At 42.1% G+C, this 115,343-nt stretch carries 96 protein-coding genes and 2 tRNA genes; 51 read left to right on the top strand and 47 right to left on the bottom strand.

Annotated elements, in window-relative coordinates:
• Positions 1–106: 106 nt before the first annotated feature.
• Genes HDC92_RS17600 through gldN form a run of 4 tightly spaced genes read left to right on the top strand, consistent with a single transcriptional unit; the run spans position 107 to position 4,807 of the window.
• Positions 107–1,474 (top strand): gliding motility-associated lipoprotein, encoded by a 1,368-nt coding sequence (locus tag HDC92_RS17600; RefSeq protein ID WP_012780560.1) that lies wholly within the window; start codon positions 107–109, stop codon positions 1,472–1,474.
• 41 nt (positions 1,475–1,515) lie between these two features.
• Positions 1,516–2,325 carry a gliding motility protein GldL gene (gldL, locus tag HDC92_RS17595; protein ID WP_183876412.1) on the top strand — a complete coding sequence of 270 codons (810 nt, stop codon included), beginning with the start codon at positions 1,516–1,518 and terminating at the stop codon, positions 2,323–2,325.
• 46 nt (positions 2,326–2,371) lie between these two features.
• Complete coding sequence (gldM, locus tag HDC92_RS17590; RefSeq protein WP_012780562.1) at positions 2,372–3,913, top strand: gliding motility protein GldM; 1,542 nt, start codon at positions 2,372–2,374, stop codon at positions 3,911–3,913.
• Positions 3,914–3,919: 6 nt separating this feature from the next.
• Positions 3,920–4,807, top strand: coding sequence for a gliding motility protein GldN (gene gldN / locus HDC92_RS17585; RefSeq protein ID WP_012780563.1), 888 nt, complete (start codon positions 3,920–3,922; stop codon positions 4,805–4,807).
• A gap of 53 nt (positions 4,808–4,860) precedes the next feature.
• Here the strand turns inward: gldN and uvrC are convergent, their stop codons facing one another.
• The 3 genes from uvrC to HDC92_RS17570 are packed head-to-tail and all read right to left on the bottom strand — an operon-like array spanning position 4,861 to position 11,566.
• Positions 4,861–6,657: an excinuclease ABC subunit UvrC gene (gene uvrC / locus HDC92_RS17580; protein ID WP_183876410.1), complete on the bottom strand. Its 1,797-nt coding sequence runs from the start codon at positions 6,655–6,657 to the stop codon at positions 4,861–4,863.
• A 24-nt stretch (positions 6,658–6,681) separates the two neighbouring features.
• Positions 6,682–8,904: a penicillin-binding protein 1A gene (locus HDC92_RS17575; protein WP_183876408.1), complete on the bottom strand. Its 2,223-nt coding sequence runs from the start codon at positions 8,902–8,904 to the stop codon at positions 6,682–6,684.
• 1 nt (position 8,905) lies between these two features.
• The gene (locus HDC92_RS17570) at positions 8,906–11,566 is read right to left on the bottom strand and encodes a tetratricopeptide repeat protein (protein ID WP_255484569.1); all 2,661 of its coding nucleotides are present in this window, start codon (positions 11,564–11,566) and stop codon (positions 8,906–8,908) included.
• Positions 11,567–11,773: 207 nt separating this feature from the next.
• Here HDC92_RS17570 and HDC92_RS17565 point away from each other — a divergent pair, with 207 nt between their 5' ends.
• The 10 genes from HDC92_RS17565 to HDC92_RS17520 all read left to right on the top strand — a co-directional run bounded on the left by HDC92_RS17565 (position 11,774) and on the right by HDC92_RS17520 (position 18,947).
• Entirely contained in the window at positions 11,774–11,998 is a 225-nt protein-coding gene (locus HDC92_RS17565) for an AtpZ/AtpI family protein (protein ID WP_012780567.1), read from the top strand.
• A 47-nt stretch (positions 11,999–12,045) separates the two neighbouring features.
• Entirely contained in the window at positions 12,046–12,432 is a 387-nt protein-coding gene (locus HDC92_RS17560) for a hypothetical protein (protein ID WP_183876397.1), read from the top strand.
• A 17-nt stretch (positions 12,433–12,449) separates the two neighbouring features.
• A complete protein-coding gene (gene atpB, locus HDC92_RS17555) occupies positions 12,450–13,574 on the top strand; it encodes a F0F1 ATP synthase subunit A (RefSeq protein WP_183876396.1) in 1,125 nt (374 codons plus the stop codon).
• Positions 13,575–13,616: 42 nt separating this feature from the next.
• A complete protein-coding gene (atpE, locus tag HDC92_RS17550) occupies positions 13,617–13,829 on the top strand; it encodes an ATP synthase F0 subunit C (protein ID WP_012780570.1) in 213 nt (70 codons plus the stop codon).
• Positions 13,830–13,916: 87 nt separating this feature from the next.
• Positions 13,917–14,414 (top strand): F0F1 ATP synthase subunit B, encoded by a 498-nt coding sequence (gene atpF / locus HDC92_RS17545; RefSeq protein ID WP_012780571.1) that lies wholly within the window; start codon positions 13,917–13,919, stop codon positions 14,412–14,414.
• A 34-nt stretch (positions 14,415–14,448) separates the two neighbouring features.
• A complete protein-coding gene (atpH, locus tag HDC92_RS17540; protein ID WP_012780572.1) occupies positions 14,449–14,997 on the top strand; it encodes an ATP synthase F1 subunit delta in 549 nt (182 codons plus the stop codon).
• A 58-nt stretch (positions 14,998–15,055) separates the two neighbouring features.
• Positions 15,056–16,630, top strand: coding sequence for a F0F1 ATP synthase subunit alpha (gene atpA / locus HDC92_RS17535; RefSeq protein ID WP_012780573.1), 1,575 nt, complete (start codon positions 15,056–15,058; stop codon positions 16,628–16,630).
• A gap of 74 nt (positions 16,631–16,704) precedes the next feature.
• Positions 16,705–17,586, top strand: a complete 882-nt coding sequence (gene atpG / locus HDC92_RS17530) for an ATP synthase F1 subunit gamma (RefSeq protein ID WP_012780574.1) — start codon at positions 16,705–16,707, stop codon at positions 17,584–17,586.
• A gap of 160 nt (positions 17,587–17,746) precedes the next feature.
• On the top strand, positions 17,747–17,962 hold the full coding sequence (locus HDC92_RS17525; RefSeq protein ID WP_012780575.1) for a hypothetical protein: 216 nt from the start codon (positions 17,747–17,749) through the stop codon (positions 17,960–17,962).
• A 142-nt stretch (positions 17,963–18,104) separates the two neighbouring features.
• Positions 18,105–18,947 (top strand): DUF4349 domain-containing protein, encoded by an 843-nt coding sequence (locus HDC92_RS17520; RefSeq protein ID WP_183876394.1) that lies wholly within the window; start codon positions 18,105–18,107, stop codon positions 18,945–18,947.
• Between the two features lie 11 nt (positions 18,948–18,958).
• Here the strand turns inward: HDC92_RS17520 and ruvC are convergent, their stop codons facing one another.
• Positions 18,959–19,522, bottom strand: coding sequence for a crossover junction endodeoxyribonuclease RuvC (ruvC, locus tag HDC92_RS17515; protein ID WP_183876392.1), 564 nt, complete (start codon positions 19,520–19,522; stop codon positions 18,959–18,961).
• A 42-nt stretch (positions 19,523–19,564) separates the two neighbouring features.
• Here ruvC and HDC92_RS17510 point away from each other — a divergent pair, with 42 nt between their 5' ends.
• Genes HDC92_RS17510 through HDC92_RS17480 form a run of 7 tightly spaced genes read left to right on the top strand, consistent with a single transcriptional unit; the run spans position 19,565 to position 26,485 of the window.
• Positions 19,565–20,542, top strand: coding sequence for a hypothetical protein (locus HDC92_RS17510; protein ID WP_012780578.1), 978 nt, complete (start codon positions 19,565–19,567; stop codon positions 20,540–20,542).
• 34 nt (positions 20,543–20,576) lie between these two features.
• A complete protein-coding gene (locus HDC92_RS17505; RefSeq protein WP_183876489.1) occupies positions 20,577–21,656 on the top strand; it encodes a glycosyltransferase family 2 protein in 1,080 nt (359 codons plus the stop codon).
• On the top strand, positions 21,656–22,747 hold the full coding sequence (locus HDC92_RS17500; RefSeq protein ID WP_183876390.1) for an ABC transporter permease: 1,092 nt from the start codon (positions 21,656–21,658) through the stop codon (positions 22,745–22,747). The genes HDC92_RS17505 and HDC92_RS17500 overlap by 1 nt, the downstream gene beginning before the upstream one ends.
• Before the next feature lie 29 nt (positions 22,748–22,776).
• Positions 22,777–23,388, top strand: a complete 612-nt coding sequence (locus tag HDC92_RS17495; protein ID WP_012780581.1) for a ribonuclease HII — start codon at positions 22,777–22,779, stop codon at positions 23,386–23,388.
• 17 nt (positions 23,389–23,405) lie between these two features.
• Positions 23,406–24,608, top strand: coding sequence for a glycosyltransferase family 4 protein (locus HDC92_RS17490; RefSeq protein ID WP_012780582.1), 1,203 nt, complete (start codon positions 23,406–23,408; stop codon positions 24,606–24,608).
• Between the two features lie 41 nt (positions 24,609–24,649).
• On the top strand, positions 24,650–25,729 hold the full coding sequence (gcvT, locus tag HDC92_RS17485; RefSeq protein ID WP_183876388.1) for a glycine cleavage system aminomethyltransferase GcvT: 1,080 nt from the start codon (positions 24,650–24,652) through the stop codon (positions 25,727–25,729).
• 36 nt (positions 25,730–25,765) lie between these two features.
• Positions 25,766–26,485, top strand: coding sequence for a 2-phosphosulfolactate phosphatase (locus HDC92_RS17480; protein WP_012780584.1), 720 nt, complete (start codon positions 25,766–25,768; stop codon positions 26,483–26,485).
• Here HDC92_RS17480 and HDC92_RS17475 read toward each other — a convergent pair.
• Both HDC92_RS17475 and gldB read right to left on the bottom strand, forming a co-directional pair.
• Positions 26,474–27,244 (bottom strand): patatin-like phospholipase family protein, encoded by a 771-nt coding sequence (locus HDC92_RS17475; RefSeq protein ID WP_012780585.1) that lies wholly within the window; start codon positions 27,242–27,244, stop codon positions 26,474–26,476. The genes HDC92_RS17480 and HDC92_RS17475 overlap by 12 nt on opposite strands.
• Before the next feature lie 5 nt (positions 27,245–27,249).
• Positions 27,250–28,278 (bottom strand): gliding motility lipoprotein GldB, encoded by a 1,029-nt coding sequence (gene gldB / locus HDC92_RS17470; protein ID WP_183876386.1) that lies wholly within the window; start codon positions 28,276–28,278, stop codon positions 27,250–27,252.
• Positions 28,279–28,321: 43 nt separating this feature from the next.
• On the opposite strand from gldB, the gene HDC92_RS17465 reads away from it, so the two are divergent.
• Both HDC92_RS17465 and HDC92_RS17460 read left to right on the top strand, forming a co-directional pair.
• Entirely contained in the window at positions 28,322–28,975 is a 654-nt protein-coding gene (locus tag HDC92_RS17465) for a porin family protein (protein WP_012780587.1), read from the top strand.
• A 39-nt stretch (positions 28,976–29,014) separates the two neighbouring features.
• Positions 29,015–30,655: an NAD+ synthase gene (locus tag HDC92_RS17460; RefSeq protein ID WP_183876356.1), complete on the top strand. Its 1,641-nt coding sequence runs from the start codon at positions 29,015–29,017 to the stop codon at positions 30,653–30,655.
• On the opposite strand, the gene lnt is transcribed toward HDC92_RS17460, so the two are convergent.
• From lnt to rsmI, 3 genes are read right to left on the bottom strand one after another with little or no spacing between them, the layout of a single operon-like run.
• Positions 30,652–32,271 (bottom strand): apolipoprotein N-acyltransferase, encoded by a 1,620-nt coding sequence (gene lnt, locus HDC92_RS17455; protein ID WP_183876354.1) that lies wholly within the window; start codon positions 32,269–32,271, stop codon positions 30,652–30,654. The two genes, HDC92_RS17460 and lnt, sit on opposite strands and share 4 nt — an antisense overlap.
• Positions 32,272–32,281: 10 nt before the next feature.
• On the bottom strand, positions 32,282–32,923 hold the full coding sequence (locus HDC92_RS17450) for a PH domain-containing protein (protein ID WP_183876353.1): 642 nt from the start codon (positions 32,921–32,923) through the stop codon (positions 32,282–32,284).
• Positions 32,924–32,971: 48 nt separating this feature from the next.
• Positions 32,972–33,691 (bottom strand): 16S rRNA (cytidine(1402)-2'-O)-methyltransferase, encoded by a 720-nt coding sequence (gene rsmI / locus HDC92_RS17445; RefSeq protein ID WP_012780591.1) that lies wholly within the window; start codon positions 33,689–33,691, stop codon positions 32,972–32,974.
• A gap of 42 nt (positions 33,692–33,733) precedes the next feature.
• Here rsmI and serS point away from each other — a divergent pair, with 42 nt between their 5' ends.
• The gene (gene serS, locus HDC92_RS17440; protein ID WP_183876351.1) at positions 33,734–35,005 is read left to right on the top strand and encodes a serine--tRNA ligase; all 1,272 of its coding nucleotides are present in this window, start codon (positions 33,734–33,736) and stop codon (positions 35,003–35,005) included.
• Positions 35,006–35,090: 85 nt separating this feature from the next.
• Here the strand turns inward: serS and HDC92_RS17435 are convergent, their stop codons facing one another.
• The 6 genes from HDC92_RS17435 to HDC92_RS17410 form a co-directional block, all read right to left on the bottom strand.
• Positions 35,091–35,405, bottom strand: a complete 315-nt coding sequence (locus HDC92_RS17435; RefSeq protein ID WP_036675425.1) for a hypothetical protein — start codon at positions 35,403–35,405, stop codon at positions 35,091–35,093.
• A 150-nt stretch (positions 35,406–35,555) separates the two neighbouring features.
• Positions 35,556–36,263 carry an SIMPL domain-containing protein gene (locus HDC92_RS17430; protein ID WP_012780594.1) on the bottom strand — a complete coding sequence of 236 codons (708 nt, stop codon included), beginning with the start codon at positions 36,261–36,263 and terminating at the stop codon, positions 35,556–35,558.
• Between the two features lie 83 nt (positions 36,264–36,346).
• Positions 36,347–36,949, bottom strand: coding sequence for a lipoprotein signal peptidase (locus HDC92_RS17425; RefSeq protein WP_183876349.1), 603 nt, complete (start codon positions 36,947–36,949; stop codon positions 36,347–36,349).
• On the bottom strand, positions 36,949–37,329 hold the full coding sequence (locus HDC92_RS17420) for a TraR/DksA family transcriptional regulator (RefSeq protein ID WP_012780596.1): 381 nt from the start codon (positions 37,327–37,329) through the stop codon (positions 36,949–36,951). Before HDC92_RS17420 ends, HDC92_RS17425 begins: the two co-directional genes overlap by 1 nt.
• A 5-nt stretch (positions 37,330–37,334) precedes the next feature.
• A complete protein-coding gene (gene ileS, locus HDC92_RS17415) occupies positions 37,335–40,724 on the bottom strand; it encodes an isoleucine--tRNA ligase (RefSeq protein ID WP_183876347.1) in 3,390 nt (1,129 codons plus the stop codon).
• A 90-nt stretch (positions 40,725–40,814) separates the two neighbouring features.
• A complete protein-coding gene (locus tag HDC92_RS17410) occupies positions 40,815–41,348 on the bottom strand; it encodes an NADPH-dependent FMN reductase (protein WP_183876345.1) in 534 nt (177 codons plus the stop codon).
• A gap of 279 nt (positions 41,349–41,627) precedes the next feature.
• Between HDC92_RS17410 and HDC92_RS17405 the strand changes: the two genes are divergently transcribed.
• A complete protein-coding gene (locus HDC92_RS17405) occupies positions 41,628–42,755 on the top strand; it encodes a D-TA family PLP-dependent enzyme (protein ID WP_183876343.1) in 1,128 nt (375 codons plus the stop codon).
• Here HDC92_RS17405 and HDC92_RS17400 read toward each other — a convergent pair.
• Both HDC92_RS17400 and HDC92_RS17395 read right to left on the bottom strand, forming a co-directional pair.
• Positions 42,748–43,290: a hypothetical protein gene (locus HDC92_RS17400; protein WP_183876341.1), complete on the bottom strand. Its 543-nt coding sequence runs from the start codon at positions 43,288–43,290 to the stop codon at positions 42,748–42,750. The genes HDC92_RS17405 and HDC92_RS17400 overlap by 8 nt on opposite strands.
• Before the next feature lie 3 nt (positions 43,291–43,293).
• Positions 43,294–43,770 (bottom strand): RNA polymerase sigma factor, encoded by a 477-nt coding sequence (locus tag HDC92_RS17395; protein WP_036675429.1) that lies wholly within the window; start codon positions 43,768–43,770, stop codon positions 43,294–43,296.
• A 152-nt stretch (positions 43,771–43,922) separates the two neighbouring features.
• Between HDC92_RS17395 and HDC92_RS17390 the strand changes: the two genes are divergently transcribed.
• Positions 43,923–44,189, top strand: coding sequence for an isoleucyl-tRNA synthetase (locus HDC92_RS17390; RefSeq protein WP_183876339.1), 267 nt, complete (start codon positions 43,923–43,925; stop codon positions 44,187–44,189).
• A gap of 13 nt (positions 44,190–44,202) precedes the next feature.
• On the opposite strand, the gene HDC92_RS17385 is transcribed toward HDC92_RS17390, so the two are convergent.
• The 7 genes from HDC92_RS17385 to HDC92_RS17355 are packed head-to-tail and all read right to left on the bottom strand — an operon-like array spanning position 44,203 to position 50,907.
• A complete protein-coding gene (locus HDC92_RS17385) occupies positions 44,203–45,555 on the bottom strand; it encodes an alkaline phosphatase family protein (protein ID WP_183876337.1) in 1,353 nt (450 codons plus the stop codon).
• Position 45,556: 1 nt separating this feature from the next.
• On the bottom strand, positions 45,557–46,756 hold the full coding sequence (gene eboE, locus HDC92_RS17380; RefSeq protein ID WP_183876334.1) for a metabolite traffic protein EboE: 1,200 nt from the start codon (positions 46,754–46,756) through the stop codon (positions 45,557–45,559).
• Positions 46,746–47,930, bottom strand: a complete 1,185-nt coding sequence (locus HDC92_RS17375) for a 3-dehydroquinate synthase (protein ID WP_183876332.1) — start codon at positions 47,928–47,930, stop codon at positions 46,746–46,748. Before HDC92_RS17375 ends, eboE begins: the two co-directional genes overlap by 11 nt.
• Before the next feature lie 18 nt (positions 47,931–47,948).
• Entirely contained in the window at positions 47,949–48,827 is an 879-nt protein-coding gene (gene eboC, locus HDC92_RS17370; protein WP_012780606.1) for a UbiA-like protein EboC, read from the bottom strand.
• 1 nt (position 48,828) lies between these two features.
• Positions 48,829–49,815 carry a TatD family hydrolase gene (locus HDC92_RS17365; protein ID WP_012780607.1) on the bottom strand — a complete coding sequence of 329 codons (987 nt, stop codon included), beginning with the start codon at positions 49,813–49,815 and terminating at the stop codon, positions 48,829–48,831.
• Positions 49,816–49,817: 2 nt separating this feature from the next.
• Positions 49,818–50,528: an EboA domain-containing protein gene (locus HDC92_RS17360; RefSeq protein WP_012780608.1), complete on the bottom strand. Its 711-nt coding sequence runs from the start codon at positions 50,526–50,528 to the stop codon at positions 49,818–49,820.
• 10 nt (positions 50,529–50,538) lie between these two features.
• On the bottom strand, positions 50,539–50,907 hold the full coding sequence (locus HDC92_RS17355; protein ID WP_183876330.1) for a transmembrane 220 family protein: 369 nt from the start codon (positions 50,905–50,907) through the stop codon (positions 50,539–50,541).
• Between the two features lie 119 nt (positions 50,908–51,026).
• Here HDC92_RS17355 and HDC92_RS17350 point away from each other — a divergent pair, with 119 nt between their 5' ends.
• Together HDC92_RS17350 and HDC92_RS17345 are read left to right on the top strand one after the other, a co-directional pair.
• Positions 51,027–54,413 carry a DEAD/DEAH box helicase gene (locus tag HDC92_RS17350; RefSeq protein ID WP_317618100.1) on the top strand — a complete coding sequence of 1,129 codons (3,387 nt, stop codon included), beginning with the start codon at positions 51,027–51,029 and terminating at the stop codon, positions 54,411–54,413.
• A gap of 102 nt (positions 54,414–54,515) precedes the next feature.
• Positions 54,516–56,372 (top strand): beta-N-acetylhexosaminidase, encoded by a 1,857-nt coding sequence (locus tag HDC92_RS17345; RefSeq protein WP_183876326.1) that lies wholly within the window; start codon positions 54,516–54,518, stop codon positions 56,370–56,372.
• Here the strand turns inward: HDC92_RS17345 and HDC92_RS17340 are convergent, their stop codons facing one another.
• The 9 genes from HDC92_RS17340 to HDC92_RS17300 form a co-directional block, all read right to left on the bottom strand.
• Complete coding sequence (locus tag HDC92_RS17340) at positions 56,373–58,292, bottom strand: ATP-dependent RecD-like DNA helicase (RefSeq protein ID WP_183876324.1); 1,920 nt, start codon at positions 58,290–58,292, stop codon at positions 56,373–56,375.
• Positions 58,293–58,391: 99 nt separating this feature from the next.
• Entirely contained in the window at positions 58,392–59,951 is a 1,560-nt protein-coding gene (locus HDC92_RS17335) for a calcineurin-like phosphoesterase C-terminal domain-containing protein (RefSeq protein ID WP_183876322.1), read from the bottom strand.
• Between the two features lie 58 nt (positions 59,952–60,009).
• Complete coding sequence (locus HDC92_RS17330; RefSeq protein ID WP_183876321.1) at positions 60,010–61,767, bottom strand: hypothetical protein; 1,758 nt, start codon at positions 61,765–61,767, stop codon at positions 60,010–60,012.
• Positions 61,768–61,772: 5 nt separating this feature from the next.
• A complete protein-coding gene (locus HDC92_RS17325; RefSeq protein WP_255484568.1) occupies positions 61,773–64,592 on the bottom strand; it encodes a M16 family metallopeptidase in 2,820 nt (939 codons plus the stop codon).
• A gap of 11 nt (positions 64,593–64,603) precedes the next feature.
• Complete coding sequence (locus HDC92_RS17320; protein WP_012780616.1) at positions 64,604–65,071, bottom strand: hypothetical protein; 468 nt, start codon at positions 65,069–65,071, stop codon at positions 64,604–64,606.
• Between the two features lie 10 nt (positions 65,072–65,081).
• On the bottom strand, positions 65,082–66,542 hold the full coding sequence (locus HDC92_RS17315; RefSeq protein ID WP_183876319.1) for a RagB/SusD family nutrient uptake outer membrane protein: 1,461 nt from the start codon (positions 66,540–66,542) through the stop codon (positions 65,082–65,084).
• Between the two features lie 2 nt (positions 66,543–66,544).
• Positions 66,545–69,733, bottom strand: a complete 3,189-nt coding sequence (locus HDC92_RS17310) for a SusC/RagA family TonB-linked outer membrane protein (protein ID WP_183876317.1) — start codon at positions 69,731–69,733, stop codon at positions 66,545–66,547.
• Between the two features lie 239 nt (positions 69,734–69,972).
• Complete coding sequence (locus HDC92_RS17305; protein WP_183876315.1) at positions 69,973–71,145, bottom strand: FecR family protein; 1,173 nt, start codon at positions 71,143–71,145, stop codon at positions 69,973–69,975.
• A gap of 69 nt (positions 71,146–71,214) precedes the next feature.
• The gene (locus HDC92_RS17300) at positions 71,215–71,763 is read right to left on the bottom strand and encodes an RNA polymerase sigma-70 factor (protein WP_183876313.1); all 549 of its coding nucleotides are present in this window, start codon (positions 71,761–71,763) and stop codon (positions 71,215–71,217) included.
• Positions 71,764–72,067: 304 nt separating this feature from the next.
• Here HDC92_RS17300 and HDC92_RS17295 point away from each other — a divergent pair, with 304 nt between their 5' ends.
• From HDC92_RS17295 to HDC92_RS17275, 5 genes are all read left to right on the top strand, one after another.
• Positions 72,068–72,742 (top strand): DUF6266 family protein, encoded by a 675-nt coding sequence (locus tag HDC92_RS17295; RefSeq protein ID WP_183876311.1) that lies wholly within the window; start codon positions 72,068–72,070, stop codon positions 72,740–72,742.
• Between the two features lie 323 nt (positions 72,743–73,065).
• Complete coding sequence (locus HDC92_RS17290) at positions 73,066–76,197, top strand: SusC/RagA family TonB-linked outer membrane protein (protein ID WP_183876309.1); 3,132 nt, start codon at positions 73,066–73,068, stop codon at positions 76,195–76,197.
• Positions 76,198–76,209: 12 nt separating this feature from the next.
• Positions 76,210–77,802, top strand: a complete 1,593-nt coding sequence (locus HDC92_RS17285) for a RagB/SusD family nutrient uptake outer membrane protein (protein WP_012780623.1) — start codon at positions 76,210–76,212, stop codon at positions 77,800–77,802.
• A gap of 54 nt (positions 77,803–77,856) precedes the next feature.
• Complete coding sequence (locus HDC92_RS17280) at positions 77,857–78,558, top strand: fasciclin domain-containing protein (RefSeq protein ID WP_012780624.1); 702 nt, start codon at positions 77,857–77,859, stop codon at positions 78,556–78,558.
• Positions 78,559–78,560: 2 nt separating this feature from the next.
• Positions 78,561–79,646: a hypothetical protein gene (locus tag HDC92_RS17275; protein ID WP_183876307.1), complete on the top strand. Its 1,086-nt coding sequence runs from the start codon at positions 78,561–78,563 to the stop codon at positions 79,644–79,646.
• An 84-nt stretch (positions 79,647–79,730) separates the two neighbouring features.
• On the opposite strand, the gene HDC92_RS17270 is transcribed toward HDC92_RS17275, so the two are convergent.
• Genes HDC92_RS17270 through HDC92_RS17255 form a run of 4 tightly spaced genes read right to left on the bottom strand, consistent with a single transcriptional unit; the run spans position 79,731 to position 83,898 of the window.
• Positions 79,731–80,963: a glycoside hydrolase family 105 protein gene (locus tag HDC92_RS17270; protein WP_183876305.1), complete on the bottom strand. Its 1,233-nt coding sequence runs from the start codon at positions 80,961–80,963 to the stop codon at positions 79,731–79,733.
• The gene (locus tag HDC92_RS17265) at positions 80,963–81,412 is read right to left on the bottom strand and encodes a c-type cytochrome (RefSeq protein ID WP_012780627.1); all 450 of its coding nucleotides are present in this window, start codon (positions 81,410–81,412) and stop codon (positions 80,963–80,965) included. The genes HDC92_RS17270 and HDC92_RS17265 overlap by 1 nt, the downstream gene beginning before the upstream one ends.
• A 6-nt stretch (positions 81,413–81,418) precedes the next feature.
• Complete coding sequence (locus HDC92_RS17260) at positions 81,419–82,702, bottom strand: PQQ-dependent sugar dehydrogenase (protein WP_012780628.1); 1,284 nt, start codon at positions 82,700–82,702, stop codon at positions 81,419–81,421.
• A gap of 50 nt (positions 82,703–82,752) precedes the next feature.
• On the bottom strand, positions 82,753–83,898 hold the full coding sequence (locus HDC92_RS17255) for a glycoside hydrolase family 105 protein (RefSeq protein ID WP_221270978.1): 1,146 nt from the start codon (positions 83,896–83,898) through the stop codon (positions 82,753–82,755).
• 281 nt (positions 83,899–84,179) lie between these two features.
• On the opposite strand from HDC92_RS17255, the gene HDC92_RS17250 reads away from it, so the two are divergent.
• From HDC92_RS17250 to HDC92_RS17225, 6 genes are all read left to right on the top strand, one after another.
• A complete protein-coding gene (locus HDC92_RS17250; protein ID WP_012780630.1) occupies positions 84,180–85,001 on the top strand; it encodes an ATP-binding protein in 822 nt (273 codons plus the stop codon).
• A gap of 148 nt (positions 85,002–85,149) precedes the next feature.
• Complete coding sequence (locus tag HDC92_RS17245) at positions 85,150–87,684, top strand: phosphocholine-specific phospholipase C (RefSeq protein WP_183876303.1); 2,535 nt, start codon at positions 85,150–85,152, stop codon at positions 87,682–87,684.
• 60 nt (positions 87,685–87,744) lie between these two features.
• Positions 87,745–88,221 (top strand): OsmC family protein, encoded by a 477-nt coding sequence (locus tag HDC92_RS17240; protein WP_012780632.1) that lies wholly within the window; start codon positions 87,745–87,747, stop codon positions 88,219–88,221.
• A gap of 143 nt (positions 88,222–88,364) precedes the next feature.
• Entirely contained in the window at positions 88,365–89,627 is a 1,263-nt protein-coding gene (locus tag HDC92_RS17235; protein WP_255484567.1) for an MFS transporter, read from the top strand.
• A 19-nt stretch (positions 89,628–89,646) separates the two neighbouring features.
• The gene (locus tag HDC92_RS17230; protein ID WP_183876301.1) at positions 89,647–91,041 is read left to right on the top strand and encodes an FAD-dependent oxidoreductase; all 1,395 of its coding nucleotides are present in this window, start codon (positions 89,647–89,649) and stop codon (positions 91,039–91,041) included.
• A 2-nt stretch (positions 91,042–91,043) separates the two neighbouring features.
• On the top strand, positions 91,044–91,955 hold the full coding sequence (locus HDC92_RS17225) for an endonuclease/exonuclease/phosphatase family protein (RefSeq protein WP_183876299.1): 912 nt from the start codon (positions 91,044–91,046) through the stop codon (positions 91,953–91,955).
• 66 nt (positions 91,956–92,021) lie between these two features.
• Here the strand turns inward: HDC92_RS17225 and HDC92_RS17220 are convergent.
• The 4 genes from HDC92_RS17220 to HDC92_RS17205 all read right to left on the bottom strand — a co-directional run bounded on the left by HDC92_RS17220 (position 92,022) and on the right by HDC92_RS17205 (position 93,419).
• A tRNA-Val gene (locus tag HDC92_RS17220) sits at positions 92,022–92,096 on the bottom strand.
• A gap of 48 nt (positions 92,097–92,144) precedes the next feature.
• Positions 92,145–92,219: transfer RNA gene (locus HDC92_RS17215), tRNA-Val, on the bottom strand.
• Positions 92,220–92,344: 125 nt separating this feature from the next.
• Positions 92,345–93,070, bottom strand: a complete 726-nt coding sequence (gene recO, locus HDC92_RS17210) for a DNA repair protein RecO (RefSeq protein ID WP_183876297.1) — start codon at positions 93,068–93,070, stop codon at positions 92,345–92,347.
• Complete coding sequence (locus HDC92_RS17205) at positions 93,060–93,419, bottom strand: diacylglycerol kinase (protein ID WP_183876295.1); 360 nt, start codon at positions 93,417–93,419, stop codon at positions 93,060–93,062. Before HDC92_RS17205 ends, recO begins: the two co-directional genes overlap by 11 nt.
• Positions 93,420–93,514: 95 nt before the next feature.
• Here HDC92_RS17205 and rlmF point away from each other — a divergent pair, with 95 nt between their 5' ends.
• Positions 93,515–94,459: a 23S rRNA (adenine(1618)-N(6))-methyltransferase RlmF gene (gene rlmF, locus HDC92_RS17200; RefSeq protein WP_183876293.1), complete on the top strand. Its 945-nt coding sequence runs from the start codon at positions 93,515–93,517 to the stop codon at positions 94,457–94,459.
• Here rlmF and HDC92_RS17195 read toward each other — a convergent pair.
• Positions 94,456–95,742: a DUF2130 domain-containing protein gene (locus HDC92_RS17195; protein ID WP_036675108.1), complete on the bottom strand. Its 1,287-nt coding sequence runs from the start codon at positions 95,740–95,742 to the stop codon at positions 94,456–94,458. The genes rlmF and HDC92_RS17195 overlap by 4 nt on opposite strands.
• A gap of 51 nt (positions 95,743–95,793) precedes the next feature.
• Positions 95,794–96,456, bottom strand: a complete 663-nt coding sequence (locus HDC92_RS17190; RefSeq protein WP_183876291.1) for a metal-dependent transcriptional regulator — start codon at positions 96,454–96,456, stop codon at positions 95,794–95,796.
• A gap of 122 nt (positions 96,457–96,578) precedes the next feature.
• Here HDC92_RS17190 and HDC92_RS17185 point away from each other — a divergent pair, with 122 nt between their 5' ends.
• Both HDC92_RS17185 and HDC92_RS17180 read left to right on the top strand, forming a co-directional pair.
• Positions 96,579–98,825, top strand: coding sequence for a TonB-dependent receptor (locus HDC92_RS17185; protein ID WP_183876289.1), 2,247 nt, complete (start codon positions 96,579–96,581; stop codon positions 98,823–98,825).
• 36 nt (positions 98,826–98,861) lie between these two features.
• Positions 98,862–100,004 carry a putative sensor domain DACNV-containing protein gene (locus tag HDC92_RS17180; RefSeq protein ID WP_012780642.1) on the top strand — a complete coding sequence of 381 codons (1,143 nt, stop codon included), beginning with the start codon at positions 98,862–98,864 and terminating at the stop codon, positions 100,002–100,004.
• 3 nt (positions 100,005–100,007) lie between these two features.
• On the opposite strand, the gene HDC92_RS17175 is transcribed toward HDC92_RS17180, so the two are convergent.
• Positions 100,008–100,166 carry a hypothetical protein gene (locus tag HDC92_RS17175; protein WP_012780643.1) on the bottom strand — a complete coding sequence of 53 codons (159 nt, stop codon included), beginning with the start codon at positions 100,164–100,166 and terminating at the stop codon, positions 100,008–100,010.
• A 234-nt stretch (positions 100,167–100,400) separates the two neighbouring features.
• Between HDC92_RS17175 and HDC92_RS17170 the strand changes: the two genes are divergently transcribed.
• Both HDC92_RS17170 and HDC92_RS17165 read left to right on the top strand, forming a co-directional pair.
• Entirely contained in the window at positions 100,401–100,757 is a 357-nt protein-coding gene (locus tag HDC92_RS17170; RefSeq protein WP_012780644.1) for a PadR family transcriptional regulator, read from the top strand.
• 7 nt (positions 100,758–100,764) lie between these two features.
• Positions 100,765–102,312 (top strand): PspC domain-containing protein, encoded by a 1,548-nt coding sequence (locus tag HDC92_RS17165; RefSeq protein WP_183876287.1) that lies wholly within the window; start codon positions 100,765–100,767, stop codon positions 102,310–102,312.
• On the opposite strand, the gene HDC92_RS17160 is transcribed toward HDC92_RS17165, so the two are convergent.
• Entirely contained in the window at positions 102,313–105,039 is a 2,727-nt protein-coding gene (locus HDC92_RS17160) for a carboxypeptidase regulatory-like domain-containing protein (RefSeq protein WP_183876285.1), read from the bottom strand.
• Positions 105,040–105,270: 231 nt separating this feature from the next.
• Between HDC92_RS17160 and HDC92_RS17155 the strand changes: the two genes are divergently transcribed.
• Both HDC92_RS17155 and HDC92_RS17150 read left to right on the top strand, forming a co-directional pair.
• Entirely contained in the window at positions 105,271–106,476 is a 1,206-nt protein-coding gene (locus HDC92_RS17155) for an OmpP1/FadL family transporter (RefSeq protein ID WP_183876282.1), read from the top strand.
• 18 nt (positions 106,477–106,494) lie between these two features.
• Complete coding sequence (locus tag HDC92_RS17150; protein ID WP_183876280.1) at positions 106,495–107,781, top strand: SGNH/GDSL hydrolase family protein; 1,287 nt, start codon at positions 106,495–106,497, stop codon at positions 107,779–107,781.
• A 55-nt stretch (positions 107,782–107,836) separates the two neighbouring features.
• On the opposite strand, the gene HDC92_RS17145 is transcribed toward HDC92_RS17150, so the two are convergent.
• Positions 107,837–108,991: a polysaccharide lyase gene (locus HDC92_RS17145; RefSeq protein ID WP_012780649.1), complete on the bottom strand. Its 1,155-nt coding sequence runs from the start codon at positions 108,989–108,991 to the stop codon at positions 107,837–107,839.
• Positions 108,992–109,305: 314 nt separating this feature from the next.
• Here HDC92_RS17145 and HDC92_RS17140 point away from each other — a divergent pair, with 314 nt between their 5' ends.
• Positions 109,306–111,468, top strand: coding sequence for a hybrid sensor histidine kinase/response regulator (locus tag HDC92_RS17140; RefSeq protein ID WP_183876278.1), 2,163 nt, complete (start codon positions 109,306–109,308; stop codon positions 111,466–111,468).
• A 29-nt stretch (positions 111,469–111,497) separates the two neighbouring features.
• Here the strand turns inward: HDC92_RS17140 and HDC92_RS17135 are convergent, their stop codons facing one another.
• A complete protein-coding gene (locus tag HDC92_RS17135; protein WP_183876276.1) occupies positions 111,498–111,962 on the bottom strand; it encodes a JAB domain-containing protein in 465 nt (154 codons plus the stop codon).
• A gap of 131 nt (positions 111,963–112,093) precedes the next feature.
• Between HDC92_RS17135 and HDC92_RS17130 the strand changes: the two genes are divergently transcribed.
• The 4 genes from HDC92_RS17130 (at position 112,094) to HDC92_RS17115 (ending at position 115,005) form a co-directional block, all read left to right on the top strand.
• Complete coding sequence (locus tag HDC92_RS17130; protein WP_183876274.1) at positions 112,094–112,459, top strand: hypothetical protein; 366 nt, start codon at positions 112,094–112,096, stop codon at positions 112,457–112,459.
• A gap of 37 nt (positions 112,460–112,496) precedes the next feature.
• Positions 112,497–112,952 carry a hypothetical protein gene (locus tag HDC92_RS17125; RefSeq protein ID WP_183876272.1) on the top strand — a complete coding sequence of 152 codons (456 nt, stop codon included), beginning with the start codon at positions 112,497–112,499 and terminating at the stop codon, positions 112,950–112,952.
• A gap of 197 nt (positions 112,953–113,149) precedes the next feature.
• On the top strand, positions 113,150–113,746 hold the full coding sequence (locus HDC92_RS17120; protein ID WP_183876271.1) for an RNA polymerase sigma factor: 597 nt from the start codon (positions 113,150–113,152) through the stop codon (positions 113,744–113,746).
• A 98-nt stretch (positions 113,747–113,844) separates the two neighbouring features.
• A complete protein-coding gene (locus HDC92_RS17115; protein WP_183876269.1) occupies positions 113,845–115,005 on the top strand; it encodes a FecR family protein in 1,161 nt (386 codons plus the stop codon).
• Positions 115,006–115,343: the final 338 nt, after the last annotated feature.

The raw sequence follows: 115,343 nt of genomic DNA, 5'->3' as shown, positions 1-115,343 counted from the left end.
GCCAGACTTTAGTTTATTTTTATTTTAAGTCACATTTTTATGACTTAATAATTGTTTATATCAATCAAAATTGATAAAATTGTTATAAAATTGCTTGACGCTATATATGAGAAACGTATACTTTGTTGCTTTTATTACTATCGCTGCATTATTTTCGAGTTGTGGAAAAGGAGGACAGGGGGAGTTGGTTGGAGTTTATAATAGGAAATTCAGGAACAACAGAATCCCTTTGGGAATGGTATATATCCCGCCTGGAAGGACTTTAATTGGGATGTCTGATGAGGATATTAACAATACGCAAAGCTCTCCTGCCAGGATGACTTCTTTTAGTGCTTTTTTTATGGATCAGACTGAAATTACAAATGCTGAATACAGGCAGTTTGTATATTGGGTGAGAGATTCCGTTGCGGTAACTTCGTTAGGCCCGTCTGGGGCTCCTACATATTTTAAACCGGCCCCTACGGGACCAGGTGGTGGGGCTGCCCTGGGTGCAAACAGAAATATAGACTGGAGAAAGATCGGTAATGGGTCTGCACTGTGGAGCAAAAAAAATAATGGATTAGGGAATAAGCTGACCGATATGTATTATAGTGGTGCAGATGCCCTGCCTGGGAGAGATGAGATTGACATCAGGAAATTAAGGTATGCTTACAGTTATGTAAGCTCCGATCTTGCCGTTGAGGGCAGGAAGGACCCATCCAAAAAGAGACAGGATTTTATCATTACTTATACGGACAATCCAGATCCAAGTAATCCAAACCATCATCCTTCTGTTCCTGTTTATCCTGATACTTTGGTGTGGAAAGTGGACTACTCTTATTCTCAGAATGATCCAATGGTTAAAACCTATTTTAACCATCCATCATATGATGACTATCCGGTTGTTGGGGTAACCTGGGAACAGGCCAGTGCTTTTTGCGTATGGCGTACCCGTTTTTATGAATCGGTTGCTGTATCCAGGAAACAGCCGATTAATGCCAGACCAGAATATCAACTGCCAAGTGAGGCTCAGTTTGAATACGCCGCCAGGGGAGGTAATGTAAAAACCAAATACCCATGGGGTGGCCCTTATGTACGCAATACAAAAGGATGTATGCAGGCAAACTTTAAGGTTGGCCGTGGAAATTATTCAGATGATGGTGGACTGTACACGGTAAACGTAAAGTCTTATTTTCCTAACGATTATGGTCTTTATAATATGGCTGGTAATGTTTCGGAATGGACAATAACAGCCTACAACCAATCTGCAGCCCCTATGCTGCTTGATTTTAACCCTAACTTTACTTATGTAGCCAAAACCGGTGACAGTAAATACATGAAACGTAAAGTAGTAAGGGGCGGATCATGGAAAGATATTGGCTTCTTCCTCCAAAATTCAGTGGGTACTTATGAGTACCAGGACCAGGCCAGATCTTATATAGGCTTCAGGTGTGTTTCTGCATATCCTGGAACTGACATCACTTACAGAAACTAAAAAACTAAAAATAAAATCTTAATCCTTTATTAACGAAGACAATGGCAGCAAAGAAAAAATTCGATTGGTTACATGTGGCAATATCCTGGGGAGCCAGTATTGTAATTTTAGGTGCATTATTTAAAATATTACATATTGGTGGTGCATTGGGTAACTACGCGATTGGTATAGGTTTGGGTGTTGAGGCTTGTTTGTTCTTCCTGACGGGTTTCAGACAACCAGAACAGGAACTTCCATGGGAGCGGGTATACCCAGAACTGAGTGCAGATTTTAGCGGTGAATTGCCTAAATCATCGGCAAGACCTGTTGCAGCTGCTGCAGGTTTTTCTTCTACTGCAGCATTGGATAAAATGCTGGTAGATGCTAAGATTGGGCCTGAACTGATTGAAAGTCTGGGTACTGGTCTCCGCACATTTGGGGATAAGGTTGTGGCAATTTCGAATGTTGCAGATGCTTCATCGGCTACCAACGAATTTACAGGGAAGCTAAAAACAGCTTCTGCAAGTTTTGATACGCTGAACGGTGCTTTTGAGAAAGCTACTTCACAGCTGGTAGAAATGGGGAACAGTAATACAGCTTCTACAGCTTATCACGACCAGGTAAATGCGCTTGCCAAAAATCTGTCGGCTTTAAATGCCGTCTATGAACTGGAACTCCAGGATTCAAGTGCACATTTGAAATCGATGAACAAGTTTTATCAGAACTTATCATTGACAATGAATAATTTCAATGAATCTATGGAAGACTCAAAACAATTTAAGGAGGAGGTTGGTAAACTTGCCAAGAATTTATCCTCATTAAATGCCATTTATGGCAATATGCTGTCTGCCATGAACCAGCCACGTGTATAATTAGTAATCAATTAGTTATTATTTAACCAAACAGACCTAATTAAAAATGGCCGGAGGAAAAGAGACAACGAGGCAGAAGATGATCAATATCATGTATTTGGTATTGTTGGCTATGCTTGCTTTAAACGTATCAGATACTATACTTAATGCTTTCAAAAACATTAATGACAGTTTGGTTACGTCTAAAACTAATGTAAATACAAGCATTGACCAGTTATTCTCATCGTTTCAGAATACAAAATTAAAGGATGAACCAGCAAGGGCCCAACCGATATGGGAAAAGGCCAATAAGGCTAAAGCTTATGCTGATGAACTGAACAGTTATGTTCAGCAATTGAAAGATAAATTTGTTACAGCTGGTGAGGGAATTAATGAGGAAACAGGCGATATAAAACTGCGGGAAAATATGGACATTGCCCAGGGAATTATGATAAACCAAAAGGAAGGGTTTAAGTTGAAAGCCAAAATTAATGAGACCCGTGAAAAGCTGATTGACTTATTGGACGAAAAGGATCGTGCTGGTGTAACCTTTTCTTTGGAAGCAAAGGATGCTGTAAAACAGGTAAATGGAAAAAAGGAGTGGGTAGACATTAATTTTGGTGAAGGAACCCCATTAACTGCTGCCAATACAATATTAAGCAAGATCCAGTCGGATGTAAAAAATGCTGAAGCCGAAGTAGTTAAGAAACTGTTTGGCAATATGGACAAGGCTTTGGTTAACCTGGATCAGTTTGATGCTGTTGCAGTAGCCCCAAGTTCGTACGTGATACAAGGTCAGCCTTATACTGCACAGGTATTTTTAACTGCAAGTGATTCCAGGTCCAACCCTGTTATTACTGTTAACGGAAGTTCGCTGGCTGTTAAAGATGGCAAGGGAACTTATACAGGTGGTACAGGAAGCGTTGGTGTTTTTAAATGGTCGGGTGTAATTAGGGTGAAACAAACAGATGGTCAGGTAAAGGAGTACAAAACTCCTGAACAAAGCTATCAGGTGGCCAAGCCTTCGGCAACAGTTTCGCCAGATAAGATGAACGTAATTTATGCCGGAATTGCCAATCCTTTTTCTGTTTCGGCAGCAGGCTTTGCTTTGGAAAGTGTGAATGCAAGCATCTCAGGCGGATCAATAAAAAAAGTTGGAAGCGGCCAGTATTCAGTGATGGTTGGTGGGGATCAGGTTGGCAAGACCTTAAGCATCAATGTTTCTGCAAGTAACGGGGGAAAGTCATTAAACCTGGGGTCGCAGCAGTTCAGGGTTAAAGCATTGCCTACACCAAGGGCCTATATTAAAGGTAAGTCAGGTGGGAATGTTCCTCTGGAATGGATTGAGGGAGCTGGTGCTATTGAAACGCAACTGGAAGATTTTGTATTTGATGTGAAATTTAGGGTGGTACGCTTTTCGGCTACTTTTATTAATCCACGTTCAGATGCTGTTACCATTGCAAACAACGGCGGTGGTTTTGGCGGACAAATAAAAGGGGCTTTAAACTCAATTAAGCCGGGTGCTACCATTATATTTAAAGATATTGTATGTGAAGGACCAGATGGAAGACAAAAAGTTTTAGATGGTATTACATTTGTAGCTAAATAATAGAATATGAAGAACATTGTAGGTATTATCGTATTTCTGTTGCTGAGTGTAAGTGCTTTTGCGCAGGTAAACAATACAGCAGCACCTGTGGATTCTGCTAAGAAGGCGAGGTTGAAGATAAAAACCCCGCCAAAGGACGGATATTCGGTTAGAACAGATGTGGATAGTGCTGTAATGGTTCCTTATGCAGATGTAAGGGAAGAAGATGTTTACTATGCAAAACGTATATGGCGTGAAATTGACTTGAGGGATACCATAAATTCTGTACTGAAAGCAGAAGATGCCAAATTGATTGATATATTGCTGGAGGCCGTAGGGAATGAAGAGCTTACCGTATATTCTCCAAAGGATACCACCTCGGGTAAAATCCTGGAAGATAACGATTCATTTAAGATTGCACTTACTGCCCAACAGGCTTTGCAAGGGGCGAGAGGGGTAACAGAAGGTGTAGCAGATTCGGTAACCGGTAAAATTGCAGAACCAAAACTGAGAAAACTAAGATCTGATGAGTTTTTAAAATTCAGGATCAAAGAAGATTGGATCTTGGATACCAAGCGCTCTATCTTTGAACCAAGAATAGTAGGTTTGGCTCCTATGAAGATGGTAGAGGGGAACTGGCAGCCGGTATTCTGGATCTATTATGACGATGCAAGGGAATTATTGAGTAAAAAGCGTCTGGTTAACCCCCTTAACGATGCTTCACAACTTACCTTTGACGATTTTTTTGTAAGGCGTTTATTTTCAAGTTACGTAGTAAAAGAAACAAACCCCGCAAATAAGAATATAGTGGATATTTTGGGCCAGACAGATCCTAAGGACACCAGAAAACTATATGAGTCTGAGCGAATCAAAAAATCCATTTCAGATTATGAGCAAAGTTTATGGGAATATTAATTTTTGTTTTTCATTAGATAAAATAAAAGCCTCAATGCATTACATTGAGGCTTTTATCTTGTAAAGTAATCTAAAAGGGTTTTTACCTGAGTTTTATTAAGTACCATAGTTAACTCTTCTTCTTTAGCCTCTTTTATTTTTTTAACAGATTTGAAATGCCTGAGTAGTTTATCGGCAGTGGTTTTACCAATGCCGGGAATTTGTTCCAATTCTGTTTTCAGTGTGCCCTGATCTCTCTTTTTTCGGTGGAAGGTGATACCAAAGCGGTGAGCCTCATCGCGTAGCTGCTGAATTACTTTTAAGGTTTCCGATTTTTTATCCAGGTATAAAGGATATGGATCACCGGGGAAAAACAATTCTTCCAATCTTTTAGCTATTCCGATTACAGTAACCCGTTTTTCTATGCCCAGTTTCTTTAAACTGTTCATGGCAGAGGAAAGCTGGCCCTTACCTCCATCAATGATGATGAGTTCAGGTAAGGTGTCCTCTTCTTCCAGCATGCGCTTATAACGCCTGTAAACGGCCTCTTCCATGGTGGCAAAATCATTTGGTCCTTCTACTGTTTTCACATTGAAATGCCTGTAATCTTTTTTAGAAGGTTTGGCGTCCTTAAAAACAACAATGGCAGAAACCGGGTACTTGCCCTGGAAGTTGGAATTGTCAAAGCATTCGATGTGTTTGGGGCTTTTTGTAAGCCCAAGGTCTTTCTGCATCTGACTAAGGATCCGGTCTGTTCTCAGATCAGGATTTAATTTCTCGTACTGGTTTAGCTTCTCTTTTTTAAAGAACAATACGTTTTTCTGTGAGAGTTCAAGCAGTTTTTTCTTTTCCCCCAGTTTGGGTAAAGTAAACTTAAGATTTTCATCCGTTAATGTAATGTCAAAAGGGACAATGATCTCTTTTGAGGTACTATTAAACCTGGTGCGGAATTCCATTATGGCAATAGTAAGAAGCTCTTCATCAGTTTCATCCAGGCGTTTCTTAATCTCAATGGTTTGTGTTTGAATGATACTTCCGTTCATTACTTTAAGGTAATTCACAAAAGCGTAACGTTCATCAGAAGCGATACTAACTACATCTACATTGGTGATGGCACTGTTTACTACCGTTGATTTGCTCTGGTATTTTTCTAATACCATCAATTTACGCTGGTACTGGTGGGCTAGTTCAAAATTTAATTCATCTACTGACTTTTTAATAACCCGTTTTACGTCTTTAATGACATTGCCGATTTTTCCATTGAGAATATCTTTGATCTCTTCAATATTTGAATCGTAATCGGGTTCGGTCTGATAGGCCTGACATGGCCCTTTGCAGTTCCCGATCTGGTATTCAAGGCATACCTTGAATTTACCATCGTCAATATTTTTTTTGCTGAGTGGCAGGTTACAGGTTCTTAAGGGATAGGTTTCTTTAATAAGATCGATGATGGTGTGCATCATACCAACAGAAGCATAAGGGCCAAAATAAGTTGATCCGTCTTTTATCATTTTCCTTGTCCAGTATACCCTGGGGAAAGGTTCTTTTTTAATGATGATCCAGGGATAGGTTTTATCATCTTTGAGCAGGATGTTATATCTTGGCTGATGCTTTTTGATCAGGCTGTTTTCCAGTAGCCAGGCGTCTATTTCTGTATCAACAATGGTAAAGGTAATTTTACGGATCCGGGAAACCAGTACCCTGGTTTTTCCGTTCATCTGATTGTCTTTGTTGAAATAGGAGCCTACCCGGTTTCGTAGATCTTTAGCTTTACCGATATAAATAAGCGTACCTTCTGCATCCCAGTACTGGTAAATACCAGGTTTATGTGGTATGTTGGTCAGGGCCTTTTTATGATCGAAAGCACTCATTGGGAAATAATATGTTTAAGGCTATTAAAAACCTAGTTTTTCGTCTAATTCTGTTTTTTGTTCCTGCTGTTGCTGGTATTGATTGCAATCGTATATAATTGATACACCGCTTTTAGGAGGCTCAAAATCGGCCTGAGAAATTTTTAACTTCGGATTGGCATAAACCCGTTTCATGAAACCAGCAAAAATTGGAAGCGCGGTAGTAGCTCCATCACCCTGTGCAGTGCTGATGAAATGAAAGGCACGATCCTCGCAGCCCGTCCACACACCCGCAACCAGTTGTGGACTGATGCCCATAAACCACCCATCTGAGTTATTTTGCGTGGTACCTGTTTTTCCGCCAATGGCAGCCTTAACCCCAAATCTTCCGGCCAAACGCCAACCTGTACCATTGGTAACCACACCCCTTAACATACGGGTCATTACATAAGCCACCTCTTCATTCATAGCCGGCACCGGAATCGGTTTTTCGCTATATAACACTACGCCGTTCCTATCTTCTATTCTTACAATATAGGTTGGTTTAGTCCACACACCCTTATTGGCAAAAACGCTGTAAGCACCAACCATATCGTAAACGGAGGCATCAAAGGAGCCCAGTGCGATAGATGGATAGGCAGGAACATCTGAAGTAATCCCCATTTTCTTAGCGAGCGTCGCCACTGCAGTTGGTCCAACCTGTTTCATTAAATAGGCCGCAATATAGTTCTGGGAAAGTGCCAGGGCTTTCTGCAAGGTTAAGTACCCCGGAACGGTTCCTGATGACCTTGGTATCCAGGGTTTACTTCCTGGCACCTCAATGGTTACAGGTTCATTAAGTACACTATAACAAGGAGAATAACCGTTCTCTATGGCAACTGCGTAGGTAAATGGTTTTGCCGTAGAACCAACCTGCCGCGTGCCCATTTTTACCTGGTCATATTTAAAGTGTTCATAATTGATGCCGCCAACCCATGCCTTTACCAATCCGGTTTGGGGATCCATGGCCATCATTGCATTCCTCAATAGCATTTTATAGTACCTTACAGAATCGATAGGTTTCATTAACGTGTCAATATTCCCTTTCCAGGTGAAAATTGTCAGCCTGGTTGGTGTATTGAAATCGGCTTTGATTTCCTGCTCTGATTTTCCTTCCAGCTGAAGTGCTTTATATCTATCGGATCTTTTAATCCCCTGTTCTATCTGCATTTCCTTACCTTTAAAAGGATCCCGGCCTTTCCAGCTTTTTATAAATGAAAGCTGCAGGGTTTTCATGTATTCTTTTTGTGCTTCTTCAGCATAGATCTGCATGTCGTAGTTTAAGGTCGTATAGATTTTAAGCCCGTCCCTGTCCAGATCATAGGGAACACCATTGTTTAGTATAGAGCGTTCCTGAAAAATTCTTTTAATATCACTTTTCAGTACTGCTCTGAAATAAGGAGCAATGCCATCATTTACAGTTGCTGCACTAAATCTTAGGCCAAGTGGTTTTTCTTTCTCTGTATCCAGTTGCTGTTGGGTAAGTAAATCTGCTTTTACCATTAAACCCATAATTGTATTTCTGCGGGCAAGCGAGCGGTCGGGGTTACGCGTTGGAGAATACCGGCTGATCCCTTTCAGGATTCCAATGAGGGTAGCCGACTGCGCTACCGTCAGTTGATCGGGCGTGGTATTGAAATATACCCTTGCGGCTGATTTTATACCATAAGCCTGGTTTCCAAAATCAACCGTATTCAGGTACATAACAAGTATTTCTTCTTTGGTATAATTGCGTTCCAGCTTTACTGCAATTACCCATTCCTGAAATTTTTGGAGGATACGCTTTAAAAAATTCTTTTGTCTGCCCTCTTCCGAGAACAGGTTTAATGCGAGTTGCTGGGTAATGGTGCTGCCACCTTGTTTTTTACCTACAAGTGCATACAGAAATATCGTGAATGTACGTTTGAAATCTATACCCGAATGCTCTTTAAAACGAATATCTTCTGTTGCGATTAATGCATTGATTACATTGGGTGAGATTTCCTGATAACTTACATTAGAACGGTTCTGTACAAAATAGGTGCCCAGTACCCTGGTGTCATCCGCAAGGATTTCTGATGCCTGGTTGCTTTTTGGGTGCTCAATATCTCTGAAAGATGGCAGTTCTCCAAATAATCCGAATCCAATTGCCATAATGAACAGTGCAAACAATACCATCCCTCCAATCAATAACTTCCATAATCTATAATTATACTTCCTGATGTCCTCTTGTGAAAGTTTTTTGTTCATTTTAATAATTGTTTTTATAGAATTCCAGGTATTTGTTCAGAATATCTTTACTGGTTAATTTATCGAAGTTTTCTTTGCTGATCACGAAACCAGTATAAATACTAGCTGGAACCTTCATTATTTGTTTTAGCTGAGGGCTTATGCCATCTGCATAAGTTTTAGCCTCGTCAAAATTACTAAAGTTCCCTACATATATGAGCTGGTCATTGTCAAATTCTTTCAATTGATGCCTTAAATTCTGGCCAGAATAGTTTCCCCTGTTGAATTGCCCGATACCGAAACGTGAAGAGCTAAGCGTTAATGAGGCATCGGCTACATCAATAACATAATAATATACTGTCGAAACCGCAGTACTAAACATACCTTCTACTTTAATAGGAACGGCTGGTATTGGTTTTTCTGTTTTGGGTACGTTTGTTACTGCCGCAGATTCAATTTTATTGTTTTGCTGAACTGCGGGAATCACCTCTTGCCGGGCAGTTACACTTGGTGCAGGTGCCCGACGGATGGCAAAAGGAGGTTCATTCGGATCAAAGTCTATCAATGCAATTTTTCTTTTTTGAAAATCCTGGAGGTGTTCATTGATATAAGCAATATGATCTTTGACCAGGGGAGTGATCAGCTTGTCGTCTGGAAATGAATTCGTTATTCCATTAAATGTAGTTAAAAGTGTGTCAACGTGGTTTGTCCTGCCTATGGCTATTGCTTTTAAATAAGCGTATTGTGGGGACAGGTAATTTTCCTCTTTATTTTTTAGAACCTGAGCAGCCATTTGCATTACACCTGTAAAATCCTTTTTCTGGTATTGTTCAAAAATGCTATTGTATTCTTTATTGAGGGTAGTTTCCAGTTCCGTTTGTTTTAAAGAAAATGAGGGATCAAGAATTGTTTTTGCATATACAGTGCCAGGAAATTCTTTTAAAATTTTGTTTTTATAATTTGTTGCTGCTGTTTGGTCTTTATTTTTATAAATGAGAAATAGGCCATAATAGGAAGCTGCCAGATGGTTGTTGCCTGGAAAACGGTTTAAAAGGATTTGGTATACCTCTTCTGCTTCTTCAGGGTCGTTAAGTTCCTGTAGATAGAAACTGGCAATATCGTAATAAGCATCAATGATTTTTTGATTGGATTGAGCAAGTTGTCCGGCAGTTAAAGGCAGAGCTGTCGTGTAGGCTTTTATTTCAGCCGTTTTATCAGAAAGCCCAGGATTGTCAATTCCTGCATTATTGGTCAAGGCGGTAGCCATGTTATCTGTAATGTCCTGATTGGTGGTCTGGGCAGATGAACGAATACTCTGGCGCCAGTTGTTTTCCAGTTTTCTGTTGCCCCATTTTTTCTTAAAGTCCGAATACCCTTTACTGAGTGCAGCAGCATTGCTAAAATAAAAAGTGCTGGAAGTTTGGGGCTTATTGCTTTCCGACAGGTTAAAGGCCAATGGGCTGGTATTAGGGCTAACCTGTGTATTTACAAGATCATGTTTGCCAACAGGATTAAAGATTGCCTGTATTTTTGCCTCACGTTCCTTTTCAGGTAACCGGGCAATGTTTTGCAGCGTATCTTCCTTGGCAATGGTCTCATATCGTTTGGTCAGGTATTCTAGGTTTTGATTCTTTTTTACAATAAGTTCAAAACCCGGGTAGGTTTTAGGCAATGTATTAACAGCACTGTCATAATATAGTTTTGCATTCAGATAATCATGGAAATGCTTAAAATTCAGGTCGGCAATTTTTAAATAGGAAAGGCCTTTCTGATATTGGTTTTTTGTGCTTTTTTGAATCGACAGGAGATCGTACTTTTTAGCTTCCGCATAAGCTTCATCTGCAATTAAACTCTCTGCAATCTGATAATAGATCTGGTCAATATAATCGGTATTCTTATCGTCTTTTAACAATGCGAGCAATTCATCCTGTTTGTTAATTTTTTTGCCACTTAACAAGGCATTAATTTTAATGCGGTTCAGATTGGCATTGAAATACATTTCGAAAGGTGCATTGCTCTTTTGCACCTTACGGTAACTTAATAATGCTTCGGAATAGTTCTTTTGTTGTTCGGAAAGTTGGGCCAGGATATAGGTCCACCTGATTTTGTGCTGGCTATCATGGCTTGCCTTCACGGCATCTTTTAAGTAGGAGATTGCTACTGCATTTTTATGATGATATATGGATAGCTGGGCAAGTGTCGCTAATGGTTCAGCCGTATTTTTCTTTAAGTCGGGGATCATATAGGCAAGTGTATCTAGTGTTAGTTTGGCCTCATTTAACCTCCTCACCTGCATCAGGCTCCTGGCTTTCCAGTTTAAAGCCTCCACATAACTTTTCGTGTTGTTTTTATAATTCTTTATGACATAATCAAAATATTCGGCTGCATTAAAGTAATTACCTTTAAAAAAGTTGGCCTTTCCCAGCAGGATATAAGCATCATCCAGGTAGTTACTATAGCTTTTCTCAAGAATAATAATCTGTGCTTTTTTGATAATATCGTCCATTGTTTTAGCCCCGTTACCATCTTTCACTATAAAATTGCTATCGATTTCCGGACCAAGATAAACCGGCAAAACCTGGTCGTAATTTTCAGGGTATGCTTCGGCAAGCTCTTGCTGGTGTGTATTTAATATGACTTTGGCATTATAGATATAGTTATATCTGGCGGTTAAGTTTTGCATGCTTCTGGTGGTCGCATTGTCTTTTTGGGAACCGCAAGCATATATTATGCAGCTGCATAAGCTAAATAATATTACCTTTAAATTGTGGGTAGCGTAATTTTTCAATAGGACGAGTTAAAACTTATAAACAACAATATATATACAAAAGTATTTTATTCATCAATAATTTCTTAACAAAACACGTTTTTATTTATAGCACATTTGTTTATGAAAGACCCTAATCAAAGAAAAAAGAACCTGAATGCTTTTGCGAAATACTCTTCTATTAGCTTTCAAATGATAGTTGTTATTGGCGTGTTTGCCTTCATTGGACATAAAATTGATGTTTATCGCAATGCCAAAACACCAATCTTTACTGCGGGGTTCAGTTTGTTAGGTGTAGCCATTTCAATGTACCAGGTTGTAAAGCAACTAAATAAAAATGACTCCTGATTGTTGAAGCCAATAGTTATGTCTACTTTTGTGAAAAAACATAAAAATTGAGCCTAACCAAATTTACTTTTTTATATTTCTTATATGCTGCCTGTTTAGCAGCAGTTGCCTATTTTCTTCCTTTTCTTTTACCTGATGTGAAGTTGTTTGTTTCGAGCTTCTGGACTTTGTTTATTTTTTTTTCTGGTGTTACTTATATTGCTTATGTACTGGCTTATTTGGGGATAAAACGCCATCCGGAAACGGGAATCATGGCCATTATGGGATCTATTACACTGAAAATGCTTTTTTCTATGGCTTTTGTGCTGATTTACAGTCTAAACAGTAAAGAAAAAGGATTAATTATGGTCCTGAATTTTTTTTCTTTATATTTATTGTTCAGCTTCTTTGAAATATACGCTTTGTTACGTAACTTGCGCCACCAAAATAAATAGTAAAAATCTGCGACTAAATGGATTGTAGCCACGTTTTTGAGTTTAAAGTGAATAGGTTAATTGTTGTTTTTACGCTTTTTTTAGCGTTTTTTTCTGTTACGCCGCCGGCTTTTGCTCAGGTTGACAGTGTTGTTGCCGCTCAGGATACTGCTGCACTTGCCGCTCCTGCTGAAGGAGTTTCGCATGAGGCGAAACATGGAAAAGAAAAATTTGAGCCTACTAAGGTAATTATGGAACATATTGCGGATTCGCATATGTGGCATTTTTGGGGACATGTTTCTATGCCGCTCCCGGTAATTGTATATACCCCTGCAGGATTTGATGTTTTTTCATCTGGTCGTTTTCATCATGGTGAACATGATTACACAAGTGCGAAAAATACTTACCGTTTGGTTGAAGACAGGATTAAAATTGTGGGTGCTGATGGTTTGGTTGATGAAGCCGCTTCTGCGAAGCTGATTGATATTTCAATTACAAAAAATGTTGCGGCGATGTTTATAGCCATCGCGGTTATATTGATCATTTTTATTTCGGTAGCAGGTACATATAAAAAACGTACGGGTAAAGCACCTAAAGGATTACAGTCTTTTGTTGAGCCTATCATTGTTTTTGTTAGGGATGATATTGCCAAGCCGAACATTGGTCATAAATATGCGAAGTTTATGCCATACCTGCTTACTGTGTTTTTCTTTATCTGGATTAACAATTTACTGGGCCTGATACCTATCTTTCCAGGTGGGGCCAATGTAACCGGTAATATTGCTTTAACTTTTGTATTGTCGCTATTTACTATGATTGTTGTAAATATCAATGGCAACAAATACTACTGGAAACATATATTCCTGCCTGATGTGCCTTGGTGGTTGTATCCCATTATGATTCCGGTGGAATTAATTGGTATCATTTCAAAGCCCTTTGCTTTAATGATCCGTTTGTTCGCGAATATTACTGCCGGTCATATTATCGTGTTGAGTTTAATCTGTTTGATTTTTATTTTTGAAACACTGGCTATTGCACCGGTTTCAGTTGCCTTCGTATTGTTCATGGATGTGCTGGAGCTATTGGTTGCATTTTTACAGGCCTTTATTTTTACATTACTTACTGCCTTGTTTATTGGTATGGCAGTAGAAGAGCATCATTAATTAGAAAACTATTTTTTACAAATTATATAAATTAAATTAGTTATGGTAGGTTCAATCGCGGCAATTGGTGCCGGTTTAGCAGTAATTGGTGCCGGTATCGGTATCGGTCAAGTAGGTGGTAAAGCAATGGAAGGTATTGCCCGTCAACCTGAGGCTGCATCAAAAATTCAAACTGCAATGATTATTGCTGCTGCCCTTATTGAGGGTGCTGCTTTATTCGGTGTGGTAGTTGCTTTATTAGGCTTACAAGTTTAATAGCAATTCAGAATTATTTAGGACCGGGAATTTAACGGTTGGTTATTTTCCCGGTCTAATTAAATTACATTAAGAATTTAAAAATATATGAACCCTTTAGTTCTCCCAAGTATAGGATTGGTTTTTTGGACAGCGATAGCATTTATCTGCTTGTTGATTTTGCTTAAAAAATTTGCATGGAAACCTATTTTAGCCTCTATTCACGAACGTGAGCAAAGCATTGATGAAGCTTTGAATAAAGCTGAACTGGCTAAACAGGAAATGGCACGTTTAACTACTCAGAACGAAGAGCTGCTTAAGCAAGCTCGTTCAGAACGTGATCTGATCCTTAAAGAAGCGAAAGCCCTTAAAGACAGTATTGTTAATGAAGCAAAAACACAGGCGCACAATGAAGGTGCTAAACTGATTGAAAAAGCAAAGATTGAGATTGAGAATCAGAAAAAGGCAGCTTTGGCTGAATTGAAAACCCAGGTTTCAACTTTATCATTGGATATTGCTGAGCGCGTATTGCGCAATCAACTCCAGGATAAAGCTAAACAAGAGGATTTAGTCGCTAATCTTTTAAAAGATGTTGAATTAAACTAGTTTTTAGTTTGTTTAGCAAGATATATCGTAAAAAATGTCAGAAAATAAAGCAGCATCGAGATACGCCAAATCATTAATTGATCTTTCAGAAGAGCGCAATGCCCTTGAAGAAATTAAAAATGATATGGTTTTTTTAGAGCAGGTAATTGATCACAATCCTGAACTGGAGGCTATCCTTAAAAATCCTATTGTCCCTTTGGATAAAAAAGCCGGGATTCTGGAGGATGTGTTTGGCGCAAAGGTCAACGAAGTTACTAGAGCTTTTTTTAAGCTAATGGTAAGTAAAGGCCGTTCTGCAATTCTATTTGACACATCAAAAGCTTTTGTTGCACAATATAATGCACTTAAAGGAATTGTAACTGCTTATGTAACCAGCGCTACTGAACTTACTGCTGAAAGCAGGGCCGAAATTATAGCAATCGTTAAAAAAGAAATCGGTGCCAATGAGGTTGTGATTAAGGAAAAAGTGAATGACAAACTGATAGGTGGCTTTATTTTAAAAGTGGGTGACAGGCAATTTGATGCCAGCATAGCCAGCAGTTTAAGTAAACTTAAAAAAGAATTTGCCCAGGGTGTTGTTTAACCTCAGGGAAGATATAAGATAACAAATACTGAATTTACAAAAGAAATAATATAAAATTATGGTAGAGGTAAGACCAGACGAAGTATCGGCAATTATCAGGCAACAATTGGCGGGCTTCAAATCAGAAGCAGAACTTGAAGAAGTTGGTACTGTATTGCAGGTGGGCGATGGTATTGCCCGTGTTTATGGTTTAACTAAAGTTCAATCGGGTGAATTAGTTGAATTTGAAACCGGCTTACAGGGAATTGTTTTGAACCTTGAAGAAGATAATGTGGGTGTGGTACTTTTAGGCCCATCTGACACGATCAAAGAAGGTGATACGATAAAACGTACTAAAAAAATTGCCTCTATCAAAGTTGGTGAAGGTATGCTAGGGCGTGTTGTGAATACATTAGGCGAGCCTATAGATGGTAAAGGACCTATTATTGGCGAGACTTATGAGATGCCTATTGAGCGTAAAGCTCCGGGAGTAATCTATCGTCAGCCAGTTACTGAGCCTTTACAAACAGGTATCAAAGCTATCGATGGTATGATTCCAATCGGTCGTGGTCAGCGTGAGCTGGTTATTGGTGACCGTCAGATAGGTAAAACTGCGGTTTGTATTGACACCATCATCAACCAAAAAGAATTTTATGAAGCAGGTAATCCTGTATTCTGTATATATGTAGCTTGCGGACAAAAAGCAAGTACTGTAGCAAATATTGTACGTACGTTGGAAGAAAACGGTGCAATGCCTTATACAGTAGTTGTTGCAGCTTCTGCTGCCGAACCGGCTCCACTACAATTTTATGCTCCTTTCTCTGGTGCAGCTATCGGTGAGTTCTTCCGTGATACAGGAAGGCCTGCTTTGATCGTTTATGATGATTTGTCTAAACAAGCTGTGGCTTACCGTGAGGTGTCGTTGTTACTTCGTCGTCCACCGGGTCGTGAGGCTTATCCAGGTGATGTATTTTACCTGCATAGCCGTTTGTTAGAGCGTGCCGCTAAGATCAACTCAAATGATGAAATTGCACAGGCAATGAATGACTTACCTGAATCATTGAAAGGTATTGTTAAAGGTGGCGGGTCATTAACTGCGCTTCCTATTATTGAAACTCAGGCTGGTGACGTTTCTGCATATATCCCTACCAACGTAATTTCGATTACTGACGGTCAGATCTTCTTAGAGTCTAACTTATTTAACTCTGGTATCCGTCCGGCCATTAACGTAGGTATCTCGGTATCACGTGTGGGTGGTAATGCCCAGATCAAATCGATGAAGAAAGTAGCCGGTACTTTAAAACTGGACCAGGCCCAATACCGCGAATTAGAGGCGTTTTCTAAATTCGGTTCTGATCTTGATGCAGCTACTAAATCTGTATTGGATAAAGGTGCGCGTAACGTAGAGATCTTGAAACAAGGGCAGTTCTCTCCTATGACTGTTGAAAAGCAGGTGGCAATTATTTATGTAGGTACCAAAAACTTAATGCGTTCTGTCCCTGTAAATAAAGTGAGAGAATTTGAGGCTGAGTATTTACAACAATTGGAATTGCGTCATCCTGATACACTGAAAGCATTAAAGGCCGGAAAGTTTGATGATGCGATTACCAGTGTACTGGAAACTGTAGCAAAAGAACTTTCAAGTAAATATTAATCAGAAATATTAAACTGGCAACCGGTATCTTACATCAGTAAATTCAGATACCGGTTGCCAAATGCTAACAATAAATGGCTAATTTAAAAGAAGTAAGAATTCGTATCGCATCGGTGCAGTCAACACAGCAGATTACCAAAGCCATGAAGATGGTTTCGGCGGCTAAGTTGAAACGTGCAACGAATGCTATTATACAATTACGTCCCTATGCAACAAAGCTGAAAGAAATTTTAGGAAATCTTTCTGCTAGCCTGGAAGGATCATCATCACCTTTTATACAGGAACGTGAGCCTAACAAGGTATTAGTTGTAGTAGTTTCTTCTAACCGTGGTCTTGCCGGTGCGTTTAATATGAACGTAATTAAAACTGCCAATAATTTAATTGCAGAAAAATACAGCGAACAACTTAAAAATGGTAATGTAAGCATCGTTGCTATTGGTAAGAAATCGCAGGATTTTTACGAAAAGCGTAATTATAAAGTGGTTGGAAACAATAATGAAGTATATGCTGCGCTTACTTTTGAAAATGTAACTAAAATTACCGACGCCATTATGGCCGGGTTTGTAAAAGGAGAGTTTGACAGAGTGGAGCTGGTTTACAACAGGTTTAAGAATGCAGCGGTACAACTTTTAACTACTGAGCAATTGTTGCCTTTGCCAAAACCCGAAAGCGCTGAGCAGACAAAGACTTCTAATGTTGATTATATCCTTGAGCCTTCTCAGGAAGAAATTGTAGCACAGTTGATCCCTAAATCCGTTAAGACCCAATTGTATAAAGCAGTACTGGATTCTCATGCTTCTGAGCATGGCGCGCGTATGACATCGATGGATAAAGCAACTGAGAATGCTGGAGATTTGTTAAAAGCATTAAAACTGTCTTACAATCAGGCACGTCAGGCTGCGATTACCACAGAGCTTACAGAGATTGTAAGTGGTGCGGCAGCATTGAACGGTTAATACAGAAAAAATATTTTAAAGCCCCTTTCTCATCGACAGGGGCTTTTTTTATGGGATGAAGACCATTCAGAGATGCAGATGATAACTTGTTCAAAAAAGTAAGGGGTTATACTGCTTTTTAGCTAATAAATATTATTTTTGTGCCATAAATAAAAATAACATGGAACAGACACCAAAACACAATACAGAAAGCATGAAAAGAGCTAATGAGATCTCAATCTACAAATTGATGGTTGTAGGCATCTTAATTAGTATTTTGGGCGTTTATCTGCGTTTTGCAGGCGATTCAACAACCTTGTCAATTGTTTCATGGGTAATCCTTTTTGTAGGTTCTATCGTAGCATGTAAAGGTGTATTTAAGATACTGGCTGCATAAGCTGGATAAATAGTTTTTAAGAATTTAGACCCTCAACACTTATGCTGTTGAGGGTTTTTTTGTAATATTTTAGTGAACAGAAATATTTTAAGGTTACTTCAGCCAGCCCTTGGTATTAAGGAGAAATCTAACCTTTAATATTATGAAATCATATTTTGTTTATCCTGTAATAATTTTTACTTTTTGGAGCTGCAGTAATACAAATAAGTCTTACGAAAGTGCAGATGTAACTGCTGCCAATCTGGAAAATGCGGATACTGCACTTACTATGAAGATCATTAAGACTGCAGATATGCGTTTTAGGGTCAGGGATGTGCAAGATACTAAAGCACAGTTAAGTGCTGCAATAAAAGCTGAAGGCGGGGATATTGCGGAATTTACTATTCAAAGCAATATCCAGCAAACTGACAAAGTTAAATATTCTGCTGACTCCCTACTTGAGCTTACAGCTTACAGAACGGAGGGAGCCGTTACGGCGAAAATCCCTTCAGACAAACTGGATGAGTTTACCAATAAAGTGGCTAAAATGGCTGTCTTTGTTGATTTCCAGTCTATGAAACTTGATGACCAGAGCCTGGTTTACCTGAGTAACAAGCTCAAAAACCAAAACAGGGCAGAGGCTGTGAACCAGCTGGACAAACATGCCAGTAAGAAAAGCAATAGTGTAGGGCCGGCTTTAGGTGTTAAGGATGATTATGTGGACAAAAAGATCCAGAATATGCAGATTGACAGCCGCGTGCAGTACAGCAACATTACCCTTAACTTTTACCAGGACAATGCCGTTAAAAAAATGATTGTAGCCAATGATTCACTTTATGATTACAAACCTGATTTTTTAAGAAGATTTGTACTTAATGTTCAAAATGGCTGGATGATTTTTAAAGAATTTATCCTGATCCTGACCAATTTATGGATGCTGATCCTGTTGCTGCTTGCAGGTTATTTTACTTTCAGGTATTACCGGAAAAGGAGAGCCCAGGCATAGAATGAACGCTTTTATTTCAAGCGTTTTCCATTGTCTTTCACAAAAGATTCCCAACCCGAGTAGGTTTTGCCCTTACCGGCAGTACCTATTTTTTGAAAAGAGTGGCAAACTGCCACAGCCAGCCCGTCCGTCGCATCTAAAAACTCTGGGGTTTCTTTAAAATTCAGCAGTCTTTGCAGCATTGCAGCCACTTGTTCTTTACCGGCGCTGCCATTCCCTGTAATCGACTGCTTGATCTTTCGGGGTGCATATTCGTTAATTGGGATATTTTTTGATAAGGCCGCAGCCATGGCAATACCCTGTGCACGCCCTAATTTTAACATTACCTGAATATTTTTTCCGTAAAAAGGGGCTTCCAGGGCTAAAATATCAGGCTTATATTCATCAATTAATTTTACTGTTTTCTCAAATATCCGCTGAAGCTTTAAGAAATGATCGTCCAGATGATCCATCCTTACAATCCCCATGGTGATCAGTTCAATTTTACTGCCCCGTTCAAGTATTACTCCGTAGCCCATTATTGAAGTACCGGGATCTATGCCCATGATCACCCTTTCCTTTTTTTCAACCAACATAAAACAATATTAAGCATATTTGCACAGAGTAAATTAAAAAAGTTGACATCCAATTATAAAAAGACATTATCATACTTTCTTAAAACCGCAATTGTAATCATTGCATTTTGGTTTGTATACAAAAAACTGTCTTCCAATGAAAACTTACGTGCTTTTGAAGATCTTTTAAAACAGATTCCCCAAACTGAAATTATCCTTATCCTTGGTATAGTTTGTTTATTGATGCTGGTTAACTGGGGTGTCGAAGCATTAAAATGGAAAAGATTAATAGCCCGTATTGAAAGTATTAGTTTATGGCGGGCTATTGAATCTGTTTTTTGCGGACTAACCTGGGCTGTATTTACGCCTAATCGCATTGGCGAGTATGGGGGCAGAGTATTTTTCCTTTCGCCTAAACGGCGCATTATAGGTGTTGTAGCCATGGCCGTTGGAAATATTGGCCAGATGGTGCTGACAAATGTTTTTGGAGCAATAGCGATAAGCATATTTATTTATCGGTTTGTTCCGCTTGATTACAGACTGTTCTATGCTTTAATCGTGCTTTCTGCAATGTTCTGTGCTTTTTTTATGGTGTTTTACTTTAACATCAAATGGCTGAACGGGATTTTGCTTTCCATGCGGTTTACGCGCAAATACAAGAAATTTTATAGCATTCTGGCCAGGTATAGTAAAAAAGAACTGCTGTATATCCTGTTGTTTTGCCTGGCAAGATATTTTGTATTCAGCTCACAGTATTTTATTCTTTTCTTCTGGCTGATACCCGGAATCCATCCTCTGGATATTTTAACAATGGTATGTATATTATTTTTTGTCCAATCTACACTCCCTTCTCTCGATTTGTTTGATATAGGCGTAAGGAGTTATACCGCTGCTTATTTCTTTAGTTTTGTTACCGATCATGATGTAGCTGTTATTGCATGCACAGCAAGTATATGGCTGATAAATATTATAATTCCTGCTATATTAGGCTCTTATTTTGTGTTTAAACTTAATTTTTTTGGAAATACTCAACGCAATTAGCCTTATATCGTCTTTTTTAACGGTTTTATATGTGATGGTGGTGATCACCTTCATAAGAGGATGGCATAAACTGATAAATTTTAAACCGCAACCAGTAATTTTAACCACAAAAGTTTCTGTACTTGTTGCTGCCCGTAATGAGGCCCCGAACATTGCTAAAACAATAGAAGATCTGATTGCCCAAAATTACGCCAGGGATTTAACGGAAATCATATTTATTGACGATCACTCTACCGACCAGACTGCTGCCATTATCAGTTCCTATTCTGATAAAGGAGTGAAACTCATTCGTCTGAATGAAGATCAGCCCCTTAATTCCTATAAAAAGAAAGCTATACAAACTGCTATCGCCCAGGCTAGAGGTAGTTTGATCATTACAACTGATGCAGATTGCAGAATGGGACCAGATTGGCTTAAAACCATAGTTAGCTTTTATGAGGAGAAGAAATATAAGATGATCTCCTCTCCGGTTGCTTATTTTGAAGAAAAAAGTTTTTTTGAAAGGGCACAAACGCTTGAATTTTTGTATTTAATTGGTTTGGGTGCTTCAACTATAGGCAATAGAAAACCATCAACCTGTAATGGGGCCAACTTAGCTTACGAACGGGAAGCTTTTTACGAGGTAGGTGGTTTTAAAGGAATTGACGATCTTGCCTCAGGGGATGATGAGCTGCTGTTACATAAAATGGCCGCAAAGTTTAACGGCCATATCGGATTCTTAAAAAATGAGGATGCTGTAGTATACACACATCCAAAAGCCACATTAAAGGAATTCATTCAACAGCGTAAACGATGGGCATCAAAAAGTACCCGATATAAAAACAAATCGATCATCGTATTGGGCGTTTGCATCTGGCTATTTAATTTAAGTATTCTTTTAAATGCAGCTTCAGGTATTTTTAACTGTTTTTATTTTAAGCTGGCAGTGGTTCAGCTATTGGCGAAAATGACGATTGAATTGTTATTTTTATACGATGTAACCGCCTTTGCCAAAAGACGGAACCTGCTGATATTATTGCCTGTACTTAATGTATTGCATATTTTATACATCGTATACATAGGCGTTGCCGGAAATACCGGAAAGTATAACTGGAAAGATAGAATGGTAAAATAATGGAGATCAATAACAGTCCTTCAAGGAAAATATGGAAGCGCTTTAAGAAGAATAAGATGGCTTTTGGTGGCCTGCTGTTTATCTTATTATTAACCATTATGGGGATTTTAGGTTACCTGATCACACCAGATCAAACCCCGATGGCCAATACTATGCACCTCCAGTTAAGCAATAAGAAACCTGGCAGAACATTTAAATTTTTAATTGTCAGCCGGAAAGAGAGCGTTAAACAGCTAAATTTCATTGAACGGATGTTATACGGTCAGGAAGCTGATTTTAAAAGCGTTCCCATTACCTCCAGAAGGATAGATGGAAATAAGATCTATGTAAGGGAATATATAGGGGATGATGAGCTGGCAGAAGAATCTGCATACCCTTTATTGGGACAGGATCAATTGTATGAGCAAACCTTTTGGCTGGGTACAGATATTTATGGCCGCGATTTACTAAGCCGGCTTATTCTTGGTATCCGGGTGTCCTTATCGGTCGGCCTAATGGCTGTACTCATTTCCCTCTTTATTGGGGTAAGTCTGGGTGCCCTGGCCGGTTATTTCGGTGGTAAAACTGATGCGGCCATCAGCTGGTTCATGAATGTGATCTGGTCACTACCCTCCCTGTTATTGGTTATTGCCATTTCTTTTGCATTGGGGAAAGGCTTCTGGCAGATATTTATTGCCGTAGGGCTATCTACCTGGGTAGATGTGGCCCGTTTGGTACGCGGACAGGTTATGGCCTTAAAAGAAGTCGAATTTGTTGAAGCTTCAAAAGCACTCGGGTTCTCTACTTCCAGAACAATTGTAAAACATATCCTGCCCAATATTGCAGGGCCAATTCTGGTTGTTGCTTCAGCTAATTTTGCTTCAGCTATTTTGCTGGAAACAGGATTAAGCTTTTTGGGATTCGGTGCCCAGCCCCCTATGCCCAGTTGGGGCGGAATGATCAAGGAACACTACGGTTACATTATCATGGATGCCGCCTACCTGGCCATTTTGCCGGGCCTGGCCATCATGCTTACAGTATATGCATTCAACTTGCTGGCTATCGGCCTGCGTGATGCTTTTGATGTTAAATCGCAAAATATATCTGTGTAGCTAAAGCCGAATTTATTAACTTTGGATGTATGCTATTGAACTGTTATCAGCAAGAATTTATAGAAGCCGGATGCGATGAAGCTGGGCGGGGCTGTCTGGCAGGACCTGTATTTGCTGCTGCAGTGATTTTGCCGCCAGATTTTATTGCCGGGGAGCTGAATGATTCAAAACAGCTTAATCATCAGCAACGTAAAAGACTTAGGATCATTATAGAAAAAGAGGCCATCGCATGGGCAGTTGCTGAAGTTGACAATATAGAAATTGATCAGATCAATATTTTGAATGCCTCCTTTCTCGCTATGCACAGGGCCATAGAGAAATTACTGGTTAAACCCCAGTATTTAAGTATTGACGGCAACCGGTTTAAAAAATATCCTGATATCCCCCATGCCTGTATTGTTAAAGGAGATGGTAAATACCTGAACATAGCAGCGGCCTCCATATTGGCCAAAACCCATAGAGATGAGTTTATGGAACGCATTTCAGATGAATACCCGCATTATCAATGGCATCAGAATAAAGGCTACCCAACAGTGGTACACCGTTCTGCTGCACTTGAGCATGGTTTATCGCCATATCATCGTAAAACTTTTACAGTTAGTCCCCCTCAACTTAACCTGTTTTCCGAAATAGAGGGATAATTAGTATTTTCACATAATTGAAAACACTGATTCTTACAAACAGAGTTCCCTTTCCACCCAACAGTGGTTACCCTATAGTGGTTTACAATACCATTAAAGGCCTGCTAAACCTTGGGGTAGACATTACCTTGTTCAGTATCAATACCAGTAAGCACAGAATAGATGTAGACGATATCTATGATCCTGTTTTTGAAAAGATAGAATTCCATTCTTTCAGCATCGATACCGAAGTAAATGTATGGGGGGCACTCCTCAACATCTTTTCCAATCAATCCTATAATGTATCCAGGTTTTTTGATGAAGATGCCGGGCGTTTACTGGAAGATATTTTAAAGGAAAATGAATTTGACATCATTCAGTTTGAAGGACTTTTTGTAGTGCCATATCTTGATACTGTTAAGGCCAACAGCAATGCCAAGATAATTTACCGGGCACATAATATAGAATTTGATGTTTGGGAGCGTATCGCGATGAGGGAACAGTTTACGCCCAGAAGGAGATATCTGCAGTTTTTAGCGCGTCGTTTAAAACACTACGAAACAGAACAGCTTAACCGTTTCCACCAGGTATTTGCCATTAGTGAACCCGACCGACAGCATATACTTAAATTTGGTTGCCAGGCTCCTTTGGATGTTTTTCCTGTTGCCCTTGATTTTGAAAAATACATTATTGATCAGACTAAAACCAGTTTCCCTACTTTGTTTCATCTGGGGGCTATGGATTGGCGGCCCAATAAAGAAGGTCTGGAATGGTTTCTGGATGAAATATGGCCCGATATAGAAAAACTAAATTCTGAACTTCGTTTTTATATTGCAGGCAAGAGCATGCAACGCCAGTTTTTTGAATATGATTCTGAAAACCTGGTTGTTGAAGGTGAAATTTTTGATGCCATAGAGTTTATAAACTCTAAAGCCATTATGATTGTCCCGCTATTGTCCAGCAGTGGAATGCGTGTTAAAATTATAGAAGGAATGGCTATGCGGAAATGTATAATTGCTACCAGTATGGCTGCCGAGGGGATCAGTTATGAGCATGGAAAAGATATTCTCATCGCCAACACTGCGGATGAGTTTTACAGGTCTATTTTACAATGTATCACCAATCCCAAAAAATGGCGGGAAATTGGCGATAATGCAAGAAAAACAGTAGAAAGGGATCATGATATCCATGCCATTTCTAAACGGATGCTGGATATTTACCACAAATTAATTAGTGCCTAAATTTATATACCTTTGCCACGCTTTTATTTATATTAAACTGTATGAAGAATACCGCACTAACCAATAAACACATTTCTTTAGGCGCCAAAATGGTGCCATTTGCCGGGTACAACATGCCTGTACAATACGAAGGTATCAATGCAGAGCACGCTGCAGTGCGCAACAGCGTTGGCGTTTTCGACGTGAGCCATATGGGTGAATTTATTCTGAAAGGTGAAAATGCTTTAGACCTGATCCAGCGTGTAACCAGTAACGATGCCTCAAAACTATATGATGGTAAGGTGCAGTATTCCTGCTTGCCAAATGAAAATGGTGGTATTGTAGACGATCTGCTGGTTTACCGCATTGATGAACTTACTTATATGCTTGTGGTGAATGCTTCAAACATTGAAAAAGACTGGAACTGGATACAAAAGTTCAATACCAGAGGAGTGGAAATGCATAATATATCTGATAAAACATCTTTATTGGCCATACAGGGGCCTAAAGCTGCAGAGGCCCTGCAAAGCTTAACAGATGTTGACCTGGCATCAATGGACTACTACAATTTTGTAAAGGGCAAATTTGCAGGTGTAGATAATGTACTGGTTTCTGCAACAGGGTATACCGGTGCCGGAGGCTTCGAGATTTACTTTGACAACGAACACGCAGATGCCATCTGGAATGCCATTTTTGAAGCGGGAAAACCATTTAACATCAAGCCAATTGGCTTAGGTGCCAGAGACACCCTGCGCCTTGAAATGGGTTTCTGTCTTTACGGAAATGATATTGACGACCATACCTCCCCAATTGAAGCGGGACTGGGATGGATCACCAAATTCTCTAAAATATTTACCAATTCAGAAGCACTCCTTGCACAAAAAGAAGCCGGGGTGGCCAGAAAGCTGGTTGGTTTTGAAATGATCGACAGGGGTATACCACGTCATGATTACGAAATTGTTGATGGAGAAGGTAATGTAATCGGTAAAGTTACTTCTGGTACCCAATCGCCCTCCCTGCAAAAAGCAATAGGAATGGGATATATAGATAAAGCTTTTGCCAAAGAAGGAACGGAGATCTTTATTCATATCCGTAACCAAAAAATACTGGCAAAAATCGTAAAATTCCCTTTTTATAAATAAATACTTTAACTGCCCTAAACCCTCAATTGTCTGTGTATGCATAAAAAAAGCATAGAAGTTTGTTTAACTCCCGCATTATTAAACCTGTACGATATTAAAGAAAGCGTTGTTGTCGTTATTGATATTTTAAGGGCAACATCTTCCATTGTATATGGTATTGACAATGGAGCAACTGCAATTATTCCGGTTGCCCATGTTGAAGATTGCTTAAACTATGCAGATAAAGGCTATTTACTGGCAGCAGAAAGAAATGGAGAAGTTGTAGCAGGTTACGACTTTGGCAACTCTCCATTTTCTTACGTTAGTGATAAGGTTAAAAATAAAACAGTAGTGCTGACTACCACCAATGGAACAAAAGCATTGCACCTTGCCCAGGTAAATGCGCATCAGGTAGTAATTGGTGCTTTTCTCAATTTAAAGGCACTATGTAGCTGGCTTAAATCCCAGGAAAAAGATGTACTGCTGCTTTGTGCCGGCTGGAAAGATAAATTTAACCTGGAAGATACCCTTTTTGCTGGTGCAGTAGTAAATGAACTTCGTAAGGATTTTACACATTTTGATGATTCATGTGTTGCGGCAGAAGACTTGTATCTGCTGGCTAAAGATGACCTTAGAAATTATCTTCATAAATCATCACACAGTCACCGATTGGCCGAGCTGAACATTGAAGAAGATGTGAAATTTTGTTTACAGCTTAATATATGCCAGGCAATCCCTGTACTGGTAGGGGAGGCGCTGGTAGCCTTAAAGGCTTAGCTCACTTAATTTCTCGTTGTTTTTTATGGTCTTTAGGGCTTCTTCATAAGCCAGCCAATAAATGGTTTCAGCTTTCGCCATGTCAAAAGTACTGATGCTCCCCATTCCTTTTGGCTCTACCATAATGTTACAAAGTGCAGTTTTTTGCTCCATGTCTTTGTTAATAGACATGATTCCGGCCCTGGTCACTAATGATGTGATCCCGGTCATCTTATCAACAGGATTTAAATGATTGCATGAAGAACCAATAATAAAATCACAGTTGTCAAGCAAAGGCTCAACAGGGAAATTATTCAATATCCCTCCATCTACATACATTTGCCCTTCAATCATAATCGGTTTAAAGATACCTGGAATACAGCTTGACGCCTGTATCGCCCTGATCAGTGGGCCTTTGTTAAAGTAAACCAGTTTGCCTTCGCTAAAATTGGTCGCCGCAATGGTAAGCGGAATCTTCAGGTGCTCTATTCTGTCATCAGGAAAATAGGCCTTCAGCAAGTCGGCAGTATGCTCTATATTGATGAGGCCCAAAGCACCAACAGCAGGTCTTACAAAGCGAAGGAGTTTGGTTTTGATAAAAATATTTAAACCTTCTTCAGGGTCGATGCCGGCGGCATAAAAAGCTCCCGCAATTGATCCTGCGCTTGTACCGCTGATGTGGCTAAACTGTATACCCGCATTAATAAATGCTTTCAGAACACCTAAATGTGCAATGCCACGTATGCCACCACCCGATAATACAATTCCAATTTTAGCCATATCAATTATTTAGGCTTGTATTTAGCAGCCTGTAATATCTTTTGCATATCTTTTTCCGTCATCAGCTGTTGCAACGTAACTTTGGGGTTTTCCCGCATATACTTTTTAACAATTTGCCAGCCTATCCATATACCTAGCTTTGGGGCCGACTCATTCTTTTCACCCAGTCCCGGGGTAAAGGGACCCTCACTTAAAAATACCTGTATTTTCTGATAATCAGTTTCAAATAATAAATCGTTTGCCAGATAATAGCCCCAAATGTCACTTTCAAAAGTTTTGCACCATTCCAGCTGTTTCGATGTATAGCCAATCTTAACAGAATCAGGTACTTCATCGGCCAATACCTGATCCATAAAATACAGGATTTTGCCATTGTATATCATTTTCGACAGTAATGACCGGTCTTCATCTTTTTCCCGAAAAAGTTCTTCCCTGGCGTAAGTTTCTGTAACTCTGGGTACAATATATGTGGGGGTAAAACGTCTGGACAAATACAAAGGCACACTTTCTACAATGGCCATATAAAATTTGCTGTCCTTACCTAAAAACATGTCCAGGCCAATCCCCATATAATTATCCCCAATAGGGGTTTGTACGGCAAAACCCGAGATAAACGAAATGAACCTTGGTACCTCAGCTTTAGGGTAGTAATATTTAATATATTTAAAAGTTTGTGTAAGGTCTTTTTCTATTGGAGTAAGACTACTAAAAACACTATCTTTTTCCTTGTTCAAATCGTAGTAAGCCTGGTCTTTATATAACGTAGAAAGAATTTCCTCATTGCTGTAATTAAAATTACCTACCATTCGGTGTACATAATCATCATAAAATACACCATATTTTTTTTGCAGCAACAAGTCTGTCTGTTTAAGGTCTTTTTCTTTTCCGGCATATAAATCCTGATCAAAACGTTCAATTTTTACATCCAGATGTATGGTGCTTACGTCAGGTTTACTACTTTGCTTACAGGAAAGAAAAGTTATTATAAACAGAAAAAATAGATAGCTTTGACTGATTTTTACGTTATGTATCATTAATCACAAATATAAATTAAGTAATAGAAAATATATCTATATTATGAAAAGACTATTTCCAGGCTTATTGCTATTGTTTTTAACCGGTAACCTTTTTGCGCAGAATTTAAGAATTCCTGATTATAGTTTCAGACTGGGTTTAACGGCCCATCCTACAATAGGCTGGATAAAACCAGAGGTTGGCAAGAGCAATAGTGTTTCACTTGGCTTCTCTTATGGACTACTTGGTGATTTCAATTTTGCAGAGAATTATAGCTTTTCAACCGGGTTAACCATTACGACCATCAATGGTAAAAGTACCGAGGTAAGGCAATTGGGAACACCTTCCAGTCAGGCCGAATATGAATTTAAGTACAAGCTTCAGTACATTGAAATCCCCTTAACGGTAAAGCTTAAAACAGCTAAGATGAACGAAATGCGCTGGTACGGACAGTTCGGGCTTTCGAATGACTTTAAGATTGGGGCCAAATTGGACAGTAAAGCTGCCGGCCAGCCGGAAATCAAAAACGGCGAAGCTAATGTTAAGTTTTACAGGGCTGGTTTAATTATTGGGGCAGGTGGTGAGTTTGACATCTCAGGCAACACCAGTATTATGGCTGGTTTAACTTACAACAATGGATTTACAGACATTACCAGCGATAAAAATACATCTGCGCGTAACCATTATCTTAGCCTGAATTTAGCCGTGTTCTTTTAAAATCATAACCATTAAAAAGAAATCAATCATTATAAACTCATGAAAATCGCATTAGCACAGCTCAACTATCATATCGGTAACTTCGAATACAATACCCATAAAATCATTGACCATATTGAGCAGGCCAAAATCCAGGGGGTTGATCTTATTGTATTTGCCGAGTTGGCTGTATGTGGTTACCCCCCGCGTGATTTTCTTGAATTTGATGAGTTTATTGAACTTTGTGAAAAGTCGGCCCAGCAAATAGCGGAGCACTGTAAGGACATAGCCTGTATTGTAGGTCTGCCCGTTAAAAATGATGTACTTGCTGGTAAAGACCTGTATAATGCAGCTTATTTTATAGAAGATGGCCGTTTAAAAAGAGTAGTAAAAAAAGCATTGTTGCCCAATTACGATGTATTTGATGAATACCGCTATTTTGAGCCCGCAAGTCATTTTGAATGTATCGATTTTAAAGGCATCAAAATAGCTGTTACCATCTGTGAAGATCTTTGGAACATCAACAACAATCCTTTATATATTGCTTCTCCAATGGATGAGCTGATCAGGCAAAAGCCCAAACTGATGATCAATATCGCAGCCTCTCCATTTTCTTATTGTCATGATGAGGAAAGGGTTGTGGTACTGTCAGACAATGCCAGGAAATACAATTTGCCATTGCTGTATGTAAACCAGGTAGGTGCACAGACAGAGATCATTTTTGACGGAGGCTCTCTGGCTTTCGATGCCAAAGGCAACCTGATCGACGAGATGCCTTATTTTAAGGAAGCCCTCCGCGTCTATGAATTTGAGGATAATAGGATTAAGGGCTATGTGCCCATGCAACACCAGGCCATTCCTGACATAGAACAGATTCACCAAGCACTGGTAATGGGCATTAAAGATTATTTTGCCAAATCAGGTTTTAGCAAAGCTGTTTTGGGTTTGTCCGGTGGTATCGATTCTGCTATAGTTTGTGCACTGGCCTGCCGTGCCCTGGGGCCGGAAAATGTAATGGCTGTACTGATGCCCTCAAAATACTCTTCAGACCATTCTATCCAGGATGCCTTAGATCTGGTGAAAAACATTGGCTGTGAGCATGAGATCATCCCTATAAAAGAAGCTGCTGATGCGTTCGACAATATGATGGCCCCCGCTTTTAAGAACCTTCCATTTAACCTTACCGAAGAAAATATCCAGGCCAGGTGCAGGGGTATCGTCGTTATGGCCATGTCCAATAAGTTCGGCTATATTTTGTTAAATACATCCAATAAAAGTGAATGTGCTGTGGGGTATGGCACATTATACGGCGATATGTGCGGTGCTATCGGGGTAATTGGCGACGTGTACAAAACACAGGTTTATCAGCTGGCCAATTATATCAATAAAGACGGCATTGTAATCCCCGAAAACTCTATTGTTAAGCCACCTTCAGCGGAACTCAGACCAGGCCAGAAAGATTCTGATTCATTGCCCGACTACGATATACTTGATAAAATCCTGTTCCAGTATATTGAACAGAAACAAAGCTCATCTGCTATTATTGCACAAGGCTACGACGAAGGGTTGGTCAGGCGGATTATCAAAATGGTAAATACAGCTGAGTTTAAACGTTACCAGACCCCACCAATCCTGCGTGTTTCACCTAAGGCATTTGGCATGGGCCGAAGAATGCCAATTGTAGGTAAATACCTTTCCTAGCCTGCTTTTTTTATCCACTTTTTATATGGAATAATAAGGGCCAGTAAAAGTGCGACAACACATAAAACTTTGGCAATCACATCACCTGTTTTGGTGTAAAGGGTAAGCTCGTCATTTAAATTAATGTCGGCCTTAAGCGCAGTCCTTGTCCACCATCCAGCTTGTTTAATTATATCCCCTTTCTGGTTAATGAAACAGGAAATTCCCGTATTGGCCGATCGGACCACATACCTGCGGTTTTCTATGGCCCTTAATCTGGCATACATCAGGTGCTGGTCTTTTCCCGAAGTATTGCCCCACCATCCATCATTAGTTAGGATGGCAATAAACTGGGCTCCGTTTTTAACGGCCTGGCCAATCCAATCGCCCCAGATAGATTCATAACAGATCACCGGTGCCACGCCAATTCCGCTGTAAGCATAAAACACACCCGGCTCTTTTTGCGAGCCATAACCACCCACCGTACCGCCAAAGCCTTCAAAAACAGGCCCCAGTACAGCTAGTGCTGTAGGGAAAGGCATTTTTTCTACGCCGGGAACCAGTTTAGACTTATGGTAAAACTGTACATTGGCAGAATTTTCTATTTGTATGGCACCATTAAAAACATCAACATAATCGTTGTTGTACTTTCTGGCCGATAAAGTTTGCTGATCCGGATAAAACTTTATACTCTCTATGCCGGTAATCAAAGTGCCGTTCTTATATTTCTCCAGAAAGCGCTGTGCGGTCATGAAATCGGCATCACTACGGATCCTGTCCTCGTCTACCCTGCTTGGTATGGCTGTTTCCGGCCATATGAAATATTCCGTGTTGGGTTGTGCTACCGAATCAGAAAGCCGGGTAAGTATCGCTAACTGCTCAGCTGAAGAAAGTCCTCCGAATTTTAAATAAGGGTCTATATTGGGTTGTACAGCTACCACATTTACAGGAACTTCCTTTTCCTTATACTGGCTGTATTTTGTCAGCGATAAACCCGCAGGTAACAAAATAAACAGGGCCCAGCCTAAAACAGGCCTTAACCTGGTGTAACCTTTAGACACCGTTTTAAATTTCTTATAAGCTTCAAAAGCTAAAATATTGCTCAGCAATATCCATACAGAGCCTCCGTAAACACCAGTATATTCATACCACTGTGCCAGCTGGTGCATACCAGATAAGCCATTTCCCAGTGTCATCCATGGAAAAGCCAGGTCCCAGCTCTGGTGCAGGTATTCCATGGCAACATAAAAAGAAAGCAGGCCCAGGTAAGCAATGTTTTTACTGGCCACCCTGCTTAGCCGGTAATACAACCAAAAGGCAAAAATCATTAGTAAAGCCCCCAGTCCAAAGGGGATGAGCGACACAAACGCAGCTACCACCGCATTGTTAACGGCACTAATGGCATTGTAAACCCAGTAAATACTGGCGGTATTCCAAACTAAAAAAGTTAATCCAGCCGTCAGGAATATCTTTTTACCTGTTTTCCCTTCTGTCTTAAGCATCAGCTTATCCAATGCAATCAATAAAGGAACCAGCCCAACTAACAACAGCGGGGTAGTATAAGGGATAGGTGGCCAGGCCAGCCACATTAAAAATGCACTTAACAGGGCCAACAGGGCAGTGTTTCCAGATTTCATCAACCGCCGCTTATAAACTGTCTAAAATATCCGCTTTTTTTGCTTCATATTCTTCCTGTGTAATCAGGTGTTTATCATATAAGCTCTTCAGTTTTCTTAATTTTAAAGTGGTTTCGTCTTCCGGTTCTTCCACAGGGGCAGAAGGTTGCGAAAATAAGGCATGAGGCACCTCATCTGCTACAGGCTCAGCAGGAACAGTATTTACCGTAACCGGTGAAGTTGAAGACCGTCTGTCCTCCAGCTCTGCTTGTTTTAACTGCTCTTTAAAAGCTTCCAGCTGTTCATAAGCCGCCTGATATAATTTACGGGCCTGCGCTTTAGGTATATACTCTGTAATGATATTTTCACCATGTAGAGGCACACAAATAAATTTAGAACCAAAAATTTCTTCTTTAAAAGAGACCTCTTTAATGCTTTTCCAGGAAATGTCCTTAAAATTCATGGTGATGCCAAAATTGCCCGGCTCACAATAAAAAATACGTTTGTTACTTACCGCAATGCAATCAGGAAGCAAATTTACAGCCGGTTTCTTCTGTACTGCCATATAAATCAGTTCCTCATTGCTGGTTAGCATGTCATTCAGTTTTCCTAAAACCTTTTCAACGGCCTTCGGATCCTGTTCGTCACTTAAAAATCTATCTATTAAAATCATGTTGTTGCTTTATAATAATTCTTTATACCCATCAAAAATTGAACCCAATTAATCCCGTTCATCTTTATATTTATTCTTCTTCTTCACCGGCTCTTCGGCTCCGGCCACACAAATTACGAATTCCCCCTTTAATATATTGTTTTCAAAATGTGATTTTATTCCGGCCAGGGTACCTCTTACGGTTTCTTCATATAGTTTGGTCAGCTCCCGGCTTACCGAAGCCTGTCGCTCAGGTCCCATATAGTTTATAAATTCTTCAAGTGTTTTTAACAGGCGGTGCGGACTTTCATAAAGTACAATTGTGCGTTCCTCTTCCGCCAGTTTTTTCAGGCGCGTCTGCCTTCCTTTCTTTACCGGCAAAAAGCCTTCAAAAACAAAAGCATCAGATGGCAATCCTGAATTCACCAATGCCGGTACAAAGGCCGTAGCGCCAGGTAAACATTCTACCTGCAGCTCGTTTTTTAAAGTTTCCCTTACCAGGAAAAACCCAGGGTCTGATATTGCCGGCGTTCCTGCATCAGAAATCAGGGCCACATTTTTGCCCTCTTTCAAAAAGCGGATAATCTCGGCAGTTGCCTGGTGCTCATTGTGCTGGTGATGTGAGTAGGCCTTTTTATCAATTCCAAAATGCTTTAATAAAGGTGCGCTGGTCCTGGTGTCCTCTGCCAGGATCACATCAGCTTCTTTTAAAATCCGGATGGCCCTCAAGGTCATGTCCTCCAGGTTGCCGATTGGGGTTGGCACTAGAAAAAGTTTTCCTGTTGTCATTTTTAAAGCTTAACTCTACTATCTTTGTCTAAAAAATAAATAATGCTGCAAGTTAACTATATCCGCGAAAACAGAGAGAAAGTTTTAGCAGGCTTAAACCTGAGAAACTTTAAACAACCAGAGCTGGTTGATGAGATTATTAAAACTGACGAAGAAAGAAGACAATTTCAAACTTCATTGGATAACCTCTCTGCTGTTGCAAATTCGAGTGCCAAACAGATTGGTGAGCTGATGCGCAATGGGAAAAAGGACGAAGCTGAAGTACTTAAAGCAGAAACAACAGCCAATAAAGAGCAGATCAAGACCCTGTCTGATGAACTGGCAGCAGCTGAAAGCAAACTGCACAACCTGCTCGTACAATTACCCAACCTGCCATACCATCTGGTAAAAGCAGGAAGTACGCCTGAAGAAAATGAAGTGGTGTATGTGCATGGCGCACCTGCAGCCATTACAGAAACTGCATTGCCGCACTGGGAGCTGACCTCAAAGTACGATATTATAGACTTTGAACTGGGTACCAAGATTGCAGGTGCAGGATTCCCGGTTTATAAAGGTAAGGGTGCACGCTTACAGCGCGCATTGATCAATTTCTTTTTAGACCATTCTACTGCAGAAGGGTATCGGGAAATGCAGGTGCCCCACCTTGTAAATGAAGCTTCAGGCTTTGGAACCGGGCAATTGCCAGATAAAGAGGGACAAATGTACCATGTTGGTATCGATAACCTGTACCTGATTCCTACAGCAGAAGTACCGGTTACCAACCTTTACAGGGATATCATTTTAAAAGAAGAAGAACTGCCGGTAAAAAACACAGGTTATACACCATGTTTTCGTCGCGAGGCAGGATCTTACGGTGCACATGTCCGCGGCCTAAACAGGTTGCACCAGTTCGATAAAGTAGAGATCGTACAGATTGTTCATCCTGAAGCATCTTATGAAGTACTCGAACAAATGAGCGCTTATGTACAGACCCTGTTGCAAAAACTAGGCTTACATTACCGTGTGTTGCGCCTATGTGCGGGCGATATGGGCTTTACTGCAGCCATGACCTATGATATGGAAGTATGGAGCGCTGCCCAGCAACGCTGGCTGGAAGTATCTTCTGTATCTAACTTTGAAACCTACCAGAGCAACAGACTTAAATTACGTTTTAAAGGTGCAACAGGAAAAACACAACTGGCCCATACTTTAAATGGTAGTGCTTTGGCGCTACCACGTATTGTTGCAGCCATTCTGGAAAACAATCAGACAGCTAAGGGAATTAAAATTCCAGAAGTACTGGTTCCCTATACAGGCTTTGAATACATTGATTAAAACATAAAAAGCTTCCCGGAAGGGAAGCTTTTTGTTTCTAACAGGTAGATGTTAGCTTGTTTATATATATGGGTAGTTAATAATACTATAAAATAAGGATCAGCAATAAAATAATAATGATGATTGCACCTACTGAAAGGTAAACACCACCACTCATTGCACGTGCCTGCGTTTTTAATTCTTTCAACTCTTTACGGAGTTCTTTTTTCTCCGACCTGGATAAATGTGACTTATCCATATCCCTGATCTCTTCAACACGGGTTTTAATCCTTTCCAGCTGAACTTTTTGTTCAGCAGTCATTTCTGTATTGGCCTTATTGTTTTTATCTGCAGCTGAAACAGTATTAGCCGTTGCAGTCAGTGTAAAAATGAGTACCAGTGCGTAAATTAATTTTTTCATAATCTTCATTTTTTTTGGTTTAATTGCATGCCGCTGTTATCTGTATTACAACAACAATCTTTAAATAACAAAAAACCTACCAAACTTAATTGATAGGTTTTTTTAATCATTTTTTATTAAAACTGTATACAGTTCTGGTCAGAATTAAATTTATTTGATCTCAAATACTACATTCATCACATAGTTCAGTTTTATTTTCTTAAAATCGATCTCTGCTGCACCTGCACCAGCCATATCTGCACTTTCAGCTTTCATCATTACATTAGAAGCACGGTACATGGCCTGAGGATAAACCTGGTTTTCAATTTCCTGAATATCCAGGGCACTGCCCAGTTTATCACCAATTGCTTCTACCAGATACGTTGCTTTTGCTTTAGCAGCCTGTAAGGCCTTAATTTTAAGCTCCTGTTTTAAGCTGCTGATCTTTGAATAATCGTAGCTGTCTATATTGGTATACGCTACGCCTTTGGCATCAATTGCACCGATAATCGCATTCCATTTATTCAGATCGTTCACCTTTAAGCGGTACTGTTTGCTGGCCAGGTAATCCGGATTTTTTTTCTTTTCTGTAATGGTCGTATAGCTCGACAGGTTATTGATCGTTAGGTTTTCTTTCTCCAGTCCGGCTTTCTGAACCGCACTAAACAGTTCATTTTCCAGTGTAGTAATGTCAACTTTTTTCTTGCTGTTGCCATCTTTCAGGTATTCCTTTAAAGAAATGCTGATGTAAATGATATCTGGGGTAACTTCGGTTTCTGCAGACCCGCTAACACTGATCTTTTTACGCAGGTCTACTTGTTGGGCCATAGCACTAACACTAAACAGGGCAACAATGGCAAGGCTTAATAACTTTTTCATAATGTAAATTTTTCTTTTGTGTATTTGATATATAGATGAAACTTTCATACCAATTCCATATCTATACGCATAATATTTACCAATTATTCTTCAACCATCTCATTATTAGGCCCAATTTCTTCAACTACTTCTTCCTTGAAATAAGATTTCTGGAATACAAGTATGAGAATCACGCCGATAGATATGGCCGCATCAGCAATGTTAAATACAGGTCTGAAAAATATAAAATCTTCACCGCCCCAAACAGGCACCCATTTAGGGAAAACACCTTCAATCAGCGGGAAGTAGAACATGTCTACTACACGACCATGAAACAAACTGGCATAACCATATATTTTACCATATAATACCGAATCGATGATATTTCCAAGCGCCCCGGCAAAAATCAATGCTACATTCAGGATCAGTCCCCTGTGGTATTTCCGCTGGATCAGATAGTGCAGGCCATAACCAATTCCCGCAACAGCAGCAATCCTGAATAACGACAAAGCCAGCTTGCCAAATTCACCTCCAAATTCTAAACCAAAGGCCATTCCGTTGTTTTCTGTAAAATGGATAATGAACCAGTTCCCAATGATCTTGAATTCCTGACCAAGATACATATTGGTTTTTATCCAGGTCTTTAAAAGCTGATCTGCAAGTAAAACAAAGAAGATAACTAATAAAGGTTTTGTATAGCCTTTCATTACGACTGCTTCAGTTTAGCTTCCATACTTAAAGTGGCATGTGGAACAGCGCGTAAACGTTCCTTTTGGATCAGTTTACCGGTTTCCCTGCAAATGCCGTAAGTTTTGTTTTCAATGCGCACCAATGCTGCCTCTAAATTTTCAATGAACTTTTTCTGACGGGCTGCCAGTTGGTTCAATTGCTCTTTTTCCAATGTTGCCGAACCATCTTCCAATGTTTTATAAGTACCAGAAGTGTCCTCAGTTCCGTTAGAGTTAGGGCTGCTCAATGAGTTGGTCAGGTCAAGAAATTCTTCTCTTGCCATTCTCAATTTCTCTAGGATCAATTCTTTAAATTCCTGTAATTCACTGTCAGAATACCTTGTTTTCTCTTTTTCCATAATAATTATTGTTGTGCAATCAAAATTTGTAGTTCAACCTCATCGATTACTATTTTGTTTCCGTTATCTAAAGTTTCCGTTAAGTTAATGTTATCCGCCAAAATTTCAGCGCAAATGTATGTTTTATTTTGTGCTACTGCTTCGTTTACCAGGTTATGATTTTGTAAAGTCACCGTAATCCTGTCTGTCACCTCGTAACCCAATTCTTTTCTTAAGTTCTGGATCCTGTTGATCAGCTCCCGCGATAAGCCTTCCTGTTTTAGCGCTTCAGTGATCGAAACGTCAAGTGCGACCGTTAAACTGCCCATATTGGTTACCTGCCATCCCGGAATGTCCTCTGCAATAATTTCCACATCGCCAAGCTCAATCACATAATCCGTGCCGCTAACCAGATATTTGCCTGTGTTTTCAAAATTTGCCAGCTCTTCCTGGTTCATATTGCTTACCCGTTCGGCAACCATTTTCATGTCTTTGCCAACCTTAGGCCCCAATGCTTTAAAATTAGGTTTTATTTTTTTCTTGATAAAGCCCGCAGTATCAGTGATGTACTCAATCCCTTTGATATTGGTTTCCGATAAGATGAGTTCTTTTACCAGCTCTACCCTTGCCGCAAATTTGTTGTCCAGTACGGGGATTAAAATTTTTGCCAAAGGCTGGCGCACATTGATGCCTGTTTTTTTGCGGAGCGACAATACCATGGAAGAAATGTCCTGCGCAAGCTGCATCCTTTCGTTCAGTTCAGTGTCAATTAATGTCGCATCAGCTTCTTTCCACAAAGCAAGGTGGATAGATTCTGCTGCATTGTTTTCTGTAGCCGAAAGGTTTCTATACAGCCAGTCTGCAAAGAACGGTGCCACCGGTGCCATCATTTGCGCTACACTGATCAGGCAGGTATACAGCGTTTCATAAGCTGCTTTTTTATCTGCAGTCATTTCGCCTTTCCAGAAACGACGGCGCGATAAGCGGATGTACCAATTGCTCAGGTGCTCATCCACAAAAGCCTGAATGGCCCTGGTTGCTTTGGTAGGTTCGTAGCTGTTATAGCTTTCGTCAACCTCTGCAATCAATGTCTGTAATAAAGATAAGATCCAGCGGTCAAGCTCGCTGCGTTCTGCCACCGGGGTAAGGTTATCCTGGTCAATTTCAAACTTGTCAATATTTGCATACAGGGCAAAAAAGGCATATGTATTGTAAAGTGTACCAAAAAACTTGCGGCGGATCTCGGCAATCCCTTCTATGTCAAACTTCAGGTTGTCCCAAGGGTTTGCATTACTGATCATGTACCAGCGTGTGGCATCAGGACCGTATTCTTCCAGGGTTTTAAACGGATCGGCAGCATTGCCCAGGCGTTTAGACATTTTTTGTCCGTTTTTGTCCAGCACCAATCCGTTCGACACTACATTTTTATAGGCAACTTTATCAAAAACCAATGCGCCTATGGCATGTAAGGTATAAAACCAGCCACGGGTCTGGTCAACACCCTCTGCAATAAAATCAGCGGGGAAATCCGTGCCACTGTCAACTTTATCTTTATTTTCAAACGGATAATGCCATTGTGCATAAGGCATGGCGCCGCTGTCAAACCATACGTCGATCAGGTCACTTTCGCGTTTCATCGGTTTTCCTGAAGCAGAAACCAGTACAATCTCGTCTACCACATTTTTATGCAGGTCAACCAGCTCATAATTTTCTTCTGTCATGTTCCCGATCTCAAATCCTTTAAAAGGATTTTCCTTCATGAAGCCTGATGCAACAGACAGCTCCATGGCCTGGTACAATTCTTCAACCGAGCCAATGATCACCTCCTCCTTCTTGTCTTCAGTTCTCCAGATCGGTAGTGGGATCCCCCAATACCTGGAACGCGAGAGGTTCCAGTCGTTTGCATTTTTCAGCCAGTTCCCGAAACGGCCTTCACCTGTCGATTTAGGCTTCCAGTTGATGGTCTCGTTCAGTTCAAACATCCTGTCTTTCACATCTGTTACCTTAATGAACCAGGAATCCAGCGGATAATACAACAGCGGCTCATCAGTTCTCCAGCTGTGCGGGTAACTGTGTACGTATTTTTCAACCTTAAAGGCTTTATTCTCTTCTTTTAAGCGGATGGCAATTTCTACGTCTACCGATTTTTCCGGGGCCATACCAGCTTCGTAGTACTCGTTTTTCACGTATTTCCCAGCCAGTTCGCCAACATGCGCAGTAAACTTGCCCTGTAAATCTACCAAAGGTACAGGTATCCCATTTTCATCCAATACCAGCATTGGTGGTACTTCAGGTACAGCCTCTTTTGCAACTTTCGCATCATCCGCGCCAAAAGTTGGGGCGGTATGCACTATACCCGTTCCATCCTCGGTAGTCACAAAATCTCCGGAAATTACACGGAAAGCATTTTCAGGATTTTGGTAGGGCAGGGTATAAGGTAAAAGCTGTTCGTATTTAATCCCAACCAGGTCTTTACCTTTAAAACCTGCTAAAATCTGATAAGGTATTTTTTTGTCGCCTGTCGCAAAGTTGTCAAAATCTTCTGCAGCCTGGCTTTCAAAATAAAGCTTGCCAAATTGTTTGCCAACCAGGCCTTTAGCTATAATTACATTTACCGGAAGGAAAGTATACTGGTTAAAGGTTTTTACCAGTACATAATCGATTTTGGGTCCAACCGTAAGCGCTGTATTGGATGGCAATGTCCAGGGTGTCGTGGTCCAGGCCATCAGGTGGGTGTCGCCAAACCCCCGTAAAAATACGGGTAATGTTTCAGGCAGTGCCTTAAACTGTGCAACAATAGTGGTGTCTGTTACATCACGGTAAGCGCCTGGCTGATTCACTTCATGTGAACTTAAGCCTGTACCTGCTTTTGGCGAGTAAGGTTGGATGGTATAGCCCTTATACAGCAGGCCTTTATCATAGATCTGTTTTAAAAGCCACCATACAGACTCCATGTATTTCGACTTATAAGTTACATAGGGATCACTCATGTCAACCCAATAGCCCATTTTCTCAGTCAGGTCGTTCCAAACATCGGTGTAACGCATCACCGTTTTTTTACAGGCTTCATTATAGTCTTCAATAGAAATGGTCTTGCCAATGTCTTCCTTGGTAATGCCCAGTTCTTTTTCTGTACCCAGTTCTACAGGTAATCCATGCGTATCCCAGCCTGCTTTTCTTTTTACCTGAAATCCTTTTTGTGTTTTGTACCGGCAAAAAATATCTTTAATGGCCCTGGCCATTACATGGTGAATGCCAGGCATTCCGTTGGCCGAAGGAGGGCCTTCATAAAAAGTAAAAGGGTTAGATTTTGATCTAGTTGAAATGCTTTTTTCAAAGATGTTTTCCGCTTTCCAAAAATCAAGTATCTCTTTGCCTATTTTGGCTAGTTCCAGTTGTTTAAATTCCCTATACATCAATCAAGTATCTCCAAAAATTAAGGATGCAAAGTTAAGGTTTTCAAATGAAAAATTGAAGTGTTTCTGATGTCCTTGTTTTATAACGTCTTAATTGTTTCTACGTTCAGCAAGAAGTATTTTAAACCCAGCAGAAAATTTAACGAGAGCCTGCAGTACATCTGAATCTAAAAGTACACCCTGACTGTCAAATTTGCCTTTAATACCCTTTATCAGCAATTGGGCATCTTCACTTAGTTTTGCGCCAAGGGTATGCATAATTAGTTGCAATTGTGCATGTCCCTGTTCCCCATTTGCTGATGCGGTAATTATGCCAACCGGTTTGTCTGTGAATACGGTTGTAGCGACACACCATTCCAGTAAGTTTTTTAGTCTGGCAGGTATACTGAAAATATATTCAGGCGTGCAGAACACGACACCATCTGCCAGTTCAATTTGCGATAGTATTGCAGCAACATTGGCAGGAAAAGATGAGGTTAACGAAGGGTCAAAGTGCGGAAGGCTTTCCAAATCCTCCCAAATCCTGATCGTAAAATCCGGGACGGTAAGTTCCCCGAACATTGCCATCAGCTTGCTGCCCGAAGATTGCTTACCTGCACTTCCGATAATAACCAGTACATTCATTTTTAGATTATTTAGCTATCCGGTATTTATCCTGGTGTATTGTTTTGGAACTCTTTTGAAAGTTATAGGAATAAACTATTGGGATAATTATGATAAAACCAGTGACGTTTAAACAATTATCTAAATATTAATTCAAACTTCCAAATTGTCGCCATAAAAGATGACAGGATGTTATTCGGTGTTTACCGCACAGGGGCCTTGTTTCTGACATTGGTATATTTGCGTGCATTGATGGTATAAACGCCTGATTTTTTTAAATTAGCAAACAATTGGAATGCTATGCAAAAAGAGATGACGAAACAGCAATGGTATGCTATAAACAATACCGACCAGTTGGATACGCCGGCCCTGGTCGTTTACCTGGATAGGGTCAAGGCAAATATTCAGCATGCTATCGATATCATTGCCGATCCAGCACGCTTAAGACCCCATGTTAAAACACATAAAACAAAAGAAGTTAGCCGTTTGCTAATGGATGCAGGCGTAAATAAGTTTAAATGCGCCACTATTGCAGAAGCCGAAATGCTGGGGATGCTTGCTGCAAAAGATGTTTTACTGGCTTACCAGCCCTTTGGGCCTAAACTGGCCAGGCTGATCTCTTTGATCAGAAAATATCCGGATACCAGGTTCTCCTGCCTGATCGATAACCTTGAAACTGCAAAAAATATATCGGCTTTGGCCAGTTCCGAACAGTTAGAACTCCCTGTTTATATCGATTTGAATGTAGGAATGAACAGGACCGGCATCCAGCCGGATCATTGTGCCATACAGTTATTTGAGGAAGCAGTTAAATTAAATGGCATTCAATTGCTTGGCCTTCATGCTTATGATGGGCACATACAGCAGGTCCCTGTTCAGGAAAGGGAAACCATGTGCGAAGAGATATTTTTGATGGTCGAATCCTTAAAACAGGAATTGGAAAAAAGAGGATACCAGCAGCTAAATATCATTATCGGGGGCTCCCCTGGTTTCCCGGTCTACGCCAAAAAGCCTGGTGTCGAATGTAGTCCCGGTACTTTTGTTTTTTGGGATAAAAGTTATCTGGATGACCTTTCTGAACAAGGCTTTCTTCCGGCTGCCCTGGTATTGAGCAGGGTCGTTTCCCTACCCGGCAGTACAAAAGTATGTATGGATCTGGGCCATAAATCTATCGCAGCTGAACGTGTTTTGTCGCAGCGGGGCTACTTTCTGAATGCTCCCGATTTTAAAGTTGAAAGCCAGAGTGAAGAACACCTGGTGCTCGACGCAGCTGAAAACCATCCCTGGAAAATTGGTGATCTTTTTTATGTCCTGCCCTATCATATTTGTCCAACCTGCGCCCTTTATGAAGCCGCAACACTGATTGAAGACAGGAAAGCCACCGCTAGCTGGAAGATCATTGCAAGGGACAGGAAAATATTTACATAAACCCTGCTGTGGTGTTGCTTAATTTTTTTAAACGCATCATCCATATCCTGCCCAGTACAACCAGCTGAACAACAAAGATCGTAACTGCTACTATCAGCAATACATACTTGCTGCCGGTAAAGTGAATGTTATACGTAAAAAATAAAATAAAACCCGTCCAAAGAAATACCCTGGAAACAACAGATGTAAGGGCATAAACTTTCAGCTTCAATAAATAATGCGCCAATGCTTTTTTAACTGCAAGGTCTGTCTCAAGGTACTTGGCCAGGCCATAACCCATCAGGTTGTGAACAATTGAAAAAAGCACTCCTGCTATTAGCAGCAGGTTAATCAGCAAAGGTTTCTGCCCGCCATCAAACATGGTGTAATAAACCCCCAGAAAAAAAGACCAGCCCAATACCTCTATCGTTAACTGTTTCCTGATGCCCTTTAATACGGGATGATTGTTCTCTTTTAGCATAAAAAGGAGCTCGTCGGTTGTTTTTGCTGGTGCTGCTGCACGGTTCCAGGTAGATTTTAAATCGTCTAATTCCATGGTTTATAATTTTAAAAGTTTTTGAATCTTGTTTTTAATTCTGTTGAGCTTAACACCAACATAATTCTCATTAATGCCTGTTACTTCCGCAATCTGCTGGTAACTGAGTTCTTCAAAATAGAGGGTAATAATAGCTTTTTCACTCTCGTCCAGCTGTTTTAAGGCTGCAAATAAGCGCTCCTGCCTTAATGCCAGCTCTTCACTTTGCGGTTCTTCCAATAAATCGGGTAAAGCAATAGTGTATTCAATTTCCGGTTTCTTTTTTCTGAAAGCGGCAATAGCAGTGTTCAAAGCTACACGATAGATCCAGGTACTTACTTTGGCTTCGCCTTTAAAAGAGGGGATGCCCCGCCATAGCTGATAGATGATCTCCTGGAACAGGTCTTCCTGATCTTCCGGACTGTCGCGGTAAAGCCTGCAAACCTTATGGATAATACCCTGGTGCCCATCAATTAATGTTAGGAACTGCTTTTCATCCATAACCTGCATTTTTATTAAAGATATCCATATCAATTGTTTTATCTATAAGTTGCAGAAAACAATGCTTTCTTACAGTTTGGTCAATAAATAAGATATTAAAACACTATTGGTTTGATTTTTGTTAATTATTCGGATCTAATCATACTTGCGCCATGATAAAAGTATTGAAACTTCAGAAAGCCGTATATGTCATTATTTTAGGCATTATCGGGCTCATCGCATTTAAAATTATGGAACCCTCCAACTCTGCAGCCAGCGTTTGGGTGTTAAAAGTTTCGGGATTGTTGTTTTTAATAGGGGCCCTATGGTTTGTATACCCTATCCTGTTTGCTAAAAAAGTGAACGATGATGAGGTGCAGCTGGACCCGGAGAAACAAGCTGAAACCACAGAGCCTGCTGCAACTACGAACAGGCCATAATCACCTGTTTTTATTAGGTATTCAGGGCTTTCCAGATCAGTTCATAAACGGCTGTAGCTTCCACATTTTCTGAATTTATGGCTTTGTCCGTAATTAGAACAGGATGAAATTCAACCGGGGTATTTATGCTGCCATGGGAACCCCTGATCAGCGTAGCATCCAGTGGGATCACATCCATCACATAGCGGAAACCGGCCTTTTTTCTTAACAGCTTATAAGCTGCCCGGGGTTTGGACGACATAAACATTTCAACCGGGTCATATCCGGGTTTTTTATGGATGTCCACACACCTTGCATAATCGGGTGCTTTTGCATCATCCAGCCAGAAATAATAGGTAAACCAGCTTCCCGGTTCTGCAACCAGTACAAAATCTCCTGCCCGCGGATGGTCCATTCCATGTGCTTTTTTGCCTGCGTCATCTAAAATTAAAGCAATACCCGGCGTTTTTTCAAGAAGACTTTTAACCTGTACCCTTACCGATGGGTCATTAATGTACACATGTGCCACCTGATGGTCGGCTACAACAAAAGCCTTTGAAGCCCCGGCGTCCAGTAACTCCAGTCCACGCTCCACCCGGATCTGTAGTAAACCATTTTCCCGGAACACCCGGTTCAGGTGTACCGGTTTACTTACAGGCGTAATGCCATATTCGGAAAGCATCAGGATATGGGTATCCTGCTGCTCATAATACTGTACCAGGTTTTTCAGCACCTCATCTATTTCCCTGAGTTCTTTTCCGATCTGATCAAAATCATGACCAAATTTTTGTAAACAATAATCAAGATGTGGCAGATAGATGAGGGTCAGGGTCGGGTCATACAGTTCATCTGTAATGAGTGCGGCATCGGCTATCCATTTTGAGGATTTAATGTTGGCACCAGGCCCCCAGAACTGAAATAAAGGGAATTGCCCCAGTTTCTCCTGCAAAATATCGCGCAGCTCGGCAGGTTCTGAATAACAGTCGGGCATTTTCCGTCCGTCGGCCAGGTAATTGGGCCTTGGGGTAACCGAATAATCGGCATTGGAATACATGTTATACCACCAGAACATATTGGAGCAGGTAAAGCCCGGGTTTTCTTTTTTTGCCCGGTCCCAGATCTTATCGGCCAGTACCAGTTTGTTGGATTGTTTCCAGAATTTGATCTCTGCATCGGTATGGTCGTACCAGCCATTGCCCACTATACCATGTGCTGAAGGTTGTTTACCTGTTAAATAGGTCGATTGCACCGCTGTAGTTACTGCTGGCAGCATGGGCGCAATAGCAGCAAGGCTTTTGTCCTGGATATACTTTTCCAGGAATGGGGTATATTTTCCAATCAGGTTTGCCGACAGGCCAACTACATCAATAACTACAGTTTTCTTCATTTTAGATCTCGGTATTTACAACCCATTGCAGTTCATTGCTGATGGATTGGGTAATGGGTAATTTTAAAGATTCGGGCAATACTTCCCAGGTATAGGTCTCTACCTCCAGGTGTTTGGTAAAAGGCTTTTGTTTCTGAATTTCCAGTACAGTTAAAATATCATCCTGCGTAGATTCCAGCAGGCCGATCTTCTTTATAGAAATGGGTACATGGAAATGTGCCCGCCATTGTGTAACTCCCTTTTCCAGCCCGGCTAATGCTTCCGGCAGGTCGGGATAGCGCAACAGGCTGCCATCATTTTTAAGCGCCACCACCTGGTGTAAATAAGTAGGTTCATTAAATGCTTCAAAGCTACGTTTAATGTTTTCCGGTTCCGGACCGGTCAGATCTGCCTTTAAAGCAGCACTGATCTGTATTTTTCCCACTTTAATGCCTTTTTGCTCCAGCGCCGTTACCACTGCTGCATGGTCTTCGTAGCCAATGGCAAAATGGCAAACATCATAACAAAGACAGAGGTGGTTTTTAATCAGGGTTTCTGCTTCTGCTGACGATAATTTAAACGCAGCCCGGATTTCCGGTATGCCCAGGGGCAGCAGGTCGTTTTCAAACCAGTCTATAAATTCCCTGCCGGTTTCCAGGATACCGTCCGGCTCAGGTTCGATGTCCAGGTGCATGTTCCGGCCTGTTTCCCGGTGTATCACAACGAGTTCCTTCAGTACTTCAACAAGGTGCAGCGTCGCTGTTTTCCTGGCTTCTTCCAAAGCTTCAGTACTTTTAAACCAATGCCTGTAACTTAGGGGCGAGGTGGATATGCCACCCTCCATTCCTTCGGGCAACAGCTGTTTTAAAATATGGAACAGCCTTAATGTATAATTTTTACGTTCTTCAGTAGTCCAGTCGGGCGCATGTACCTGCTCCTTAACAATGGTATGGTGAAATTCCCCGTAAGGGAAGCCGTTCATCGTAAAAACGTAAGCACTATTTGCTTTAAGCCATTGCGAAAAAGCCTTTAATGATGCTTCTCCTATCAATTCCAGGCTGGCGGCATTGGACAACCTTAAGCCCAGGCCCATTGGTTGCTCAGGGCTCAATGCAGCTTTTATGACAGGGAAATTTTGCTGTAAGGACTTAAAATCTTCTGCCCAGTTTTTACCGGCATGTATGTTCGTACAATAGCTCAGGTGTCCGGTATTAACTTTCATGGCGGATGCTATTTAATGCGGTATTTTCTTTTGTGAAACCAGCAATATAAGCGCTGGCATTGATCAGTTGCTGATGATCCATTTCATGTACTTCCTTTCCGGATCCGATATCGGTAAGGAGGGTAATGGTGAGCAGGCCACCCAGGTGCTCCTGGAATTCTGCCAGCCCTTTCAATATGGCTGAACCGCTGTCTTTGATCTGGATGATAGGGTCTGAGATACTGAAATTCAGTGAACTCAGTACCTGGAGGATGCGCAGGGCTTTTTCTTCAGAGAGCAAACCCGTTAAAAAGGAATATACACTGTCAAGGGCAATCCCCATGGCAACAGCCTCGCCATGCAGCACTGTAAAATTACTCAGTTGTTCCAGTTTATGTGCACTCCAATGTCCAAAATCCAATGGCCTGGCCGATCCGTTTTCAAAAGGATCATCACCGGCAATATGGTCCAGATGAAGTTTTGCACAGCGCCTGATCAGGTAGTTCATGCTTTCCGGGTCACGCGCAGCCAGGGCTGCGGTATGCGCCTCAATCCAGTAAAAGAATTCAGGGTCCTTGATCAGCGCTACTTTTATCGCTTCCGAAATTCCGGACCGGTAATCACGGTCGTTAAGTGTTTCCAGAAAGCGGTCATCGTTAAACACGGCAACAGGGGGGGCAAAAGTACCAAGGAAGTTCTTTTTACCTTTATAATTGATGCCGTTTTTAACCCCGATACCTGAATCGTTTTGCGAAAGTACCGTAGTAGGAATGCGGATATGTTTAATCCCACGGTGCGAAACCGCCGCAGCATAACCTACCAGATCCAGCACTGCACCTCCGCCAATGGCGGCAATATAAGAGTGCCGGTCTATCCCATATACATTTACCGCCTCTACAAGCTGCTCAAATAACGCAGTATCATTTTTTGAAGCCTCGCCACCAGGAACAATCCTGATTTCAGGGACCAGTTGGACCTCCTGGCATTGGTTAAAGTAAGTTTTAATGGCTTCTTGCAGATTGGGGTGCTTTTCGGTAACGCCCCCGTCTATAACAAAAAATATTTTGCGCAGGGCTGCCGATGGCCTGCCCTTAAAAAAATCTGCCAGCAAGGGGTTTCCCAACTCAAATAGAGAAGAGGTAAAGTAGATTTTATAGTCAAATTTTACACTAAACGACTGTTCTAAATAATTCATGTCCTACGAAATTCTTGGCTAGGTTACGGCAAATGCCTTACCCAGCATTAACGATACTGGTAATAAAATAACAATAAATAAGGCTATCTGTACCATTCCAAATGCACTTGCCCAGGCTGCATTCATTAAAATTAAAGCAATTACACCTGCCTTTACTGCTTTGCCAATGTTGGGGCCAATGGGATTTTTCATCGCCCTTAACAATGGAATAAATATCATCAGTGCAAAGCCCAGTACAAATACGGCGGTAAGTGGCAGGTTGCCTTGTCTTATGCCAAAAAACAGGATGCTGGAAATGACAAGCGTATATAAAAGTGCGGCAAAATAAAGCATTTTCTTACTTCCGCCATGCACTTCAGCCCGGCTTACCATGGTAACCGAGGCAATGTAAATAATGGGTACTATAGCCAAAAACCACCATTGTTGTATAGCAGAAGGGATAATGCTCATGCCCAGCAGCAAATTCAGGCCCCGGCAAAGCCCCATATTCAAAGGTCCGAATATTGCGCTGTGCTTCAGGAATTTATCGTAAATGAGACAGGAGACCATAATGGCCGCTGCCAGATACTGTGAAGCCGGGTTGTAAAGCCCTGCTGTAAAAATGCCGATAAAGAAGAATATCCCGCCAAATAGGGTGGCTGCTTTTTTTGAGATCAGACCGCTTGGAATTGGTCGTTCCGGCCGCTCCCTGGCATCCAGTTCTGCATCAAAAACATCATTTAAAATAATGCCCCCGCTATACAGGCCTATGGTAGATAAACAAAGCAGCAGGACGGGCAGGTAGCTGGCGGTGCCCATAAAATACCCTGCCAGGGCCATCCCCGCCAGTACATCGGCCACAGCAGTAACTACATTGGCCGGTCGCATCAGCCTGATATATCCTAATAATTTCTTCACACTATGAAATGATGATGGAGTTTTTGTCTATTCTTGGTTGCTGCCCGCCACGTAAGATGGAATTGCTGGCAAACTTCTGGCTCTGGTCAATGTTTTTCACCCTTAAAAAGTCATTCTCATCAATCTGTCCGCTCTGTGCAAAAGCTGTAATGGCATTGCGGTAGGTAACCAGTTCAATGTCCTGAAGGCTAATGCCCGATCTTTTCATCAGGGCTGCAGTTTTAGGAATGGCCAGCGGATCACTGATGCCCCAGTCGGCCGCCGAATTGATCATGATCCTTTCCGATCCATATTGTTTCAGCACCTCTACCATGCGCTCATTCCCCATTTTGGTAAAAGGATAAATGGTAAAAGCAGCCCAAAAGCCCCTGTCCAACACCTCTTTTACGGTCTCCTCATTGTTATGGTCTACAATCACCATATAAGGGTCAAGGCCTTGCTCTATAGCAATATCCATACTGCGCTGGGTACCTTTTTTCTTATCGCGGTGTGGCGTATGGATCTGTACCGGCAAACCCGCTTCTTTTGCCAGGTCAAGCTGTAAGCGGTAATATTTCTCTTCGGCTGCAGTCTGGTCGTCAAAGCCAATCTCACCAATACCTACCACACCTTCCTTAAAAATAAACTGTGGTAAAATTTCCATCACCTGTTCTGCCAGCTGCTCATTATTGGCCTCACGGGAATTTAAGCCTATGGTACAATAATGCTTGATGCCAAACTGGGACGACCTGAACCGTTCCCAGCCAATCAGGCTGCTATAGTAATCGGTAAAACTGCCTAACTGGGTACGCGGCTGCCCCAGCCAGAAAGCCGGTTCAATCAGGGCAACAATTCCCGCATCGGCCATAGCCTGGTAGTCATCGGTAGTACGTGAAGTCATGTGTACATGCGGATCAAAGAACTTCATTCCGCTGATCTCGCTCAGGTCAAGCGAAGTCTGTATTTTTTCGCCTTTATTTCTCTCCTCAAAATTCTCATTACAGCACATAGTTATATTTTTTGGTTCATTAGTTCTATCAATTCATAAATTTCCGGTGCCACCGTTCTGTGGGCGGCCAGCCGCTCCTGTACATAATCCTGTAAAGTAAATGCCAGGGCCTCGTTCATCCTTGTCTGTAGCCCAACAATAAGCTTAACGTTCTTTTCAGTAAAAAATGCTTTCAGTACCAATTGGTTCCATGCCTGTTGCGACAAAAAGCCGGCAGGGTAGGGATTGTGGTACATGATGGCCTCCAGTACAATGCCTATATTGCTCCTGATCCCTTCTTCACACCTGCCGATCCATTCTTCCGGATAAAAGTAAAGCGGCAAAGCCGAATAGAGCGCCACCTGCTCATTCATTTCTGCAGCGGCAAACAGGCCGTTTATTTTTTTCAGATAGGTTTCCTTATCATCCGAAGGCAGTTGCATCAGCAGCCATACCCTGCATAGCCGGTCAATGGTCCAGTTTTCCAGCCCATAACCTGGCAACAGCTTAACGATTTCCTGTGTTTCCAAAGTAGTAAACGTAACCGGAGTTTTCGATGCGATACGTGGCAGATGTGCAAAACAAAGATGCAGCTGTACCGATTTGTCTTCCGATACAACCAGTTTCGCTTTATCCTGTAACCATTGGAAAGCCTCGGGCTGCAGGTTTTGTTTAATGAGCTGCAGGAAAAGACCACTGAGCTTATTTATCCCCTCTCTATCTATTAAAAACATATTTATTTCATTAAACTGCAACAAAATAATTAATGCCCAGCGCTGCACTGATGATCAGTAAACCAAAAAACTCCCTGGTTTTTTCGATATAAGGTTTTGTAGCCTGCATACTCTCTACCAGGCTCGGTGTCCGGTACTTCATGATCCAGTCGCGCACCCCATCTTTGGCAAAAAACAAAATGATTGCATAAATCAGATAGAAAGATATGGCAACCAGGTATATCGTAGGATAAAAATGATTAAAAATGGCAAATCCACAACAAATGGAAGCTATCATATAAATGGGTACCCAAAGCCAGGAATCGTTGTCGTTTAAATTTACATAGGCAAATCCGACAAATGCAATGCAAAAAATAGAATTTAAAATGCTCAACAGCATAACAATAAAGGTTAAGTTTGTGTGTTTTGTTTATTACTAATACAAATAAACAGATTATTAAGTCGATTTAGCAAGATCATATGTATTTTAGTTTTTTTATTGGTCATTAAACATTGCAGGTGGAGAAAGTGGTTTATACCCCGGCACACGATTATATTTTAGCAGATTTTAACCTGTCGGCACTAAACCTGTCGGATATTTTAAAGCACAATAAGGTTGGGGCAGATACCAGTGCCAAGGGTTTTTATGAACTGGTACCGGCAGAGATCAGCCTGAATTTTGCAGTTTTTGGAGATGCCGGGGGCGAGATGAACAATCCGCTTGTAACGGTCACACAAACACCCGACCGGGTATTGCTGTCCTGTTCCTGCCCCTCTGCTGCCGATGGCTTATGTGAATTCCAGGCCCGGGCCTTGTACAACATTATGGAGCGACAGCCATTGCGCCTTTTTTTTGATGCACCGCTAAGACATAAAAAATTAAAAGAGTTTGCGCAGGATTACGGGCTGGAGCAGGAAAAGAATCCGGATGATCATTTTGAGCTCAGCTATATAAAAGGTAGTCTCGGGATCAGCCCCAAAGTCAAAACCCTGTTTCCGGTTACCCAAAAAACAAAAGCGGAACTCGCAGCGTCCCTGCTCCCAAAAAAAGAATTTAACCTGCCGGTATCGGGTGGCCTCATCAAAAAGGAAATGCAGACGATTGTGGTGTTTAGCCAGCACCGTTATTACAGTCACCTTAACATCTCACTCTATGAAGGCCAGGCCAGTCGCGATGGCAAAATAAAGAACCCCTTAAAAGCCATTGATCCTTCCGATCTGCTTTGGACTACCGAGAACATCAGCGAGCTTAAATTTCTGAACGGTGTCCTTAAATTTCAGAATAACTACAATGCTGAAGCTTCCGGGTCCGACCTCGAAGGTTTAAGGGCACTGGCCAGAAACCCACTGGGACTCGACATCTACCTGCATGATCCTAAAATTTCGCCCAACATATCCGCCACTTCCATCAGCAGGATAAAACTTAAAATATTAGGGATAGACCTGGTCCTGTCGGTCAATGAAAAGGGCGATTTCTATGAATTGTCGGGTAAGCTGATGCTTGATGATCAGGCTATACCTCTTGAAAACCTGAGCATCAAACATCATTATTTTATCCAGCTCGATAAAACCCTGCACCTGATCGATAAGCCCGATTTTTTAAGGGTGATCGAATTTTTCAAAAAGCACTACGATAAAATGCTGATCCACAGGTCTAAGTTTGATGATTTTTATGAAAACATCCTTTCTAACCTGGAAGAAAAGGTTCGCATCAATTATGCTTACCTGAAGCCGGCTACCAAAAAACAGATAGAAGACAAAGGCTATGACCTGGAAAACGAACAGCTGATCTATCTGTCAGAGTCGGAAGATTTTGTGCTCATCACCCCCGTAATGCGTTATAGCAATACCGAAATCCCGGTGCTTTCGCGTAAGCAGATCATCGCAAAGGATAAATACGGCCATACTTTCAGCCTGCGGAGGGATGAAGCCGCAGAATTGCAGTTTATTGCCGACATTGCAAAGCAACATCCTTTTTTTGAAGAACAACAGGATGAAGACCTGCGGTTAGATTGTTTTTACATGCACCGCAAGCATTTTTTGGATATAGAGTGGTTTTTAAATGCCTTTGAAGCCTGGCGCAGCAAAGGGATAACCATTCTGGGTTTTAATCAGCTAAAAAACAATAACCTGAGCCAGTACAAGGCCAACATCTCCATCAAGGTGATCAGCGGGGTCGACTGGTTCGAGACCAAAGCAAAAGTAGAATATAACGACCAGGCCATTTCTTTAAAGCACCTGCACAAATCTATCCGCAACAAGAGCAAGTTTGTAAAGCTGGATGATGGCACAATGGGTATTTTACCGGATGAATGGATAGAAAAATTTACCAGCTATTTTAACGCAGGAGAGCTTGTTGAAGAAAGCATCCATACCCATAAGATCAATTACAATAAGATTGCCGAGCTGTATGACGAGCAGCTCTTTGACGAATCGGTAAAAGACCAGCTGGCCTTATACCGGGCCAAACTTTCCGGCCCGGAAAGCATACTGCCTGTTCCGGTGCCGGAAGGACTGAATGCAGAATTGCGGGGCTATCAGCAGGACGGCCTAAACTGGCTTAACTTTTTAGATGGCTTTAACTTTGGTGCTTGTCTGGCCGATGATATGGGCCTCGGAAAAACCATACAGATCATCGCATTTATATTGAGCCAGCGCAATAAGGGCCATCAGAATACCAATCTTGTGGTGGTACCGGCCTCTTTAATTTTTAACTGGCAGGCCGAGGTGGCCAAATTTGCACCTTCGTTAAAAATCCATACCGTTTATGGTGCCGACCGGCTAAAGGATATCCATCAGTTTGATCAGTATGAAATTGTGCTTACCTCTTATGGGACACTACTGGCTGATATCCGTTTTTTAAAGTCCTACTACTTTAATTACATATTTTTAGATGAGTCGCAGACCATAAAAAATCCGGATGCCCAGCGTTATAAGGCAGTGCGTTTATTGCAATCGCGCAATAAAGTGGTATTAACCGGCACGCCGATAGAAAACAATACCTATGATCTTTATGGGCAGCTTTCTTTCGCTTGTCCCGGCTTATTGGGTTCCAGACAACAGTTTAAAGAGTTGTATGCGGTGCCCATTGATCAGTTCAAAGACAGCAAACGGGCAAAGGAACTCCAAAAAAAGATCAGCCCTTTCATTTTGAGGCGTACCAAAGAGCAGGTAGCTAAAGAGCTGCCCGATAAAACCGAAATGGTCATTTACTGCGAAATGGGGACAGAGCAACGTGAGGTTTACGAAGCCGCAGTGCAGGACATTAAAGAATATATTGAGGGCAAAGCCGAAGATGAACTGGCCAAAAGCAGCATGTACGTTTTGCAGGGCATCACCCGCTTACGGCAAATCTGTAATTCGGCCACTTTATTAAAAGACGATAAGTTCTATGGCAATGCCTCTTCCAAAATGGAAGTGCTGCTGGAACAGATCGAAAGTAAATCCCCTAACCACAAGATCCTGGTGTTTTCTCAGTTTGTAGGGATGCTGGACCTGATCCGGGCCCAGCTTGGAGAGCGTGGCATTGCACATGAATACTTAACCGGCCAGACCCGCAACCGGCAGCAGGTGGTCAATTCTTTTCAGGACAATCCCGAGATACGTGTATTTCTTATCAGCTTAAAAGCCGGCGGGGTAGGGTTAAACTTAACCCGTGCCGATTATGTATACCTGGTAGACCCCTGGTGGAATCCGGCGGTAGAAAACCAGGCGATAGACCGGACTTACCGCATCGGACAGGAAAAAAATGTGGTGGCTGTACGTTTAATTTGTCCGGATACCATCGAAGAGAAGATCATGAAACTGCAAAATACCAAGAGAGACCTGGTAGATGACCTCATCAAAACCGATGTTTCCATCTATAAAACACTTTCCAAAAAAAATCTGCTCGGTTTGTTCAGTTAAAATTGTTGTTTCATTTTTTTAATAAAATACCTGTTTGTACAGCATATTTTTTTATCTTTAATTTTTGTCGTTAACGTACACGAGTAAACCAAACATAACAAAATGATGATCAAAAGAATGTTTTTTATGCTGTGCCTGATCTGGATGAGTGCAGCGAACCCGGCATTTAGCCAGCGGGTATCCATTATTCCGCAACCTTTAAGTGTTGCTGAACTTCCAGGAAACTTTAAAATCAATTCCCTTACCAAAATTACTTATGATGCGGGCAATTCCGACCTGAAGTCGGTAGGCCTTCAATTTTCCGATCAGCTAAAAAAGCTGTGCGGTTACGCCTTAAAAGTACTTCCGGCTACAGGTGCTGCAGGGAGCAATGTAATTGTGCTGACCACAAAAAACGCGGTAGACAGTCTGGGTGATGAAGGTTATACCTTAATTGCCAATGCAAAGGGCGTTACCATCAGCGGTAAAAAAGCACATGGCGTATTTTATGGGGCCCAAACCCTGTATCAGCTTTTGCCGGTAAAGGGAAAAAATAATGCCCTTGTTGCTGCACCGCTAATTCCGGCGGTAAAAATTGCCGATAAGCCACGCTTTGGCTGGAGGGGAATGATGCTTGACGTGGGCCGTTATTTTTACTCCGTGGAGTTTGTTAAAAAATACATCGACAACCTCGCTTTACATAAACTGAATGTGTTTCACTGGCATTTAACCGAAGACCATGGCTGGCGCATCGAGATTAAAAAATACCCCAGACTCACTTCAATAGGCGCATGGCGCAATGGAACGCAGTTTGCCAACAACCAGATCGATAACAATCCGCATGGCGGGTTTTACACGCAAGACCAGATCAGGGATATCGTTGCCTATGCGGCAAAACGCTATGTAACGGTGGTTCCCGAAATTGAAATGCCGGGCCATGCTACGGCAGCCCTGGTGGCCTATCCTAACGTTTCCTGCACAGGCGGGCCTTTTAAAATGCTGACAGGATGGGGTATCCAGAAAGAAGTTTTCTGTGCCGGAAAAGAAGAGACCTTTAATTTCCTGGAAGATATCCTTTCGGAAGTTGTAGCACTCTTTCCCGGTAAATTCATCCACATCGGCGGAGATGAATGTCCTAAAGACCGTTGGAAAGTTTGCCCAAACTGCCAGGCCAGGATGAAAAAAGAAAACCTGAAAGACGAGCATGAACTGCAAAGCTATTTCATCAGGCGCATAGAAAAATTCCTGACCACCAAAAATAAAAGCATTATTGGCTGGGATGAAATTCTGGAAGGCGGCCTGGCACCTAATGCTGCTGTCATGTCCTGGAGGGGCACCGAAGGTGGTATTGCTGCAGCCAAACAATTGCATGATGTAGTGATGACCCCCTACGATTTTCTTTACCTGGATTATTATCAGGGCGAACCCTATCTGGAACCAAAGGCAATAGGTGGTAATCTGCAGCTGGAAAAGGTATACAACTATGAGCCTGTACCAGCAGTGCTTACTGCCGAACAGGCAAAATATATTAAAGGCGTACAGGGCAATGTATGGGCAGAATTTATCCATTCGCCCGAAAAAGTAGAATACATGGCCTTTCCACGCGCTGCTGCGATGGCCGAACTGGCCTGGACCATACCAGCCTGGAAAAGCTGGACTGATTTTAGCCGCAGGATAGAAAAGCAATACCAGCGCTACGATGACCTGGGCATCAATTACGCCAGAAGCGCCTATAATGTATGGCATACCGTAACGGTCGACAGTGTGGCCAATAAAGCAAGGGTATCCTTTAAAACCAATAGTTATCAGCCGCAGGTGCGCTATAGCCTGGATGGTTCAGAACCAACAGTAAATTCGCTGGCCTACAGCAAACCCTTCGAAGTTAAATTACCAATCACCATTAAAGCAGCTACTTTTAAAGATGGCCGCCGCATGGGGGCAATCAGTTCCAGGTCAATATTTGTAGATCAGAATAAATAATTAAAACAAAGATAAATTGGTCGTTTGCTGTGCTGCAACCGCAGCAAACGAACCATTTTTGCCCTTAGGTTTAACTTTATGCTGATCAATCCATGCTGCATAATCCTCTTTTTTAATCGGCCCTGCCAGCAGCCCAGAGGCAAGCTGTATCAAAGCCAGCTTGTTTTCAATTACCTGACGGTATTTCTGTAACAGATGCACAATTTGCTGCTGGATTTTATTCTTGGGCTTAATCCTGATGTTCTTGTTCACCGGATTTAAAAGCTGCATGGTAAGCTCTTTGGTAAAATAAGTATGTGCCGAAGTAATCCTTTCCTGCAAGGCAGTTAATGCTGCAAAACCTTCTTTTTGGTGCAATTGCCTTACCTGTGTTTGAAAACGTTCTGTCAAGGTCATCAGTGCCGTAAGCGAAGTATTCAGCTGTCCCATTAAAGCCTTAAATTCAGATAGGTTTGCTTTGTTTATTTCAGTGTTGCCCGCAACAACGTCCAGCCCCCTTAAAACACTGTTCAAAGAAAAATGATCAAGTACCAGCTGCAGGATAAATTTTTCCTGTTCCCTGATCAGGATGGCATCCAGCTCCTCTTCCTTCACCGGTTTCATATAATTGATCACCTCGGTATTCGACCTTAAACTTTCCGTGCCGATCCTTGATTTTAACACCAGTCCGTTCAGTGTTCTTACACGGCTTAAAGCCACATATACCTGGCCTGCTACGAAAGATTTGCCTGCATCAATCACCGCCTGGTCGAAGGTCAGGCCCTGGCTCTTGTGAATGGTTACCGCCCAGGCCAGCTTAACCGGATATTGCGAAAACTCGCCTACCTGCTGCTGTACAATGGCTTCTTCGGTATCGGTTTTGTATTCGAAAGAGGCCCATGAAGTTTTTTCAAGCAAAAGATCTTCCTCCTGTGGAAAGGAAATCCAGATCCCGGCCCCGTTTACCGACTTTACCTTGCCGATCTTTCCATTATAAAATTTTCTGTCTTCGCCGGTGTCGTTTTTGATGAACATGACCTGTGCACCCTCTTTCAGTTTTAAGGTTTGTTCGGCCTGCAGGCTCAGGTCCCTGAACTCTCCGCTCACTTCGGCTTCAAAAGTATATTCGGTGCCGGGCAGCTCCTCCAGCTTCTCTTTATTGATGGCATTGGCTTCCGCATTATGGGAAGTGATGATGATGGGGTTCAACCCATCCACAGCACTGAACTGCGGGTCGTACCTTTTATTTAACAGGGCCAGGCCGCTTTCATCGATCTGGTTGTTCCTGATGTCATTTAAAATCTGGATAAATTCTATTTCCGTTTGCCTGAAAACTGTGGTCAGCTCTATTTGTAGCAGCGGATAACGGCGGATTACCAGGGCATCGAAAAAGTAAGGTGAGGGGTAGGCGCGACTTAAAAACGACCAGTCTTCCCTTTTGGTTACCGGTGGCAACTGGTACAGGTCGCCAATAAGGAGCAATTGCACACCCCCAAAGGGCATATTGTTTTTTCTTACCGAACGGAGGATGGCATCAATTACATCCAGCAGATCACAACGTACCATGGATACCTCATCGATCACCAGCAATTCCAGTTCATTAAACAGGCTGAGCTTATCCCTGGTATAGCTCAGGTCGGCAACCATCGACTGTATAGAAAGGAAACCCGACTGCAGGTTCTCCAGGTTAATGTCGCCCGGGAAAAAGGAACCCGGGGGCAGCTGAAAAAAAGAATTGATGGTACTGCCTTTTGCGTTCATGGCCGCAACACCTGTAGGGGCCACAACTGCCATCTTTTTGCTGCTGCTTTCTTTGATGCGTTTCAACAAAGTAGTTTTTCCGGTTCCGGCCTTTCCGGTCAGAAAAATGTTCTGATTGGTAAAGTCAATGAAAGATAAAACCTTGTCAGAAATTGAATGGGAAGCCGCACCGTTAGTCATGCCTCAAAAATAACTATTCTTGGGCAAGACTGCACAAATTCATTTTTTTCTATAGAAAAAAAAGCCCCCTCAGTGTTGGTCACTGCGGGGCTTTTTAATCTACTCAATTGTGTAGCTGCTTTTTTGTATAAACGAGCGGTTAAACATATCGGTAGCTTTTACTTCAATGCTGTGCCTGCCCGTTTGTAATCTGGTAGATATAGGGCCCTTCCACAAATGTGTACTTTTTGCCGGGTTAGAGGGGCGCCTGGCTTTTTTGGTTTTATCGGTAATGCTTTTCCAGGTCGCTACTTCGGCTATATAAAAAGGATCAAATTCAAATGTATGCTGTAAAGGCATCCAGCTGCCATCATCTATCCGATACTGCAGGATGTCATTTTTGGCACCTGTGTAAAAATTCACATACACATAGGCTGCGGTGTCCGTATCCTTTTTTAATTTTTCAGGTGCCGTAATGCGCATCTGGGTTGTTGCACCTTCACCGGCTACTTTATAGTCAATAATGTATTGATTTCCTCTAAAATGGATAAATCCATAACCTTTGGGGGTTCCATCCCGCATGGTAGAAACGGGCGTTCCGTTTTTATCACTAAGCCCGGAATAAAAATCGCCCGAGGCCGTTCCGATATTGAAATGGTGATGGGGTTTGTCCTGCAGCCATTCTGAACCCTTTACATAAAAATCCTGGCGCTGCATGTGCGTATGCGCGGATATGGAAAGGGTATGTGGAAAATCTTTCAGCAGGTTAAACAACTTAAGCCGGGTAGCCGGGCTAAACAGGAATTCGGGTTCGCTAAGTGGGATATGCATCGTCATTACCACCAGGTAATCTTTGGGCACATATTTCAGGTCCTGCTCTATAAACTTCAACTGGTCATCCCTTAAGCCTCCATAATAACCCCTGCCGTCGCGCGGGTCAGGATACAACACATCATCCAGCACCACAAAATGTACTTTTCCATAATTAAAAGCATAAGTTGTGGGGCCAAAATGCGCTTCAAAAGATTCATCAGATAAAGAATCTGCAGGCGCATCTGCATTCAGGTCGTGATTACCCATCATGTTGTACCATGGAATCCCTACCCGTTTAACCGCTGCGGTATAGGCAGGGAAAAGGTCAAGCTTGTCGCCCACCTCATCGCCCATACTGATGCCGAAAGACACATTTTTAATGCCTTCTACTTCGCTGATGACGTCCTTTACAAAATAATCTACCTGCTCCTGGTTATATACCTGCGGATCACCAAAAATCAGGGCCGTATAGTTGTCCTGTTCCCAAACAGGTTTCAGGGCAAAATTTACAGCTGCCGGCAATGGGCCGGTAGGGGCTACACCTTTGTATTTGAATTGTGGGGAGCCCTGAGGTTTGTGGATGTAAAAGTATTGGGGCAGGTTGTCTGCATTCAGTGGAACCTGGTAGCCAGTGGGTTTGATGACACTGATGATGTTGTCGTTCCCAACCGGTAAAGTGTAATAACCCTTGCTGTTGGTTTGCACCACTTCCTGTCCGTTGGTCACCGCAACATTGGCAATTCCCTTTTCGGTTTTGTCTTTTTTGCCATTCCAATTGGCATCGGCAAACACATAGCCCGAAGCCGTGTTTTGGGCTTTTAACGCACAGGATAGGAGTAAAAACAGTAAGAAACTGAGTGGTTTCATTTGACTTTATATTAAAAGCCCTGCCTGGGTACCGAAGTGCCCAGGCAGGGCCGGGATGTTATTTCGTTGCCGAATATTTATAAACAATTACTTTATTGTCGCTGCTCGGACTTACAGCAAGATAAGGAATGCCATCCGGGGCAACCTGAAGGTCAAATGTGTTGATCTTCCCTGAAAATACTAACCTTGGTGTATTCCAGTTTTTAGTATGGTCGTTAAAAGTGCGCACATATAGTCCGGTCGTATTGGCAAAGCCGAAATATAATTTACCATCAGGGTCTATTGCCAATGCATACTTCTCGTTCTGGTCCTGGCTGTTTCCGGCCGAACCAAGTTCTTCCCAGGTGGTACCATTAAACTTCATGATCCGGTTTAAGCGCTGGTTGGCTGATACGGTCTGGAAACCAATATAAACGGTACCATCGGCCGATGCCGCACCAATTACAGAAGTATATCCCGGCAAACCGTCAGAAGTTCTGAAGCCTACAAGCCCAACCGGCGCCCAGGTATTGTTAGTTAATTTATACATACTGAAATTAGAGTTCCTGTCCAGCACAGCCATGTAACCTTTCCCGTCCAGCCCTCTGAATACCTGTACAGCACCAATCAGGTTGTTTGCGATTGCAGGGGTAATGTCATTCCAATTGTTATTGGTATAATTGCTTGCGTATATGGCACGTTTTAAATAGCCCGTAATGGCGGTAAAGGTAGAAGCACCTATTAATGGCTGATTGTTTTCACCTACAGTAAATGAAAATTTATCTACCCGCATCGGACTGAAATTTTTAGCCCCTACTGCAGTCCAGCTGTCATTGGTATATTTCAATACGGTTGCTTTCTGCAGCCCATCTAAATAATCTTTATAGCCTACATAAGGCGTTCCCTCTTCATCGAAAGCAATGTTAATAATATCTACCTGGGTGTCAGAAATCCCCATTGCACTGCCAATGTTTTTCCAGATGGTTCCATTGAGGGCAATGACTGCAATTTTTTTCTCAGTGGCCGGAATAACAGCACCGCTTTCGTTTTTACCCGTTCTGATATAGGCCAGGTAAGGCTGTTTGGTAAAAGGGTGGATGGCCATTTTTACGTCAGTGGCTTCACTACCTATAATACTCTTATCGCCAATCATCCACCATTGTGCCCCTATAAATGAGATTTTCGCAGTAAAATCCAATGCTGTGGCTAAACCTGCTGCATTAAATGTGTAGATTAAATTACTGCTAAAATTGTTTACTGTTTTCTGGCTCTCCTGTGCTACGACACCGATCTTTAAAGTAGCGCCAGCTGTAGTTTGAAATCTTGCAATCAGCTTTGTCAGGTCAACAGATTCAGGAATATCAATGTCAATCGTCAGGCCTCTTATTACGGCCTTGTAATCTCCTTCAAGTACGCCCGGGTTATCCTCCTTAAAAAAGCCAAACGATTGAAGGGCGATCTTTTTTTCTACCCTTACCGTATAACTCCTCCTGCTTTTGTCTTCAGCCTTTACACTATACGAAATCGCATTTGTAAAGTCCATTTCAGAAATACCCGACTCCTGCACCTCGGCACCAACCTGTACAATGGTTCTCGGATTATCCACTACAAAGCTGGCTTTCAGGTTGGTCACATCAACTTCTATAGGGAGTGAAACAACGATTTCATCACCGGTGATGACGCCTGGGTATTCTTTATCTGCACCTTGTGCATCCTTAACAACGAATTTGAAGGACTCAATGCCCTTGCCATACATCACAGGATCTTTTTTACAACCTGCATGTATACCTGCTACAATAAGCAGGAGCAGGGTTGTGATATTTTTAATGTTCTTCATAACAATTAGTTTAGGGTCTTAAAATTTTCAGGCATCAATACGGCTTTGATACCCGGCGTTTCAATCATGTATTTTTTTGCATAATCAGCTACCATAGCCGGACTGATCTTATGGATCATGTTTTCGTAGTCGTTAAAATAACTGTAGTCCTTAAAACCAAAGTAAAACTGGTTCCTCAGGGCCGAGCTCCAGAACAGGTTTTTATCGGCTTGTTTTTTATAGCTGTCAATTTGCTGTACTTTAATGTTTACCAGGTCGCTGGTAAAATATGATGGATCGGCAGCTACTTTTTTAACTTCTTCCTGTGCCTGTTTGATCAGGAACGCTGTCGATTCTGGTGCACAGGTAAAGGTAATTCTGGAACGGATCAATGGAGCTGGTACATTGGTTGCCGAAACAGATACGCCAACACCATATACGCCCGAATTTTCTTCCCGCAGGTTTAAACGCAGTTTTACCTTCAATACTTCCTGCAACAGGGTCTGCACCAGAATTTCAGGGTAATCGTAGTTTACCTTATTGCTCTGGTAAAAGAGGTTCACGGTGCTTTTTGGCGCTGCACCGGCATACATTAAGATATCCTTAGCGGTATGACCGCCAACGGGGCCCTTGTATTCAAACTGTTTATGATAATCACCGGCAGGTAAACCACCAATATATTGTTCTATTAAAGGTTTAATGCTATCCGGCTCAAAGCCGCCAACAACCACAAACTGAAAATCCTTTGCTGAAGCAAACCTGCTTTTAAAAACAGGGATAATGTTTTCAAAACGGAGTTCTTTATTGATGCGTTCTTCCGATACCGCTGAAGCGTAATCATCATCGCCTTTTAACAGTTCACTGATGGCTTTATTGTAAGCATAATTTGGCGATAGCTTGTTGTTTTCCAGCTGTTCTATGGTCTGGCGTTTGGCCTGTTCAAAAGTTACCGGGTCAGCATTTGGGTACATCCATTTCAGGTACATTAACTGGAACATGGTTCTTGCATCTTTCCAGTCTGCACTTGTAACCACACCTTCTCTGGTACCCGAAAGCACCAGTGTGGCCGAAGCCGAACTACCGGTAAGGAACTGGCTAAGGGCAGGGCGGCTAAAAGGACCTGCGCCGCTTAAACCGGTTACCGGCTTTACAAACTGGGCGGTGATGTATTGTGTAGAATCCAGTGCGTAAATACCACCTTTTCTAAAGCCAGATAAAGAAATGTAATTTTTACGTTCTGCAGTAGGTTTCAGGTAAACAATGGTACCATTGCTCAGGGTCCATTTGATGACCCCCACAGCGTCAATTTTTTCTTCTCTGACTACTTTACCCGGTACAGGTTCCTTTGCCAGCAATTGATCAGGAACGCTAAGCTGATCTGACCATGGCGCAACAGGTTCTGCTGCGGCTTTGGCAAACATGGCTTTTAAAGCAGCCTCATCCGGTAAGCTGCTCTTATCCTTTTCCGGGCCGGTAAGCAATACTACCGTATTTCCTGGCTGGTTTACCGATCTTAAAAAGTTCAGTAAACTTATAGAATCAATTTGTGCTGCATATTTTAGCGCCAGCCTGTTGCGCTCTGTTCTGGCCAGCATGGTACTGCCATTGTAAAACACATCGTGGATCTCATTTACATAAGTTTCCGGTTGTGTCTTATCTTCTGCCGCTTCCGAACGTTTGATGGCCGCAATATATTCCGACTGGTATTTTTTGATCTCCCCGGCGGTAAAACCATAGCGGAAAATGCGCTGGGCTTCTGTAAGGTACTGGGCTATGCCTGCTTTAACCTGATCGTGGTACAAAGCTGCGCCACCAGAAACAATGCCGTTCTTTAAAACAATGTTGCCGACCGATAAACTGCCTTCTTTAAAGTCGTTTTTTAGCTGTGAAACCCTGCTGAAGCGGCTTTTGGCCAGGGCATTGAAAAATGAGCGTGTAAGCTGGGCCTTATAGTCCTGCTCGGTTTTAATGCCCTTAAAGGATTTGATTTTATTGAAAACACTCAGTTCAATGGCATTGGCCTCCTTATCCGTAAGGATAGAAAATAAGGTGTCCCTGTGTGCCGGCAGTTCATAATAAACCCTTGGGGCCTTGCTTTTGGCCTTATACTGGTTAAACTCATTTTTAATATAAGTTTCTACCTTTTTAGGGTCTATGTCTGTTACAATGGCAATAGACATCAGATCGGGCCGGTACCATTGCTCATAAAAATCAACGATGGTCTGGCGCTTAAAGTTTTTCAGAATGTCTACTTTACCTATGGGCAGGCGCTCAGCATACCTCGATTTATTGAATAACACCGGCAGGTACTGTTCCCGTAAACGGTTTGCCGCACCTTGTTTGCTGCGCCATTCTTCTATCACCACACCCCGTTCTTTATCAATTTCATTGCTGTCGAAGGTCACACCAAAAGCCCAGTCGGCCATGATGTCAATAGATTTCTCCAGATTTTTCTCATCTTCAGTATTGATGCTGATCTTGTATACCGTTTCATCAAAACTGGTATGGGCATTTAAATCGGCACCAAACTTTACCCCTTTGGATTCCAGGAACTCAATTACATCATTTTTCGAATAATGTTTTGTCCCGTTAAAGGCCATGTGTTCAATAAAATGGGCCAAACCCAGCTGATCCGGGTTTTCCTGTAATGAGCCTGCATTCAAAAATAACCTTAACACCGAATTTTCGGGTGTTTTATTGCTTTTGTAAATGTAATAGGTAAAGCCATTTTTAAGCTTCCCTGTTACCAGATTGGGGTCTTGCTGTAATGGCTGGGCATAGCTGCGGGGACTTAAAAATCCCATTCCGGCCAGCCACAACACCATTAAAATTATTGTCTTCCTCATCCTGTTGTGCTTTACTTTTTGATGATCAATAATTCCCTTTCCAACTGATCCGGACCCGGCATTCCGAGCGTAAAGTTCCGGGTGTTGCTAAGCAGGCGTATGGTTAAAGTGTTGTTTTTAGCGGGGTCAAGAACAGATTCCTTCCAGGCGATTTTAATAGGACGTTCGAAGATGCCCTGAGGGAAAGTAAGTGTTGGTCCTTTTGTAATCAGCACAAAGTCGCGGTTCTCCTGAAGCCCGTCACCTACGATCACTTCATAGGTCAGGTCTATAGGTTCAAACTGAAGACTGGAGCTCAGGTAAACTTTGTAACTCACGGTATCTTTACGGTTAGACAATACCTCAATCCTGGACCGGCTGTCGAAATTAATATGAAAGAAAGGGTGATCATAAGGAACCGTTTCCTTAGAGCAGGAAGAGACCAACACCAGCAGTAATAAGATTGCAGGAACTAATAAATATGTTTTTGTATGCTTCATTTTCTTAAAATTAATTGAAACCCGGATTTGGGATAAGTGCTTTATTTGCATCTGTTTCCTTGGCAGGAATTGGCAGGACAAATTTGTCGTTGGGATAGGTAAGAAGGCAGGTAGTAGAATTACAATCGGTTCCTCTTACCATGCTTTCCTTGCGTCTGGCAAGGTCAAAGAAACGATGTCCTTCAAAACAGAGTTCGCGGTTCCTTTCATCAGCAATCTGTCTGGAAAGTAATGCAGGATCTGAATTGTAGGTAATGGTTACCGGCGATTTATGTGCCCGCTGTGCAATGACCGTCAGGTCTGCTGCTGCTTCAGGATATTGCTTTAAATTCCATTTTGCCTCGGCACGGTTTAAATAAAGTTCTGATAACCGGATAACCTGTATCATTGGCGGATTAACCGAACTGACTAGCCCGTCTCCATATTTTTTTGTTAATGAACTGCCTGCATTTTGTCCGCTTGTCGGAACGGTAAACATTTCCGTAAGCCTGATGTCATCATTGTTATTGCCAAACGATGATTTTATTTTTACCGAAGCCGCATATCCGGCAGTTGCGGCATCAGAAAATGTAGAAAATATACTTGATACCCCGCTCGTAAGCCCGTTATTGGTCAGTGCAAAAATGTTTTCAATTTTAGGACTGGCATCAGCCTTGGGTGTCATCAGGAATACAGATTTGTACTCGGCCTGGGTAGCCAGTCTATACGCGTTATCGTTAATCACCATATTGGCATAATTGATACACTGCGTCCAGTCGCCTTTATACAGGTATACCCGCGAAAGCAAGGCCAAAGCCGCCTGGTAGGTAATTTTTACCTGGGTGGTGTGGTTGGCATATTTTTGCAGTAAAGGCAAGGCGTCATTAAGGTCCAGGATGATCTGGTCATAAGTCTGCTTCATCGTTTTCCTGGCAACGGGCTCGCCGGGGCTGGGTGTTTTGAGCAATACCGGCACACCTAAATGTGAGGCATCTGTGGTAAAATTATAAGGTTGTGCATAGGCCCTGCTCAAATCGAAATGGCATAGTGCACGCATCACCAGCGCTTCTCCTTTTATGCCGTCCAGGCTTGCTGCCTGATCCGGGAATTTTGAGGATAGCGATGGGATTGCAGCCAGAATATTGTTTGCACCATTTAAAGCTTCAAAAATATTTAACCAGATGTGTCCAACAGCAAAGGCATCGTCGCCACTTGAACTTTGGAAATTAAATTGTGGCAGCATTACCGATGTGCTGTTTCCGCGGATCAGGTTATCCGATGTAACATCGGCATACATGCCAAATTCATTTTTATAATAAAACAATATGGAATTATAGGAACCGTTAATGGCCAGTTTTGCGCCATCTACTGTTTCAAATAAGGTATTTTTTCCAGTTTTTCCAATCGGTTCTTTTTCCAGGAATTTTTTGCAGGATACCATTGTAATGGCTACAATGACCAGCATAGATAGGGTATAGCTAATTTTTTTCATCTCTATTTTAAGCTAACATTTAAACCAAATGAAAGTACAAGTGGCTGTGGATATGGATTGAAAGAGTTTTTATAATCGTTGCGGTTTGAGGAAGTGGTATAGGGTGTCCAGAAACCTACATTGTCGGCCTGTAAATAAACATTCGCACGACTTAAACTGATCCGCTTCAGGAATGCTTCTGAAAAGTTGTAGTTTACACTTACGTTTTGCAAACGCAGACTGGTTTTTTTATGCAGGAACCGTGTAGAGTTACGTGCATTGTTCGCATTTTCGTTAAGTACAGTTTTTGGAATGTTGCTCAGGTCTCCGGGCTCTCTCCACCTGTCTAAAAGGTTGGTCGACTGGTTGTCGTCTTTGAGGTTACGGCCATCCGATTCTGAATCCCGCTGCAGGTCGCTAAAGGCATAACCACCCACGTTATAGATCATCAGGGCAGAAAGCGTAAATTGCTTATACTGGAAGGAGTTGGTCATCCCCCCAAAAAAATCAGGGGTAGAGGAACCTACAGTAACCCTGTTGGCCAGATCAAATGTTTTGGTAACGTTACCACGTGTATCATACCAGAGCGGTCCCCCGTCGGCCGGGTCTACACCGGCCCATCGTACCAGGTAAAAAACATTCACGTCCTCTCCAACCTGACGGATCACTTTATCCAGTACCTTGGTATTGTTGTTGTACAACTTCAGGATCCGATTGGTGTTCCTGGCCAGGTTGAATCTGGTATTCCAGGTAAAATCTTTTTTAAGGATATTTTGTGTATTTAAGGTCAGCTCTATTCCCTTGTTTCTTACTGATCCTACATTCTGTAAGATATAGGTAAAACCAGTGGTACGTGAAACGTCTACATCATTCAGTAAGCCTTCGGTTACATTTCTATAGCCTTCTATCTCCAGTGAGATTCTTTTGAACAAGCCCAGGCTAAGCCCGCCGTTGATGATATAAGTGGTTTCCCATGATAAGACCGGATTTTCACCACTGATCATTTGTGCACCCAACTCACCGTTATAGGTAGCATTGTCGGCATTGGTACTGTAAATACCTTTCGACCTGTAGGCCCCGATTCTGGAGTTTCCATTGGTACCATAACTCATTTTAAGTTTTGCAAAATCAACTTGTCTTATTTTCCAGAAGCTTTCATTGCTGATGGTCCATGCCGCGCCAATTGAACTGAATTTGGCCCACTTCACGTCAGACCCGAAGTCAGAATTACCATCGTTACGGAAACTGCCCAACACGCTGTACCTGCCATCAAATGTATACCTGAGCTGTCCATAATAAGACAATGCCGTCTTTTCGTCGCCCGAAGTGGTATACCGGATTTTTGTGGCTTTATTGGCATCCCTGATGTCATCATTTTCAAAACCATTGCCGATGATGGCGTTAGATTCCCTGTCCTGGCTTCTGGCTTCTGCACCCAGCAATGCCGATACGTCATGTTTACCGAAGGTTTTGTCGAAATTAAGGCGCTGCTGACTGTTCCAGTCGAAGTTCCTGGTTTTTGAAAACGCGGCCATACCTTCGCCCCTGTCGCTGTACGCAAACTGGGAGCTGTAAAAATCTTCTTTGATGGATTGATAGTCAATCCCATTTGTGCTGGTAAACGTAAACCCTGGCAGGATATTTATTGTTCCGCCGGCATTGCCCTGAAGCACATTTGCTTTTTGCCTGTTGTCGTTGTGTTCTGCTTCAAGTAATTTATTATAAAATGCCAGAATAGGCGTGCCGTCAGGGCGGAACGGGCTATCCGTAGGCCTGTTTGTATAATAATTAGTGCCAGGACTAAACATATTGTTGATGTTATAAGACGCGCCCACCCTCAGGAATAAATCAATGGATTTATTCACTTTCTGATCCAGGTTAATCCTGCTTGAAAACCTTTGGGTCCTGTTTTTGATCATGATAGGGCGCTCATTGTAATAGGCACCCGATACATAATACCTGGTGTTTTTGTAGCCGCCCGAAAAAGAAAGGTCATGTTGTGTATTTACTCCCGTACGGAAAAATACATCATACCAATCGGTATTGTTGCTGCCCAGATCGGGCATTTCTGCCTGGTTTAAAGCCGTATTGTTTCTATAAGATTCTGCATAAAGTTCCCTGTATTCATTGCCGTTAAGTACATGGAAACGATTGTTATTGATCAGGTTTATCCCTGTTCTGAAGGCATAGTTAATCTTTCTTTCTCCGGCTTTACCCTTTTTAGTGGTAATCAATATTACCCCGTTTGATCCATCTGCTCCGTAAATGGAAGTCGCAGTTGCATCTTTTAATACCACAACCGATTCAATATCGGCCGGGTTGATATAGGTTAACGGACTGATACTTGTATTTACGCCAAGCGTCATGTTGGTTTCATTACCGGTATTTATAGGAATTCCGTCCAGTACCCAAAGTGGCTCATTTGATGCCCCAAAAGAGGCTTCGCCGCGAACCCGGGTCTGATATCTTGGTCTGGGGCTGCTGGTACCCCCGCCTTGCACCTCATATTGTAAGCCTGGTACTATACCTTCCAGCAGCTCATCTATCCTTTTTGCCGGCCTGCGCTCCAGTTGTTCGCTGGTTACCTGAAATGCACTGCCGATCTGATTTTCTTTTTTCTCTGATGTACCGTAAGCAGTCACAATAACTTCCTGGAGTTCACTGGCGGTTTCCTGTATCAGTACATTAATGGTTTTATTGCCATTGACAGCGATTTCCCTGCTGCCGTAACCAATCATAGAAAATACCAGGGTTGCATTCGCCGGCGCCTGTATGGTGTAATTACCGTCGCCATTAGTGACTGTAGCTTTTTTAGTGCCCTTTATGGTCACCATTACCCCCGGCACCGGCATATCAGCCCGTCCCGAGCTTTCTTTGGATTTTACCGTTCCTTTAATGACGATCTCTTCCTGGGATACTTTGAGCTTAGAGATGATCACGGTCTGGTCTATGATTTTATAGCCCAGCCCTTTTCCTGAAGTCATTTTACTTAAGGCCTCGGTCAGGTCGGCATTTTTAAGTTCCAGACTAACATTACCCGATTTTTTAAGCACATCAGCGTCGTACAGAAAAAAATAACCGGTCTGATTTTTTATAGCTATGCATACGCTTTCTATACCTGCATTCCGTACAGATAAGTTTACTTTTTGGGCATATCCTGAAGCTTGTACAGCCAGGCAGCCCATGATTAATAAGAAAATAGTTAACCTCATAACTAATAGTAATTTTCTATTAAATGACCTGTATTTTCCCGCACACTTGCCGAGAAGGATTTGTTTCATATTTTTGTATGTGTTGGTTTTGAAAAATTGGTTGAATTCGATAACGATCAAATGCACACAGCCACACTTTTCCGGGAACACTGCAATGTTTCCGGATTTTTTATGCCTGCATTTTTAAATTTTGTGGGTTGTTTAGTAAGGTTATTTCATCTGATTATTGGTTTAGGTTGTCAATTGTTAAAATCTACAGTTACTTTGCGGTTTTCCAGACTAAACCTGGCGCCGCTTACCGCATTCAGCATTTCCAGTACCTGGTTTAAAGTAGCCTGCCTGCGGATGTTCCCGCTATATCTTTTTGTATCAGGTTTCCCCTTATAAACGATCTCTACATCATACCACCTGAACAGCTGGTCCATGATGTCAGTCATTGAATCTTCTTTAAAATAGAAAGTGCCCTCTTTCCAGGCAATTGATTTGTAGGTGTCGGTCTTGTGAATGTTTACAGCGCCGTTGTTGATTACGGCTTCCTCGCCTGGCCTTAATAGCTGCTGACGGCCATTTTCTGTTACTTTAATGGAGCCTTCAACCAGTGTGGTCTTACTCGTTTTTCCATAGCTGTTGATGTTAAAATGAGTTCCGAGTACCTCTACTTCCGTTTGGTTAAAGGCGACTTTAAAAGGCATGGCCTTATTGTGTGCAACTTCGAAATAAGCTTCTCCGGTAAGCTCAACACGCCGCTCCGTTTGATTAAAGCTGGTTGGGAAGCTCAGTGTAGATACCGCGTTTAGCCAAACCTTTGTTCCGTCGGGCAATACCATTCTGTATTCTCCGGCCCGGGGGGTCTCTAATACATTATTGCCCGCAATGTTATTCCTTTTCCCTTTTCTCCCAAAATACAGCACGCCTTTTTTTGCCCCTAAAGCTATTCTTCCATTATCACCTACCAGCCAGAACGAAGAAGTACCCAGATCCATTCTGGAACGGTCCGCCATCCTCAGTGTTGCCCTCTGGGTTCCCGGCATAATGTCGTGTACAGCTGCGCTTTGATTAAACTGCCGGGTTTTAGCTGTCGAAAGGTAATTGTAAAGCCCAAAGCCCAGCGCCACTACCAATACGGCGGCGGCGCTGTATTTTGTGAGCTTATTCCAGGCGAAGGTTTTTGCAGGCTTAACCTGAATTTGCTTTGAAACTTCTTCCCAGCCTTTGTTGATGTCGACAGCAGCTATATAATTGAGCTCGTGTTGTACGGTTTCTGTATTCCGGAAAGATTCTACCAATGCCCGGTTATCGGCCGATGCGTTGAGCCAAAGCTCAAAATCTTTCTTTTCCTGAGGGCTTAATTCGTTCTTAAGGAACTTAATGATGAGTTCAGCAGTTTGCTTAATGTTGTTTTGCGTTTCCATAGACAACTATAAGAAACCTGAAAAAGAAAAGGGGGTGAAAGAAAAGAGGGTTATTTTTAAATATTTTGGTTATTTCAGCAAAAAAAGAGAAATAAGCGCAAAAAAATCTGGATTTAAGCGCATGCGCAGCAATTGCAGTCCCCGTTTTTTCTGTGTTTTAACTGTATTTATGCTCAGGCCAAGTTCGGCCGCAATCTGTGGGTTCTTTAAACCTTCCAGATAGCCCATCCGGAAAATTTTCTGGCAGTTTTCAGGTAAGGTGGTGATCACTTTGTGCAGTTCGCTGATCACTTCTGATCTGATCATTGAATTCAGGGCCACAGCATCTTCTGATGGATCAGCATCCTGGGCATTTAGAAAACCATATTCCAGTTTTTGCCGGCGCAACTTATTGAGACAGGCGTTTCTGACAGCGGCATAAAGAAAGGAGCTTATCCTGGAAGCATCATCCACCGGTTTTTCATCCATGTTCCAGTAGCTTACAAAAACTTCCTGTACAATATCCTTGGCGGCATCATCGTCTTTTAAAAACTGCAGGGCAAAATGACACAGCCGGGCATAATTGTCCCTGAACAATTCTTCGAATGAATAAGCAGTATGGTGTGTTGATCCCGACAATTCAATTGATGTTGAATGAATTGCAAAAATAGTGTTTATGTAGGAGCAATACAAGATTAAAAAACAATGGGGCCTGGGCCTTCCAGAATGCTGACAGGAATAAGACAGTGTTATACAGTTGTCTTGCTTTTCTCTTGCTTTCCTCTTGCTATTGTCTTGCTATTCTCTTGGTCGAACAGTATAAAAGCAATTTTTTAGCAGTAAATCAGAAAGTATTTATAAAGATTACCTTATGGTTTATGTAAGTATTATTTGTTATCTTTACCTATAGGTGTCAATGCAGATGCCTGATAAACAGCTAAATATGGCGCGCTTAAAATTTGGACCATTCGGTCCGCTTATCGGTAAATTAGGCAATACTGTTGGTTACATCCGCAAAGGTGCGGCAGTATTGAGAATGATTCCCCACAAATCAAATAAACCCAGAACGGTTGGCCAGAAAACAACGACCCAGGCTTTTGGCCTGGCTATAAAATTCATTGCTAAAGTAAATCATTTTACCAATGTAGGTTTTAAACTGGCAGCAGATGGCACCACAAAAACTGCTCAGAATGTAGCGGTATCCTATACCATGAAACATGCCATTAAAGGCGAATACCCAAACCAGGAAATTGACTTCACCAAAGTGATGGTTTGTAAGGGTATGCTGGAAGGCCCGGTTAACCCGGTAATGAGCTATGAAACGGCGGGAGATACCATCGCCATAAAATTTGAATGGGCGGTTGATCCGGATGCTGACCGTAACAGGAAACGCGATCAGGTGATGATGCTGGCTTATCTTCCCGATAGTAAAAGGGCCTTTTACCTGGATAGCGGTGCACGCAGATCTGCTGGTGTTGATGTGCTGGAGGGTAACTTTAACCTGGTAGCCCGTGGGAGCGATAAAAAGGATCATTTTGTAGAAACCTATATGGCTTTTATCTCTAACGACAGAACGCAGATTTCCGATAGCGTTTATATGGGACAGATTGTTTTGTAAATACCATTTTTTATAATTCTTATTTACAAAGAAAGCTTGTTAAAGCTGTCTTATGGGATTGCTATGCCCATCAACCATGCCGGGGAGAACGACATATTTTTCGGGGAATGCCCTCTGCCAATATGATATACAAGTAAGCTAATTTGATTAAGCAATGCTCTGCTTTTTTTTTGTCAATTGCATCTACCAAATATTTTAAATTAACTAAACAGGTATGATGTGAGAACACATATGAATCAAGGTATAACCCAGGCCGTTATACCCAGCGGGGCAAATCCCCGAAAATCTAAATTTTTAATGACACAGCTTTATTTTTTTAAAGTATGAAAAAAGTTTTACAAAGAATACTAATGGGCATATTGGTGTTACTGTCAGCTTCAACATCAATTTATGCGCAGACTATCAAGATCTCAGGAACTGTAACTGATGATAAAGGAGAAGTGATACCAGGGGTAAGTGTACAGGTAAAAGGTACAAAAACGGCTGTCCAGACCGGACAGGACGGTAAATATTCGATTGCGATAAATGATGCGCAGGCGGTATTGATTTTTAGTTATATCGGATTCGATAAGAAAGAAGAAACAGTTGGTTCCAGACGTACGATCAACACTAAACTGACATCCTCATTATCAGATCTGGATGAGATAATTGTAGTTGGCTACGGGCAACAGAAAAAAAGGGATGTAACCGGGGCAATCAGTTCTATCAGTGCAAAAACTATAGAAGAAAAACAACCGATATCTATTTTTGATGCCATACAGGGAGCGGCTCCGGGTGTAAGGGTAATGAGTAGTTCTGGTGCGCCGGGAGACGAAAGTGACATTACCATTCGGGGTATGTCGACGCTATCGGATGATGGTGTTAAACCTTTATACATTGTGGATGGGGTTCCTATGAAAAATATTATGTCTATCAATCCTAAAGATATATTATCCATCGAAATCCTTAAAGATGCCGCATCGGCAGCCATTTATGGTTCCCGTTCGGCAAATGGTGTAATCCTGATTACGACTAAACAGGGCGAAGATGGTAAACCAAGAATCAATGTTGATTACCTGAGAAGTTACAGTACGCTGTCGCGTCACATTCCGCAGTCCAACCGTTTGCAACGACAAATGTTTGATCAGCGAGGCAAAATCAGTCTGGACCCTCACCCGGATGATTCAACAGCTTACAATAAAAATGCAGATAATGATTACCAATCGTTAATTACACAGACCGCCATACGCAATCAGTTTGATTTGTCTATGAGCGGTGGAACACAGAAGCTGAATTACTACAATAGCTTGCAGTATCTTGATGAGGAGGGGATTGTATTGGCTAGCTTTAACAAAAGAGCCACAATGCGTACCAACCTGAAATATCAGCCCTCTAAAAAGGTAGGCTTGTCTACACAGCTCAGTTTTAGTTACCAGAATAAAAACAACATTAACGAGGGTAAGGTCATTCAGCAGGCCCTTCAACGTGGCCCGCAGCAAACCCTGTATTTGCCCAGCGGAGAGTTGATTTATGACAATGGGGGAAGGAAAAATCCGATAGCAGAAGCTTATCTCAGAGAGAACCTGACTTCCATCTACAGGGCGGTGATTTTTCAGGGCTTTGACTATTCCTTTACGAATGACTTAAAATTCCATGCAGATGCGTCGGCGGATGTACAGTTTAACAGAAATACCACGTTCAACTCCAAATTGCTGGAAAACGGGGCCAGCGCAGCCAGTTCAGGTCAGGACGAAACAAAATTGCCCATCAGGACCCAGGGAAATGCAGTGTTGAACTATAAAAAAACAATCGCCGTAAATCACAACATTACGGCAATGCTGGGGGCCAACTTTGAAAAAAATAACCTGAGTGAAATAAAAATTGCAGGTAGAAAATTTGTAAGTGAAAACGTACATACCTTAAACGCCGCAGGCGAGTTGACGCCATCTGATACTTATTCTAAAGGTAGCGGATCGGCACTGGTAGGTTTCTTTACTAGGGTTGGTTATGACTATAAAGGACGTTACCTGTTGAATGCAACGTTAAGAAGGGACGGGTCATCTGTATTTGGTACAGAAAATCAATGGGGCTATTTTCCTGCAGCATCAATTGGATGGAGGTTTAGCGATGAGAACTTCATGAAATGGTCTAAAAAGATATTAACTGATGCCAAACTGAGAGGTAGCTGGGGTATTACCGGTAACCAGCAGATTGGTGATTTTGACGCCGTTCAGCAGTTTATTTTTGGTAACTATTATTACAATGGGGTTAGCGGTGTACGTACCGATACCAGGTTGGGGAACAGTAGCCTGAAATGGGAAGAGACTACCCAGTCAAACGTGGGTATGGATTTAACCTTCTTTGACGGTAAATTGAGTTTTGTGGGTGATTATTACATCAAAAAAACAAAAGATCTATTATATGATGCACCACTTCCTTTAGAATCAGGCTTCCCTAATAAAGCCAGGATCAATGCGGGTTCGCTTCAAAACAAAGGTATCGAACTAATGGTTTCAGGATATCCTGTGCAAACCAAAGAATTTACCTGGCAAACATCCATCAACTGGTCAAGGGTAAGGAACAAAATCCTTAGCCTGCCGGGTGGTGATTATGTAGATGACAACTGGGCTGTTGCACAAGGTAAAGAAGCCGGGAACTTTTTTGGTTACAAATTCCTTGGTATTTATCAGTACGATCAGTCCAATGCCTATACAGATGATTTTAAAATCAGACTGATCCCACAATTTCAGAAAGATGAATTGGGTAATGTGGTCATCGGGAAAAATATGCAGCCAAATTTATTAGGTTATACTTATCCTGACGGGACACCATACAGCGGAACGCCAAAACAATTGACTACCAATGGTAACATTTCTAAGGGTGGCGATGTGATCTGGCAAAATCAGCCCGATGCCAATGGGGTTTTAAATGGCAACATTGGTAACGAAGATAAGATTGTAACCGGATACGGACAGCCAAGATGGAGCCTGGGTTGGAGCAATAACTTTACTTACAAGAACTTCTCTCTTGCAGTTTCTCTGTACGGAAACTTTGGAAATAGTATCTACAATGAAAACAGAAGAAATACTGCTTCTTTTTCCAATAGCAATACGACTCCAGAGCCCTATTATATCATGAATATGTACAAATATCCGGGACAAATTACCGAGTCATACATTGGAGGGACCCAAGGTGCTGATAACGTGCGTAAGACCAACGATTACTATCTGGAGGATGGTTCCTTTATACGTTTGCAGAATGTCAGACTGGGATATCAGCTGCCAAGAAAACTTATTGAGCGGTTCCATATTGCTAACTTTAACCTGTATGTTTATGGTAACAATCTGTTGACCTGGACAAAATATACAGGTTTTGACCCGGAAGTGAAACAAAATAGTGTGCTTAAACCTGGGCTTGATAACGGACAATATCCGCGCAAAAGAGAGATGGGATTAGGACTTGGTATAACATTTTAATCGTAGAAGATCATGAAACAGATTAGATTCACAATATTATTATTCGGGGGATTATTGATCCTGCTAACTGCTACAAGGTGTAAAAAGTTCCTGGAGGCTGATCCGATCTCGACCATCACGCCCGGAAGCTTCTGGAAAGATAAGGCAGATGCTGATGCCTGGATGGCGGGTATATACAACGCTGTGCAAACTACATTGAATACCAATTGGTTTGATTGGGGCGAAGTTCGTGCCGATAATGTTAAAGGTGCGGGTACGGGAACTGCACAAACCAAATTTTTAAATAATGCCTTATCGGCAAGTGATCCGGATATTGTGGGCTCAAATGGCACAACCGGCGCGGCCAGTTGGGCAAGCCTTTATACCACCATTTCGCTTTGCAACTATGGCATTAAATACTATCCGCAAATGACCAGCGAGAATATTGGTGGGGCTACGGCAACTTATACCGATTATCTGGGCCAGTGTTATGGGCTACGCGCTTTGATGTATTTCTATGGCCTCAGGGTATGGGGTAAAATGCCACTGATTACTGAGCCGCTGGAAACCTATGGCCAGCCAACCCAGTTTCCCAGATCGCCTATAGCTGACGTGAAGAAAAGAATCCTGGATGATATCGATCTGGCATTGAAAAGCATAGGTACCAATAAAACAAATAAATATAACATGCAGAAAGCTGCGGTTTATGCTTTGCAGACTGATGTATACATGTGGTTTCAACAGTATGACCTTGCCCTGGTAGCTTCGCAAAATACAATTACTGAGAGTGGTTGTACCTGGGTTACCAATGCGCAGAGCTGGAAGAATATGTTTACTGATCCTTCAACTTCAACAGAAACCATTTTTAACCTGTACTGGGATAATATTGAACGTGGTGGTGGTGTAGGGGTATGTGGAAGACTTGCTTCTGGTTCCAATACCAATAATTACATGATTACGCCCCGGATTTTTCAGGAATTGTTTGACAGAACTGATCCGGCAACTTCATTGCCCTCTGACGGCCGTTTAACCACAAGTTTCGACATGATCAGTTATAAAACCCCGGTCGAATATAATGCATTGAACGGTGCGTTTGGTAAATTTACCTTATATGATCCGGCTGCAAAAAGAAGTGATGGCCAGCCTGGTGGTGCATTTGTATATCAGGCCAATGGCGAATGTAATGTGAAACTGCCCATCTATCGTTTTGCTGATATCATGTTGTTAAGGGCCGAGGCCCTGGCCCATACAGGGAAATACCAGGACGCCCTGGATATTGTTAATACTGTGAGAGGCCGGGTAGGATATAAAACCCAGGCTAAGTTGACCGATTATACGGGGGATATTGTAACCGGTATTGAGCGTACCATTCTTACTGAGCGCCAGTACGAGCTGTTGGGCGAAGGTAAAAGATGGTTTGACTTATGCCGTATTGGAAAAATGTATGATTTTACCAATGGCTATACTTACTTAACCGGTATCATGAACCCAATTTTGGCCGGAAGATCAGGTGCAACCAAATACGAAGGAACAAATATCGGAAGAATCATGTTCCCGATTGCCTCGGCAGCATTTAATGCTAACCGTCAGTTGGTGGGCGACCAAAATCCCCCTTATGATGAGTAAGGTATTGTACCATAAAAATGAGCTTACAACAGTTGAAAAATAAAATATATACTGATGAAAACTATTAAAAAACTAATCGCGCCGGCAGTCATTATTTCGTGCTTAGCATTTGCTGCATGTGATAAGCTACCGCTACAAAAAAATGATAAGTACGTACCGTCATATTATGATAATAAATTAAATTCAAATGTGATGGATTTTATGAAATCACGTCCCGATCTGTTTTCGGGAATGCTGGAGGCCATTGAATACGTAGATAAAAACCCGAATTATAAGGATGTAAAACCGATGTATACGGAATCTGGTAACACTTATTTGCTGCTTACAAATAATGCAACAACTAATATTGAAAGTGCCAACAGTTACTATTCAAGAAATCAGTTTTTGGATACCGATCCGACAAGTCCGACTTACAACCAGACCGTTAAAGGATCCGACTGGAGCCAGTATTCTGTTGACAGGATTGCTGCCTGGCTGAAGTACCACGTATTAAAAGGTACTTATGACTTTAAGAACCTAAATTCAATTGGGAAATGGGTTGATACTTATGGTTTAAGTGCAACAAATGATTCTGCAAAAGTCTGGATCTATATGCAGGCCAGCAGGGACGGCTACTTGTTTATTAATAATTATGTTGGTGGAACAGGCGAAAACAGGCCCCGTACACCAGACTTGCATGCTACCAATGGCGTGGTTCATGTAATGGACCGTTATTTTAGTGCACCAACCAGAAAAGATATTATCAATAATAAATAATTATGAGAAAGTTATATCATACAGGCATATTCATGATACTTTGCATAGTTGCAGTGTCGTGTAAAAAAGATGACAAAGTTGAAATTGTAACTTTAAGTAAGGCCGGAGAAGAGTTTTATTTTGGGGAAAAGGTAAAAGTATGGGCCGGAACACAAGGCAGTGATAATACCAAACTTTCCTATAAATGGGAAGCAACCGGTGGAACATTTGATGGCTGGCGTACCCAGAATTTATTTGAAAACCTGTGGATTGCGCCGGCAGCGGTTGGCGACTACACCGTTACAGCTACGGCTGATCTGAATGGTAAAACCACTTCACGTTCTACAAACCTGAAAGTAACCAGGTATTTCTTTGATGAGTTTCAAAGTAAATTCGCTTTTGACGGAAACGGCTGGTCTATTGCGGATGCTACTGCCAATCAGATTTTGGATAACGACCCCTTAAAAAGTATTATGGAACTTACGGCGATAACTGCTAGTAAGACTGCAATTTTAAGAAGGGATCTGAACCTGGCCGACTTGAAAATACCTTTTTCAATACGTACTAAACTGGGTTGGAAAACATTTTTCAGAGCCGGGCAGCCAGTTATCATCTCGCTGTTTTTTAAACAGCCTTCAACACATACCGATTATCCTTTCCTGAGAGAGATCAGATGGGAATATTATCCAACAGTTGATCCGGCTACGACGGACAGCTATCAGATCAGGTATGAAACATTTGTACCTGCAGCCAATAAATCCGTATTTAGCACCAATACAGCTGTATTGCCAAATCCGCTGCCATTGATCAATCCGGTAAAGGGAAAAAGCCCGATATTTAAATCCTTGGCGGGTGTAGAAAAAAGTATAGCTTTTGCAATTGACGCAAATAATGTATTCACTACCTATGTTGATGGGGTGCAATGGTTCTCGAGCAATGGCATTAAAGATTGGCTCGCTTACTGTAAAACAACTTATCCTGGTTTCGAAGCTCCATTGGCTAGTCGTTTTCAGATTGCTTACCCTGGTAAGGCTAACGCCAACGAAACCGGTACCGTTGGGTTTATAAACAGTGTATTCATTTCTAACGATGGAACGATTCTGAAATAGAACAGGAGATTCGTTAAAATTTTCAAATGAAAAGCGGCCTGGATCTATGGATCCAGGCCGCTTTTGCTTTAAACAGCTTGCTGTTTACTTTTTATCTTTTGCAGCATTTCGCTCTGCAATAACCATTTCTGTTCCGGCCAGTAAAAATGCCCCTAAACCGTGTGTATCATTCAATTCTGTTGGGCGCGTATAGTAAAACTTAAGGGCTTCGTCCATATTGGTGCCGATGCAAACATCCTGCATCTGACCATCGGGAGTAATTTTGGTAACCAGCCCTTTCCAGCCTTCATTGGCTATAGAAATATATTTCGGATGGATCCATCCCTGGTTTACCGCATGGGCCACTGTATAAATGTACATGGCCGTTACAGAGGTTTCCAGGTAAGAGTCGGGCTTGTCAAGCAGCTGATGCCATAAGCCAGTCTGGTCCTGGTAACGTGCAAATCCAGAGATCTGGCGCAACAGGAGTTTGATCAATTCCGGTCTTTTAGGATGGTTGGCCGGCAGCTGATCTAGCAGCTGCGCCTGTGCCACTGCAAGCCAGCCGTTGGCACGGCCCCAGTGGCCTACGCCCTGCAGGTTTACATCTTCATAATAGTTGTGAAAAAACAAACCTGTATTGGTATCGTACAGGTATTTATTAAAGCTTTCAACCTGCTTGATGGCATCATCAAAATACTTGCTGTCGCCTGTAACTTTCCCCATTCTTGCCAGCAGGGGTACACTCATGAACAGGTCGTCGGCCCACATGGTCCTGTAACGTGGGTTGGGCCGTGCCAGCGTTCCGTCGGTCAGGCGCAGCTGTTTGTTGGAAATATAATCGGCAGCCCTTTGCAGGTAAGCTTTATATTCCGGTTTATTGGCCAGGCCATTTACATCAGAAAGACCGGCCCCCATAGCACCGCAGGCATCTAAATTGGTGATGTTAAAGACAGCGCCAAATTCAGTCCTGGGGTTTTTTGCCTTGTACAGGGTCTCAAAATAACTTAGATTGTTAAAAATGAATTCAAAGTTATGTGAGGAGTAATCGGCATACTTTTTATCTTTCAGCACATCGGCCATTTGGATCATGCCGATAGTGAGCACCCCGTTCACATACATCCATTTGTTAAACTTGCTGGCTACTTTAATGTCGGGCGAAGATGCAAGTCCCTTTGTAGATTCGTAAGTTTCATTGGTTTTTGTATTTACAAATTTAAATGAAGTGTTTGCGATGATGTTATCGGCCACCTTACGGACAACCGCTTCTGTGTTGCTTTGTGCAAAAATGCTGCCTGAGCTTAAAGATGCAAGCAGGAATAGACAGGTTTTTTTCATTATTTTTTTGTGTTTTTTGCCCTTATGGCTTTTACTTCCTGCATAGAGATGGCTGCTGCCTTATTCTCAAAACTATTTCTCACAAAACTCAATACATCGGCAATTTCCTGGTCTGTTAAAAAGTTATGCGCAGGCATCACATTGGTATAGGTCTCTCCATCTATTTCTTCACCTGTAGCCAATCCGTTCAAAATTACTTTGATGAGCCTGGTTTTGTCGCCCAGCACATAAGACGTTTTGCTCAATGGCGGGTTCATGTTGGGCACACCTGCACCATCTGCCATATGGCAGGCCAGGCAGTATTTATTGTAAATCTTTTTTCCGTTAGCCATAACTGCCGCTGTAGCCATTTGTGGTTTAGCGGCAGTTGTTTTCTTCCCTTTTGTCTGCGCAGATAACTGTAAGCCGGCTGCGCTTAAGATCAATAAGGTCAATAAAATTTTTTTCATTGCTGTTTATTTCTTGTTGTATAGGATGCGATAGATCACTCCTTTGGAATCATCTGTTACATAAAGTGAGCCGTCGGCACCCTGAGCCAGTCCGCATGGGCGATGGTCGGCTTTATTCATCGCCGCTTTCTCCGGCGTACCCGCAAAATTGTCTGCAAATATTTCCCAGTCGCCCGACGGTTTACCATCTTTAAATGGTTGGAAAACCACAAAGAAACCTTTTTGAGGTTCTGGTGCACGGTTCCATGAACCATGGAAAGCAATAAAGGCTCCGTTTTTATATTTTGCCGGGAACATGTTGCCGGTATAAAACAATAAACCATTAGGTGCCATGTGCGCCGGGTAGGCCCTGGCAGGTTCTAAATATTTTGGATCTGCTTCTTTTTTCTTGTCACCCCCGTATTCAGGCGCAACAATTTTTTTATGTTGTATGCCATCGTAATACATAAAGGGCCAGCCGGCATTGTCGCCTTTTTTTAGGGCATACAGGCATTCTGCAGGCAGTTCTGCCGATTCTTTGGTATCATAAAGTTCCGGCCATGAGCTGTTCAGGTTATCGCGGCCATGCTGCATTACAAAAAGCTGGTTGTTTTGCTGGTTCCAGTCCAGGCCTACTACATTTCTGAGGCCTGTGGCATAACGTACACCTTCGGCATAGCTCTGGTTCAGTTTACTGGCTTTAAACTGCCAGATGCCTGCTGCAGAATCTAACAGCGGGCAGCCCGGGATGCCTTTAGACCTGAGGCCCCGGTCTTGTTCCTGACATGAGTTTGAAGGCACACCGATGTTCACATAGATGTTCCCGTCATTGTCCAGTACCAGTGATTTGGTTTCGTGCTGGCGGCCCATTTTTAAGCCCTTAACAATCATTTCAGGTTTGTTTGGATCGATGACCTCATTTTTGTCGTTCAGCTTGTACCTGAATACTTCTTTGTTTGAAGAGGCGTAAAGGTAGCCATCTTTCATGTAAATGCCGGTGCCGCCATAATTGCCAAATCCACCGGTAATTTCGGCCCTGCCTTCGCTGTTTTCTTTAAGTACGATGATCCCTTTTTCATCTTTTACCCTGGCAAGTTTCACATAAATAGTGCCCTGCGGGGTAACCACCAGGTGCCTTGCTTTGGCACCTATATCGGCAACTTTTAAAGCGCCGAACCCTTCCGGTAGTTTTAAGCCTACATTGTCTGCATCAGGTTTAGGCCCCCTCAGTGCAGAAATGTCCTTAAAGGCATAAAGGGTAAAAAAAATGAGGGCACTAAGTAAAACGGGTATAATGAGTATTTTTTTCATTTGATTTTTTTAATTAAAACTATTCATTTTGCTCCGGTTTTTATAGTTATTTAACGTAATAAAGCAGTTGCACACCATAAAAGAGGTGCCTGTCCGTGTAAATCCCCGATATTCCTTTTACGGTCCAGGTAATACTGCAGGTCGTCTTTTTTATTTGTGCCTTCGCAAACCTCTGTAATGTCGTTGTTTTCATTGATATAGGTGATCAGTTTAAGCCATGCTTTACGGGCAGCTTTTCCATAAACTTCTTTATCCAGCCATCCGTTTTTTACACCGGTGATAAATGCGAAGGTGAACATGCCGGTAGCAGAAGTTTCAGGCCATGATTCGGGCTTATCAATAAGCTGGCGCCACATCCCTTCTTCAGTTTGGTATTTGAGCAGGGAGGCCATCATGTCTTTATAGCCTTTCATGATCCTTTGATAATTGGGATTGTTTTTTGGTACAGACCTTAGCAATTCGGCCATGCCTACCGCCATCCAGCCATCGCCACGTGCCCAGTAGTAAGGCACATCGGGAGCGTGGTAGAACAAGCCATTCGGTTTTTGGAGCTCATCCAGGTAAAATACCATTTCTTTGGCTGCACGGTCTATGTACTTCTGGTCGCCCGTAGCACGGTAAGCCTGGGCCTGTAAGGCGGTGATCATGAACATGTCGTCTATCCAGAGGCGTGTTTGCCAGGTATAGCCTTTGTTATAAAATTCGTGTGATTCAGGTTTAACCCTGGGGCCTTCCGGTGGTCCCCATTGTTTATCCGCAATTGAAATGCCCAGGTCAAGGTATTTTTTGTTCTTGGTCTGCATGTACAGTTCCAGCGGAACAGCGCCGAACACACTATAATCCACATGGTCCGGAACCGGGATCATTTTAGCTTCTACGCCAAAAAGCGGCTCAAGCCTGTCTTTCAGCTGTCCAAGTAGTTTAGCGTCCCTGGTTTCTTTGGCAAAGGTAAGGGCACCATACCAGGTACAGCTTTCCGGATAGGTAATTACTTTAGGAGGCCCCGGGCGGTTAAAGTTAGAATGGGGGGTGGTTACAAAACGCCCGGCTATTCTTGCTCCTATTTCTTTCGGGGAGCTGCCTTTAGGCCAGTTTTTTAAGTCGGCCGCTTTTGATTGTGCATGCGTACTTGCTATCCCCGTCAGGATCAATGAGGAAGCAAGACAGGCCATGCCTAAAATAGAATTTTTGTTCATAATTACTGCTCGGTTTAAGCTTCTTTGCTTATTGTGTTGTTTATTTATGTAATTAAAGTTAGCCGTTTATTTGATGGTTTAAAAACGGCCCGGGGCATGTTTGGGCCGGATAGCGGCATTAGGGGCTATAATTTACCATTAATGGTAAGATTGCATATAACCTGGCTAAATTCGGACAATATTTTTTAGGTGATGATCAGGCAATTGTAACAACAAATCACGAATTTTAAGAAATTATGTACCTTAAGACAATAATTACCTAACCTCTAATTTCAGCCAATATGAAACAATACCTTGTCGTTATTTTTATGGTTACTGCGTCACTGAGTTTGAAGGCCCAGCACAGCCTCGAAAAACTTTGGGAAACAGACAGTGTGATCAATTTACCGGAGTCTGTTTTGCCCGATATAAAAGCGGGTATCCTGTATGCTTCTGTAATGGGCAATAATCCGAACGATAAGGACGGCATTGGTGGCGTTGCCAAGCTGAGTACTACTGGTAAAATGATTGATCATGACTGGATCACCGGTTTAAATTCGCCAAAAGGACTGGGCAGGTTTGGGAATACCCTTTATGCTGCAGACCTGAGTGATGTAGTGGTGATTGATATGGCGAAAGGAAAGGTAAAACTTAAAATACCGGTAGACAGTGCAAAATTTTTGAATGACATTACAGTAAGTGATAAAGGCATTGTATATGTTTCTGATTCGAGGACCAAGCGTATTCATCGGATTGAAGGCAATAAGGTATCCTTATATATGGAAAATGTGAACGGCGTGAATGGACTAAAGGCAGTGGGTGATGAACTGTATATTGCCGGAGGTAAAACGCTTTGGAAGGCTGATGCAAATAAAAAACTGACCAGGATAGCTGAACTGCCCAATGGTGGCGATGGTATAGAGCCGGTTGGGAATGGCGACTGGCTGTTTTCCTGCTGGGGTGGTTATGTTTATTATGTGCATGCCGACGGCAAATACGAGCTACTGCTGGATCTTCACCTGGAAAAAAAGAATACGGCTGATATCGGTTATGATCCGGTTAATCGTATCGTTTATATTCCTACGTTTTGGAAAAAGAGTGTAATGGCTTATCAGTTAAAATAACAGGTATTTTAATTTTGGTAAAGTATATTTAATATTTTTTAATAAAATATAACAAGAATTTTATACTAAATAAATGGTTTCGTAATTTAAAAGTGTGAAATTAGAATTCTTATTTAAGAATAAGTTTTCAAAACACACAACACAAATTATGGAATCAAGAAGAGAATTTATCAGGAAATCCCTGTTGCTATCCGGTGCTGCCGGGCTTTCAACTATGCTGCCCGCATCTATACAAAGGGCACTTGCCATTAACCCCAGGTTGGGCAGCAGCTTTCTTGATGCAGAACATATTGTGATACTCATGCAGGAAAACAGGTCGTTCGACCATTGTTTTGGTACCTTGCAGGGCGTAAGGGGTTTTAACGATCCGCGTGCAGTTACCTTACCCAATAAAAAACCTGTATGGATGCAAACCGATGCTGCAGGAAATACTTATGCCCCTTTTCGCTTAAACATTAAAGATTCTAAGGTTACCTGGATCGGTTCCCTGCCGCATTCGCGGGCAAGCCAGGTAGATGCTTATAACAAAGGCAAGTACGATGGCTGGCTGACCGCAAAAAAATCCGGCAACAAAAAATATTCGGGCATGCCTTTAACCTTAGGGCACTACAACCGGGAGGATTTGCCTTTTAATTATGCTATGGCAGATGCTTTTACGGTTTGTGATCAGAATTTTTGTTCGGGAATGACCAGCACTACACCCAACAGGTCTTTTTTCTGGACAGGTAAAATCAGTTATGACCTGGATGGATTGCAAAAGGTAAACATCAGGAATGATGATTTTAGCTATGGCAAATTGCCCTGGCGCGCTTTCCCGGAGCTGCTGGAAGAAAACAATATTCCATGGAGCTTTTACCAGAACGACTTAAGCTGCGGTGGCGGTTATAAAGGCGAAGAGCGTGCCTGGCTGGCCAATTTTGGCTGTAACCTGCTGGAGTTTTTTGCTGCTTACCATGTTAAGTTCTCATCACGCTATGTGAAAAACCTGCAGAATCTGGTAGAGACCCTGCCTGAAGAGATCAATAAACTGCAGGAAGCAAGCCCTTCGAGTGAAGCCGCTGCTAAAAAAATAAAAGCCGATCTTAAAAATAAACTGGAGGCGCTGGACAATGCCGCTGCAGAACTGAAAAAATGGAGTACGGAGGAGTACAATAAGTTGTCTGATAAGCAAAAGCGCCTGTTTAAAAATGCTTTTGTGATCAATTCAGGAGATCCGGATTACCGAAGTATCACCACTTTAAGCTATAATGACGGCGACACCAAACGTGAAGTGACCGTGCCTAAGGGGGATGTGCTTTACCAGTTCAGAAAAGATGTGAATACGGGTAAATTGCCTGCCGTATCCTGGCTGGCCGGACCACAGAATTTTTCGGATCATCCCAGTGCGCCCTGGTATGGCGCATGGTATGTTTCGGAAATACTGGACATCCTGACCAAGAATCCGGAAGTCTGGAAGAAAACAATCTTTATCACTACTTACGATGAAAATGATGGTTATTTTGATCATGTAAAACCATTTTCTATCCCTGACAATAAGGTTGCTGGAACCGGTAAGGTATCTGCAGGGATTGATACAGAGGTAGAACATGTAAGGCTGGCCAATGAACTTAAGCAGGGCATACCGGAAAAGGCCGCAAGAGAAGCACCTATTGGTCTCGGTTTTCGCGTGCCCATGCTGATTGCTTCGCCATGGAGCAGGGGGGGCAGGGTATGTTCAGAAGTATTTGACCATACATCTACCCTGCAATTTCTGGAAGTTTTTTTCAGTAAGAAGTTAAATAAAGAGATAAAAATTGAGAACATCAGTAAATGGCGCAGGGCGATATGCGGCGACCTGACTTCGGTGTTTACGCCTTTTAACGGGGAGAAAGCGGATCAGATAGCTTTTCTTAAAAGGGATGCTATGGTGGAAAGCATTTATAATGCTAAATTTAAAGACGACCCTTCAGGCTTTAAAAAGCTAAGCAATGGAGATGTTGCTGCTTATGTGGCCAATCCGCTTTCCGGAAAGGTTATGTCGGTACAGGAAAAGGGGATACGACCTTCCTGTGCATTGCCTTATGAGCTTTATGCCGATGGACAATTGCAGGCCGATAAGCAGAATTTTGAAATAAAGTTTAAGGCTGGTAATGCGGTTTTTGGCAAAAAAGCTGCAGGTTCTCCTTTTACCGTATATGCACCTGTTGCGTTTAGTGATGCCGAAACGGGTACGCAGGTGTGCCGGAACTGGGCTTTTGCCGCTGTAGCTGGCGATACAGTAACCTACAGCTGGCCGCTGGCAAACTTTGAAAATGGCAAATATCACCTTAAAGTTGATGGGCCAAATGGTTATCACCGGGAATATATAGGCTCGGGTAACAATCCGGATTTAACAGTGCATTGCGAATATGAGGCTGTAAATGGCAAGCTGACCGGTAACGTACTGTTAAAAGTAATCAATGCAAACCGATCAAAAAGTTATGCCATAGTGATTAAAGATCTGGGTTACCGTAAAAATGACCTTAAAAAGGACATTGCTGCAGGCAGCAATCAGGAGATTGTACTGGACCTGAAGCAGATGCATGGCTGGTACGACTTTAGTTTAAGCGTAGAGGGCGCCGAAAATTTTGTACAAAGGTATGCAGGAAGGGTAGAAACCGGTGCGGCCAGTTTCAGTGATCCGGTTATGGGAGGAATTGTTTAGTTTACTATAGCATTGATAAAGAAGAATGTTTAAATTGGTGGAAACAATAAAAACATCTTTATGGCTAAAGTACATCAATATCAGGCGACACTTACATGGGCGGGGAATAAAGGTTCAGGAACAATGGACTACAGGTCGTACGACAGAAGTTACATTATTTCTATTGCCAACAAGCCGGATATCCTGGGCTCTTCAGATTCTGCATTTCTGGGTGATAAAACGAAACATAATCCGGAAGACCTTTTGCTTGCCTCACTGTCTTCCTGCCATATGCTATGGTACCTGCACCTGTGTTCACAGCAGGAGATCATTGTAATGGAATACAAGGATACACCCATTGGGAGTATGCTGGAAAAACCTGATGGGAGCGGCCATTTTACAGAAGTTACTTTAAATCCTGTTGTGGTCATAACCGATGCATCGCAAATTGAAAAGGCAAATGCCCTGCACGAACAGGCCAATAAAATGTGCTTTATTGCCAATTCATGCAACTTTCCCATCAAACACCAGCCTAAGTGTATTGTAGAACGCGGTTAGCCTCGTTCTACATATGCTTTCAATTTGTTTAGTTTAATTTTATTTTGTTTTAAAAGTTTTAATTTAGTTATTTTAGGTATTCTTTCTTTAAAGTTTTAAACAGGAATTTTAAAGCGGACCAGATATATTAACCGGATTAGAACATGCCTGCACTACTTATGCCGAATAAACGGCGATGGTTTATTATTTTTATCATATTTCTGGCCATCGTATTTAACTATTTTGACAGGCAGATCGTATCTATTCTTAAGCCGGTTATTAAAAAAGAATTTGCGCTGAACGATGGCGGCTATGCGCTTATCCTGAATATTTTTACCGTGTGTTATGCCATTATGTATCCCGTTTCGGGCTGGCTGGTAGACAGGTTTGGCGCTAAAAAGGTCATGTTTGCAGGGATTATCGGCTGGTCGGTAGCCTGTATTGGGGGCGGTATTTCCAGGACATTTGGTCAGTTTACTTTTTTTCGTGGTTTACTCGGGATGTCAGAACCCACCAATTTTCCTGCACAGTTAAAGGTGGTTACCGTTTGGTTTCCGGGCAAACTGAGGGCTACGGCCAATAGTCTTTGTGTTGCAGGCAGTTCCATAGGTGCCATTATTGCCCCGCCATTGGTAGCCTGGCTGGCCATTACCTATAACTGGCATACTGTATTTATTGTTGCAGGGGTGGTTGGACTGATCATTGCATTGCTCTGGCTGTTGGTTTACCGGGACCCGCCTGCGGAGATTGCCCTTGAAGCTGCCGGAACTGCTAAAATTGAGGAAAGCCCTTCCTTTACCTGGAAGCAGCTGTGGGGAAGAAAAAGCTTATGGGGCATTTTGCTCATCAGGTTTGTAAGTGATCCGGTATGGTATTTTTGCCTGTTCTGGCTTCCCGGATATCTGCAGGAACAATCTGGCTTTTCCCTTGCCCAAATGGGCATGTTTGGCTGGATCCCATTTCTGGTGGCCGACCTGGGGGCTATAGGTACAGCGGCCTGGTCGGACAGAATGGTAAGAAAAGGAAAGGAACCATTAAAGGCAAGAAAAGTGATGCTGACCAGTGTAGCTGTATTGGCGCCGCTTTGTGTCCTTACGCCTTATATTCCCAATCCCTTTGTCACCTTGTTTATTTTTAGCATTGTAGCGGTAGCTTGTTTAAGCTGGTTATTTACCATCAGCGTGGTTATTGCCGAAGCTTTTCCTGTTAAAAATGTAGCCAGTGTTTTGGGTATTGCCGGTGGTTTTGGCGCCCTGGGTGCAGTAGGCTTTAATTACTTTGTAGGTCAGTTTATGGGCACATTGGGTGCTGAAAAGATATTTATTGCCATGGCTTTCTTACATCCGGTTGCGGTATTGATACTGTGGACAATGGTAAGGCCCGAGAAGCCGGTTGTAGCTGTGGCAAAATTGGATAGTATAGCATAAGTTTTAAAATAGAATGGAAATGGAAAATAGAACGATGATTACGGAGCCGGCCAGAGATTTGCCGGTACGCCTGGACGTTGATGTATTGGTGGTTGGTGGGGGCCCTTCAGGAATCATTGCAGCCCAGGCTGCTGCTGAAGATGGGTTAAAGGTTACCCTGATCGATAGCCGGAGTTTTGTAGGGGGTAACATGACGATAGGTTTGCCGGTACTCGGTTTTCTGGGACAAAAAGGAAACCAGATCATCAAAGGCATTCCGCAGCAGTTTATAGCGCGCCTGAAAGAAAAAAATGCGGCCAGTGAACACAGGCCTTGTCCGCTGCACATGAGCCTGACCCTGGTGGAACCTGAAGCAGTAAAAAATGTGGGCCTGGAGATGCTGGTGGATAGTGGGGTGAATGTTTTGCTGTATGTATTTTTTGCGGGTGTGGTTATGGAAGGTAACGCAATTAAAGGGGTAATTATCGAAAGTAAATCGGGCAGGGAAGTTATCCTGGCCAAAACTATAATTGATTGTACTGGCGATGCCGATGTAGCCTTTAAAGCAGGGGTGCCCTGTGAGCAGGGCAATGAACATGGCGGTGCACAGCCTCCAACTTTAATGTTCTGTATGGCTGGCGTGGATACTGAAAAGTTGCGGATGTCTATTGCCCGGGAGCCCCGTACCTATTTAACCGATTTTATCCCTGCTGAATATTTCGGACAAAATAACCAGTTTATTGTAGTGGGCTTACGGAGTGTGATGGAAAAGGCCCGGGAAGCTGGGTATCATTTGCCGGTTGAGCGTACGATTTTGATCACCGGTTTGCGTGAGGGCGAAATATGGGTCAATATGTCCAGGATTAACGGTGTGGATGGTACCAATCCGGAGAGTTTAACCTATGGGGAAATTGAAGGGCGTAAACAGGTAGAGGAGATCCAGCGTTACCTGAATGAGTATGTACCCGGTTTTGAGCGGGCAGTGTTCACCAAGATGGCCCCGTTTTTGGGGATCAGGGAAACCCGTCGCATTGTGGGGCAGTATGTGTTGACTGCTGATGATATTCTGGCTTGCCGGCGCTTTGATGATGCCGTTGCGGTGGCCAGCTATCCTTTGGACATCCACCATCCTGAAGGCGGTGGCTGTACCCTCACCTGGTGCGGGGATTGTTACGACATCCCTTACCGTTCACTGATCCCGGAAAAGATAGAGAACCTGATTGTGGCAGGCAGGTGCATTTCTACTACCCACGAGGCCATGTCGGCCATCCGGGTAATGGCACCTTGTATGGCGATGGGTGAAGCTGCCGGAAGGGCTGCAAAAATGAGCATCAGGAAAGGCGTTTTACCTGCTCAGTTGAATGTGGCGGAATTGCAGGCTGAATTGCTGGAAAAGGGCGCTTACCTGAATCCAAAACAGCTGGTCACTTCATAAGTATGGTTTCAAGAAGAAATTTTATCAGGGCTGCCGGCCTGCTTGCTGCCAGCCCTGCAATAAGCAGGCTCGGCTATGCCGCTAAACCTTTGCTGCCGGCCATTGCTGCCGGAAAGCATAAAATACTGACCTGCAACATCCGGGTCGATCTGCCTGAAGATGAGCAGGCAGGTTTTGGCTGGAATGGCCGTAAAGAGATTTGTGCCGCAATTATGCTGCAGCAAAAGCCCGATATCATTTGCATGCAGGAAGTATTGCGAAACCAGAATGAGGACCTAAAAAAGGTATTGAAAGGCTATTTTTCCTTTGGCTTTGAAGGCCCGGAGATGGATGCCTTTACAACGGGGTATCATGGCATAGCCAAAAATCCCATCTTCTTTTCAGAAAAAAGATATGAACTGCTCTCGGCTGGTGGTTACTGGTTGTCTGAAACCCCACTTATGGCCGGCAGTTTATCCTGGGATTCTGCCAGGGCCAGGAATGCCAACTGGGTAAGGCTGAAGGACAGGCAATCGGGCAAAGATTTCAGGGTAGTCAATCTGCACCTGGACCATAAAAGCCAGCCGGCCAGAGAGAAACAAATGGAGATGGTGCTCGCAGATGCAGCGCAATACCCAAGGGATTACCCCCAGCTGCTGGCAGGTGATTTTAATGCATCTGCCGAAAATAAGGTTTATGAGCTGGTGATATCAGCGAAATGGAAAGATACTTATACCACCTTGCATGGGGAAGCAGAACCCGGATATCCTGTTCATCAGTTTCAGGGTGAAAACTATGCAAAAAAAGGAAAGAAGATAGATTTCATTTTTTGCAAGGGGGAGGTAACCGCTCAATCGGCAGGAATTTTAAAGGATAACGTTAAAGGTAAGTATCCAAGCGATCATTATTTTGTATCTGCTGAAGTGATGATCTGATCAGATCCGAGAAAATTAAGGTGCAATAAAAAAGCCTTTCAGAATAGCTGAAAGGCTTTTTTATTGTGGGAGATACTGGGTTCGAACCAGTGACCCCCTGCTTGTAAGGCAGGTGCTCTGAACCAGCTGAGCTAATCTCCCTCTGGGTTCTGCTCTTTTTTATTTGAAACAGCTGAGCAGCTGTTTTTGTGGGAGATACTGGGTTCGAACCAGTGACCCCCTGCTTGTAAGGCAGGTGCTCTGAACCAGCTGAGCTAATCTCCCCTTGGTTCTGCTCATTTGTTTAAAAAACCAGCTGAGCATGCTGTAAATTTATATCAAGGATCCCCTTGATTTGGGATTGCAAATATACATCCTAAAATGATTTTTGCAAAAAAAGATATCGTTTTTTACGAGAGCACATCCTCAAGGACCTGGTGCGAACGGATTTCTCCAAAAGACGCGGTATGTAAAGTGTAGTAAACCAGTATTTTATCTAGGATGGATCGTCTGGTTTTGTTTTCCAGGTTTATTTCATTTATTTTTTCAAGAGGCAAAGAAAACAGGGAAATAAATAATGCCGCATCGTCTTTATCCAGGAAATGGGCATGCACAGGGGTTGAAGATCTGAATTCCCCTTCCTGCAGATCGAAAAAACTCTGGTTACTTTTGGTTAGGGTGCTTGGTGCGAATCCCAGGAAACGGGAAAGCTTTAATAGGAAAGAAAGATGAAAATTTACGTTTAATTCTTCTGTTTCATCAAACCAGCATATCGCATTAAAAATAAAATCAAATAAATGCTCATCCGTGGTTTGCTGCCTGATGCTTTTGTACAATACTTCATTCAGGAAAAGTACAATAGTACTTTTAATGATGTCGTAAGGAATGCTGCGGAAAACCGGGGATGGCCTGAGCGCTGAAACACGCTGTATATTTGTATTGGCCTTATGGTAAACAATCATGTCTACCAGGTGCAGGGGCTGTAACATGTTCATACTGATTTTGGCCCTCGGTTTTTTAACTCCGTTGATGATATAAGATTGTATGCCGAATTTTTCTGTAAAAATCTGCACGATCACACTGCTTTCACTGTATAAAGTGGTTTTTAAAACAATGCCCCTGGTTTTATGCAACATGATCAAGCAGCTTTGGAATGAATATGACGAGGCCTATAATTAAAGCAGTACCTGCCGCCAGCAATACTGCCGCTGCGGCCACATCTTTCACTATCCTGGCTTTTTCATGATAGGCAGGCGAAACGAGATCCACCAGTACTTCTATGGCTGTATTAAACAGTTCAGCAACGATCACCAGGCCCGATGCAGCGATCAGCCAGAACCATTCGCCGGCTGCCAATTGAAAATACCAGCCTGCAATGCCCGCAATAAGCACCGCTACTACGTGGAACTTAAAATTAAACTGCGTTTTAAAAGCGTAAGCAACACCTGAAAATGCATAGCTGAAGCTTTTAATAAATTTTTGCATCTTAAAGACAGATTAGGATTACAAAGTAAGGCATGCTTTCTTACATATCCAATTGTTTCTACAGAAGCTTTATCTTTGGTTAATTTTTAAAAGGAATGTCTGAAGAAAAAACCATCCTGCATCCAAGAAATAAACACCGTTCAAGATATAATTTCCCTGAACTGATCAAAACCTTACCGGAGTTGTATCCATTTGTTGCTGTCAATTCCTATGGCGGCGAATCTATCGATTTTTCTGATCCGGTAGCGGTTAAGCTATTGAATAAAGCGCTGTTAAAACATTTTTATGGAATTGACAACTGGGATATTCCAGCAAATTATCTGTGTCCGCCTATTCCGGGCAGGGCAGATTATGTGCATTACCTGGCAGATCTGCTTGCCCGGAATAATAAGGGAATTGTGCCAAAAGGCAACCGTGTAAAAGGCCTGGATATCGGCATTGGTGCAAATTGTATTTATCCGATTATTGGACTGCGGGAATACGGATGGAGTTTTGTAGGTTCGGATACAGACCAGGGAGCCATTAAGACGGCTAAAGCTATTGTTGCGGCGAATTCTTTGCTGGCCGGTGCTGTAAGTTGCAGACTGCAGCCTAACCCAAAAGATATTTTTAAGGGTATTGTAAAGCCGGGAGAGCTGTTCGACTTTACGATGTGCAATCCACCCTTTCATGCTTCGGCAGCTGAAGCGCAATCAGGGACCAAAAGAAAACTGCAAAATCTGGGCAAACATACAGGAAAAGAAACGGTGCTGAATTTTGGGGGCCAGCAGGCTGAATTGTGGTATGATGGTGGAGAACTCGCCTTCATCAGAAATATGATCAATGACAGCATGGTTATTGCCAATCAGTGCCTTTGGTTTAGCAGCCTGGTTTCAAAAAGCAGTAACCTGTCTTTTATCTATAAAGCGCTTCAGGGTGCCGGGGCTTTGCAGGTAAAAACAATAGAGATGGCACAGGGCCAAAAGATCAGCCGTTTTGTGGCCTGGAGCTTTTTAACTGAAACTGCACAACAGCAGTGGATGGGAACAAGGTGGCGCTAGTCGAGCATTAAGGGTTCATCGTCCTCATCTGTCAGGCTCAGCTGGATACTGTCTGTACCGGCAATACCTTCAATAGAACCACGGATATGGGCGGCATTCAGCATCACCTTTTCAAGTTGTTTTTCCCTGGCTTTCCATAGTTTTTCCATAGCATCGCGCTCCCGCTGAATGGAAAGTTTCATGCTCATGAAGCCTTCACGTATGGCCTTCCATTGTTCAGAAAACTCATTACTGGTCAGGTAATCGTATAACATATGCATTTTATCGCCCCTGTTTTCCTGTGATTTTGCGGCGCTGAAGAGTTTAACGATGCCATCCCTTAAGATATAGGAAACGGCCTTTACTTCATCAAAAGAACAGATCCATACCCCATCTTTTTCTCCAAAACAATCCATTCCTTTAGGGTATGCCTGTGTTACAATTACGGCTACATCCACGCCCATACTGCGCATGTCCCTTTTCAGCTTTTCAATCCATTCCAGCGAGAAGTCCTTGGTACGTTTGCTTTCATAGATGATCTTACCACATTCCTGTCCAAACTGGTTCCTGATGTGGTGCACGCAATCTGCACCCCTTACACCTTTACCAACTTCAGTAACCAGATCGAAGGGAAAGGCGTTGCGTAACAATTCTTCCAGGATCAGTTCCTGTACTTCGCCCTGCAGCTGCATAGAACCTTGTTCAGCTTTGCGCTTCATCTCTTCTGCAAGTTTCTTCTGATCGTCAAGCTGCTTTTCCAGTTCTTTTACCCTCAGCTGGTGTTCTGTATCCTTTAGGCTGGTTTTTTCTGCCTCCTGTTTACGGATTTGCTCTACCATTTCTGCCCGTTGTTCCTGCAGTTTGCGCTGGATCTGCAGTTCCATCTCGGCTTCCCGCTCCTTCATGGCCTGTTCTTTTTTCAGGAAGTCCAGTTCTTTTGAGCGGGCCAGCTTTAGTTTTTCTTCGCTATCTTTATTCGCGTTATCGAGCATTTGCAGCTTGTTCTCAAAATCAGCTGCAATACTTTTACGTAAATTCTCTTCTAGTATATGCTGTAACTGTTTTTTTTCTTCTTCCAGCTTTTGTTCAAAAAGCTGGGCCTGTTGTTTTTTCTGCAGTTCAAAAGCCTGTTCCTGTTGCTTTTGCTGCTGGGCAAACTCATTCAGTTTTTTGCTGTATTCCTCATCCTTTTGTTTGGTAAAAGATACCATCTTTTCGCGAAGGTCTTTCTTATACTCCTCTGCCATGACTTCCTCAATAGGGAAAGTATGTGAGCAATTAGGGCACTTTATTTCTGTCGACATATATTCGGTGTTATAGGAATTTAACGCTATCAGATCAATACAAATTTACGACTATCTCTTTACAAAAAGGCTTTCGCCAAATTTCATAGATACACTTCTGGATTCTTCTTTTTCAATCTGTATGTTCAATGAACCATCAAAATCTATCACTTCCAGTACTTTTATTTTTGTGCCTATGGTGATCTTTAGTTTTTCCAGGTACTGTAAAAAAAGAACGGAGGTATCTTTAACGGCTACAACTTTGCAGGTTTCTCCGGCCCTTACTTCTGCAAGTAAAATCTTGTCCACTATAGGGATATCTCCGTTAGCCTTCGGAATAGGGTCTCCGTGAGGATCGAATTCAGGAAAATTCAGGAACTCTTCGAGTTTGTCTACCAGTTTGGCCGATTGGATATGTTCCAGTTGTTCGGCTACTTCATGTACCTCATCCCAACTAAAATCCAGTTTTTCATACAGAAAGGTTTCCCAGAGCCGGTGTTTCCTCAATATGGCAATACCTTTATTTCTGCCCAGTTCTGTCAGCAATATCTTTCCGTATTTCTGATAGCTTACCAGCTCCTTTTCTTTCAGCTTTTTTAGCATATCGGTAGCTGTGGCTGGTTTTACGCCCAGGTGCGCCGCCATTTCGTTCGTACCTGCTTCCGGTCGTTCTTCGTTCTGGAAACTCAACATCAACAGGGCCTTTAAATAGTTTTCTTCAGTATAGGATAGCATGCTGCAAACTTAGATGAAATTTTCTTTTAATAAAATATTAAATATGTCAAGTTATATTTGTTAGGTTAATCTAACTTTTATAGTTTTGTGAAATTGAATTTTAAATTAGATAAATAGAAAACATGCGTATTGTCCTTACTTTTGCTCTTTTTGTTAGTTATTTCCTGTCTGCTTCAGCCCAATCGGGCAGTATAGGCGGACAGGTCATTTCCGAAGGCCAGCCGCTCCAGGCGGTTACCCTGATTTTGCAGGGCAGCGCTCTGGCTACAAAAACAGACAGTATGGGAAATTATGTTTTTAGCAAAATTGCCGCGGGTACATATCAAGTTCAGGCCACTGCAATTGGTTTTAGAAAAACACTTAAATCAGTTGTATTGAAAGCAGATGAGTACAGGGCACTGAATTTTGACCTCAGTAATTTTCAAAACGACCTGAATGAAGTAGTGGTTACGGGGACTTTAAAAGAGGTGAAGCGTTTGGAAAGCCCTGTTCCAGTAGAAGTATATACCCCCGCTTTTTTTAGGAAAAACCCTACACCAAGTATTTTTGAGGCACTTCAAAATGTAAACGGTGTAAGGCCGCAATTGAACTGCAACATCTGCAATACCGGGGACATTCATATCAATGGCCTGGAGGGCCCTTACACCATGATCCTGATTGATGGGATGCCTATTGTAAGCAGCTTATCAAGTGTATACGGACTTTCGGGGATCCCGAACTCACTGGTAGAACAGATTGAGATTGTTAAAGGGCCCGCATCGTCCTTATATGGAAGCGAGGCGGTAGGGGGCTTAATCAATATCATTACCAAAAAGCCGCAAAATGCCGCTTTATTTTCTGCTGATATTTTTACCACCAGTTATCAGGAATGGAATGCCGATCTGGGTTTTAAGTTTAAAGCAGATAAAGAAACAGATGTGCTGACCGGTGTAAATTATTTTAAATATGGCCATCCTGTAGACCATAACCACGATAACTTTACCGATGTGACCCTGCAAGACCGCATTTCGGTATTTCAGAAATGGAATTTTAAAAGGAAGTACAACCGGATCTTTACATTGGGTGGCAGGTATGTGTATGAAGACCGATGGGGTGGCGAGATGCAATGGAACAAATCTTACCGGGGTGGAGATCAAGTGTATGGGGAAAGCATTTATACCAACCGCTGGGAGCTGATCGGAAATTACCAGTTACCGGCAGCTGAAAAACTATTCCTTGCTTTTTCCTATAATGAGCACAATCAGGATAGCAGGTATGGAACTACCTCTTATATTGCCGAACAGAAAATCGGCTTTGCCCAGCTAACCTGGGACAAGCAGTTGCGGAACCACGACCTGCTGTTTGGCGCTGCACTGCGCTATACTTATTACGACGATAATACGCCGGCTACAACCGGATTGAACCAGGACTTAAAAAGCAATACCTGGCTGCCCGGATTTTTTGTTCAGGACGAGATCAGCCTGGCCGCGAAGCATAAATTTCTTGCGGGCTTCCGTTACGATTACAATTCTGTACACGGAAATATATTTACGCCCAGGCTGGCCTATAAATGGAGCATCAACGATAACAATATTCTGCGTTTAAATGCTGGTACAGGTTTCAGGGTAGTCAATATTTTTACGGAAGACCATGCGGCTTTAACCGGTGCCCGGGAAGTAAAGGTGGCCCATGAACTGAAACCTGAAAAGACCTATAATGTAAACTTTAATTTTCTGAAAAAGATGTATACCGAAAACGGTACTTTCTTTGGCATTGAAGCTTCAGCTTTTTATACCTATTTCAATAACCGGATCATTGGTGATTTTGACAGCAATCCCAATGAAATTATTTATGACAACCTGGACGGTCATGCGGTAAGCAAAGGTTTCAGTGCAAATATGGATCTGAGCCTGAACAATGGGCTAAAGATTATCTTTGGCGGTACCTATCAGGACGTTGCTACTTATGAACATGGGATTAAAAAGCAACAGATCCTGACGGAAAAGTTTTCCGGTAACTGGGCTGTTTCCTATAAGATCTCTCCGCTTAAGCTGAACGTCGATTATACCGGAAATATTTATAGCCCGATGCGCCTGCCTTTATTGAGTGACACGGATCCAAGAAAAGAATATTCTCCAACCTGGAGCATTCAGAATATCCAGCTTACTTTTACTGGTTTCAAAAAGATTGAGCTGTATGGAGGGGTGAAAAATCTACTCAACTGGACACCCAATAGGGGAAATCCTTTTATCATTGCGCGTGCAAATGATCCATTTGACAAACATCCTGAGGTAGACAACCCTTATCATCTGACTTTCGATCCTACTTACGTTTATGGGCCCAATCAAAATATAAGAGGTTTTCTGGGTATTAGATTGACAATTAAATGATGTGGAGGTTTGCCTTAAATCAATTAACTTTATGGCATGATCTACCGTACCACTTACCAGGCTGCAAGAGTTATTGCCCCAAAAATGGAAGCTATTTTTGCGCAGCATCTTAATGCGGCCAGTGAAAGCGGTGAAGAAGATCTGGCTCCGCTGCCTACAGCAAATGTAGTAGAAGCCATTATTGATGCTACTTTCTGGGCAAGTTTACGTAAAGAAGAAGGGCATTCCCCAAAAATATCTCTTGCTTTTTTACCACCTCAACAAGCCGGCAACCCCCTTCTTTTTAAACAGCGGCTGCCTTTAAACCCAGGTACACTTACTAAAATTGCACCAGGTGTAGAGCGTGCCGGTATCCACCTGGGTATCTGGATAGAAGAAGGAGAATTATATGTCTGGGGAACGACAGTCAGCATTCCTAATTTTTGTTTTGTAGTAGATGTTTCTGAACCAGCTTTACTGGTCATTAAACACCGAAGGATCTATGGTTTCGGAAAATTCACCAATCTGGCAGTTTTAAAGGGCGATCAGGTTAAGGTGGTTGATGGGCATCCGATCAGTTTACCCGATTGTCCGCCTGTGCTTTTGTCGCTGCTCGACCTCACTGCACCTTCCTACTGGAACGATTCGGTGAATGTGCTGATTCAGCTGGCCGTTTCTATGCGGGCGCATGGGCGTGGCGGTACTTTGCTGGTTGTGCCAAATGAAACCAGGAACTGGTTGCAATCCATTATCAAGCCCATACAGTATGGAATACAGCCCTCTTTCACCGGTTTATCCAAATTGTTACAACAGGACAGAAAAGAAGCCAGCCAGATCTTTTGGCAAACAGCTCTGAAACGGGAGGTGGAACACCTGGCCGGACTTACTGCTGTTGATGGGGCGACGGTGATCAGTACAGATTATGAACTTTTGGCTTTTGGCGCTAAAATAGGCCGTGCCAAAGGCAAAGAGAATGTTGATGAACTCTCTTTCTCGGAACCGATTGTGGGGGGCGCTGCAATTGTCATGCACCCCGCAAAAGTGGGGGGTACGCGGCATCTTTCTGCTGCACAGTTTATTCATGATCAAAGGGATGCTACTGCATTGGTAGCCTCTCAGGACGGGCATTTTACCATTTATACCTGGTCGCAACACCAAAACCGGGTACAGGCACACCGGATTGATACTTTACTGCTGTAAGTTTTAAGAAAAAATTATTGCCCCAATGATCACGCTGAGGAGCAATGCGATCATTACCATGCGATCTACATTAATCCAGTCTTTTCGGCTCAGGGGTTTTTCTTTTTTTTCTTCCTTTTGCCTTGCAAAAACCTGAAGAATAGAATGGAGTTTGATTAACATAGGTAAATGTATTTAATAGATGTATTCAGATAATATCAAACTGTAAGCCATAATTCTCAAAACCTGTGGAATTGTTGATAACTTTTATTTTTTTATTTTTTCACTGACAAAATCTGCTTTTTTTATTTCCATAATAAAATTATTGTACTGATAATCAGACTTCTAAATCTTGTTTTGTATTTTATATAGTACTATGTATTGCATATTACTATATAAAACATATAACTTTGTATAATGATAGCAGAAAATACGCAAACACAAATGCGGAAGGGCATACTGGAATACTGTGTGCTGCTTATAATATCGAGAGGTGAAATTTATGCTTCCGATATCATTACCGAATTGAAACAGGCTAAACTGTTGGTAGTAGAGGGTACGCTTTATCCACTGCTTACCCGCCTAAAGAACAATGGTTTACTGAGCTACAATTGGGTAGAGTCTACTTCCGGACCACCACGTAAATATTACGTGCTCACTGAAGATGGCAAGGCCATTTTAAAACAGCTTGACAATACCTGGCAGGAACTGGCTTATGCCATCAATACTTCAAAAAAAGTGGCTGACCAGAATTCAAAGGATCAATTAATTTAACCAGACCATGAAGAAAACACACAACATAAATATTGGGAACTCTATTGTTCATATAGAAGAGGACGCCTACGAAATGCTTACCCTTTACCTGAACGAAGTGAAGCAGCATTTTGCAAGGAATGCAGACGATTTTGAGATTGTAAAGGATATTGAGAACAGGATAGCCGAAATGTTTGCCGAAATGCTTGCTGCACAGCAAAAGCAGGTGATCAGTACAGCAGACGTGCAGGCTGTAATTCAACAGATGGGTTCTGTAAAGGATTTTGAAAACTCTGAAGAATCCGATGAGGGTTATACGGCCCCGCCAGAATTTGACCCGATTAAAAAACTATACAGGGATACAGACCAGGCCATGATAGCTGGTGTTTGTGCAGGCATGGCGCATTACCTGGATATAGAGGTGAAATGGACCAGACTGTTTACTTTTCTGATCATTTTTCTTTTCGGGGCAGGTATATTGGCCTATATCATTTTCTGGATCATGGTGCCCAAGGCTACAACCAGATTTGAACGCATGTCTATGTATGGCGAAGAACCTACCCTGCGCGGCTTTGCCAACAGTCAGCACCCCCTCGTTAAACAGTCGCGCGGCTTTATTGCCGAATTTTTTGATGTGCTGGCCAACTTTCTCCAGGGTAGTGGTAAGCTGATCCTTAAAATTATTGCAGTGGGCATAGCCATTTTTGGATCGATGGTATTGTTAGGGCTTATTGTGACCATCGCTGCTTTATTTGGCTTCTGGGATGCCAATGTGTTTACTTATTTTCCACTGAACATCATTAACCAGGAATATATTCCGGCCATTTTCTTAGCCTTCTTTACAGTAATCGGCATACCTGTTCTGGCCCTTATCCTGTTTTCTATACGCGTGGCCTTCAATGGCAGGGCCATTCATAAAACCTTTTCTTTTGGTTTACTCATCGTCTGGCTTGGCGGTGTGGTGTTCAGCATCTTTTATATCGCTAAAATATCTTCTGAATTTAAAGAGCATGCCGAGTTTACGCAGGTGACTGAATTTAAACCTTATAAAGTCTATACCCTGGAGATCGACAGGTCGCGCTTTTTTACGAAGGAAGACAGCCTGAACTATCGGATAGATCCTAAGGATTATAAGGGAAGAAGGATCTTAAATGAACTTGATGGGGCTTTTGACATTCCCAGAAACATTAAACTGAAGATTGAAAAAAGTGAGGATGATAAAGTGACTTTGGTCCAGAATTATAAATCTCAGGGAAAGACTTTTGAAATTGCCTTGCAGCATGCCAAGAACATTCAATACAACTACCTGCAGCAGGATTCCCTGCTTACTTTTAGCCCGATACTACAACTCAAGCCTGGACTGAACTGGCGCGGACAGGAAATAGAGCTGCTGCTTAAGGTTCCTGCAGGTACCATTTTGAACATCAGGCGCGAACTTGAATGGTACCTTGCCGGTTACGACTACGGGCGTTGCCATGAAGAGGCGAGAGGTGACCAATATAACGAATGGATTATGACCCCATCTGGCCTGGAATGTAAAAATCCAGTTGTGGCGCCTTCAAAACACGAAGATTAATTATTTAACAGTATAGCGGTAGACATAGCGGCCAATATTGCCATGCTTGTCTACCCCTTCAATTACAGCCTTATAAGTACCCTTGCCATCTGCATTGTAAAACTCGAATGAAAGTCCCCCTTCAGCCGTGGTAACCACCTTAGGGTTCCAGTAAATGGTGGTCCTCAGGTCGTTAAAGTTATAGGTAGCAGCAGCGTTCACGTATTTCGGAGAATAGAATTCACGCTGTTTGCTGTAGCCTTTAGGTTTAAGCTTTAATACACTTGGGTCAGGAATCAGCTTTTTAAACTCTTCCATACTCATTTTGGTTCCCTTAGGAATTTTCTTGGTATTGATGACCAGTACACCATTGGTATTGTACATCCTGTTTACCGTACCCAGTTCGTCTTTTGTAAATACCTCTACATTTTCCACATCAGCAGCCTGTACACTGGAAAGTCCAAAGTAATCAATTGGCATGCCGTTCAAAAATATCTGTACAGGGACCCTGCTACCTTGCTGGTAATCCCTGCTTACATAAAAATTGTTCTCGTAAAAGGTTAAACCTGTAGCCATGCTCTGTAAACAAAGTGCCAGAATGTTACATCCCGAGAAACGTTCACCCTCTATGACAGTTCCTGAAATGGAGCTTAGGCCCGATAAGGCGGGATAATCAGCATGACTGGGCCTTTTGGCTTTAGCCCCTTCAATTTTTACCTCTTTAAGCGTACGAAGGTAGTTGTATTTTCTTTTGCTGTTGTTCAGGTAGGAGGACATGGTACTGTCAATGTTGCTGATCTCATCAGCAGGATAAGGATTGCCGGATACCTGCGGGGCTGGCTGTCCATCCAGCATGATCATCGGCCCCTGTCCGTTAACACTATATTTTGCGTTGATCACTACATCTGATGAATCCTGAAAAGTAAGGTTCTGAAAGGCAAAGATTCCGGAAGGACTGGTTTGTATTTCTGCTGCCTGGGTGGTTCCGGGAACCGTTAAACGCAATATCCCTTTTCTTACGGGCATACCCGTCCTGTCCCTCAGGGTTCCCGTCAAAGTCATACTTTGTTCAGGTAAAAAGGTAATCGGCGGATATTTATTGGCCAGGATCTCCTTATAGGCATAACGGCGAAAGCCCTGCGTCAGCATCAGTACATCCAGATCGGCCAGCTTCTTCGCATTGGTTTTGTTGAAATAATAATTTGGTTTTTCTACATAACCCTTCAGGTCAGAAGTCAATAACAATGAACTTAAAATGGTGATCTCTGAATTTTCATCTACCGGAACTTTTTGCTCATCGGTAACAGCGATTGAGAAAAATCCTTCCGACAGCTGTGCACCATTTTTGGCGGTTACAGCAAGTTTAACTTTCTGGCGTGGTTTGTAAGTTGGCAAGTCACTTTTAAGGCCCAGTTTCAGCCCATCCGGCTGATAGTTAAAGGCCAGCCTTTCACTCACCGGCTCACCGGCCTCATTAAACAAAGTGATCTGAACAATGCCTGCCGGAAATTTATCTTTAGGGATCTTTGCTGTAGTTACCTGTGTATTTAACCGGGTTTTTGCAGCGTAATAGATAATGGCACCATTGGTGGCTACTATAAAGAAAGTTTTGCCTTTACCGGCCTGAAAGTAGGCGTCGTTGGCAATGATCTTTAAATTAAAAGCAGTAGAATCTGTATTGTTTACCTGGGCTGTTATCCCGGATGCTATACTTTTAGGCAGGTCGAAGCTTTTGGTACTGCCATCATTAAAAATAACATTTGCTTTATAAGATTTTCCTGCTTCTGCATTGATGTAAAAAGAACCCATACCCAGGTGGGTAGAACTAAAATCGATGAGCTTATTGCCCCCCTCATCTGTCACGCTACCTTTCAGGTCAACGCCCTGCCCTTTGCCGTTAATGGCTTTAAAGCCGATACGTGAAGCAATGCCCGTAATCAGTTCGCCCCCTTCCGGAAAGAACTGGAGGTCGTTGGCTGCAGCAGTTACAGGTTTAAACTTAAAAGAATTGGTAACTACGTCTTTCTCTGTAAGACTAAGATCGGTGATCAGTTCTCCGTTTTTAATCTTTTCGCTCTTACGGGGATCTATCTTGATCCTTAAAATTCCATTCTGGTCCGTTGTTCCTTTACCTTTTGCAATAACATCATAATTCGACAGCACTCTCCAGTTCACTGCTTTGTTGGTTTGCACTACATTGTCGCGGTTTTTAAACTGAATGGTTGCATCTATGACCTGACTTTTGTCGGTCTCGGTAGCTTTATAGCTAAAATGTGTGTTCAATTGTTTATCAATCGCCTCGCCAATGGCCATGTTCTTACTAAAAAAATAGTCCTCTCCAAAGTTCAGCATCCAAAGGGTATAAGCTTTTATGTAATAGTTCCCCTGCTGGTAAGTACCCACATTAAGCGGTATATTTCCGTAGGCCATACCACCCAGAACCGGTAGTTTTAAACTCTGTACCAGGGAGTCGCGGTCGTTGATCACATCAACATAAACGATTTTGCTAAGCTGGGAAAGCAGGTTTTGTTCCATGGTAAGGTAGGCCTTAAACCAGATGGTATCTGCCACACTGTAATAAGGTTTATCAAAATGGAGGTATACCTTTTCTACAGGCCGCTCATCGGTCAGTTTTTTTGTTTTCTTTATGATGTTGTCTAAAACAACGCTATCCTGTTGCGCAAAGGCTGAAAACTGCAGGGTAGTAAAAAATATCAGAAAGGCAATTGTAAATTTTATAAATCTCATCAAACTGGGTATGTACAATTAATATTGCTAATATATTCATTTATGGAGTGAATAGGTTAATAACCTTGCATCTTTAACATTTTTTGACAGTTAATTATTTTTTATTATGCATGCATAGTTATATATTAGCTAAAACATACCTCAGGCAAATATTGTTGTAAGGTATAATGAACAGATTTTTTTATTAACTAACCTAATTCCTAACAAAATCCATCTCTAACACAAATACCAATGAAGACAATTTTACTGAGTTTTTTACTGATAATTCCTGTATTGGGGTTCTCACAATCGTTCCAGGTTAACCTTCAGGGACAAAAGCAAACTGCAATGGGCGGCGCTGGTGCAGGTCTGGCACTCGACGAAGCTGCTGTATTTTTTAATCCGGGAGCGGTCTCTTTTCTCAAACAAAACGGGGTGCAGGCGGGGGCACATGCCATTTTCCTAAAAACGGCCTTTAACGAAACCGGCTCGCCGCTAACCGAGTACAATAAAAACAAGGTGCCGACACCTTTTGCAGCCTATGCTGTTTTTGGTTCGCCGGAAGGTCATCTACGTTTCGGAATTGGTGCCTATACACCTTTTGGGGGTGCCATGCACTGGAACGAAGACTGGACAGGAAAATATACGGTTACTTCGCTTGATCTGCGTGCCATTTATATACAGCCTACCATCAGTTTAAAAATTACCGACAATATAGGTATTGGTGGTGGTTTGGTTTATGCACTGGGGCATGTAGACCTTAAGAAAGCCATACCTTATACAAATAACGGGCAACAGGCCACTGCCCAGCTAAAGGGTGATTCAAAAGATTTTGGCTGGAATGCCGGTATCTTTATCAAAACTGTCTCAGGAGTGTCTGTTGGTGTTACCCACCGTTCGCAGGTAACGGCCAAAGTAGAAAATGGAGAAGCCAATTTCTTTAATCCACCAGCTTCGGTTGTTCCTTTGCTGCCCACTAAGTTTAATGCAACCTTACCGCTGCCCGCTACCAGTACTGTTGGTTTTGGCTTTTACCCTTCTGCAAAAACAACCATTGCACTGGACGTGAACTGGGTATGGTGGCATACTTATAAAGACCTGGGTTTTTATTATGACAATGGTACACAAACCGTATCGCCACGCAATTATCACGACGCTGCCACTTTTCGTGCAGGCATCCAAAATGAGACTACCTCTTTCTTAACCTTAAGGGCAGGTGTGGGTTATGCCTTATCTCCTGTCGGAGAAGGCTATGTTACGCCGGAAGTACCCGATGCAAACAGGTTATTATTAAGTGCGGGTATTGGTCTTAAACCATCTGAGCGGTTCAATATTGATTTTTCTTTTCTGTATGAAAACGTAAAATCCAGAACTGAGACCAATATAGAGACCAACCTGAGCGGTACATTTAAAACCGTAGCCTATATCCCGGGGATGGCTTTATCTTATAAATTTTAATTTTCAAAAAGCAACATTATGAAATCAACATACTTTTATAAAGGACTGCTGGCACTTTCCATTATTGGACTTGCATCTTGTAAACCTACTATTGACACGGTTGCCCCCGTTAAAGGCAATGCCGATTTTAGCCGTTATATTGCATTGGGCAATTCGCTTACAGCAGGTTTTGCAGATGGGGGCCTGTATTTGGAAGGACAAAAAAATTCTTATCCTGAAATGATTGCCGCACAAATGAAATCAGTTGGCGGTGGCAGTTTCAGTACCCCTTTTTTCCCGGATGCCCAATTTAACGGATCGGGTTACCTTAAGCTTACTGCCCTGACCAATGGCGTGCCTACCATTGCGAAAGAAACTTCCAATCTGGCTATCCGTGCACAGGTGGGGGGTGTTAACTTATTTACACGGTATACCGGCAATATCGAAAATTTTGGTGTGCCGGGCATTAAACTGATCCATGCCAATATACAAGGGTATGGAACGTTGAACAATTACTTTGAACGTTTACTAACCGATGCTACGGTAGGTACAACTACCTATATGGATTTTGTAACTGCAAAGCCCTGGACATTTTTTAGTTGCTGGCTGGGGAACAACGATATCCTGAGTTATGCAAGTTCGGGTGCGGCGGCAGATGCGCCTACACCTAAAGCTACTTTCTCTGGTGCTTACAGTGCTGTAATAACCAAACTCACTTCAAAGGGTGCAAAAGGAGTGGTAGCTACCATTCCGGATGTAACGAATATTGCTTATTTCAGGACCGTAACTTTAAAAACATTACTGGCGGCCATTAATGCAACTCCGGCAGGAGCTGCCGTAAAAGACATTTATATTCAGCCAGGTACCGGAGCGGCAAGGGCGGCTACGGCAGAGGACCTGTTTACCCTGCCACTAAGTTCTGATAACGTAATGGGTAAGCCAAATGGTCTTGGTATTCCTTACGGTCTGGATCCGCGCAATCCGGTTGAAAGTAAGTATGTACTGGATAAAGCAGAAATTGCTGTTGTGAACGATTATGTTGCAGCTTACAATACCAGCATCAAAAGTATAGCCAGTGCAAATAATTTAGCCGTTATGGATGCCTATGCCTTGTTAAATGAGTATGCGGCTGGAAAAGCGATTAATGGCATACCCGTTAGCGCAGCTTTTATCCAGGGAAACATGTTTTCGTTGGATGGGGTCCACTTAACCCCACTGGGTTATGCCATAACAGCCAACGGGTTTATTAAGGCCATCAATGCCAAATATGGTTCAAGTATTCCAATTGTAGATGTAACCAGGTACAGAGGGGTTAAATTTCCTTAATTTTTTATTGTAAATATAAGAAAAGCCCCTATGCGATGCGCTTAGGGGCTTTTTGCTATCTGGCAGTTTCGCTGTAGCCGCTCAGGTTATAAGTAACCGGAACCGTGCTGTTACCGACCCTGTAAATTCCAAATTTGAAGTAATAGCCATCGTCATCGTTACGTCCGATCAGGATTTCCTGCTGGTTTACGATATGCGCTTTTTGTGGTTTCTTATTCTTAGTATAAGTCATCATCACATCCAGCTTGCCTGGTTTCAAAATTGTATTGGCCTCTTTTCCATATTTCGTCCAGTCTATGGCGACATCAAAAGTAATCCAGCAATCTTTAGGGAACTGGGCAAAGGGCATTTTATAGGCAATGGTAGAAGTTTTGTATTCCGAGGAATAGGGCTTCATTACTTCGCTATTCTCGGGATTGGCATTGTTGCGGTCGGCTTTGTCGGTAAGCCACTGCCGGTCGGAGTTTGCCTTGATGTAAAAATACCCTTTAGAAAAACCAAAGGCCAGGGGTGGATAACCACCTTGTTCTACCTTCCAGCCATTTGGCTTTCCGGCTACATAAGTAATTTTTCCGTCCTTATCCTTTTTTTCTACTTTATCATGAGCGATATTTTTTTTGAAGATCATGCGGTCGTATAAGGCCAAAAACTCTTCTATGCTCAGTGTTTTAATTTCTCCCTCTGGTGTAGCTACTAGCGTTCTGCTGGGTGCACCATGCCATTGGGCAAAAATAGTAGTCGCATTGTCGGGGAAGGAGGAGGGTATGTACACTGAAAAGGTATAGCTGCGGGAGCTCCCCTGTTCACAAATCCCTTTGCCGTAATGATAAACGGTTTTTAGCTTTTGCGCATTTTGGTATACGCTTGGGGGAAATTTCTTAAAATCATTGGTGGTTGCATAGCTGTACGACAATTCTATACGACCCTTTGTTTCTCCTGCAGCATAACCTTCAAGCGAATTGTCTTCGGCTTTAAGCTCAAAGCGATAGGATGGTTTTCCATTAAAACGCAGTTTATCGTCATATTGTAATGCATAGGGTTTATTGATGCCTACTGCCACCCATTTGTTGTCAATAATCTCGCTCTGCTTAGCACTGTCGGCCTGCACATTTACCCGGTAAGGGATGTTACCGGATTTTTTTTGCTGGGCGTAAGCCGAACAGAGGAACAGTTGCTGAAGTACAATCAGATATAGAATTTGTTTTTTCATCTGTCTTTAGTTTTTATTGGTTATTTACCCAAAAATACGCTGAAAGGGAAATGCGACATTCTGGTATTGTATTAAATGCTTTCACTTTGGTTGAAAGCGGATGAATTGCTGTCTGTTTACAGGCTGGTTCTGCCTTTGTTCGGAGATGGTTCTGCCTTTGCTCCCAAAAGGTACCTTTTTCCAAAGCAAGGGCTAAGGAGAGGTAAACTAAATAATTGGTTGTCTGTTTTTAGCTTGTCCAAAAAACAAAGCCACCAAAGATATGTTTTGGTATGAGGGTGTTAAAACAATAACCGATATATCTTTTTTATCCTATGGAAATCAAATACACTAAAGTATTAGCTCGAAACATCCTGCTTACTTTTCTGGTCTTCTCAATTATTTTTGCGGTAGCCGCACTTTTTTTATACAATAACATTACTAAAAAACTGGCGGGTATTTCTGAACTGGCCAGCCATATTGATCGTGAACAGGAAAAACCCGAACGGGCGCTGATCCTGCTCCAGCAAGCAGAAGATGATTTCCAGCAGTACCTTTTAGACATCAATAGCAAGAAGGATATAGATTACAGGAAGAATTTGTCTCTGGCTTTTTATGAAGTTGATGCATTGCTTCATGAAAATAAGAATATTGCCTACTTAACGGTGGCGCAAAGGGATAAAATGAAACAATTGAATCAAAAAAGGTTAAAACTTTCGAAAGAATTTATCCTGCTCAAACATGATTTTGATTCCCTATTGTCGGTATATGCTAAATTTAACGATAAAACAAACTCAGATCTGAATGGTAAAAAACCAATCCTTTCACCGGCGAAAATAAATCAGACGGATACCATTAAAAAGCTAATACCGCTGGAAAAAAGAAGCTTTTTTAAAAGGATAAAAGATGCGATACTAAATAGAGATACTTCAAGAGCAACCAGGGTTATAGAAATTCGCCCTAAAGATTCCGGTAGCGCTGCCTTTATCAGCAAAAATACGATAAACATTTACGGGCAGGCTTATGCAAAAAGATTATTGCAATTGAACAAACAGAATGCTAAGCTTTTAGAGATGCACAGAAACCTCATTTCTCTTAGTATTCATACGAGCAGTGAACTCAGGCGCATCAATAATGGTGTCAGAGAGATCAATGCTAATATGGCCGAAAACCTGAAGAGAATGGCTTTTAAAAACTACCGTGAAACTACAGCGCTGCTTACCAAGGTTCATCTTGCTGCGTTATTACTTTTGCTGCTGTTCGGTACCTTACTGATCATATTTATTATTCAGCTTAACAGGTCGGAACAACATTTGAGAAAAGAAAATAAGCGTTCAGGTATTCTTGCCCGGCAAAAAATGGATTTGTTAAACCGGATGAGCCATGAAATACGTAATCCTTTGAATGCCATTAAAGGATTTCTTTACGTATTTAGCAGAACTAATCTTTCTAAAGAGCAAACAACGATGATCGACTCCATAAAACTCTCGTCAGACATGCTGCTTCAAACCCTTGACGATACACTGGATGCGGCAAAAATGGAAAACAGTGAGTTTAAGATAAACAAGGAGCCCTTTAATCCGGACCTGACCCTTCGAAAGGTTATACAAAATATGGAATATGGGGCAGCTGGAAAGAACCTGAGCATAGCTTATTTTTATTCCGGAAACCCTGAGACCATAGTTAACGGAGACAGTTTCAGACTTAAACAAATCCTGGTTAATCTACTCAGCAATGCTATAAAATATACTAAAGAAGGAGGGATTATTGTGACCGCAGAAATGAGCAATGACAAACTATATGTTGCGGTTAAAGATACAGGCGCCGGTATCAGTTTAGAACAACAATCCGGACTGTTCTCCAAATATTACCAAACAAATTCCTCAAAAGGACAAACAGGGACAGGATTGGGTTTATTTATTTGTAAACAACTCGTGGAATTACAAAATGGAAAGATTCATGTAGAAAGTATGTCAGGCATTGGCAGTACTTTTAGCTTTTATATACCATACAAAAAAGCTGAACATAAGTTACCTATCAAGCATGATCAGGAAAATCCTTTGTTGTTTGCTGATGATCTGCTATTGCTTAATGAACGGAGTGTTTTGTTTGTTGATGACAGTAAGCTCAATCTGATTTTTCTTAAAATGATGACCAGCAAATGGAATTTAAAATTTCGGGAAGCCTCTAATGGCAAGCAGGCCTTGGCCATTATTGCTAAGCATAAAATAGATATTGTCTTAACTGATATTCAAATGCCCGAAATGGACGGATATGAATTGTTGTCGGCTATAAGATCATTGGCTGAACCTTTTAACCGTTTGCCTGTAATCGCCGTTAGTGGAGAATCTGGTCTTGAAAGCGAAAAAAAACTCATTAAAAAAGGCTTTTCAGGCCTGATAAATAAGCCGGTTGATGAACAAATTTTGAAACAACAACTACTTAAGGTAATAAAATCAAACTTGAAAGATCAGCTTTCTAAGTTGAGCAGCGAATAGCAAGGTAACAAGTAGAAACAAATCAGGCCCTAATTTTCCAAATACGTAAGCAACCCATTATCCCTATAACTATAATACTCATCAAACTCAATAACAATATGATCTAAGAGTACCATACTGATGCCGCAGGCAGCAGTAATCAGCCTGATGTTGTATAGCAGATCCGTACTGTTGGCCTGATAATAACCATCGGTATAGCTTACCAGCACCATAGATAAGCACTGGTGCTGCAAAGCGGTTTGCAGGATGTTTTTGATTTCGCCGAAGCCTTCCCTTGCAGCACCCGTTTTTTGGGTATGCTTTAAGGTACCAGAACCATCAAACAGCATCAGCCAGTAACCGCTTTGCCCGAGGCCAATTACTTCTTTTGCCATTTTGCAGGTATGGTAACTGTGGCCTGGAATATACTGTCGGTTTAAAGGGTTTTTGCTGCGGCTATAAAAGTTTTCAGGTTCGAGCAGCAGGTAAGCTGTTGGGGTAATTGAAGTGTACATTTTTCTATGAATTGGTTATTGTAAATATAAGCAATTCAAGCCGGCATAGCCAATATTTTTGCTAATATTTTTAGTAAATAATTTGCAAATGCTGTAACTATTGGCTTAGCTTTGTGTGGGGATAAAATGTTATGAAAGAGAAAATTGCAAAGGAGGTCAGATTGAGCCAATTTGATATGCAACGGGGAGATATTAAAAAACTGATGCCTATTGTTAAAGAGGCATTGCTGCATAAAATGTGGTTATACAATACCTATAGTGGCAAATGGTTTACGCCTGAAGAGTTTCAGGCCACGCACGAAGACAGGGAGTACAATAACTTTGATATCAGGGGTATTCTTGAACATACGGTAATCCGCCACCCTAGGGCAGGAATAAGGGCTTACCACAAAGAATTGAACGAACGGATCATAAAAATGGAAACAGAAACCAGAGCGCTGAGAGAAAAAGGAGAAGAGTTTACCAACAAGGTGATTGCGTATTACCAGGATAAGTAGTTACCAGGATATTAGGTGACCAAAAAACAGCAAAATTTTGATTACCACCATATTGCGAATATTAAATAAGTTTGGGTTAACTAATGAAAACTCAAAAAATAAAAAAACTATGGCAAGAGAACTCTCCATAACCGATCAAAAAGTATTTAAAAGAATTCTGGGCGAAAAATGTGACCAGCTTTATGCAGAAGCGTTAAAAAAATGCACTATAATGGTTGATTCCTGGAAAACAAAACCACCAAAAAATAAAGGAAATGCCATTTTTAATTTATACGACATGCTTGAACAAGTGAACGTTGTAACTGATAGAATTGATTTTAATGATTATGACTATTTCAGGCTTTCCAGAATTGTGGCAACTGGTATGCTCACTGAAGAAGAGATGACAGAGGTATCTGAAAAGGGCAGGCTAAGGATAATGAGGGATGCAGAGGCATTTAGGCAAAAATATCTAAACCAGGCGGCCAAATCTGAAATGGACCTGGCTATATAAATTGCTAATTAGAAAATTTATTTTCTTTTAAAAACAGGCATTGAATATAACTATAGGCCTGTTTTTGTGGCTAAATGCCTGAGTGTTAAGTGTACACTAAGAAAATAAATCTGATAAATTCTCTCTTGGTATTGTGAATTATATATAGACTTGCGAAAATTTTTAAGTAAATTTATACAAGGGATAAACCTAATATAATGGCTGCTTACAGCACATATACTGATCAGGAACTTATTGTTTTGCTTAAACAACGGGACGAGCTTGCTTTTGCGGAAGTGTACAACAGGCATTGGGATATGTTGTTTCAGCACTCGCGGAAAGTACTGGGTAGTGTGGACGAATCTAAAGACATGGTGCAGGATTTATTTGTTGCTTTCTGGACCAAGGCTGAACACCTGGATATCAAGACAAATCTAAAAGGCTACCTCTATAAAGCCGCAAGGAACCGGATCCTTAACCATATTCGTAATAAAAAAGTTAACCATGATTTTATAGATGTTATTGCCGCCCAGATGGACCAGTATGAAAATACAACTCTTGACGGTATTAATGAACGGGAATTGATGGTATTAATTGATCAGGAGATTGCCATGTTACCACCCAAAATGAAACTTGCATTTGAAATGAGCAGGAAAGACTTTCTGACCAATAAAGAAATTGCAGCTGAGCTGGGGATTTCGGAAGATGCAGTTAAACAACAGATTTCGCGATCTATGAAGGTGCTGCGGTTAAAATTGGGTAAGTATTCAGGTCTGTCTATTGTATTGATCAGTTTAATGCATCAAAAGCCTTAAAACAACTGATTTGGCTATTGTTAACCTAATGTTAAAATTATTTTAATAAAAATGTCACCAGGCTGGTTGGTAAGTGTCTTGTATTTAGTTGGATGATTATGAAAAATTCAAAACAGCAAACAGAACGTTTAATAGATGCTTACCTATCAGGTGAAGCAACGGCTGAAGAGCGCAACCAATTAGAGCGCCTATATGCAAATGCTACACTGAATGCTGCATATGTTGATGATCTGGAAGTAGACCAGATTCATCAGTTAAAAAAAGAAAGCCTGTTAAAGGTGATCACAGAAATTCGTAAAGAAAAAAACAAACGTTTTACCATCGTTAAAAGGATTGTCGCTATAGCCGCTGCGGTAGCAGCCATTGTGTTTGGGGTGTTCTTATTTAAAGCGCCAGGTAAACCTGAACCTGGTTCAGGTTCTGCAAACTATACCAACGACATTGCCCCGGGTAAAAACACCGCAACCCTTACCCTTGCCAATGGTAAAACCATTCTCCTAAGCGATGTTAAAACCGGGGTAATTGTTGCAGGGAACAGTTTGAAATATAATGACAACACCGTCATCTCGACCGAAGGGAGAGATCTCTCGTCGCTTCGCTCTGCCGAGATGACGAGTTTAAGCACCCCACGCGGTGGTATGTACCAGATCACCTTACCAGATGGCAGCCGTGCCTGGTTAAACGCTGACACAAAAATTTCTTTCCCATCACAATTTATTGGTAAGGAACGCAAAATTTTGTTAATAAATGGAGAGGTGTATTTTGAGGTGGCTAAAAATAAGGGAAAGCCTTTTATAGTAGTAGCAGATCAACAAGAGGTAGAGGTACTGGGTACGCACTTTAACATTAGTGCCTACAAGGATGAAACGGGTTTAAAGACAACGCTGTTAGAAGGGAGTGTGAAAGTAACGTTACTTAATGGGAAACGTAGCAATGAGGGAACAGCCATATTAAAACCCAACCAACAATCCCTTGTCACGGAAAACTCCGGGATAAGTGTAAAGGAGGTAGATGCCAATAGTGCAATAGACTGGAAGGAAGGAACATTTGTATTTAACAAAGCAAGCCTTGAAGAAATACTCCGAAAGGTAACGCGCTGGTATGATGTAGATATTGTTGATCTGCGAAAACAGAAAGACCAAATCACTTTTACCGGAAAAATGTCCAGATACGATAACATCTCAAAAGTACTGTCAAAATTGGCTTTAACTGATGAGGTAAAGTTTAAAATTGACGGCAGGAAAATAATAGTACAATAATCATCTCTCTCATAACTATACCAATCAACTAACGGCAAAACCCTGATGGGAGATGCTAAATTACTAAACCAAAATAACCAAAGAAGATGAAAACACGATTACAGCAGAGAGAATAACAGAACCATAGGGAACTCATAAAAAAAGCCGGACAGTGCTGCAAACACAATCCGACTAAATATTGAGTTAACCCTTTCAAAAAACAGTGCGAACTATTTCATGTGTTAACCCAACTAAACAAAGGTAATGCTGTGCCACGCACTAAACAAAAGAAAAAGTTTAAAAGCTTTTAAGGCGATGGAGGAAGGCCCTCCACGCGCGATGACAGACATCGCGAGTAA

The sequence above is a fragment of the Pedobacter sp. AK017 genome (genome assembly GCF_014200825.1).
Lineage (GTDB): Bacteria > Bacteroidota > Bacteroidia > Sphingobacteriales > Sphingobacteriaceae > Pedobacter > Pedobacter heparinus.
The sequence above is the reverse complement of the archived record's forward strand: the minus strand, read 5'-3'. Positions and strand labels throughout refer to the sequence as shown.

What these genes read in the sequence shown, in the direction of transcription:
- HDC92_RS17180 (WP_012780642.1), top strand. Translation starts at nt 98,862, where the DNA reads ATGATCTACCGTACCACTTACCAGGCTGCAAGAGTTATTGCCCCAAAA.
- serS (WP_183876351.1), top strand. Translation starts at nt 33,734, where the DNA reads ATGCTGCAAGTTAACTATATCCGCGAAAACAGAGAGAAAGTTTTAGCA.
- HDC92_RS17575 (WP_183876408.1), bottom strand. Translation starts at nt 8,904, where the DNA reads ATGAACAAAAAACTTTCACAAGAGGACATCAGGAAGTATAATTATAGA.
- HDC92_RS17135 (WP_183876276.1), bottom strand. Translation starts at nt 111,962, where the DNA reads ATGTACACTTCAATTACCCCAACAGCTTACCTGCTGCTCGAACCTGAA.
- atpB (WP_183876396.1), top strand. Translation starts at nt 12,450, where the DNA reads ATGGATTGTAGCCACGTTTTTGAGTTTAAAGTGAATAGGTTAATTGTT.
- gldB (WP_183876386.1), bottom strand. Translation starts at nt 28,278, where the DNA reads ATGATACATAACGTAAAAATCAGTCAAAGCTATCTATTTTTTCTGTTT.
- atpE (WP_012780570.1), top strand. Translation starts at nt 13,617, where the DNA reads ATGGTAGGTTCAATCGCGGCAATTGGTGCCGGTTTAGCAGTAATTGGT.
- HDC92_RS17480 (WP_012780584.1), top strand. Translation starts at nt 25,766, where the DNA reads ATGCATAAAAAAAGCATAGAAGTTTGTTTAACTCCCGCATTATTAAAC.
- HDC92_RS17325 (WP_255484568.1), bottom strand. Translation starts at nt 64,592, where the DNA reads ATGAGGAAGACAATAATTTTAATGGTGTTGTGGCTGGCCGGAATGGGA.
- HDC92_RS17330 (WP_183876321.1), bottom strand. Translation starts at nt 61,767, where the DNA reads ATGAAGAACATTAAAAATATCACAACCCTGCTCCTGCTTATTGTAGCA.
- HDC92_RS17525 (WP_012780575.1), top strand. Translation starts at nt 17,747, where the DNA reads ATGGAACAGACACCAAAACACAATACAGAAAGCATGAAAAGAGCTAAT.
- gcvT (WP_183876388.1), top strand. Translation starts at nt 24,650, where the DNA reads ATGAAGAATACCGCACTAACCAATAAACACATTTCTTTAGGCGCCAAA.
- HDC92_RS17120 (WP_183876271.1), top strand. Translation starts at nt 113,150, where the DNA reads ATGGCTGCTTACAGCACATATACTGATCAGGAACTTATTGTTTTGCTT.
- HDC92_RS17290 (WP_183876309.1), top strand. Translation starts at nt 73,066, where the DNA reads ATGAAAAAAGTTTTACAAAGAATACTAATGGGCATATTGGTGTTACTG.
- HDC92_RS17565 (WP_012780567.1), top strand. Translation starts at nt 11,774, where the DNA reads ATGAAAGACCCTAATCAAAGAAAAAAGAACCTGAATGCTTTTGCGAAA.
- HDC92_RS17160 (WP_183876285.1), bottom strand. Translation starts at nt 105,039, where the DNA reads ATGAGATTTATAAAATTTACAATTGCCTTTCTGATATTTTTTACTACC.
- rsmI (WP_012780591.1), bottom strand. Translation starts at nt 33,691, where the DNA reads ATGACAACAGGAAAACTTTTTCTAGTGCCAACCCCAATCGGCAACCTG.
- HDC92_RS17150 (WP_183876280.1), top strand. Translation starts at nt 106,495, where the DNA reads ATGAAATCAACATACTTTTATAAAGGACTGCTGGCACTTTCCATTATT.
- HDC92_RS17155 (WP_183876282.1), top strand. Translation starts at nt 105,271, where the DNA reads ATGAAGACAATTTTACTGAGTTTTTTACTGATAATTCCTGTATTGGGG.
- HDC92_RS17225 (WP_183876299.1), top strand. Translation starts at nt 91,044, where the DNA reads ATGGTTTCAAGAAGAAATTTTATCAGGGCTGCCGGCCTGCTTGCTGCC.
- ruvC (WP_183876392.1), bottom strand. Translation starts at nt 19,522, where the DNA reads ATGTTGGTTGAAAAAAAGGAAAGGGTGATCATGGGCATAGATCCCGGT.
- HDC92_RS17175 (WP_012780643.1), bottom strand. Translation starts at nt 100,166, where the DNA reads ATGTTAATCAAACTCCATTCTATTCTTCAGGTTTTTGCAAGGCAAAAG.
- HDC92_RS17340 (WP_183876324.1), bottom strand. Translation starts at nt 58,292, where the DNA reads ATGACTAACGGTGCGGCTTCCCATTCAATTTCTGACAAGGTTTTATCT.
- rlmF (WP_183876293.1), top strand. Translation starts at nt 93,515, where the DNA reads ATGTCTGAAGAAAAAACCATCCTGCATCCAAGAAATAAACACCGTTCA.
- HDC92_RS17130 (WP_183876274.1), top strand. Translation starts at nt 112,094, where the DNA reads ATGAAAGAGAAAATTGCAAAGGAGGTCAGATTGAGCCAATTTGATATG.
- HDC92_RS17250 (WP_012780630.1), top strand. Translation starts at nt 84,180, where the DNA reads ATGAAACAATACCTTGTCGTTATTTTTATGGTTACTGCGTCACTGAGT.
- HDC92_RS17450 (WP_183876353.1), bottom strand. Translation starts at nt 32,923, where the DNA reads ATGATTTTAATAGATAGATTTTTAAGTGACGAACAGGATCCGAAGGCC.
- HDC92_RS17500 (WP_183876390.1), top strand. Translation starts at nt 21,656, where the DNA reads ATGGAGATCAATAACAGTCCTTCAAGGAAAATATGGAAGCGCTTTAAG.
- gldN (WP_012780563.1), top strand. Translation starts at nt 3,920, where the DNA reads ATGAAGAACATTGTAGGTATTATCGTATTTCTGTTGCTGAGTGTAAGT.
- atpF (WP_012780571.1), top strand. Translation starts at nt 13,917, where the DNA reads ATGAACCCTTTAGTTCTCCCAAGTATAGGATTGGTTTTTTGGACAGCG.
- HDC92_RS17360 (WP_012780608.1), bottom strand. Translation starts at nt 50,528, where the DNA reads ATGTTTTTAATAGATAGAGAGGGGATAAATAAGCTCAGTGGTCTTTTC.
- HDC92_RS17285 (WP_012780623.1), top strand. Translation starts at nt 76,210, where the DNA reads ATGAAACAGATTAGATTCACAATATTATTATTCGGGGGATTATTGATC.
- HDC92_RS17375 (WP_183876332.1), bottom strand. Translation starts at nt 47,930, where the DNA reads ATGAATTATTTAGAACAGTCGTTTAGTGTAAAATTTGACTATAAAATC.
- HDC92_RS17465 (WP_012780587.1), top strand. Translation starts at nt 28,322, where the DNA reads ATGAAAAGACTATTTCCAGGCTTATTGCTATTGTTTTTAACCGGTAAC.
- HDC92_RS17265 (WP_012780627.1), bottom strand. Translation starts at nt 81,412, where the DNA reads ATGAAAAAAATTTTATTGACCTTATTGATCTTAAGCGCAGCCGGCTTA.
- recO (WP_183876297.1), bottom strand. Translation starts at nt 93,070, where the DNA reads ATGTTGCATAAAACCAGGGGCATTGTTTTAAAAACCACTTTATACAGT.
- HDC92_RS17570 (WP_255484569.1), bottom strand. Translation starts at nt 11,566, where the DNA reads ATGCAAAACTTAACCGCCAGATATAACTATATCTATAATGCCAAAGTC.
- HDC92_RS17115 (WP_183876269.1), top strand. Translation starts at nt 113,845, where the DNA reads ATGAAAAATTCAAAACAGCAAACAGAACGTTTAATAGATGCTTACCTA.
- HDC92_RS17460 (WP_183876356.1), top strand. Translation starts at nt 29,015, where the DNA reads ATGAAAATCGCATTAGCACAGCTCAACTATCATATCGGTAACTTCGAA.
- HDC92_RS17295 (WP_183876311.1), top strand. Translation starts at nt 72,068, where the DNA reads ATGGCGCGCTTAAAATTTGGACCATTCGGTCCGCTTATCGGTAAATTA.
- HDC92_RS17385 (WP_183876337.1), bottom strand. Translation starts at nt 45,555, where the DNA reads ATGAAGAAAACTGTAGTTATTGATGTAGTTGGCCTGTCGGCAAACCTG.
- HDC92_RS17400 (WP_183876341.1), bottom strand. Translation starts at nt 43,290, where the DNA reads ATGGAATTAGACGATTTAAAATCTACCTGGAACCGTGCAGCAGCACCA.
- HDC92_RS17310 (WP_183876317.1), bottom strand. Translation starts at nt 69,733, where the DNA reads ATGAGGTTAACTATTTTCTTATTAATCATGGGCTGCCTGGCTGTACAA.
- gldM (WP_012780562.1), top strand. Translation starts at nt 2,372, where the DNA reads ATGGCCGGAGGAAAAGAGACAACGAGGCAGAAGATGATCAATATCATG.
- HDC92_RS17365 (WP_012780607.1), bottom strand. Translation starts at nt 49,815, where the DNA reads ATGTGCTGTAATGAGAATTTTGAGGAGAGAAATAAAGGCGAAAAAATA.
- HDC92_RS17140 (WP_183876278.1), top strand. Translation starts at nt 109,306, where the DNA reads ATGGAAATCAAATACACTAAAGTATTAGCTCGAAACATCCTGCTTACT.
- HDC92_RS17280 (WP_012780624.1), top strand. Translation starts at nt 77,857, where the DNA reads ATGAAAACTATTAAAAAACTAATCGCGCCGGCAGTCATTATTTCGTGC.
- HDC92_RS17260 (WP_012780628.1), bottom strand. Translation starts at nt 82,702, where the DNA reads ATGAAAAAAATACTCATTATACCCGTTTTACTTAGTGCCCTCATTTTT.
- HDC92_RS17270 (WP_183876305.1), bottom strand. Translation starts at nt 80,963, where the DNA reads ATGAAAAAAACCTGTCTATTCCTGCTTGCATCTTTAAGCTCAGGCAGC.
- HDC92_RS17430 (WP_012780594.1), bottom strand. Translation starts at nt 36,263, where the DNA reads ATGAAAAAGTTATTAAGCCTTGCCATTGTTGCCCTGTTTAGTGTTAGT.
- HDC92_RS17505 (WP_183876489.1), top strand. Translation starts at nt 20,577, where the DNA reads ATGGTGGTGATCACCTTCATAAGAGGATGGCATAAACTGATAAATTTT.
- HDC92_RS17435 (WP_036675425.1), bottom strand. Translation starts at nt 35,405, where the DNA reads ATGAAAAAATTAATTTACGCACTGGTACTCATTTTTACACTGACTGCA.
- HDC92_RS17195 (WP_036675108.1), bottom strand. Translation starts at nt 95,742, where the DNA reads ATGTCGACAGAAATAAAGTGCCCTAATTGCTCACATACTTTCCCTATT.
- HDC92_RS17145 (WP_012780649.1), bottom strand. Translation starts at nt 108,991, where the DNA reads ATGAAAAAACAAATTCTATATCTGATTGTACTTCAGCAACTGTTCCTC.
- HDC92_RS17345 (WP_183876326.1), top strand. Translation starts at nt 54,516, where the DNA reads ATGATGATCAAAAGAATGTTTTTTATGCTGTGCCTGATCTGGATGAGT.
- HDC92_RS17405 (WP_183876343.1), top strand. Translation starts at nt 41,628, where the DNA reads ATGCAAAAAGAGATGACGAAACAGCAATGGTATGCTATAAACAATACC.
- HDC92_RS17420 (WP_012780596.1), bottom strand. Translation starts at nt 37,329, where the DNA reads ATGGAAAAAGAGAAAACAAGGTATTCTGACAGTGAATTACAGGAATTT.
- HDC92_RS17335 (WP_183876322.1), bottom strand. Translation starts at nt 59,951, where the DNA reads ATGAAACCACTCAGTTTCTTACTGTTTTTACTCCTATCCTGTGCGTTA.
- uvrC (WP_183876410.1), bottom strand. Translation starts at nt 6,657, where the DNA reads ATGAGTGCTTTCGATCATAAAAAGGCCCTGACCAACATACCACATAAA.
- HDC92_RS17170 (WP_012780644.1), top strand. Translation starts at nt 100,401, where the DNA reads ATGATAGCAGAAAATACGCAAACACAAATGCGGAAGGGCATACTGGAA.
- HDC92_RS17240 (WP_012780632.1), top strand. Translation starts at nt 87,745, where the DNA reads ATGGCTAAAGTACATCAATATCAGGCGACACTTACATGGGCGGGGAAT.
- atpA (WP_012780573.1), top strand. Translation starts at nt 15,056, where the DNA reads ATGGTAGAGGTAAGACCAGACGAAGTATCGGCAATTATCAGGCAACAA.
- eboE (WP_183876334.1), bottom strand. Translation starts at nt 46,756, where the DNA reads ATGAAAGTTAATACCGGACACCTGAGCTATTGTACGAACATACATGCC.
- atpH (WP_012780572.1), top strand. Translation starts at nt 14,449, where the DNA reads ATGTCAGAAAATAAAGCAGCATCGAGATACGCCAAATCATTAATTGAT.
- HDC92_RS17410 (WP_183876345.1), bottom strand. Translation starts at nt 41,348, where the DNA reads ATGAATGTACTGGTTATTATCGGAAGTGCAGGTAAGCAATCTTCGGGC.
- HDC92_RS17230 (WP_183876301.1), top strand. Translation starts at nt 89,647, where the DNA reads ATGGAAAATAGAACGATGATTACGGAGCCGGCCAGAGATTTGCCGGTA.
- HDC92_RS17305 (WP_183876315.1), bottom strand. Translation starts at nt 71,145, where the DNA reads ATGGAAACGCAAAACAACATTAAGCAAACTGCTGAACTCATCATTAAG.
- ileS (WP_183876347.1), bottom strand. Translation starts at nt 40,724, where the DNA reads ATGTATAGGGAATTTAAACAACTGGAACTAGCCAAAATAGGCAAAGAG.
- atpG (WP_012780574.1), top strand. Translation starts at nt 16,705, where the DNA reads ATGGCTAATTTAAAAGAAGTAAGAATTCGTATCGCATCGGTGCAGTCA.
- HDC92_RS17165 (WP_183876287.1), top strand. Translation starts at nt 100,765, where the DNA reads ATGAAGAAAACACACAACATAAATATTGGGAACTCTATTGTTCATATA.
- HDC92_RS17255 (WP_221270978.1), bottom strand. Translation starts at nt 83,898, where the DNA reads ATGAACAAAAATTCTATTTTAGGCATGGCCTGTCTTGCTTCCTCATTG.
- HDC92_RS17275 (WP_183876307.1), top strand. Translation starts at nt 78,561, where the DNA reads ATGAGAAAGTTATATCATACAGGCATATTCATGATACTTTGCATAGTT.
- HDC92_RS17495 (WP_012780581.1), top strand. Translation starts at nt 22,777, where the DNA reads ATGCTATTGAACTGTTATCAGCAAGAATTTATAGAAGCCGGATGCGAT.
- HDC92_RS17520 (WP_183876394.1), top strand. Translation starts at nt 18,105, where the DNA reads ATGAAATCATATTTTGTTTATCCTGTAATAATTTTTACTTTTTGGAGC.
- HDC92_RS17395 (WP_036675429.1), bottom strand. Translation starts at nt 43,770, where the DNA reads ATGGATGAAAAGCAGTTCCTAACATTAATTGATGGGCACCAGGGTATT.
- HDC92_RS17245 (WP_183876303.1), top strand. Translation starts at nt 85,150, where the DNA reads ATGGAATCAAGAAGAGAATTTATCAGGAAATCCCTGTTGCTATCCGGT.
- HDC92_RS17235 (WP_255484567.1), top strand. Translation starts at nt 88,365, where the DNA reads ATGCCTGCACTACTTATGCCGAATAAACGGCGATGGTTTATTATTTTT.
- lnt (WP_183876354.1), bottom strand. Translation starts at nt 32,271, where the DNA reads ATGAAATCTGGAAACACTGCCCTGTTGGCCCTGTTAAGTGCATTTTTA.
- HDC92_RS17425 (WP_183876349.1), bottom strand. Translation starts at nt 36,949, where the DNA reads ATGAAAGGCTATACAAAACCTTTATTAGTTATCTTCTTTGTTTTACTT.
- gldL (WP_183876412.1), top strand. Translation starts at nt 1,516, where the DNA reads ATGGCAGCAAAGAAAAAATTCGATTGGTTACATGTGGCAATATCCTGG.
- HDC92_RS17315 (WP_183876319.1), bottom strand. Translation starts at nt 66,542, where the DNA reads ATGAAAAAAATTAGCTATACCCTATCTATGCTGGTCATTGTAGCCATT.
- HDC92_RS17475 (WP_012780585.1), bottom strand. Translation starts at nt 27,244, where the DNA reads ATGGCTAAAATTGGAATTGTATTATCGGGTGGTGGCATACGTGGCATT.
- HDC92_RS17355 (WP_183876330.1), bottom strand. Translation starts at nt 50,907, where the DNA reads ATGCTGTTGAGCATTTTAAATTCTATTTTTTGCATTGCATTTGTCGGA.
- HDC92_RS17320 (WP_012780616.1), bottom strand. Translation starts at nt 65,071, where the DNA reads ATGAAGCATACAAAAACATATTTATTAGTTCCTGCAATCTTATTACTG.
- HDC92_RS17190 (WP_183876291.1), bottom strand. Translation starts at nt 96,456, where the DNA reads ATGCTATCCTATACTGAAGAAAACTATTTAAAGGCCCTGTTGATGTTG.
- HDC92_RS17600 (WP_012780560.1), top strand. Translation starts at nt 107, where the DNA reads ATGAGAAACGTATACTTTGTTGCTTTTATTACTATCGCTGCATTATTT.
- HDC92_RS17390 (WP_183876339.1), top strand. Translation starts at nt 43,923, where the DNA reads ATGATAAAAGTATTGAAACTTCAGAAAGCCGTATATGTCATTATTTTA.
- HDC92_RS17205 (WP_183876295.1), bottom strand. Translation starts at nt 93,419, where the DNA reads ATGCAAAAATTTATTAAAAGCTTCAGCTATGCATTTTCAGGTGTTGCT.
- HDC92_RS17185 (WP_183876289.1), top strand. Translation starts at nt 96,579, where the DNA reads ATGCGTATTGTCCTTACTTTTGCTCTTTTTGTTAGTTATTTCCTGTCT.